Source organism: Arthrobacter sp. P4_H3 (assembly GCF_056400885.1).
Genome location: NZ_JBFUKK010000005.1, coordinates 56,209 through 169,864, shown reverse-complemented (window position 1 = coordinate 169,864; position 113,656 = coordinate 56,209). Strand labels below are relative to the sequence as shown.

The following is a 113,656-nucleotide window of genomic DNA, read 5'->3' as shown; positions in this document are numbered from 1 at the left end:
TGAGGGTGGAGTCGACGACGGCGGATTGCGCCGTCGGGCTCACGAGTTCTGTGGGGGTACTTTGTGGCACAACTGTTCCTTGTGGGTCGGGGGATGGCCGGCTCACGAACGCAGAGTTTTTGTCCAGATAATTCGGGTTTATCCCCCATTTGGGGCAATTATCTGGACAAAAACTCGCAAGGCGTCGAAGGTCGCGCGGCCTCCCCAGTTTACAAGGCCCGCGGAACCGTCAGTGACGCAGACAACAGTAGGAACGGAATATGCCGAACTAATTTAGCTATCTTGCGGAGGTTCGCAGAATAATATTCTGATGGTTGTCGATTTGGACGTCGTAGCTGGTCAAAGGTTCGGCGCCGGTAGCGGAGCAGCCGGTGTCCAGCCTGAAGGCGTTCTGATGCAGCGGGCACAGGACCAGGTCCTGGTCGATGGTGCCGTCCGCGATCGGGCCGCCCTTGTGCGGGCAGACTGCGGACAGCGCCCGCAGGCTGCCGTCACGGAGCCGGAACACCGCCACCTGCTCGCCGGCCACGCCGAACGCCCGGCCCTCCCCGAACGGTATCTGCTCCACGGAACCGAGGTTGTGACCGGCGTTCATCGAACCGGCACCTGGGGAAGCACCGTGAGCGGCAGCGACGTGCGGAACTGCCCGGGCGTGAGCGGGTCGTCGCGCTCGGTCCACGGATCCACATAGCTGTCCACGGAGGCCTGCATGGCCGCGTCCAGGCTGGCAGCGATGCCCTCGGCGTCGTCCACCACTACGGCGCGGATGTGGTCGATTCCCATCCGCGGCACAAACGCGTAGGTCCGCTCCAGCCAGTTGGCGTTCTCCCGGTAGTACTGCATGAACCGGCCGGTCAGCACCTTCACTTCCTCGGGGTCGTCGACGGTGGCCAGCAGGTCACCCTTGCGGATGTGGGCGCCCGCCGCTCCCCCGACGTAGAGTTCCCAGCGGCCGCCCTCCACGGCCACTACGCCCACGTCCTTGACCAGTGACTCGGCGCAGTTGCGCGGACAGCCCGAGACGGCCAGCTTCAGTTTGGCCGGCGCCTCGATGCCCTGGAACCGTGACTCGATCTCGATCCCCAGCTTGGTGGAATCGCCGGTGCCGTACCGGCAAAAGTCCTTGCCCACGCAGGTTTTGACCGTGCGGAAGCTCTTCCCGTACGCATAGCCGGACGGCATGTCCAGGTCGGCCCAGACCTGCGGCAGGTCCTCCTTGGGCACGCCCAGCAGGTCGATGCGCTGGCCGCCGGTCAGCTTGATCAGGGGGATGTTGTGCTTTTCGGCGACGTCGGCAATCCGGCGCAGCTGCTGCACGGACGTCACGCCGCCCTTCATCTGCGGAACCACGGAGAAGGTGCCGTCCCGCTGGATGTTGGCGTGCACGCGGTCGTTGATGAACCGGGCGTCCCGCTCGTCGATGTACTGGTCCGCGAGCATCATCTTCATCAGGGACGCGAGGCCCATCTTGGATTTCGCGTCCTCAACACTGCCGGGTGCGAGCGCGGCGAACACCGAGGATACCGAGCGCAGGCCCTGTTTGCGGATGGCTGCCATCAGTGACGCCTTGTCCAGCGGAATGCCCGGCACGTAGTAGCTGGCGGCGGGGTCCTCCTCCACCGCGCCGCCGGCGGCCCATTCCACCACCTGCTTCACCAGCAGCTTGCAGGAACCGCAGCCCTTGCCGGCCCGGGTGGCGTCCATGGCTCCGGCCACGGTGTTGCACCCGCCTTTGACCGTATCCACGAGGGACCTTTTGCTGACGCCGTTGCAGTTGCAGACCTGGGCGTCGTCGTCGAGCTCGGCCACGCCCTGTTCCTCTGCAGGGCCGCCCAGGTCGAACATCAGCGAGATCCGCTCCTCGGGCAGGGGCAGCCCCTTGTCGAAGGCCTGGGTCAGGTACGCCACCTTCCGGCTGTCGCCGAGCAGGGTGGCGCCCACCATCTTGTTGTCCCGGATGACGATGGACTTGAACACTCCGCGGCTGGGCTCGGAGAACACGATGTGTTCGTCCGTCTCCCGTTCCGGGCCCTGCAGGCCCATCGACGCGACCTCGACGCCGGCAACCTTGAGTTTGGTGGCGATCCGGGAGCCGAGGTAGGCCGCGGTGGAGTCCGCGCCGGTGACGTGGTTGGCGAGCACCACGGCCTGCTCCCACAGCGGCGCCACCAGCCCGTAGACCTCGCCGCGGTGCTGGACGCATTCGCCCACGGCATAGATGTCGTCCTCGTCCACCACGCGCAACTGGTCATCCACCACGATGGCGCGTTCCACGTGCAGCCCGCTGAGTACGGCGATGTCCACGTTGGGGCGGATCCCGGCGGCCACCACCACCATGTCGCAGCCGATGTCCGGCCGGTCCCGGAGCCGGACGCCGGTGACCTTGTCCGTGCCCAGGACGGCGGTGGTGCGGCTCCCGGTGTGCACCCGGATGCCCAGGGCTTCCACGCTCCGGCGGAGGATGGCGCCGCCGTCGGGTCCCATCTGGGCGTTCATGAGGTGCCCGCCGGAGTGCACCACGTCGACGTCGACGCCGTGGCTCTGGAGCCCGCGCGCCGCTTCCAGTCCCAACAGGCCGCCCCCGATGACTACGGCCCGGTGGTGATGGTCGTGGCGCGCGTGCTGAACCATGTTGCGGGTGTCGTCGATGGTGCGGAACGTGAAGACCCCGGGCTTGATCGAACCGCTGGGCGTGTACAGGCCGTCCATCGGCGGCATGAAGGACTGGCTGCCCGTGGCGATGATCAGGACATCGTAGGGAACAACGTGGCCGTTGTTGGCGAAGACGTATTTGGTGAACCGGTCGATCCGTTCCACCCGGACGCCCGCGTGCAGGGTGATGTTGTTGTCCCGGTACCAGTGCAGGGAGTTCAGGAAGATGTCCGCATCGCTTTCCTCGCCGGAGAGGACGTGGCTGAGCATGATCCGGTTGTAGTTACCGTAGGGCTCATCGCCGAACATGGTGATGGTGAACTGCTCGGCGCCGCCGCGGGCCAGGATCTCCTCGACCGCACGGGCGCCGGCCATGCCGTTGCCGATCACCACCAGCCGGCGCCGGGCGGCCGGCTTGGCCTGCGGGACCTTGCCCTTCGGGAGGGGACCGCGCTGGCGATTGTCGAGGGTGGCCGTCATCAGTGTTCCACCATGCCCAGGTCGATGACCACGTACCCCGCAACGCCGTCGGCAGCCAGGAGGAACACCTCGATGACGGATCCGCCCTCGATGTCCTCCACCACCCGGAGCGGCACATGGACGTCGCTCTTGGCGCCGATGGGGAAATACCGCATGGGCACGCCGTCGCGCATCAGGACCACGGTGACCAGTTCGGAACTGGAGTTGCCGCCCCGGAAGTAGAGGGTCTGGTTGATGATTCCGTCCGGAACGAAGTGTGCGAGCTCCCGGTGGATGGGGACGGGCTTCTCGAGTCCCGCTCCCTCGAACGGGAAGACGCCCTGCAGGAAAAGGTTCTTGGTGATCACGGGACAGATCCTTTCGGCCGGCTGAGTACGTTCCGGCGGCGGACCGCAGGGACGCTACTTGAGCGTGGGAATCACTGACTCCCTTCCATCCTGCTCCGCGGTTGTTTCGGCCCTGCAGGCAGGGCGTAACGATCCCTTAACGCAAATCTCACCGTTTTTCGAAGCTGCTTCCCGAGCCGCTTCCAAAGCGGCTCCCCACGCCGCTGACAGGTGCCCGAAACTAGGCCAGCGCGCCTTCCGCCATCCCGTAGCGGAGCCAGCCTGCGCCGCCGGTGCTCCCGGCGCCGGCCCGTGCGGCGCATTTACTGAACCACTCGCCCAAGGCGCGGTCGTGGCTGACCATGATCAGCGTTCCGCCGAATTCCGAAAGGGCCGCTTCCAGCTGCTCCACCAGCACGGGTGCCAGGTGGTTGGTGGGTTCGTCCACGAGCATCGTCTGGAATCCGCCGAGCAGGAGCCGGGCAAGGGCCAGCCTGCGCTGCTGCCCGGCGGAAAGGCTTCCGACCGGAACATGGAATTCGGTGGTCCGGAAGAGGCCCAGCCGCAGCAGCGCCTCCGCATGCTCGTCGATGTTGCCGCCCAGGCCGGCGACGAAGGCCGGAAGAAGCCGCATCCCCGGACGGACCGGCGGTTCCAGCTCCTGCTGCAAATAGCCGATCCGGCCATGCCGCAGCACAGTGCCCGCCTCCGGTTCGAGGGTGCCGGCCAGCACGGACAGCAGCGTTGACTTCCCTGCCCCGTTGGGACCGGTGATCAGGATCTTCTGGCCTGCCTCCACCCGGAAATCGGTCGGTGCCAGGCGGCCGGGCACCTGCACACCGCGCGCTTCCAGCGCCGGTCCCGCCGCGCCGGCAGCGTCCTCGCCAGTCTCCCCCCGAAGGTCCACCGCCAGTTTCAGGGGAACCGGCGGCCGGTCAATGGGATTGGCTTCGAGCCGGCGCAGCCGCTCCTGGGCGTTGCGGACCTTGCTGGTGGCGGCCTGCTGCCAGGTGCCTGCCTTGAAGTCGAAGCCCATTTTGTCGCCGTCGCGGCGGCGGGCGTAGCCCATTTTCCCGGCCACAGTATCCGCCTGCAGGCGCTCGGCAGCCATCGCGTCCAGCCAGCCGCGGTACTGCTGCACCCAGCGTTCGCGCTCGGCGGCCTTCTCCCGCAGGTACCCGTCGTAGCCGTTCCCGTAGCGGTTGACCGCGCACCGCTCGGCGTCCACTTCGATGACGGAAGCGGCCACCTTGCGCAACAGCGCGCGGTCGTGGGAAACCACGACGACGGTCCCCCGGTGGGCGGCCAGCCGAGCCTCGAGCCAGGCCGTGCCGCTGGCGTCCAAATGATTCGTGGGCTCGTCCAGCAGGAGGACGTCCGCAGGATCAGCCAGCACGCAGGCCAGGGCCACGCGGTGCTGCTCCCCGCCCGAGAGCGAACCCAGCGCCCGCTGCCGGTCCAGCCCGCCGAGGCCCAGGCGGTCCAGGGCCGCTTCCACCCGGGACTCGGCGGCATAACCTTCCCGGAGCTGGTACTGGGTCTGCAGGTCACCGTAGCGTTCCAGCTGTTCCTCGTCAGCATCGGCCAGGCCGGATTCCAGGCGGTCCAGCTCGGCCTCGATGGCGCGGAGCGACTCGAGCGCGTGGTCGATGGCGTTGCCCACGGTGAACGACGCCGGCAGGCCGGTGGTCTGTGCCAGGTAGCCGACGCGGCCGTGGTTCGCGGCCGTACCCTCGTCCGGGGATTCAAGCCCGGCAAGGATCCGCAGCAGCGTCGATTTGCCGGCGCCGTTTTCGCCGACGACGGCCACGTGTTCACCGGCACCGATGGTGAGATCGACGGCAGTGAAGAGCCGGCGGTCCCCATAGCCATGGGTGACGCCGGTCAGGGAAAGATGTTCAGTCAAGAGGAGTCCTCGCAGGTCCGCAGTGAATGGCGACAGCGCCGAAATGTGTACTGGGAATGCAGCCGGAAAGAAGGGCCGCGCTTAGGACTTCATCGCTCCAGACTGCCCGGCGGAGGCGGACGAGTCAAGCCGCGACACCATGGTGACACCAATAATCACCAAAAAGTATTGACGCGACACCATAGTGGCGTCATAGTGGTGTCATGCAACTCAACCAGTACGTAACCTCCGTCCAGCACCAGCTGGACGTGGCCGCCGAAGCCGGCGGCCCTGACGCCCGGGAACTGAGCGAACGCCTCACCGCTGCGCTCGAGTCCACCGTCCGGCTCGTCCTGCTCGAAGCCCTGTCCGACGCCGCCAGCGAGATCACCCTGGAGCTGGCGCCGGCCTCGGTGGAGGTCAGGCTGCGGGGACGCGATCCCGAGTTCGTGGTCACCAATCCGCCCGCCGCCAGCGATTACGAGGCCGTCGTGGAGCGGTCCAGCCAGCGTGCGCGGCAGGTCACGGAAGAGCTCGACGGCGCCAGCACCTCCCGCACCACGCTCCGGCTGCCGGATCACCTCAAGCAGCAGGTTGAAGAGGCCGCCGGCCTTGAGGGCCTTTCCGTGAACTCCTGGCTGATCCGGGCCGTGGCCGATGCCCTCAACGGCAGCCAAACATCACACCGAACCGCACGTCGGGATCCCGGCGAGCAGACCTTCACAGGATGGGCACACTGATGGAAACCTTCGAGACACCCCAGCCAATCGCCGTCGTCGTGGACGTTTCGGTCCGCGCCGACATCTGGATCATCGCCGGCAACCGCACCGACACCGTGGTCAACGTCCAGCCCCGCACCGCAACCCGCACCTTGGACGTCAAGGTGGCCGAGCAGACCACCGTGGACTATTCGGACGGACGCCTGCAGGTCAGGCTGCGCCCGCAGCGCCGCCACACCTGGTTCAGCGACGGGGGCGCCGTGGACATCACCGTTGAAGTGCCCATCGGCTGCAGCCTGGAGCTGAAGTCCGGCATGGGCGACCTCCGCTGCGAGGGCGAGTTCAGCTCGGCCGAGCTGAAGACCGAAATGGGCCACGTCCGCCTGGACCACTGCACGGACCTCAAGGTCCACACGGGCATGGGCGATGTGACCGTGGAACGCGTCGCGGGCCGGGCAGAAATCAAGACAGGCTCGGGCAAGATCCGCATCCGGGAGATCGACGGAATTGCCACTGTCAAGAACGGCAACGGCGGCACGCACATCGTGGATGCCGCCGGCGAACTCCGCGTCAGTGCCGCCAACGGAGACGTCGCACTGGAACGGGCCGGGGCATCCACAACCATCAAGGCCTCCAACGGCGACATCACTGTCGGCGAGGTCTCGCGCGGAACCCTCACCCTTCAGACCGCCGCCGGCTCACTGGCCATCGGCGTCCGCGAAGGCAGCGCCGCGTGGCTGGACCTCAGCACCAAATACGGGCGCGTCCGCAACGGACTCGACGCCACCACCGGGCCCGGCGAGACGGACGCCAAAGTGGAGGTCCGTGCCCGCAGCGCGTACGGCGACATCACCGTGCGGCGCTCCCCTGTTCCGACCAGGTAACCCAACCAGGCACGAACCCAGTAAAGGAAGAGTCATGGCAAGCACCAACTCTTCGGCCATCACTGTGGCCGGGCTGCGCAAGGCATACGGCAGCAAACAGGTACTCGACGGCGTGGACCTCACCGTTCCGGCGGGAACCGTCTTTGCCCTCCTCGGCCCCAACGGCGCCGGCAAGACCACCATCGTCCACATTCTGTCCACCCTGATCTCCGCCGATGGCGGGGAGGTCGCCGTAGGAGGTTTCGACGTCGTACGCCAGGCCGATGAGGTGCGCGGCAAGATCGGCCTCACGGGGCAGTTCTCGGCCGTGGACAGCCTGCTCACGGGCGAGGAAAACCTGGCCCTGATGGGCAGGCTCCGGCACCTCCCGGCGGCTGAGGTCCGGCGCCGCACGGCAGGGCTTCTGGAAAAGTTCGACCTGGTCGAGGCGGCCACGCAGCCCCTTGCCACGTACTCGGGCGGCATGCGGCGGCGGCTCGACCTCGCCATGACCCTGATGGGCGATCCGGAGATCATCTTCCTGGATGAGCCCACAACGGGCCTGGATCCGCGGAGCCGCCGCACCATGTGGGAGATCATCCAGGGCCTCGTGGCCCGCGGCGTCACGATCTTCCTGACCACCCAGTACCTGGACGAAGCCGACCAGCTCGCGGACAGGATCGCGGTGCTGGACCAGGGCCGGATCGTGGCCGAGGGCACCCCTGCCGAGCTCAAGCGGCTGGTCCCCGGCGGGCACATCCGCCTCACCTTCGGCGACCTGGCCGCCTTGGAGCGGGCCGCCGTCGTGCTGGAACCGGACAACCGCGACGACGATTCCCTCACCCTGGAAGTTTCCGGCGACGACGGCGTCCGGTCCTTGAAGGACGTGCTGGACCGGCTGGAGCGCGCCTCCGTGGAGGTGGCCGACCTGTCCGTCCACACACCCAACCTGGATGACGTCTTCCTCGCCCTCACCAGCCAGAAGGAGAACGCACGATGAGCACCCTCAGTTATGCCGCGTCCGACGCGACCACCATGCTGCGCCGGAACCTCAAGCACGTGGTCCGTTACCCCTCGATCCCGCTGTTTGTCGCGGGGACCCCGATCATTTTCCTGCTGCTCTTTGTGTATGTGCTCGGCGGGACTTTGGGGTCGGGGCTGGGCGGCGGCAGGGATGACTACCTCGCGTACATCGTGCCGGGCGTCCTGATGCTCACCCTCACCGGGAGTGCGACGGGAACCGCCATCTCGGTGTCAACGGACATGACGGAAGGCATCGTTGCACGCTTCCGCACCATGGCGATCTCCCGGGGTGCCGTGCTCACGGGCCACGTCCTGGGCAGCCTCATCCAGACCATGGCCGCCATGCTGCTGGTGGCCGCCGTTGCCCTGCTGATCGGATTCCGGCCCACCGGGTCGCCGGCAGGCTGGCTCGGAGCCCTGGGCGTGCTGACACTGATCGGCTTCTCCGTGACGTGGTTGTCCGTGGCCATGGGCATCAACGCCAAGAGCGTGGAAACAGCCAGCAACCAGCCCATGATCCTGTTGCTGATGCCGTTCCTTGGCAGCGGGTTCGTGCCCACGGATTCCATGCCCGAGGTCCTGCGCTGGTTCGCCGACGTGCAGCCGTTCACGCCGTTCATCGAAGCCGTCCGCGGACTCCTGATGGGCACGCCCGTGGAGGCCGGCACCATGCTCGCGACGCTTGTCTGGTGCGCAGTCTTCAGCGTGGGCGGGTATGTGTGGGCGCTGTGGCTCTACAACCGCAAGTCCGTCCGGGCGTAGGCAGCAAAATGCAAACCTAGGCGGCGAGCGCCACAGCCTTCTTGCGGCGCGCTTTCGCCAGCCGGGTGCCGATCAGCCCCTGGCGGGGGCTGAACAGGTAGACGACGGCGAAGATGGCACCCTGGGTGAGCACCACCATGGCACCGGAGGCGGTGTCCAGGTAGTAGCTGAGGTAGATGCCGGCGATGGAGCAGAGCGCCGAAATCACTGGGGCGATCACCAGCATGCGGGAGAACCGGTCCGTCAGCAGGTAGGCCGTGGCTCCGGGGATGATCAGCATGGCCACCACCAGCACCACGCCCACGGTCTGCAGCGCGACCACCGAGGTGAGCGCCAGGAGGCCCAGCAGCAGCGCCCCCAGCCGTTTCGGGGACAGCCCGATGGCGTGGGCGTGCGTGGGATCGAAGGCGTACAGGGTGAGGTCCCGCCGCTTGAGGATGAGGATGGCGAACGCCACCACTCCCAGCACCAGCACCTGGATGAGGTCCGGGATGCTGACGCCCAGCAGGTTGCCGAAGATGATGTGGTTGAGGTCGGTCTGGCTCGGCGTGACCGAGATGAGCACCAGGCCCAGGGCGAACAGCGAGGTGAACACGATGCCGATTGCCGCGTCCTCCTTCACCCGGCTCGTGTTCCGGACCACCCCGATCAGGGTGACGGCGATCAGCGCGAAGACCAGCGCGCCCAGGGCGAACGGGGCCCCCACGATGTAGGCGAGGACCACGCCCGGGAGCACGGCATGGGAGACGGCGTCGCCCATAAGCGACCAGCCGATCAGCACCAGCCAGCAGCTCAGCACGGCGCAGACTATGGCGGCGAGCGCCGTGGTGATGATGGCGCGGACCATGAAGTCGTAGCTCAACGGTTCAAGCAGCAGGTCAAAGAGATCCATGGTCAGTTCCCGCCCTGTTGGTTCGAGAGATCCTGCACCGGGCGGCCCGTGCCGGAAGCATCGCGGAGATCCTCGTCCGGGGCATCCTCGTCCGGGAGGTCCCGGTTGAGGACGTCCAGGCCGAACGCCATGGCCAGGTTCTCGGGCTGCAGGACCAACTCGGGCGGGCCGTGCATCAGGACCTTACGCATCAGCAGCACGGCTTCGTCGCACAGCTGGGGCAGGGCGTGAAGGTCGTGGGTGGAAATGAGGATGGTGCAGCCGTCCGAGGCGAGTTCACGCAGCAGGCGGGTGATGGTGGCTTCGGAGCGTTTGTCCACCCCGGCGAACGGCTCGTCCAGGAGCATCATGGTGGCGCCCTGGGCGATGCCCCGGGCCACGAATGCGCGCTTCTTCTGGCCGCCGGAGAGCTGGCCGATCTGCCGGTTCGCGAACTCGGAGAGTTCCACCCGGTCAAGGGCCAGCTCGACGGCGGCACGGTCCGCCTTGGAGGGGCGGCGGGTGAAGCCCTGGTGCCCGTAGCGGCCCATCATCACCACGTCGCGGACGGACAGCGGGAACTGCCAGTCCACGTCCTCGCTCTGCGGGACATAGCCGATGCCGCCCTCCTTGCGCGCTTTGGCGGGCGACTCACCGTTGATGAGGACGCGGCCGGCGTCGGGCTTGATCATTCCCATGATCACCTTGAACAGCGTGGACTTTCCGGAGCCGTTCATGCCGATCAGGCCGCAGATCCGGGCGGTGTCCAGGGTCAGGGACGCGGCGTCCAGCGCCAGGACCTCGCCGTAGTGGACGGTGACGTTTTCAACCAGGATGGCCGGGTTGCTCATGATGCCGCCCCCACCGGGGCACTGACCAGTGCTTCGGTGATGATCTTGGAGTCGTGCCGGATGAGGTCCAGGTACGTGGGGACGGGGCCGTCCGCCTCGGAGAGCGAGTCCACGTAGAGGACGCCGCCGAATTTCGCGCCCGTGGCTCCCTCCACCTGGCGCATGGGGGCATCGGAAACCGTGGACTCGCAGAACACGGCAGGGACCTTGTTGGCCTTGACGAATTCGATGGCCCGGGCGATCTGCTGCGGCGTGGCCTGCTGCTCGGCGTTGACGGCCCAGATGTAGACCTCGCGGAGGCCGGCGTCGCGCGCCAGGTAGGAGAAGGCCCCCTCACAGGTCACCAGCGCCCGCTGCGCCTCGGGAACGGTTGCAAGCTTCTGCACCATTTCGTCCTTCACGGCCTGCAGCTTGGCCTTGTAGGCCGCACCGTTCGCCTCGAAGGTGGACGCGCTGTCCGGGTCGAGCTTCGAGAACGCCTTCACCATGTTGTCCACGTAGATCTGGACGTTGACCGGCGACATCCACGCGTGCGGATTCGGCTTGCCCTGGTAGGAGTCTTCGCTGATGGACATCACCTCCACGCTTTCAGAGACCACGGCGTGCGGAACATCGAGGCCCTCGACGAACTGGGCGAACCAGGCTTCCAGGTTCAGACCGTTGTCCAGGATCAGGTCCGCCTTGGAAGCCTTGCGGATGTCCCCTGGAGTGGGCTCGTAGCCGTGGATTTCGGCGCCGGCCTTGGTGATGGACTCGACCTGCAGCTTGTCCCCGGCCACGTTCTGCGCGACATCCGCCAGCACGGTGAAGGTGGTCAGCACCACGGGCTTCTCACCCCCTGACCCTTGGCCGGGGGCGGCACCCCCGCACGCGGCCAGGGACAGGCAGAGGAAAACGGCGACGACGGCGGCTCCGGCAGTGCGAAGGCCCTCGGTTCGGCGGACTACTTTGGCGCACCGAAACAGAAATTTAGGCATACCGAATATTGTAAGGGGCGCCTCCTCGCGGCTGCAACGTCGCTGCTTCAAATGCGAGTCAGTTGGGAAGCTAGGCTGGAGATATGGGAACAGCTCTCCGCAATTCCCCGGCGCCACAGCCGGATCTCTACCGTTTTTCCGCGCTCGACTACACCACCGTGGGGCTCTACGTGGCCGTGGCGGCACTCTTTGCCGTGGCAGGATCGTTGCTGCAACCGCTGCTGCTGCAGCTCTCCCCGGACCCCACTATTGCCGTGTACTCGGTGAACCTGCTGTTCTACGGCGGCGTCGGTGTCCTGGCCTTGGCTGCCGCCCGACGGGTTGTCTCCCGGGACCTCCGCGTCCTGGCCACCAGGCCATGGTTCACGCTGATCATGATTCCTGCCGCGGTGGTGGCCATGCTGATCCTGACGGCCCTGCTGGTAGCCCTCACCGGACCGGTGCAGGGCTCCGCCAACCAGGCCAATGTCCAGGCGCTCGTCCAACAGGTGTCGCCGTGGCTGATTGTGCCGCTGCTGGTCATCGTGGGTCCGTTCGTGGAGGAGTACATCTTTCGCCACCTGCTGATCGGCAAGCTCAGCCGGCGCGTCAACATCTGGGTGTGCTGCATCCTGTCCACGGTCCTCTTCGCGGCGCTGCATATCGTGGGCCAGGAAACCCTCACGCTGCCGGTGCTGATGCCGTACCTGGCCATGGGCGCCACGCTGGTGTTCGTGTACGTGTGGACCGGGAAGAACGTGATGTTCTCCTACTTCGTCCATGCCGCCAAGAACCTGCTGGCCGTGGTGTTCATCTACGCGATCCCGCCCGAACTGATGGAGCAGCTGCAGCAGGTCCAGCCCTAGGGGTTGAGGGAGGCCGCGGAGCGTGAGCATAAGGGTGCCGCGCGTCCTGCCCGGACGCGCTGAACCCGGACCGGAACTGTCCGCAAACCCCTTCCGGCGGGAACACCGCCGTCGTAGTTTTGACCCATGGGACTCAACATTCAGATAGCGATCGACTGCAGCAATCCGCACGAGCTGGCCGACTGGTGGGCGGAAACCCTGGATTGGGCGGTGGAACCGCAGGATGAAGCGTTCATCCGCTCCATGATCGAGCAGGGGTACGCCACCGAAGCCGAAACGAAGACCCACAACGGCAGGCTGGTGTGGGCTGCCGGCGCGGCGATCCGGCCGGTCGAGGAACTCGAAGCCAAGGCCCCCGCCCGACGCCTGCTGTTCCAGACCGTGCCGGAAGCGAAGACCATAAAGAACCGGGTGCATTGGGATGTCCGCCTTGACGGCAGGGACAAGGATGAGGTCCGCGCGGAGCTTGAGGCACGCGGCGCAAAATTCCTGTGGACCGCCAGCCAGGGGCCGCACGAATGGCACACCATGGCAGACCCCGAAGGCAACGAGTTCTGCATCAGCTGAGGCGATTACTAGACTCGGTCTGTGAGCAACGAATTCCCAGCCAAGGTATCCGACGTCTTTGACCCCTCCCGGTGGCGCACCGTGGCCGGCTTCGACGACTTCCAGGACATGACCTACCACCGGCAGGTTGAGCGGGACTCGGACGGCGCCGTGCTGCGGGACCTGCCCACTGTCCGCATCGCTTTCAACCGTCCAGAGGTCCGGAACGCGTTCCGCCCGGGCACCGTAGACGAGCTCTACCGCGCCATGGACCACGCCCGCATGACCCCCAACGTGGCCACGGTGCTGCTCACGGGGAACGGGCCGTCGGCCAAGGACGGCGGCCACTCGTTCTGCTCGGGCGGGGACCAGCGGATCCGGGGCAGGGACGGGTACCGCTATGCCGAGGGCGAGACCAAGGAGACCATCGATCCCGCCCGCGCGGGCCGGCTGCACATCCTGGAAGTCCAGCGGCTCATGCGCACCATGCCCAAGGTGGTCATCGCCGTCGTCAACGGCTGGGCGGCCGGCGGCGGGCACTCGCTGCACGTCGTTTCCGACCTCACCGTCGCCTCGCGCCAGCACGGCAAGTTCAAGCAGACGGACGCCACCGTGGGAAGTTTCGACGCCGGCTACGGCTCCGCGCTGCTGGCGCGCCAGATCGGCCAGAAGGCCGCCCGCGAAATCTTCTTCCTGGCCCGCGAATACTCGGCCGAGGACATGGTCCGGATGGGCGCCGTGAACGAGGCCGTGGACCACGAACGGCTTGAAGAAGTTGCTCTGGAGTACGCGGCGGACATCGCCCGGCAGTCGCCGCAGGCCATCCGGATGCTCAAGTTCGCCTTCAACCTTGCCGACGACGGCCTGGCCGGGCAGCAGGTCTTCGCCGGCGAAGCCACCCGGCTGGCGTACATGACGGACGAGGCCGTGGAGGGCAAGGAAGCCTTCCTCGAGAAGCGCGATCCCGACTGGTCCCAGTTCCCGTACTACTTCTAAGCCGCACTACTCCTAAGGCAGCCCCTGTGACTTCCCAGCCCCCGAACATCGAACCGGCGAACATCGACTCTGCCCTGCGAGCCTTGGCGGACGCCCTCCACGGCGAGGGCCCCGCCGTCGAACTTTCCGCCGACGCTGACGGCAACATTGTGGTTTCCGCTGTGGAAACGCCCGGCTTCGAGGACGCCGCCGTGGTGGTGCGTACCTCCGGTTCCACCGGCACGCCCAAGGCGACGGTCCTCACCGTGGAAGCCCTGGCGGCGTCGTCCGTGGCCACCGCGTTCGCGCTCAAGGGCGAGGGCCAGTGGCTGCTCGCGCTCCCCCTGCAGTACGTTGCCGGGGTGCAGGTCCTGGTGCGCTCCCTCTTCGCCGGCACCCGGCCGTGGGCCATGGACCTCTCCGCAGGGTTCACGCCCGAAGCGTTCACCGCGGCCGCCCAGGAACTCACGGACAAGATCCGCTTCACGTCCCTGGTGCCCACGCAGCTGCAGCGGCTGCTGGACGCGCCGTCGGCCGAAACGCTGGCCGTGCTGCGCCGGTTCAACGGCATCCTGCTCGGTGGCGGCCCCGCCTCTCCGGAACTGCTCGATGCGGCCCGCGACGCCGGCGTCCGCGTGATCACCACCTACGGTTCCGCGGAGACCTGCGGCGGCTGCGTGTACGACGGCTTCCCCCTCGAGGACGTCCTGGCACGGGTCGACGGGGACGGCAGGATCCTGCTGGGCGGCGCCACCCTGGCCGCCGGCTACCTTGGCGAAGCCGGACCGGCTGCCGACGACTTCTTCGAGGAGGACGGCGTCCGCTGGTACCGCACCGGCGACCTCGGCTCCATCGACGCCACCGGGAAGCTCACCGTGCTGGGCCGCGCCGACGACGTCATCATCACCGGAGGCGTGAAAGTTTCCGCCACGCATGTGCAGGCCGAGCTGGAAAAGCTCGACGGCGTGACGGCGGCCTTCGTGGCGGGCGTCCCCTCGGAAGAGTGGGGCCAGGCCGTGGCCGCATACGTTGCAGTGGAGGACAGCTCCCCCGCCGGCATCGAGGGTTTCACCGCCAAGCGGCACGACGGCCTGGGCCGGCTGGCTCCGAAAACCGTCCTCGCTGCCAGCGAGCTGATGATGCTGCCCAACGGCAAACCGGACCGGCTGGGCATGACTGTTCTGCTGGACGCGCTGCATCAGGGAAAATAGAGAAGCCCCGCCCCGGCCGAAGGGCCGGAGCGGCAGGATTTCGGCGGGTTTAACCCTCCGGCCGCACTGAAATGAACAACGAACCAATCGGAGTACTGACCGTGGCCACAGCCGCACAATGGATCCAAGGCGCCCGACCGCGCACCCTGCCGGCTGCCATCGCACCGGTCCTGATCGGCACCGCCGCGGCCTTCGAGATGGACGCCTTCAAGCCGCTCAACGCCGTCCTGGCCGCGCTGGTGGCCCTATTGCTCCAGGTCGGCGTGAACTACGCCAACGACTACTCGGACGGGATCCGCGGCACCGACGAGGACCGCGTGGGACCCCTTCGCCTGGTGGGCTCGGGCGCCGCGAAGCCTGAGATGGTGAAGCGGGCGGCGTTCGCCGCGTTCGGGCTGGCCATGCTGTTCGGCCTGGTCCTGGTGGTCATTACCCAGGCGTGGTGGCTCATTCTGGTGGGCCTTGGATGCGTCCTGGCCGCCTGGGGGTACACCGGCGGCAAGAACCCGTACGGCTACATGGGCCTGGGCGACGTGTTCGTGTTTGTGTTCTTCGGCCTCGTGGCCACCCTGGGCACCACGTACACGCAGGCGGGGCAGCTGAGCCTGGCCGCCATCATCGGGGCCATCGGCACCGGCCTGATCGCGTGTGCGCTCCTCATGGCCAACAACGTCCGGGACATCCCCACGGATATCCAGGCCGGCAAGAAGACCCTGGCCGTGCGGCTCGGCGACAAGCACGCCCGCGAAAGCTACGTCCTGATGCTGGCCGTAGCCATCCTGCTGGTGGTGGTCCTGGCACCCGCACGCCCGTGGATGCTCATTGTGCTGCTGCTGATCCCGGCCAGCCTGATGCCGTCATGGCTGATGATCAACGGCCGGAAGCGCAAGAGCCTCATCCCCGTCCTCAAGCAGACGGGCCTGATCAACCTGGGCTACAGCGTGCTGTTCTCCGTGGGCCTCATCCTGAGCCACGGGCTGTAGGGATCACGGGCTGTAGGGATACAGCCGGGCTGGCTCAGGCGTCCTTGCGGGGAGTTTCTTCTTTGCTGGGAGCTTCCGTGCGGGGTGCTTTAGTGCGGGGAATTTCCGAACGGACCGTAATGTCCGGGTTGGCGTCCACCAAGGTGTCCTCTGCGTCGGCGTCTTCCACCTCACCGGCGGTGCGGATGGGCTTGGCCCGGCCGGAGAAGCGCTCATGCAGGCTGGCCGTAGCGGCGTCGCGCTGCTTCTGGAAGAACAGGTAGCTGATGGCGAAGGCAATCAGGCCGGCAAAGACAGCGGCCAGCAATATTCCCACCTCGAGGAAGCTGAACAGCACGAGCAACGGCACGAACAGCGCCAGACGGATCAGGGAGTATTTCATAAAAGCCACGGTTCAAGTTTAGCCGTCCGGCGTCGAAGCCCCCGCCAGTTGTGCGGTGGAGCCCCTGCCCGGGAGGGAGCCCGCCGGAATGCGGCCGGGCCCGGCAGCCGAAACATCGGGAGGGCAGTGCTGCAGGCGTCCGGACGGTAGACTAATGGTATGCCCCGTGTATTGGTCGCCGTCGCCGTTCTTGCCATATACGTCTATGGCATCGTGGACGTGATCCGCACTGAAAAGCACCTCACAAGGGGTATCTCCAAGACTGCCTGGATCATCGTCGTTGCTGTCCTGCCGGTGGTGGGTGCGGCACTGTGGTTCATCATCGGACGGCCGCGCGGAAGCCGCCCCGCCCCCCAGTCCTACAGCCACACCGTCGCGCCGGATGACGACCCCGATTTCCTGCGCAACCTCGAAATCCGCCGCCGCAACCAGGCCGAAGCGGACCGCCTGAAGAAGCTCAAGGACGAGCTCCAGGCCAAAGAGCACAAGCTCAACGGCGGTGCTTCCGGCACGGGCGGAGCAGGCGAGGCCAAAGGCAACGGCAGCCACCGGGGCGACAAGCACTCCGAAGAATCACACCACCCCGAGACCGACTCCCACGGCACGGACGAGGTCAAATAGGCCCGGTCGGGTAAGCCTGCTCAAAGCCTGCTCAAGTAGGCCCGGTTCGGCAGCAGGTTCAGCCGTGCCTGCGTTCCCCATTTGCCGGTAGTGGCCGCTATTCTCCACGCATAGCGGCCGTTAGTGGCTAAACGGCGGCGCCTGGAGAATCACCACTGCCCGCCGGCCCGCGGCAGTCCGGAACCTCCACCTGTCCTCCACATTGGGACGGGGCTGTGGATAAGGGAGTGGCCGTCCTGCTAAGGGGTCAAAATGCTCCTATGCGCCTTCCCTCCGAGCTTCCGCAGGACCTTCGCCACGGTCCGTTCACTGTGGCGCAGGCCCGGTCCGCGGGCCTGACGAGGCGGCGCCTGAGGGCAAGCGACCTGGTGCAGCCCTGTCGCGGGGCACGCGTTTCAGCACTGGCCGGGGATACGTTGCTGCTTCGTGGCACCGCCCTCGTCGCTGTCACTGGAGCGGTGGTCAGCCATCTTTCTGCGGCCGCGCTGTGGGGTTTCCCGCTGCCGCTGGACCTGCAGAACATCGACGTCGTCCATTTGACGTGCAGTCCGGGCCAGCGGGCCGTCCGGCGGAAGGGTGTGGTGGGCCACCAGCTGATACTGGAGCCTGCGGAAATCACCAGCGGACGGCACGTGCAATGCACCTCTCCCCTGCGGACGTGGTTCGACCTTGCGGGAATCCTTGGTCCCGATGACCTTGTCATAGCCGGGGATTTTCTGTTCCGACGGAGGAATCCGCTCGCCACTCTTGCCGAGCTGGACGACTTCCTGTCCGGCAAGACCGGTAAGCCCGGCTATCGCAGGGCCATGCGGGCCCGTGCCCTGCTGCGGACAAGGACGGACTCCCCCAAGGAGACGGAAGTCAGGCTGCTACTGCGTCGCCATGGCCTTCCCGAGCCGGCCATCAACGTGCCCATGCTTGACGCCTCCGGCAGGTGGATCCAGGACCCGGATATGTCCTACGAGCGGGAAAAGGTCGCCATCCAGTACGACGGCGGCCACCACGCCTCACCTGCACAACGCCGCAGCGACATCGGCCGGGACGAGGATGCCAAGGAGGCGGGATGGCGGGTAGTGGTGCTGACCCAGAGCGACCTCGATCCCTTCGCACCCGGCACGGAGCCCCGGGCCGTGACCCGTGTCCGGAAAGCGCTCGTGGAGCGTGGCTGGGCACCTGAACCGTCCCGGCGTCGTCGGCCATCTGACGCCAATGGCCGCTAAGCGGGTGGCCTAGCGGCCATTAGTGGCAAATCGGGCAGAAATCGCGCAGGGGGCAGGGCGCAGGGGGTAGGGGACGCAGCAAAGGCGCCCCCTGCCTACAGCCCCGAGTAGGAGTGCAGTCCGTTGAAGAACTGGTTCACGATGGTGAAGTTGAAGACTACGCACAGGTAGCCGACGATCGACAGCCAGGCGGCACGGGTGCCGGTCCAGCCGCGTGTGGCACGGGCGTGCAGGTAGCCTGCATAGACCACCCAGATCACGAACGTCCAGACTTCCTTGGTGTCCCAGCCCCAGAACCGGCCCCAGGCCTTCTCGGCCCAGATCGCGCCGAACATCAGCGTGAACGTCCAGCCGACGAACGCGATCGCGTTGATGCGGTAGGACAGGTTTTCCAGGCTCAGCGCCGAAGGCACCAGGCGCATGAAGCCCAGCTTGTCGGCGCCGCCGGCGGCGATGGTCTTCTGCCGGTGGGCCTGCACCAGCTGCAGGGCGGACATGGCGAAGGTCAGCGTAAACAGCGCGGAGGACATCACGGCGATGGAGACGTGGATGATCAGCCAGTAGCTCTGCAGCGCCGGAACCAGGTGGCCCACGGGGGTCCAGAAGGCGATGGAGGCCGCAACGAGCATGATGATGGCCAGGCCGATCACGAATGTGCCCAGGAAGCGCAGGTCGCGGCGGATCAGGACCAGCAGGAAGACAGCCACGGCCACGAAGGCACCGGTGGTGAGGAATTCGTACATGTTGCCCCACGGCACGCGGCCCGAGCCGATGGCACGGGTGACCACACCGGCGGCGTGGATCGCGGCACCAAGCACGGTCAGGGCAACCGCAACGCGGGCAGGTACGCGGCGTTCGGCGGCGTAACGCATGCCGGCGTCGGCCGTCTGCCCGGCACCGCCTGCGGCGCCCGTGGACAAACCACCCGTTGCCGACGACGGCCGCTCGGCGCGGCCTATCGGCCCGCTGACGTCCGAATCGGCCCGGTCGACTGCGGGACGGTCAACAGCTGCACGGTCGACGGCGGCCCCCACCCCGGCACCGACCGGGACCTTGGCCGTTGCGGAGTCTGACGCACCCGCCGCGGCAGCAGCCTTGAGGTCCACTGCGCGCAGCGCCTTGCTGCTCTTGGCCAGGTCCCACGCGAAGGCGATAAAGGCCACGGTGTACGTGCCGGCCGCCAGCAGCATAAAGAGCTCGCTGTACTGGCCCATGGTTTCGTTGATGGGGAACATTACTGGTCCTTCTTCGACTCGGGTGAGCCGGCTGTTGACTGGATGAAGTCTTGTGTGGGCGTGTCCGTGGCGGCCTCGTTCTTGCCGCTGCCGGCCTTGCTGCTGTCCGTGGGGACGCCGCCGGCCGGGACACTCCCCGCCGGGCCATTATCCATCTGCCCGCTGGGAGCATTCTGGGAGTCCAGGTCCCATTCGTCCGTGAGGAGTGAACGGATCGCTGCGGCCTCCGCGGCGAGGCGGTGGTCCTCTCCGCGGGCCAGGAGCCCGTATTCCACCATGGTGCGGCCGTCCTCGTGCGTGCCTGTGCGGACCCAGACCCGGCGGCGGTTCACGTACAGCGAGGTCACCAGCCCGGCCACGGCCAGCAGCGCGAAGATCAGGGCGTACAGCTGGCCCGGGTTGTGGTGGATATCCACGCCGATGTAGCGCTTCACGCCATCGAAACTGATCGAGCCCTTGCCGTCCGGGAGCGTGTAAGTGCTGCCGGGAGCCAGGGTGATGCCGCCGGCGTCGAGGTTCCGGGCGTTGAGCGGCGTCAGCTTCTTCACGTCGAGCTCGAAGACGTTCTGCGGCGAGCCCGCGTCCAGGCCAAGGTCTCCGAAGTATGAGTTCAGGGTGAGCTGCGGGTTGATCAGTTCCGGATCACCGCTAAAGGAGACGCCTTCCTCGGTGACGAACGCGGTGGGCAGGAAGAAGCCGGCAAACCCGAGCTGATCCGGTTTGGCGTCCGGAACCTTGATCACCACGGAGGAGTAGTAGTTGTCCCCCTGCAGCTTGGCTACTACAGGCCCCTCCATCGCAACATTCCCGGCACCGTCGCGGACGGTCACAACCGGGGCGTAGCCATTGCCGGTCAGGTAGACGCTGGTGCCGCCGAGGCTCACGGGATCGTTGACCTTCAGCACCTGCTTCTCGGCCGCCGAATCCGGATTCTCCTTGGTGGTCACGTCCGCCTTGAAGTCGATGGGCTGGCCGAACTTGCCCTTCGATTCGCGGTCGAACGTGATCTGGAACTTGTCCAGCTGGATGGAGTACGGCTGCAGCTCGCTGCTCTGGAAGTTGCTGCCCGGCGTGAATTGGTCGTAACCCACCAGGCTGTTCACGAACGTGTCGCCCTCCACCAGGATGCGCTGGCCGCTGTAGCCAAAGAGCCCGCCGGCGGCCACGGACACCAGGACGCCGATCAGCGACGTGTGGAAGACCAGGTTGCCCACTTCCCTGAAGAAGCCGCGCTCGGCCCCCAAAGAGGGCCGCGCGCCGTCGTCGTCCCTCACGTCAACGCGGTAACCGCGCTTCTTCAGCCTCGCGGCAGCGTCTGCAATAGCGGCCGACGCCGGGATCCCGGCGTCCGCGGGGATCACCAGCGTGCCGTACTCGGGCAGGCGGGACAGCCTCGCCGGAGTACGCGGAGGCTGGGAGCGCATGGCCTTGTAGTGGGCGATCGCGCGGGGAACCACGCAGCCGATCAGCGAGATGAACAGCAGGATGTAGATGGCGGAGAACCACGCCGAGGAGTAGACGTCGTAGAGCTGGAGGGAGTCCAGGATCTTGCCGTAGTCCGGGTGGTCCGCGATGTACTGCGTGACGATCGAGGGGTTCGCGGGGCGCTGCGGGAACAGCGATCCGGGCACCGCTGCAACGGCCAGCAGGAGGAGCAGGAACAGCGCTGTGCGCATGCTGGTGAGCTGGGTCCAGGCCCAGCGGAGCATGCCCAGCGGTCCCAGCGCCGGAAGGGCAGCTTCGGCCTTGGCCTTGGCCACGGGAGTCGCTGCTCCGGTCTTGCCGCGTTCCGGCGCTGTTTGCTCCGGGGCAGGGGACTTCTTCTGTTTGTTCACTCGCTCGCTCATCAGATCGGCAATTTCACATCGGTTTGGAACCAGTACTGCAACCCGGAAACCCAGGCGCCCCACACTCCGCTGGCCATCAGCAGGCCGAGCACCACCAGGATGCCGCCGCCGATCCGCTGGATCGCGAGCCGGTGCTTGCGGAAGAAGGACATCACGCCGACGCCGCGGCGCACGGCCAGGGCGATCAGCAGGAACGGGATGCCCAGCCCGAGGCTATAGACGAAGGCCAGGAAGGCGCCCTTGGCGGCCGAGGACCCCCCGGACATGCTCAGGAGCTGGACGGCGGAGTAGGTGGGACCGATGCACGGCGCCCACCCCAGGCCGAAGGTGATGCCCAGCAGCGGCGCACCCCACAGCCCGGCGGGCGGCTTGGCATGGATCTTGGCGTCCCGCTGCAGCCAGCTGAATCCGCCCATGAACACCACGCCCATGATGATCACCAGGATGCCCAGCACCTGCGTGATCCAGGCATTCTGACCGCCGCTGATCATGGACCCCAGCTGGCCGAACGCCCCGCCCAGCAGGACGAAAATTACGGAGAAGCCGAGCACGAACAGGCCGATTCCGGCCAGCATCCGGCCGCGCTTCTGCTTTTCCAGGTCCACGCCGGTCAGTCCGGTGACGTAGCCCAGGTACCCCGGCACCAGCGGCAGGACGCACGGGGAGAGGAAGGACACGAGTCCGGCCAGCAGCGCCACGGGGATGGCAAGCAGCAGCGAACCGTTGAGGATGGCTTCGGCGAAGGGGCTGTTCACGGTGAGGGCGCCGCCGTCACTCTGCCACGGCGGCGGTAATGAGGGCCTTGAGCGTGCCCTTTTGGATTTCGCCCAGGACGCGGGACGCAACCCGGCCCTGCTTGTCCAGCACCAGCGTGGTGGGCACGGCACCGGGAGGCACCAGCCCGGAGACGGCCAGGAGCACGCCGCCGTCCTTGTCATGGAAGCTGGGGTAGGTCAGGTTGAAGGTCTTGTCGAACGCCTCGGCGGCAGCCTTTTCGTCGCGGAGGTTCACGCCGTAGAACTGCACGCCCTGCTCCTTGAACTCCTGGTGCAACGCTTCCAGCGACGGCGCTTCGACGCGGCACGGCGCACAGGCAGCGAACCAGAAGTTGAGGACGGTGACTTTTCCGAGGAAGTCCGCTGGCTCCACGGTAGTTCCGTCGAACAGGGTGCCCTTGATGCTGACGGCGGATTTGCGGTCCGCGGCGGCGAATTCGGTCACGGACCCGTCGCCGGCCACATAATTCTTGTTGTCCCCGGCCTTGGCCTGCTTGGCCAGGGCGTCTTCCTGCGCACACGCGGAAAGGCCCAGCGTCAGGGCAGCCAGACCCAGGCCGCCGACGGCGAGGACGCTGCGGCGGGAAGCCTGGCGCATCGCCTTGCTGGCGGCGTTGCCTGTGTTGTCTGCGTTGTTGGTCTTGGATCCGGCCACGCTCAGGCCCCCGGGGTGCTGGAGGCGCCGGGCAGGAGGGCGGCAGCGGGCTCGCTGTAATCCACGCGCAGCAGGGTGCCGTCGTCGTCGAACACCAGCGAGGTGAGGGACGTGAGCGTGCATTCGCGCTTGCGCGGATCGTGCCAGAGGGGCCTGCCCTCGGCGCTCAGCCGCGTGGACCAGATGGGGAGCTGGTGGCTGACAAGGATGGCCTCGGCACCGTCGCCGCCCAGTTCGATGGCACGCAGGCGTGCGTCCTGGACCGCGGCGATGACGCGGGCGGCCTGGTCTTTATAGGGCTCGCCCCACGACGGAATGAACGGGTTGCGCAAGTGCGGCCAGTGCTTGGGCCTGAGGAGTTCGGCCTTGTTGACCCTGAGGCCTTCGAAGTGATTCCCGGCCTCGATGATGCGGTCTTCGGTGTTGATTTCGAGGTGCAGCGCTTCGGAGATGGGTAGCGCTGTTTCCTGCGCCCGGGTCAGCGGCGACGCCACCAGATGCACGATTTTGGCCCCCTGCGCGGCGCGCTCGCTGAAGTGCACGGCGAGCGTCTTGGCCATCTGCTGTCCGAGTGCGGAGAGGTGGAATTCCGGCAGCCGTCCGTAGAGGACGCCGTCCGGATTGTGGACCTCGCCGTGGCGAAGGAGATGAACAGTGGCTTGGGGCATGTTTACCAGTTTCTCAAAGATGTCGGGTGATCTGAAATCTTCTACAAGAAGTAGAACTGGAAGGTTTGAAGAAATGTTCCCAAGAGTTGGAATAAAAGATGCAAATGCATGTTTATACTTGGTGAAGCAGTTAGTTGAGACTTCAACCAAAGAAGTTTCGGCTGGCGATCAGACATCCTTCCGCAAGAGATTCCGACCACAGATCACAAGGAGCAACACCATGGCACTGCCCACCAACATCACCACCGGCACCTGGACCCTCGACAACTCGCACAGCGAAATCGCCTTCACCGTGCGCCACGCAGGCATCAGCAAGGTCCGCGGCCAGTTCAAGGACGCAGCAGCAACCCTGGACCTCTCAGAGAACGTTGCCGATTCCAAGGTCAACGCGACCATCCAGACCGCCAGCTTTGACTCGGGCGACGTCAACCGCGACGGCCACGTCCGCGGCGAAGACTTCTTCGACGTCGAGAAGTTCCCGGAAATCTCCTTCGTTTCCAACGCGATCGTTCCCAAGGGCGACGCCTACGAACTCCAGGGCGATCTCACCATCAAGGGCGTCACCCGCGCGGTTGCACTCGAAACCGAGCTCCACGGCGTGGCAGTGGACCCGTTCGGCATGACCCGTGCCGGCCTCACCGCTGAAACCACCATCAGCCGCAAGGACTTCGGCCTGACCTGGAACGCCGTCCTGGAAGCCGGCGGCGTGCTGGTCAGCGACAAGGTTGCCATCAACCTTGAGCTCGCGTTCATCGCCCCGGCCGCATAGTTACTGCGCCCGGGAAGAACCGCACGCCAACACAGCGCCCCGCTCCGTCACTGCGACGGAGCGGGCGCTGTGTTTTGTGGGTTGTGTTTAATGCGCTCTCCCCAATTCGGAATACCTCTCAGGAATGATCCACCGCGCGGCCGGAGAGGGGTACGGTGGAAGCAAACCATGCTGGGGGCAGGGCACCGTTACTGATCCCGGTACCCGTTTAATCAGTAGTCGACCCGCAAAGGACCAACTATGAGCACGCCTCCAGCCCAGCCGGCCAACCCGAACGAACCTGAGAACGGTAAGCCTGACGCTCCCCAGTACGGCCAGAACGCGCCAGAGTCCCCCGCAGCACCGCAGTACGGGCAGAACGCGCCACAGACTCCCGCGGCACCGCAGTACGGGCAGAACGCGCCACAGACTCCCGCGGCACCGCAGTACGGGCAGAACGCGCCGCAGGCTCCCGCGGCACCCCAGTACGGGCAGCACGCGCCACAGACTCCCGCGGCACCCCAGTACGGCCAGCAGCCGCAGACTCCCGCGGCACCCCAGTACGGGCAGCAGTCGCCTGCAGCCCCGCAGTACGGGCAGCAGTCCCCCGCCGCACCCCAGTATGGCCAGCAGCCGCAGCAGTTCGGACAGCAGGGCACGCCGCCACAGTACGGCCAGCAGCCGCAGCCGCCCTACGGCCAGGCCCCCCAGCAGTACGGCCAGTCACCGTACGCCCAGTACCCGTCCGAGCATCCCCAGGGTGCAGCCGCCGGCGGTGTTCCGAAAATGGTCAATAACGCCTTCTGGATGATCGTTGCGGCAGGCGCCCTGTGGCTCATCTCCCTCCTGGTTGCCATTCCGGCGCTCGATGATCCCGCCATGCGGAGTACGTTCGAAGAGCAGATGCGGGCCGGCGGAGCGGACGTCGACTTCGAGTCGATCAAGGGCGTTGTGATCGGCATGATGGTTGTCGTAGGCCTGATCGGCGCGGGACTTTACGCGCTGGTGGCCCTCAACGTGCGCAAGGGCAAGAACTGGGCCCGCATCCTGGGCACCGTCCTGGCGGCCTTTTCGATCTTCAGCCTCCTCCCGCTCAGCATCGGAACGGTGGCAGTTTTGCTTGGCATTGCAGCCATAGTGATGCTTTACCTCCCGGCCTCCGCGCCGTACTTCCAGAAGCAGCAGCCTTTCGGGAACCCCTACTCCCAGCCGGGCAACCCCTACGGCCGCTAACGTCGGCCGGGCTGCCTGACGGCAGCCAAGCAGCGCCACAACGCAGCACCTCAATTCCACAGCCAGCGGGCGTGGACTTCGGAATGTCAGCGGCATCAGCCGCCAGACTCCGGAGTCCGCGCCTGCTGTGTTTTGGCGGGCCGCTCCTTGAGCCGAAATTGAGGTGAAAACTATCCACAGATCGCTCCTGCGCGCGGTACCGTGTAACCAAAGTGACGCTGGGGGCAGAAAGACGTGGCTGATCCCGGCAGGTGTTTAGTCAGTAGCCGATTTGCAAAGGATCAACATGAGCACTCCGCCCGTCCCGCCGTCGTATCCCAACGACCCCCAATCCGGCGGTCAGTACGTCCAGCAGCCTCCTCAGTACGGGCAGAGCCCTCAGTTTGCGCAGCCTCCTCAGTACGGGCAGGGCCCTCAGTTTGCGCAGCCTCCTCAGTACGGGCAGGGCCCTCAGTACGGGCAGCCCCAGCAGTTCGGGCAGCAACAGTTCCTCGTCTACCCTTCAGAGATGCCGCAGCAGCGGACTGCGGCTTCCAGCGCCGCTCCCCCGCTCGTGAACACCTCCTTCTGGCTGCTGATCGGCGCGTGCGTCCTGTGGGTCAGCTCGGTCTTCCTGTCCATAGGTTCAATCGACGACCCCGCAATGCGCAGTCAGTTCGATGCCAGGCTGGCAACCAGCGGAGCTGACGTGGATTTCGAGGCCCTCAAGGGAGTCATCGTGGGAATGGTGGCGCTAATAGCCGCCATCGGTGTGCTGATGTATGCGCTGGTCGCATTCAATATCAGGAAGGGCCGCAACTGGGCGCGGGTCCTCGGGACCATCCTTGCTGCGTTCTCCCTGCTTGGCGTCCTCGAAATGGGGCTGGGCACGCTGTCGATCCTGGCCGGCGTGGCCGGGATGGTGCTCCTGTATCTCCCCGCGTCCGCGCCGTTCTTCCGGAAGTACCAGCCATTCGGGAGCCCCTATGCGCAACCAGGCTACCCCTACGGGCGCTGAGCGCTGGTAGACCCGGGACGCACCCCCGTGAACGGACCCCGGGCTGGCCGGGGCAGGCCGGAAGCTATTCGGCGTCGAAGCTATTCGGCGTCGTCCGGGCCTTGGGTTCGCTGTGCGTGATAGGCAAGGATCTGCAGTTCGGTGGCCATGTCCACCTTGCGCAGGTTTACGCCGGCCGGCACCTGGAGCATCACCGGCGCGAAGCTGAGGATGCTGCGCACTCCGGCTGCGATAACGCGGTCGCATACACCCTGAGCCACGGCCGCGGGCAGCGCCAGCACCACCATGTTGGTTCCGGTGCGCTGGAGGACGGGCTCGAGGTCCGCGACGTCACTGACGCGCAGCCAGCCGACTTCGTTGCCCACCACCATCTGGTCGGCGTCGAAAATCGCCACAACGTCGAACCCGCGGGACTCAAAGCCGCCATACCGCGCCAGGGCCTTGCCCAGGTTACCGGCGCCCACGATTGCCACTTTCCAGTCGCGGGTCAGGCCCAGCGCCGCGGAGATGTGGCGGCTGAGGTACTGCACTTCGTAGCCGACGCCGCGTGTGCCGTAGGACCCGACGTGGGAGAGATCCTTCCGGAGCGTGGACGAGCTCACGCCGGAGGCTTCGGCCAGCGATTCGGAGGAGACGCGTTCAACACCCTCTGCCAGCATTGTGGTGAGGGCACGCAAATAGATGGTCAGCCGGGCCACGGCGGCGGGCGGAATCTGCTTGGCCGCAGTACCGCCATCCCCGTGGACAGCCTCGGGGGAAGAATCCAGCGAAGTCACTATCTGCTCCATTGCGTCGCGTTGTGAGTCCACTCTAGAGCCCCGTCTGCACTGCCAACAAAGCAGGAGTCACGGCGCGCCACGGCTCCCGGTGCATAGTGCCGCCGTGCTTCGGCGTCTCCCGGCCGCGTCCCCATGCAGCTCCCCGCCGTCCTACTTGGCCATGGCCTGGCGCAGGACCCGGTCCAGGCGGGTTTCGTCGATCTTCCAGAAGTCACGCTGGATCCCGTCGACGAGAACCACGGGGATTTCTTCGGCATACCGCTCACGGAGTTCCGGCCGGTTGTCCACCAACTGTTCCGTCCACTCCAGTCCCAATGCGGCGGTGACGCGTCCGACGGCATCGCGCGCCGCCTCACAGAGGTGGCAGTCAGCTTTGGTGATCAGGACGACGTCGGGTTTTGCCATGCCTTAACCGTAGCCCGGGCAGCCGTCCCGCCGCGACGTCACCAAGGCCGGGCGGGCATTGACTAGACTCAAGGCATGCCCGAGGAGAAGTACGTCGCCGTAGTCCGGCAGCCCGCCGGTGCGTCCCATCACGGCGAGGCCGCCTTCTTCGACGTCGACAACACCCTCATGAAGGGCGCCAGCCTTTTCCACGTGGCCCGCAAAATGCACCAGCGCGGCGCGTTCACGCTGCCGCAGGCGGCCGGCATGGCGTGGAAACAGTTCAAGTTCGTCCTCCGCGGCGAGAACATGGACGATGTCCATGCGGTCCGCGATTCGGCGCTGACGCTGGCAGCCGGCATCACAGTGGAGGATATCAAGGCACTCGGCGAAGAAGTCTTCGACGAAATGATCGAGTCCAGGATCTGGCCCGGCGCCAAGGCCCTGGCCCAGCAACACTTACGGGTGGGCCGCATGGTGTGGCTGGTGACGGCGACACCCATCGAGGTGGCCACGGTGATTTCCACGCGGTTGGGCCTGACCGGAGCCCTGGGAACCGTGGGCGAAATTGAGAACGGCGCGTACACCGGCCGGCTGGTGGGCGACATCCTGCACGGGCAGGCCAAGGCCGTGGCTGTCCAGGGCATCGCGGACGCCGAGGACCTGGACCTGAACCGCTGCTGGGCCTACAGCGATTCACACAATGACATTCCGCTGCTGAGCATGGTGGGCCATCCGGTGGCCATCAACCCCGACTCCCGGCTTCGCCGCCATGCCCGCGACAACAACTGGCCTGTCTACGACTTCCGCTCAGGCCGCCGCGCTGCCACGCTGGGATTGAAGGCGGCCACGATTGGCGGGGCCATCTACGGCCTCTGGCGGGGCTTCACCCGCTTCCGCGGCCCCACCGTCTAACCCACATTCGCCTCAGCGGCAGGGCCGCTCTGCAGCGGACGTCGTAGGGCTTCACCCGGCCCAAAGAAAAATGCCCGCTGCCAAAGGCAACGGGCATCTCACGCTGTAGGAAGTATCTCTACTTCTTGTTACGGCGCTGGTGGCGGGTCTTACGAAGCAACTTGCGGTGCTTCTTCTTGGCCATACGCTTGCGACGCTTCTTAATAACTGAACCCACGAAAGTTCCTTACAAACTAGATGGAGTACCTGTCTGATGGAAGAGGTCCGTGGACTAGGCAACAGACTAAACAACAAACAGATTCTTACAATAACGAAAAACGTTCCCTAACAGGGTACCGCTTATCCGACGCACCCACTGACCGCACGCCTGAAGGCACATACGGCGGCGGCCGCGAAGGAGCCTATGCGGTGTCCGACTGGCCTTCCACAACAGCACCTTTGACGTACTGTTCGACGGCGCTTTCCGGCACCCGGAAGGACCTGCCGAAGCGGACGGCCGGCATCTCCCCGGAATGGACAAGGCGATACACGGTCATTTTGGAAACGCGCATGAGCTCGGCCACTTCGGCCACAGTCAGGAACTGAGCGTTCGAGAAGTTCGACTCTGCGGACATTTCCCTTATTCCTTTTGTTAACAGCTGATAAAGGCAACCCCATTGAAACCCCATTGCGGTGTGCCGATGCTGAGCCATCAACCTACCCTGTGCTAGTTACTCTAGTGGCTGATGGTGCCATAGTGAAAGTCATTCCGCGTAACCAGTTTCCGGGCACGCGCCCGGTCAAACCCTGAAAATTCAGCCCTGCAGAGCACCCCTGCGCTTGCGCGCGGACGCTGCAAGCTGTCCCAGCACCGACGCCGTGACATCCCACTCCATGCAGGCGTCGGTGACGCTCTGGCCGTAGACCAGCTCGTCAGTGCCGGCAGCGTGCTCGGCCACATCCAGGTTCTGCGCACCGCCCACCAGGAAACTCTCCAGCATAACGCCGGCAATGGACGAGGCGGCGGTTCCGCCATCCTCCAGCTGTGCTCCGATTTCGAAGGCCACCTCAGCCTGGCGGTGGTGGCTCTTGCCGCTGTTGGCGTGGCTGGCGTCCACAATGAGCCTCGGGTTGAGCTGCTTGCCGGCCAGTTTCGCCGACGCCGCCTCGACGTCCGCGGCGGAGTAGTTGGGGCCCTTGCGCCCGCCGCGCAGGATCACGTGCGTGTCCGGGTTGCCGGCCGTGGCCACGAGCGCGGCCCGGCCGTCACCGTCGATTCCCAGGAACGCCTGGGACGCCGCCGCGGCGCTGCAGGCATCCACGGCAACCTGCAGGTCGCCGTCGGTCCCGTTCTTGAACCCGATCGGCATGGACAGCCCGGACGCAAGCTGGCGGTGGATCTGGCTTTCGGTGGTGCGTGCCCCGATGGCGCCCCAGGAGACGAGGTCCGCCATGTACTGCGGGCTGATGGGTTCCAGGAACTCCGTGGCGGTGGGAAGGCCCAGCGAGGTGACCTGCTTCAGGAACTGGCGGGCGGCACGCAGTCCAGTGGCGATGTCGTGGCTGCCATCAAGGTGGGGATCGTTGATGAGGCCCTTCCAGCCCACGGTGGTGCGCGGCTTCTCGAAGTAGGTCCGCATAACAACCAGGAGGTCTTCCTTGTGCTTTTCAGCCTGGCTTACCAGCCGGCGGGCGTATTCCAGGCCCGCCTTGGGGTCATGGATGGAGCAGGGTCCCACGATCACCAGCAGGCGGTCGTCCACGCCGTCCATGATGGCCCGGACTTCGTCCCTGCCACGTTCGACGACGTCTGCCACCCGGGCGTCCAGCGGGAGTTCCGCGATCATGTCCTGCGGTGACGAGAGCGCCTGGAATTCGCTGACGCGCAGATTGGAGGTGGACTTGGAAGGATGCGTTTCGGTGGCTGCTGCGGTACTCATGGGTGCGGGTCCTGTTCCGGATGGTGCGGAGCGGGCCCAGATCAGAACCCGCCGGAGAAATGGCGAAGGGCAGAGAATGATCTCTGCCCTGTTGGCTCTGAAGGAAAGTTGGATGCGTGTCAGTTAGACGCGGGCCCCTCCAGAGCCAACGAAAAATACGCATACCAACGGTTAGTCATAGCCAAGACCATAACCGCCGAACGAACCGTCCGCAAACCGGAGTCGTCACAAAAAGTCCCCGTAACGTCCCATCACCCTGCGCCGCCCCGCCCTTCCTCACCCAACTAGGTAGCAGCAGGTGTCGTTTTGAGCCGCCAAAACGACACCTGCTGCTACCTAGTTGGGCGGGCGGGGAAAGCATGACCTCAGCCGAGCAGCTTGCGCAGGTACTGCAGTTGGCGGTTCCACTGGTGTTCCTGGCCGCCCTCATGGTTGTTGAACCGATACACCTCGATGTCCTTGGCCGGAACGCCTCCCGTTCCCGCCGGCCTGGCGCTTGCCGGTTTCGTTCCGTAGGAATTGAAGCTGGCAAAGACCGTGGATGGCGGGCAGATATCGTCCATCTGCGCTGCCGAGAACAGCGCCGGCGCCGTTGCCGCCCGGCCCAGGTTGACGCCGTCGAAGTAGTTCAGCACAGCGAGGATGGGCTCGTAACGCTCCCGGTGGCGGGCCAGGAAGGCGGCAATTTCGGGATACGGCCCGCGTGGTGCGATGTCGATGGAACGGGGGAAGTCCTGCAGGAAGGGCACATCCGGCAGGGCGGCGATCACGCCGTCGAGCCTTCCGGCCGCGAGCCCGGCCACCGCAACAGTGATGCCGCCGCCCTGGCTGACGCCCGCCACCACAACCCGCGAGGCGTCGACGGCGGGGTGTGCCTGGGCGGCCTCCACCGCACGGAAGGCATCCACATAGACCCGCCGGTAGTAGTAGTCCTCGCGGCTTCCGACGCCGCGGGTCATCAGCCCCGCATGCGCCACGTCGCCCGCTGAGGGGTGCGGGTCTGCGGTGTGTCCCAGAATTCCGCCGTAACCCTGCCCGCGGGTGTCCATGATGAAGTGCGCGTAACCGGCCTGCGCCCACTTGGTGTCCTGGTTGGACAGGCCGCGCCCGCCGGAATAGCCCACGTACTGCACGACGACGGGAAGCGGCTCGTCCGCCGGCCGGTTCGCCGGCAGGTGCAGCCAGCCCTTCACCGGGGAACCGCCGAAGCCGGCAAACGTGACATCGAAGGTGTCGATTACCGTCAGGTAGTTGTCCACCGGTTCGAAAACGGCGTCCAGCGGGTACTCCCGGGCCTCGCTGATGGTGCGGTCCCAGAAGGCATCAAGATCCGCCGGGGCCGTGATGCCGGACGTGTAGTTTCGGAGCTGCTCAAGCGGTAGGTCGAAGAGGGGCATGGGGATTCCGGTTCTGTGAAGCGGGCCGATAGGTAGGATGTTGTATCTTCTCAAGGGCGCAAGGCAGGATCAACCGTCACGACGCCACGTTGAGGACTGCGTACCAGCGCGACTGGAGATGACGTTGGCGGACGCGCCACCCCGCCACTCAGACCAGCGCCGCCTGGTAGCTTCGCAAGGCCTGCGACCCGCGCACCAGTGCCCGCAACTCGGCGAGGCCGCCGGAGACCACGCCTGCGGCCCGGGCCTGGACCAGGACGTTGCCGAGCGCGGTGGCCTCGACCGGTCCGGCGATGACGCGTTTTCCGGTGGCGTCGGCGGTGAGCTGGCACAGGAGCCGGTTCTGCGAGCCGCCGCCCACGATGTGCACCACGTCCACGGGCACGTCTGCGAGGCGTTCGGCGTCGGCGATGGTCCGGGCGTAGCCTGCGGCGAGGCTGTCCAGGATGCACCTTGTGATGGCGGCCGGGTGGTCGGTGAGGACGGCTCCGGTGTTCCGGACGGCTGCCCGGATCCGTTCGGGCATATTGTCCGGGGCGATGAAGTACGGGTCATCGGCGTTGGTCTGGGGCCCGCCGAACGGCAGCGCGGCGGCGGCCGTGAGCAGTTCGTCCAGTGTCGCCGTGTATCCCTGCTGGGCCCAGGTGCGCTGGCATTCGCTGAGCAGCCAGAGCCCGCCGACGTTGCGGAGGTACCGGATGGTGCCGTCCACACCGCGTTCGTTGGTGAAATTCGCCTGCCGGCTGGCCACGGTGAGCACCGGTTTGGGGAGCTCGACGCCGACGAGGGACCAGGTGCCGGAGGAAATGTACGCGAAGTTCCCCGCTTGAGCTTGTCCCGGCGCGGCGCCTGTTGCCGTGGCGCCTGTCGCTTCGGCGGGTACGGCGGCGACGGCGGACGCGGTGTCGTGCGAGCCGACGGCCACCACTTTCGTTGCCCGGGCAAGTCCGGTGCGCGCGGCGATGCCGGGCAGCAGGGTGCCAACGGTTTCGCCGGGCTGGATCAGCGGCGGGAAGAGCTTTTTTGGTAGGTCCAGCGCGGCGAAGAACTCGGTGGCCCACTCCCCCGCGACCGCGTCGAACAGCCCGGTGGTGGAGGCGTTGGTGGCTTCGGTGCGGCGGACCCCGGTCAGCAGGAACGCGATCAGGTCCGGGATGAGCAGGGCCTGGACACCGTTCAGGTCCGGTTCGCTGGCCAGCTGGTAGATCGTGTTGAACTGCAGGAACTGCAGCCCGGTGGTGGCATAGAGCCGGGCCGGGTCCAGTTTTTGGTGGACCTGGGCGACGGCGGCGCGGCTGCGGTCATCGCGGTAGCTGAACGGCTGCGCCGTCATCTCTCCCGCGGTGTTGACCAGGCCGTAGTCCACCGCCCAGGTGTCGATCCCGATGCTGCTGATCGTTTCGCCGCGCTCCCCGGCGACGCGGGCCGCGGCAGCGAGCCCGGCGAGGACCTCGGCGAACAGGGCGTCGAAGTCCCAGCGGAGGCCGCCGTCGGACTCCACCACACCGTTGGGAAAGCGGTGCACGGTTTCCAGCTCAACGCCGTGTTCCCCGGTGGTTCCCTTGTCACTCATCCGTCCCAGGATGACCCGTCCGGAGGAGGCGCCGATATCGACAGCGGCGAACATGCCGCCGTCGATACCGGTTCCTGGCAAGTTACTCACCGGAGGAAGGCGGCGGCGACGCCGGCGTCCACGGGGATGTGGAGGCCGGTGGTGTGGGACAGTTCGGCGCTGGTGAGCACGGCGGCGGCGTTGGCCACGTGTTCGGGCAGGACCTCGCGCTTGAGCAGGGTGCGCTGGGCGTAGTACTTGCCCAGTTCCTGCTCGTCCACGCCGTAGACCGCGGCGCGCTTGGCGCCCCAGCCGCCGGCGAAGATCCCGGAGCCGCGGACCACGCCGTCGGGGTTGATGCCGTTGACGCGGATGCCGTATTCGCCCAGTTCAGCCGCGAGCAGCCGGACCTGGTGGGCCTGGTCTGCCTTGGTGGCGGAGTAGGCGATGTTGTTCGGGCCGGCGAACACGGAGTTCTTGGAGGAGATGTAGATGATGTCCCCGCCCATGTCCTGGTCGATCATGACCTTCGCCGCGGCCTTGGCCACGAGGAAGGAGCCCTTGGCCATGACGTTGTGCTGGAGGTCCCAGTCCTTCTCCGTGGTCTCCAGCAGCGGCTTGGAAATGGACAGCCCGGCGTTGTTGACCACCAGGTCCAGGCCGCCGAAGGCCAGCACCGCTTCCTGGATGGCCGCGGCGATCTGCGCTTCGTCGGTCACGTCCGCCTGGACGCCGATGGCCACGTCCGGTCCGCCGAGCTCGGCGGCGACGGCCTGCGCGTTCTGGAGGTTCAGGTCCGCGATGACCACGCAGGAGCCTTCAGCGGCGAGGCGGGTGGCGATGGCCTTGCCGATGCCCGAGGCCGCGCCGGTCACCAGCGCGATGCGGGTGGCGTGCGACTTGGGCTTGGGCAGGCGGGCCAGCTTGGCTTCCTCGAGGGACCAGTACTCGATCCGGAACTTTTCGGATTCCTCGATCGGGGCGTAGGTGGAGATCGCCTCGGCACCGCGCATCACGTTGATCGCGTTCAGGTAGAACTCCCCGGCAACGCGGGCGGTCTGCTTGTTGGCGCCGAAGGAGAACATCCCCACGCCCGGGACCAGCACGATGGCCGGGTCCGCGCCGCGCAGCGCCGGGGATTCCGGAGTGGCGTGCCGGTCGTAGTACCCCTGGTAGTCCTCGCGGTAGTCGGCGTGGATTTCCTGCAGCCGGGCAATCGAGGCCTCGATCGAAGCGTCGGCCGGCAGGTCCAGGATCAGCGGCTTGACCTTGGTGCGCAGGAAGTGGTCCGGGCAGGACGTGCCCAGCGCGCCGAGGCGCGGGTGCTCCGCGGCTGCCAGGAAGTCCAGGACGACGGCGTCATCACTGAAGTGCCCCAGGACCGGTTTGTCCGTGGACGCCAGACCGCGGATCACCGGCGCCAGCGCGGCGGCCTTGGCCCGGCGCTCGGCTTCCGGCAGCGCCCCGTAACCGGGCAGCTTCGGCCCGAACGGCTCAGCGCGTCCGTTCTCGGCGATGAACTTCTCGGCCTGGTCGATGATCCACAGCGAGTTCTGTTCTGCTTCTTCGGACGTGGCGCCCCAGGCGGTGATGCCGTGGCCGCCCAGGATGGTGCCGACGGCCTGCGGGTTGGCGTCCTTGATCGCGGCGATGTCCAGGCCGAGCTGGAACCCGGGCCGGCGCCAGGGCACCCAGACCACCTTGTTGCCGAAGATCTTGCTGGTCAGGGCCTCGCCGTCCACCGCGGTGGCAATGGCGATCCCGGAGTCCGGGTGCAGATGGTCCACGTGCGCGGCGTCCACGAGCCCGTGCATGGCAGTGTCGATCGAGGGTGCCGCGCCGCCCTTGCCGTGCAGGCAGAAATCAAAAGCGGCCACCATCTCGTCTTCGCGGTCCACCCCGGGGTAGACGTTCTTCAGGGCGTTGAGCCGGTCCAGGCGGAGCACGGCAAGGTTTCCCGGCTTCAGCGTGCCGAGGTCCCCGCCGGAACCCTTCACCCAGAGCAACTGGACGTCCTCGCCCGTTACCGGGTCCTTCTCCGTGCCCTTGGCCGAGGTGTTGCCGCCGGCGAAGTTGGTGTTCCGCTTGTCCGCGCCCAGGCGGTTGGAACGGGCAATCAGGTCTTCAACAGTCTTGTTCGTGTTGCTCATGCTCTTATGCGCCCCATCCGGCTTGCTGGCCGCCCACGCGGTCCTCATTGATCTGTTTCTGGTAACCGCTGGCCTTGAACGCGGCCATCGGGTCCGCGGGCAGGCCGCGGGATTCTCGCCATGCGGCCAGGACCGGGCGGACGTCCGTGTAGAAGGCGTCATTGAAGACCGCGTTCGCGGCCAGAACGTCACCGGACCGTTGGGCCTCGCCCAGCGCCGCGGTGTCCACCATGAGGGCACGCGCGGTCATCTCCTGGACGTTGAGCACGGAGCGGATCTGGCCCGGGATCTTCTCCTCCAGGTTGTGGCACTGGTCCAGCATGAGCGCCACGCCGGAACCCTTGCCGAAGCCGCCGCCGCGGATCACCTCGTACATGATCCGGAACAACTGGAACGGATCAGCTGCGCCCACGATCAGGTCGTCATCGGCATAGAAGCGCGAGTTGAAGTCGAAGGAACCCAGCTTGCCCAGGCGCAGCAGCTGCATCACAATGAACTCGATGTTGGTGCCCGGGGCATGGTGGCCGGTGTCCAGGCAGACGAACGCCTTCTCGCCCAGCGCCAGGGTCTGCGCATAGGAGGTGCCCCAGTCCGGAACGTCCGTGTGATAGAAAGCCGGCTCGAAGAACTTGTACTCCAGCACCAGGCGCTGGTCCTCGCCCAACCGGGCGTAAATCTCCTGCAGCGACTCCGCCAGACGATCCTGCCGGCCCCGGATGTCATCCTGGCCCGGGTAATTGGTGCCGTCCGCCAGCCAGATCTTCAGGTCCCGCGAACCGGTGGCATACATGATGTCGATGCACTCGAAGTGGTGCTCCACCGCCCGGCGGCGCACGGACTCGTTGGAGGACGTCAGCGAACCGAACTTGTACTCATCATCCTGGAATGTGTTCGAGTTGATCGTGCCCAGGCCCACGCCCAGGCCCGCAGCGTAGTCCTTCAGTGCGGCGTAGTCATCCACCTTGTCCCACGGAATATGCAGGGCAACCGTGGGAGCCAGGCCCGTCAGTTCGTGCACCTTGGCGGCGTCCGCGATCTTCTCCTGCACGGTCCGGGGAGTGCCCGGCGTGCCGAACACCTTGAAACGCGTGCCCGAATTGCCATACGCCCAGGAGGGTACTTCAATGGCAAGCTCCCCGAGCCTGCCCAGCGCCGTTGCTACGTCATTCATGATGGTTCTTCCGGTCTCTCGTAGTGCGTTTGTCTGTTGTGTGCCGACTCCCGTGTCGGCGGCATGCCGTGTGTCCCGCGGCCCGTGACGCCCAGCCGTCCGCAACGGTGGCTACTCTGGGACGGCGGCTAGTCCGGGGCGCTGGCCGTGGCCAGCTGGTCGTCCAGGTTGAAGACTTCCTCAAGGACCTGGAACCCCTCGTCGGGTGCCTGCTCCGTGTCGTCGAAGAGCTTGGCCATCTCCGCCTGCCAGCGGGCGTTGACGTCGGTCAGTGCCATCCGTGCCCGCACGGCGTCGAAGTCGTCGCACTCCACGTAACCCACCAGCAGTCCGTCCCCGCCCAGGAAGAGCGAATAGTTGTGCCAGCCCGCGTCCTTGAGCGCACGGAGCATCTCCGGCCAGACGGCGGCGTGCCGGCGCCTGTACTCATCGATCAGTCCGGGTTGGACTGAGGAGCGAAAACACACCCTCATCTGCGACTCTCCTGAATTTCCGATTCTTTGAATCGTTTCATTGTTACGATTCAAAGTACTCTTGAAGTCAAGTGGGTGTCAAGCATTTAGCAGCGGATGAAAACCATTTATCTGCTGGCTGGGCCGTTTCGTCGCCCCCGAACGCCGTCCTGGCAAGGACAATTGGTCAGGGGTCTGGTCCAGGCGGTTGCCCGCCGTCCCGCATGAGAGAGCTTGGAGAAAGATGTCACGGTCAGCCAGCATCAAGGATGTTGCGAACCATGCCCGCGTGGCAGTGGGAACAGTTTCCAACGTCCTGAACTATCCGGACCGCGTTTCGCAGCGGACCAAGGACCGGGTGCTGCAGGCCATCGACGAGCTCGGCTTTATCCGCAACGATGCGGCCCGCCAGCTCCGGGCCGGGCACAGCCGCACCATCGGCCTGATCGTCCTGGACGTGGGCAACCCCTTCTTCACCTCCGTGGTCCGCGCCGCTGAGGACGCCGCCGCCCTGCAAGGCAGCGCCGTCCTGCTCGGGGACAGCGGGCACGACGCCAGCAGGGAATCGAACTACATCGACCTCTTCCAGGAGCAGCGGGTCCAGGGCCTGCTCATCTCGCCGGTGGGCGATGTCACTGAGCGCCTGGACCAGCTGCGCGAACGCGGCGTGCCCACCGTCCTGGTGGACCGGCTGGCCGACGAGGCGAAGTACAGTTCCGTCTCCGTTGACGACGACGCCGGCGGTTACCTTGCGGCGCGGCACCTGCTGGACATCGGCCGCCGTCGGCTCGCCTTTGTGGGAGGCCCGACGTCGATACGCCAGGTGGCGGACCGCCTCCAGGGGGCGCAGCGCGCCGTCGCCGAGGTTCCGGACGCCTCCCTGGAAGTACTGGATTCCGCCGGGCAGACGGTCCTGGCCGGCCGCGGCGTGGGCGACCAGTTGGTCCGCCGGAGCGCTGACGACCTTCCGGACGGCGTGTTCTGCGCCAACGACCTGCTGGCCCTGGGCGTTATGCAGTCACTCGCCATGATGCACACGCTGCGGATCCCCGAAGACATTGCACTGATCGGCTACGACGACATCGACTTTGCCGTGTCCGCCGTGGTGCCGCTGTCCTCCATCCGGCAGCCCACGGAAGCGCTCGGGCGGACAGCCATCGAGCTGCTGGCCGAGGAGCTGGACGCCATGGGTCCCACGTCCGTGCGGGCCCATCATCGCGCGGTGATCTTCACTCCCGAACTGGTGGTGCGGCAGAGCACGGCGGGGGCTTCTGCCGGCTAACAACCGCGCTCGAACTCCGACCAGTGGGACGACGTTCAGGTCGCGGTCGACGGCATCCTCCGGAAGCTCGAAGGCAGGATCGGTCCACTCCTTGAACGCTGATGTCCATGAACTCCACGTGAACTGCGGGAAGTCGTTGAGCTTCGCCTCGTGCGTGCGCCAGTCGCAGGAGGTCCGCCAGTAGGCATTATCGTGTCAGCCGTGCGTCGTACGACGCGAAGCCCGGCCGCAGCACCACATGAAGGGACCCCATCTGGGCGATGTCTTCCCACAGCACCAAGAAGGATCCTCTGTGGCGCCAGCGCAATAGCTGCGCTATCGGCCACGGCTGAGTCATCTCTTGGCGTTCGTATCCGAGGAACGACGACGCCGTTCGCGGGCTGACTACGATGCCGACCAGCCGGGCTTGGCTGAGCAGTTGCGTCGGGGCGGAGTCCAGGGCGAACCGTAGGTCCGAGACCTCGCCGAGCCGCTCACCGTCGCTGTTCACCACGTCGCTGCCCAGGACGTCAGTCAGGATCATGGCGTCCTCCTGGGATTTTCCCGATCACGTGGTTCCGCAGCCATCGTTCCACCCATGAGGCATCGAGCGAATCGGAGCGGACGCCGAGCTGGACGACGGTGTCGACTCCGGCCACGGCTTCCCAGGGGATGCGAATGAGCCTGCTCGACGGCGGCCTGCCGCCGAAGATCCGCGTGCCTAGGACGGGACCGGTCAGCAGGGCCGTGATGTGTGGTGTGGGCGCGCCTTCCGGGATCGGTTCGTCAGATGGCGGCCCGCTCAACTCGACGTCGTCGACGGTGGTGACGGGGACGCCGTCGACGTCCAACATCTGCCGGTCCAGAAGGTGGAGTTGAGCGTCCAGCACCAGCCCGGCCGGTTGCGGCGCGGTCTTGAGCTCGTGCGACTGGATCCTTCTGCCCTTGGGTGCGCTCATGCCCCGGCTCCTGTTGCGATCATCAGTGGAATGGCGGCCAGAGAAGCGACGAGAATGATCACCAGGTAGACGAGGCCGGCGATGTTCACGGCACTGTTGTTGACGTGTTTGCCCATGTATTGCGGGTCGTTCGCGACGATCAGGATTGGCAAGTATGTCAGCGGAAGCGCGATTGCCGAGAACACCACGGAGTATTCGGTCACCAGAATGGGATCCACGCCTGTGGCAAGGACCGCGATACCGGCCAGCAGGACGACGATCATGGACATGTGAAACCTCGCTGCCTGAGCTGGGCGGCGGAACTTGCCCCACGACCATCCGAAGAATTGTGCCAGCGTGTACCCGCTGGACAGTGTCGTCTCCAGGGCGGCGCCGAAGGTCGCGGCCACGACTCCCAGGATCAGGACCGCCAACGCGAGTTGGCCGCCGGCCTGCGCAACCGGCAGGGCCACCTGCGACAGCGTTGTCACACTGATCCCTGCGGGCAGAAGAACTACGGCGGCGCACGCGGCGATCGCTATGGAAAGGAACCCACCGAGGGGGAAACCGAGCAGGACGTTGATCCGGGATTGGACCAGGTCCTTCACCTTCCAGCGTTCTTCAACCGCGCCTGAGGAAAAGAAGAACACCTCGTATGGGGTCATGGCTGCTCCGAACAGGGCGATGGCGAAATACCAATACACACCCGGGCCCTCCTCTGCCGGGACCGAGGGTGTGAAGGCCTGGCCTGCCAAAACGCCCCAGTCCGGTTTGAGCAGGAAGAGTGCCACGGCAAAGACCACAAGGGACAGTCCCATGAGGCCCGTGACGTTTTCCATGATGCTGAACTTCACCCGCCAGATCACCAGCCATACGGCAAGCAAGGCGAACGGAACCCAGAGCATGTAGGCAACACCGCTTGCCAGCTGGAGTGCCAGCGCGATGCCACCAATTTCCGCGGTCACGGTCATGAGGTTGATCAGAAATGACGCACCCAGGTTGGCAAGGCCGGCGCGCGGACCCATCCGCTCACGAATCACCTCGAAGGTGGCCCTGCCTGAGACTGCGGCCACCCTGCCGGACATGTTGGCAAAGAGGCAAATTCCCACGACGCCGACCACCACCACCCACGCCAGGGACAGCCCGAATCGCGATCCCACCACGGCGTTGGTCACCAGATCCCCGATGTCAACAAAGCCCCCGATCGCTGTCAGGATGCCGAGCGCAACACCGAGGAGCCGCTTCACTGGATGCCGGCCTTTGTCATCAGGGCGTCGAGTTGCTCCGTTGCCTCCTTCAGTTCACCAAGGACCACAGGCAATTGCCTTGGTTGGCTGAGATCGGGTTCCCCGCGTGGAGCCGTGAGCGCGTCACGGGCGTGGAGGATTGAGCGGGACACGGTGGAGAAGGTCGCCACCATGTCGTCGCGGAGTATCTGGTCATCGTCTGTAGCTACCGCCAGGCCCTCGACCTCATCGATGGCTGACTCGACTTCGCCCAGCATGTCGTCGGCAACAGTGGTGCCGGCGGCCGCCGTTGTGCGGTCAGTGTTGCGGAGCTCCACCGCGAGGATGGTGGCCTGCACAGCTGCTGAGACGGACTTCGCCGGTCCTTCCAGGGCATCCGCTGAAGGCTCGGGGGTACATGCGGAAAGAGCGACGGTGAGGACCGCTAGAAGCACAAGAAGTCCAGCCGGGAAGTGGCGGCTATGAACGCGATTGCTACGCTCGGTGCGCATGCCGCGCTGGGATGTGGACACTGGTGCAACGTGCACCGCGCCGACGGCGAGCCTTGTCGCACTTAACAGCCCGAGAATTGAACGGATCCGCATCTCTTCCCAATCGCCACATGGACAAGCCCCCGTTAGTGGTAAGCATACTGACAAAACAAGGGCCCACAAGAGGGCAAAGCAGACCCGAGCTGATTGGCGCAAACCGGCGGACCCCTGGTGAACCTGTCCGTGTTGAAAAGCAACCGTGCCAGGGCGGGGTCGAAGGCCATGGTCCGAATACCACGGCTACTACGGCCCCCGTCTGTGGGTGGCTCCGGTTGAGCGCGAACGGGCAGATAATGACCTGTTTTTTACTTTTTGGGGTCATTATCTGCCCGTTCGCGCTCAGAGCTGTTCAGCTCTTAGGGCCGCAAGTGCCCGTTCGCGCTCGGGGAGGACTACAGCGCCTGCACCACCAGGTTCCGGTAGGCAGCCCGCAGCGGGGCCATCTGCCGGAAGCCGAGATAGCCGCCGCCCAGCACGTTGCCGCTCCCGTCCCGCCAGGTGAGCACAGGCAGGCCGTTGATGGAGAAGGCAACGTCCGGCCCGTCCTTGACGAGTTCCATCCGATAGAAATCCAGGGCGTCCTCCGCGGGCGGCAGCGGGTCCGCTGCCTGCGCCACCAACTCGAAGCCCGAGCTCTTGCGCAGGTTGCAGGTCCGGAAGGCCCGCTCCTCCGCGTGCTTGTGCCGGAAATAGGAGACGTGCAGGGCATCGATGTCGCCCGAGTGGTACTGCGGGTAGAAGCCGGTTCGCGGCGCGAGGCCGCCCGAGAACAGGTCCCGTCCGCCGTGCCCCTCTGCCGCAAAGAACACCATGGCCAGCCCCGGCTCCGCGAGAGGCAGGAACTGCCAGCTCACCCTGACGCGGTCCGGGAACTCCACCGGGCACCAGAACGTCCAGTGGGCGTGGTCGCCGAACTCTTCCTCGTCCCTTGACCCGGACAGCAGCAGCGCCCCCGGCCGCGGGTCAGCGGCGGATGGCGTCCCGCCGCCGTCGTGCGTTTCCGGATGCCGGGCCAGGCTGACCGGGCCCTCGGCAATCCAGCCCGCCACGTCCTCCGGCCCGGTGAGCGGGTTGCTGTACAGCACGCCGCCGGAGTTCTCCCCGGGTGTTCCCATCAGGCGGACGCCGCTGTGGAATGCTGACGGATTCCCCCGGCGACCGCGAGGCCCAGCGATGTCAGCCGCGATGCGACGTGCTCCGCCACCAGCCGGGCACCGTCCACGTGGAAGTGCGTGTTGTCCGCCAGCCCGTCCGGCCAGCGGGCGTGCTCCCCCGGACCAAAATGGCAGAACAGTGACTTGGATCCTTCCACGCCGAGCCGCGTGTACAGGCCGCGCGTCCAGCTGTTGAGGTCGATCAGCGGGACGTGAAGCTCCGCCGCGACCTCCCGGACAACCTCGGGGTAATCCTCCAGGCTCTGTTCCAGCCGTGCACCCGCCGCGGCAGCTGCGCCGGCCAGTGCGCCGGCCAGGAAGTGGCGCCGCTCCACCGATGTGCAGAGAACGGCGCGAGCACCTGTGGCCCCGACCTCGGCGGCCATGGTCCGCAGGTTCGCCGCGTAGCCGGTCCTGGCCGCAAGGTGCGGACGCTTTTGGTCGTTGTGGCCGAACTGGATCAGTACGAGGTCGCCCTCGCCGGCCAGTTCCAGCAGCATGTCCCACAGCCCTTCGGCCCGGAAGGACTCGGTGCTGGCCCCGCCCTTGGCGAAATTGTGGACGGAACCCCAGGTGTGGACGTGCGGGGCAAGCTGCGCGCCCCAGCCGCTCATCGGGTACTCGTGGGTGGGACAAGTGGCGACCGTCGAGTCGCCGGCCAGGAGGATCTTCATGCTGTGCTTTCTGTTGGTGGGGGCGGGCATCTGAGGTTCGGCCGCTCAGCCCTTGACGGAGCCGATCAGCATTCCCTTGGCGAAGTGCTTCTGCAGGAACGGGTAGAAGATCAGGATGGGCAGGGTGGCCACCACGATCACGGCGAACTTGATGCCCTGTTCCGGCGGGATGTAGTTCGGGTCCACGTTGCCGGTGCCGAGCAGGTCGGAGGACGCGGTGACCTGGCGCAGGTACATCTGCAGGGTCCACTTGGAGTTGTCGCTCAGGTAGAGCAGCGGTGACATGAAGTCGTTCCAGATGCCCACGGCGTAGAACAGCGCGAACGTGGCCAGCACCGGTTTGGACAGCGGGAGCAGGATCCGCCAGAGGATCCCGATTTCCGTGGCGCCGTCCATCTTGGCGGACTCCTCCAGCTCCTGCGGGAGTTCCTGGAAGAAGTTCTTGATGATGATCAGGCTGAACGGGTTGATCGCAGCCGGCAGGATGAGCGCCCAGTAGCTGTTGAGCAGGCCGAGGTCCTTGATCAGCAGGAACGTGGGGATCATGCCGCCGGAGAACACCATGGCGAAGACCACCAGGGACAGGATCAGCTGGCGGCCGCGGAGGTTCCGTTTGGCCAGCGGGTAGGCCATGGTGACCGTCAGGATCAGCTGCACCACCGTGCCCACCACGGTGACGAGCACCGTGGTAACCAGGGCGCGGATGAACGCGGGGGTCGAGAAGATGTACTCGTAGGCGCCCAGGCTGAACTGCTCCGGCCAGACGAAGAAGGCCCGCCGGGTGATCTCGGCCTCAGTGGCGAAGGAGCCGGCGAAGACGTAGACGAACGGCAGCAGCGTCAGGACGCCGATCACGGTCAGGAAGACGTAGTTGGCGGCGTCGAAAATCCGGCCGCCGGTGGTGTTGTGGATCTTCATTAGAACAGTCCGCTCTGGTTGAACCGCTTGGCCAGGGCGTTGGTGCCGAAGATCAGCACGATGCCCACCAGGGACTTGAACAGACCCACCGCTGTGGAGTAGCTGTAGGCGCCCTGGGTGATGCCCACGAAGTACACGTAGGTGTCAAAGACGTCTGCCACGGACCGGTTGAGGGCGTTGGTCATGAGGTAGATCTGCTCGAAGCCGGTGTTCAGCATCTGCCCGATCGCCAGGATGAGCATCACGATGATGGTGGAGCGGATCCCGGGCAGCGTGATGTGCCAGACCCGGCGGAACCTGCCGGCGCCGTCAATGATGGCGGCCTCGTACTGGTCCTGGTCCACGGTGGCCAGGGCAGCGAGGAAGATGATGGTTCCCCAGCCGGTGTTCTTCCAGATCTCCTGCAGCACAATCAGCGGCCGGAACCAGGCCGGGTCGGACAGGAAATCGATGTCCGTGCCCAGCACGTTGTTGATGAACAGGAACAACGGCCCGAAATCCAGGGCGAACAACAGGAAGCTCAGCGACGCCACAATGGTCCAGGACAGGAAGTGCGGGATGTACACGAGCGTCTGGACCGTGCGTTTGAGGATGGACAGGCGGACCTCGTTCAGCAGCAAAGCCAGGACGATGGTCAGCGGGAACGCGATCCCCAGGCTGAGGAACGCGAGGATCAGGGTGTTGCCCAGCAGCCGGCCGAAGTCCGGGTTGCTGAAGAAATCCTGGAAATGCTGGAAGCCAACCCACGGGCTGCCGTTCACGCCCAGGAACGGGACATAGTCCTTGAACGCGATGGACACCCCGTACATCGGGGCGTACCGGAACACCGCGAAGTAGACCACGCCCGGCAGCAGCAGGAGATAGAGCCACTTGTAGTGAGCGAAGTGGACGGCGAAGCGGCGTCGCCGCCCCGGGGCAGGCGCGGGTGGCGGTGCCTGCTCCGGGGCTTTGACGTCAACTGCGGACGCTGTCACTTGCTGTCCTGCCAAAGCTTGTTGATCTCTTCCTGGACTTTGTCCCCGCCGCTGGACTTCCACAGCTTGATGGCGTCTTTCAGGCCCTGCTCATCGATCTGGCCGGCCAGGTACTTGATGCGAGCGTCCGCCACGATGTTGTCCAGCTGCGCGCCCTTGGCAACGTAGGTGGGTGATACGAACGCCGCGGCCGGGTTGTAGACGGCGCTCTTCAGGTCACCCGCCATGACCTCAACGCGCTTGTCGAAGACTTCCTGTTCGTAGTCGGAGGCCTGCTTGACGGGGTAGAAGTTGTTTCCGGTGACGTTAGTGCCCAGCTGCGCGTAGCTCTTGATGTCCGTGGCCACAGCTTTGCCCTCGGCCGTCTCGGGCTTGATGGCGGCGGCCTTTCCGTCCTCGACAGTGAAGTTCACGCCCTCGATTCCGTTGTTCAGGAGGGCTGCCACTTCCTTGCCGTTCATGGTGTTCAGGAACTCAAGGACGTTCTTCAGCTCAGCCTCGGTCCGGACGCTGGTCTTGGGAATGGCCAGGAAGCCGGAGTAGCCGTCCGTCGGGTGTGCGTGGAGTTCGCCGTCCGGCCCCTTGAGGTTGCCGACGAAGCCCACCTTGTTCTCGAAGTCGTTCGGGTTGGCCTGCTTGAAAAGGTTGATGAGGACACTCACGCGGGAGTCGACGTCGACGATGATGCCGCCCTTGCCGTTGAAGAACGGCTCGTTCCACTTGGTGCCGTCGAAGGTGGCGAAGTCAGGGTTGATGAGCTTCTCGTCCACCATCTTCTTGACGAAGCGGTTGGCTTCGAGGAACTCCTCGGTTTCGAAGCTCGGGACCAGCTTCCCGTCCTTTTCGGTCCAGCGGTTGCCGGCGCCGTACCACTCTTCGATGATGTCGTAGGGGCTGTTGGAGCCCAGGGCGCCCCACTTGGGGATGGTGATGCCCCAGGTATCGTCCTGGCCGTTGCCGTCCGGGTCCTGTTCAGTAAAGGCCTTGGCCACGTTGTACAGGTCCTCGGTGGTCTCGGGTGCCTTCAGCCCAAGCTTGTCCAGCCAGTCCTGCCGGAACATCACGGCCGCACGGATGGGGTTGCGGGCGCGGAAGACGCCATAGACCTTGCCGTTGATGCTGGCGTTCTGCTCAACCTCCGGGAAGGTGGTCTTCAGGTTCGGGTACTCGTCCAGTTTGTCGGTGAGATCCCAGAAGGCGCCGGCCTCGGCGTTCTTGACGAACCCGGGCGACTTGCTCTGGACCACCAGGACCTGGGGAATTTCGGCGGATGCCAGCGTGATGTTCATCTTGTCCTCGTAGGACGCATTCGGCGTCCACGTGATGCTGATGTCCTTGCCGGTGAGCTCCTCGAGCTTCTGCTGCACGGCGCCGTCGGCCGACGGCGGCTGCGCTTCGAGGAACGGCGCCATGAGGCTGATCTTCGAGGTGTCCGCAGCCGGGGCTTCACCCCCGCTGCAGGCCGTGAGGGTCAGTGCGGTGGCGGTCACGACGGCGGCCGCCAGGCTGAGTTTTCTGCGGATCATGGTGTTTTCCTTTTCCACTTCTTCGGGGGTTGGCTAGGTAAGTTTGTTGATGGTTAGTGAGTGCGGCTTGGTTCGCGGCCTCGGATCTGCGCAATTTTGATACGTTTCATTCGATGGCCGCGCAAAGGCACTTTCTGCCGACTGCGGAGACCTTTCGGAAGCCGTGCGCGGCCGGATAGCCGCACGCCCGCAGGACGGGCCGCCACCGCGCAGCTCAGGCAATCGGGGCCCCCACCGCGACGGCGGCGGTCCCGGATCCGGCAGTCTCGCGCCCGGCGCCGGCGACGACACCCTCGCCGGCCGCCACGGATTCGTCATTGGCGGAGAAGAAGCGGTCGCACAGCCACCCGGTGACGTACAACCACGCGCCGATGCTGAAGAACGGGATAAGTCCCGGCAACGCCTGGCTGGCGAACAGGGCAGCCGCGGTCACAAAAAGCAGGATCGCGGTGCCCGCCAGATGGCGGAGGGCAAACCGCGAGGACATCAAAAGGTATTGCGGGAGCGGCAGCTCATAACGGGCAAACATGGGGAAGATATGGCAGACCACGGCCACCAGGAAGATGGCAGCGACGAACACACCGGCAGCCATCAACTGCGACAGAAGGTCGCCGGACCTGGAGAAGTAATTCCAGTTGAGGGCGAGGGCTGCGCCGGCGAGCATAACCGGCGCAGCCAGGCCGTTTCCGCGACCAAAGTTGCGCCGGAATTCCTTCATGAACGCACGAAACAGCGGGGCGGCCCCGCCCCGGACCCTACGGCGCACCAGGATCTGCGCGGCGGCGGTCGCAGGGCCAACGCCAAACACCCCCAGGCCCGCCAGTGAGAACACAATCCACAACAGGTTCAGGCATGCAATCCACAGCAGGGTGTCGAAGAATGAATATGCCTTCGCGCCAAAAGTTCCAGCCAGCACGTCCAGCCTCCAATCTCTCCGTCGTTGCAGAAACGGGGGCCGCAGTGGTCCACGTCACCTAAGTAAGCGGTTTCTCGAAAATGTAGACGCTTTTGGAGTGGCGGTCAAGGTTCAATTTGAATCGTTACATAATGCGGCCGCCCGGGTTATGCTGTTGTCATCAGCATTTTGGAAAGCGCTTACCATGGTTATGTATTGGCCGTCCCGGCCTAGGCTGATGTCAGCCGTCCAGGGCCACGGCCCGGCGATTTCCTGAACAGACACCGACGTCAACACCCCGTCCCGGGGACAGAAGAGGAGAGCCATGGGCACCCTGTCCGAGCCCGTCCCGGAAGAACACAAACTCCGCACTGTGTCAGCGGCCAGGGTGGCACTCGTCGGGGTCCACGGCTTCGGGACGCACCACCTCCGCAACCTTGAACGGCTGCAGGCGAGCGGCGCCGTCACCCTCGTGGCTGTTGCGGATCCAAATCCTCCTGCGCCGGGAGCTCTTCCTCCCGAGACTGCGGTCTTCAGCACCCTGGACGAGCTCCTGGCGGCGACCCCGGCGCTGGACCTCGTTATTGTAGCCACGCCCATCCAGACGCACGCGCCCCTGGCCCTGACCGCCCTCCCCCGCGCCGACCTGTACCTGGAGAAGCCTCCCGTCGCTTCACTGGCCGACTTTAACCGGCTGCAGGAGGCCGCCGCCGGAGCCGGACGCCGTGTCCAGATCGGCTTCCAAAGCCTTGGCTCCCACGCGCTGCAGGCCATTGAGGACCTGCTCGCGGCGGGCGAGATCGGCACGCTCCTGGGAATCTCCGCCACCGGGCGCTGGGTGCGGGACCGCGCGTATTACAAACGTTCGCGCTGGGCGGGCAAGCGCAGCCTGAACGGCGTCGACGTCGTGGACGGCGTGGCCACCAATCCACTGGCGCATGCCATCGCCACGGCCTTGAGGATCGCCGGCGCGCGGACCCTGGATGATCTCGTATCGGTGGAAACGGACCTCTACCGGGCCAACGACATTGAATCGGACGACACCTCCGTGATCCGGGTACGAACCACATCGGGGCTGCCCATCACCTGCGCGCTCACGTTGTGCGCCACCGAATCCGTGGAACCGTACATCACACTGCAGGGCAGCGAAGGAACCGCGGTGTTCCACTACACCGAAGACCGCCTCAGCATCAGGGGCACCGACGGCGAGCGCAGCCAGGTCTTCGGCCGGGACGACCTCACGGAGAACCTGCTGGAACACTTGCGCCAGCGCCACTCGCCGGACAGCCCACCCGACCCGGTGCCGCTCATCAGCCCGCTCGCCGACAGCGGCGCGTTCATGAGGGTGCTTGAAGCCATCCGCACCGCCGACGCTCCGGCGCTGATCCCTGCGCAGTACATCAACTGGACGGGCGACGGCGATTCCGCCCACGCCGTGATCGCCGGCATCGAGGACGCCCTGGAACGCGCGACGGCGGCACACGCCACCTTCAGCGAGCTTGGCCTGCCGTGGGCACGGTCCGCGGCCGACAACCCGGAGAAGCCTTCCCTCACCGTTCAGGACCCCGCCGTCCAGGACCCCGCCGTCCAGGCTGGCGGCCGGCACGACGGCGGCCCTGCGGCCGGCACGCTAAGCGGTGCCACCACGGTGGCCACCCTGCAGGACGGCACCGCCATCGCTGCAAGGCTCTCACCCCGGCCCTACCTGCACCCGGTGCGCACGCTCGGTGGTGTCACGGTCACGGACCATTTCCCGTCGGACCACCCCTGGCACCTCGGTGCGGGCGTGGCGCTGCAGGACGTCAACGGCATCAATTTCTGGGGCGGCAAGACCTACACCCGCACAGCCGGACGGTACGAAGAACTCCCGGATCATGGCCGGATCGTGCAGCTCTCCGCCGCTCCAGTGCCGGGATCGCGTGACGGTAATTCCGTGCAGCAGGAACTGAGCTGGCAGGCTCCGGATGGCAGCGAACTCCTCCGCGAGCGCCGCATCATCCGGTCGGTTCAGGTGGACGCCCGAACTTGGCGGCTGGACCTGGCGACGGAACTGACCGCCGTCGTCGACGCCTCACTGGGAGGCCCCGGTTCCAACGGTGCCGCCGGCAGCGGCTACGGCGGATTCTTCTGGCGGCTGCCCGCGTGCTCCGCGGCTGAAGTCTTTACAGCCGCGGAGCACGGTGAAACTGACGTCCACGGCTCTGTCTCGCCCTGGCTGGCGTGGACCGCGGAGTTCCCGGAGGGCCGGGCGAGCCTGGTGTTCGCCGCCCCTGCCGAGGCGCCGGACCCGTGGTTCGTCCGGCTGACCGGCTACCCCGGGGTGGGCTCGGCCCTCGCCTGGAACAGGCCCGTGGACCTCGCCGCCGGGGAAGCCGTCTCACGCTCCTTCACGGTGTGGATCGCGGACGGCACGCTGTCCCCGGAGGAAGCTGCCGCCTTGGTTGCCGGGCTGGCTTCCGGACCAGGCGAAGCTGCCTCAGTATCTGAGGACCGGTGACGGCACGCCTGGTCCGCTTCGGTGGTCCGGGAAATCCTTGGACATCTGCCCGGCCCACTTCCGGACGGCTAGCTCAACCCGCTCTTGAGCTCCTCGACGGCTTTCTTCGCGGCTTCCTCCGGGCTGAGGCGGCCGAAATGCACGTCGCTGGAGAACCGAGTGAGGATCTCCCCGGCCGGGCTTGAACCTGCCGGGGGCACTGCCGGCGAGTCGCCCACTTCGTCCGCAATATCGTCAATGAAGGATGCTGTTGCTGCATCCACCGCGCTGAGCTTGGGCGTGATGGCGGCGCGGACCTCCGAGTTGCCGGGAATGCCGCGGTCCGCCAACGCAATCTCTCCCGCTTCGACGCTGTTGGCCAGGAAATCGATGAACTGCTGGGCTTCCTTGGGGTGCTTGGTCCTGGAACTTGCCGACCAGAACTGGGATGCCTTGTAGTACTGCTGGGCCGACTTTGCGTTACCGTCGGTGCTCGGCGGGCGCTTGATTTCCAGTGGCTGTCCGGAGGCCTTGGTCAGGGCACCCAGCTGGTTGGACCACATCCATCCCAGGGCAAACTTGTTGGTGGCCATGCCCGTCTGGTCCAGCGGCGCGCTGGCCTCTTCTGTGAGGATGGAAGCCGGCGGGACGGACTTCGCGTCACGGAGGTCGGCCTGGAACTCGAAGAAGCCCTTGGCGTCCGCTTCGTCGAATCCGAGCTTTCCGTCCGAGGTGAACAGTGACTTGCCGTGCTGGCGCAGCCACAGGTTGAAGGAGGCGTCACCGGTCACAGGCCCGGAACCGTAGGTGCCCGCCTTGCCGTTGGCTGTGATGTCCGCGGCCGTCTGCTCGTAGTCCTTCCAGGTCCAGGACTTGTCGTCCGGCAGGGTCACGCCGCTGGCGGAGACCAGCGAGGGGTTGGCCAGCACCACCAGCGCATTCATTCCTGCCGTCACCGCAAACTGCCCGTCCGGAGTCTTGCCGGCGTCGGCCGCGGCTTTGTCGAATTTGGACAGGTCCACGTCCTTCAGGTCCAGCAGCGCACCGCGCTTGGAATACTCCCCCAGGTACTGGAGGTCCATCTGGATGACATCCGGGGCCTGCTGCGAAGCCACCTGGGTCGCGAGTTTGTCCCAGTAGCCCGACCAGTCCCCGTATTCGCCTTCGATCTTGATATTGGGGTTCTTAGCTTCAAAGGCGTCGATCAGTTCCTGCGTCATCTTGTGCCTGACGTCCGAACCCCACCAGGTGAAGCGCAGCGTCACCGGTCCGCCGGCATCCGGCTGGGCACCACCACCGCAGCCCGAAAGGGTCAGGGCGAGGGCGGCTGCCACGGCTGCGATCTTGGGAGTTCGGGATTTCAGGGCGCGCAAAATCATTCGATGTCCTCTTGACGGCTTGGTTTATTTGAAGCGAGAAAACGCTTTCTCATCAACCCTAGGTGTGCGTCACATCACAGTCAAGGGCCCCTTGGGTCCTGCCCGGGACTACCAGCCGCAGCCCGGGACTGCCAGGGCCGGCGTTTGCCCATTTGCCATCTTTGGCCGCTATGCCCGGCGTTTAGCGGCCCTTTTCGTCAGATCGCGGCGTCAGTGCCAACTCCCTGGCATGCTCCCTCAGGAAGCCGCGGTCCGCCGTCGGGCGTTCAGCCAAAACAGCAGGCCGATGACCGCAGCGGACAGCATGCCCAGCGCCCCCGTCACCACCAGGCCAGTGCGGACGCCGAACTCCTCCGTGAGCCAGCCGGCCAGCAGCCCGCCCAGCGCGTGCCCGCCCAGCAGGAGCGGCAGGTAGAGCGCCAACACGCGGCCGCGGACTTCCGCGCCGGCCTCCAGTTGGACGGTGGTGGCAGCGCTGGTCAGGAAGAGCAGCGTCATCACGCCCACCAGCACCAGCATGGCCACGAACAGCTCCTGTGTAGGCATCAGCGCAGCGATCAGCTGGGTCAGCCCGAACAGCCCGGCGCTCGCCACGATCCCCTTGCGCCCCAGGGTCCGCAGCCGCGCCGCCAGCAGGGCTCCGGCCAGCGCGCCCAGGGCGCTGAAGGTGTTGAACATACCGAACCCGGCGGCGCCGCTGTGCCATACGTCCGCGGCGAAGGCGGCAAGGACCACGGGCCCGTTCATGCCGAAGGCGCCCAGGAGCCCGGCGAGCAGCATGACCAGGAGCAGGGAGGGCCGGTGGCGGACGTAGCGGAAGCCGGCGAGGACCTGCCCGCGGCCACGAAGGGGCGGCGCACTGGGGTAGAGCTGGGACGTCCGGATGGCGGCGATCAGGCCCAGCACAACCAAGCACACCAGGGCGTTCGCAGCGAAGGCGGCGGCGGAACCGGTCTTGGCGATCAGCAGGCCACCGAGCGCGGGACCCAGCATCGCGCCAAGCTGGCCGATGGCGCTGTTCAGTCCGATCGCGGGGCGCAGGGCGGCGTCCCCCACCACCTCGTTGACGAACACCTGGCGTGCCGGCCCGTCCACCGCGGACGTGATGCCGAGGGCAACGCAGCAGGCGTAGACCGCCCAGACGGTGATCCCGCCACCGGCATCCAGGACCGCAAGGGTCAAGGCGAGCAAGGCCGTGATCGCCTGGCAGACCAGGAGGATGCGGCGCTTCGGGTAAAGGTCCACGAGGATGCCGCTCAGCGGGCCCACCACCAGCATGGGCAGGAACTGGAGGGCCACGGCCACACCCACTGCCGCGGGGCTACCCGTCAGCTGCAGGACCAGCCAGTCCTGGGCGAGCCGTTGCATCCAGATTCCGGTGCTCCCGGCGAGCTGGATGGCGACGAAGAGTCGGTAGTTGCGCTGGGCCAGCGGGTGGTACCAGCGCGGCGGACGGTCAGTGGCGGCTTGGAGGGACTCTGCGGACTGGGGGCGCTCGGAATACACGTCTGGCTCAACTCGGTAGTGAAGTGGACCTGCGGGGACGGTGTGTGGGCGCTGGTGATGCTACGCGCGCGCCGAGCGCATCTTGACGGCCGCCGAGGCCAGGATCAGGGTTCCGGGAACTACAACGAACAGGGCTGCCAGCATCCAGACGAACACCACTCCCGCGAAGAGGGCGGCGGCCAGCAGGAGGGAACCGGTCCAGTCGCGGAGCGAAATAGCCTTGGCGGCCTCAAGGGCTGCGGTCCAGGCGCCGCGTGGAGCCGCGCTGCCCGTAACGTCGGACCATGCCGCCGCGGTGCGCAGCAGCAGGATCGCTCCGGCAGCCCCAAGGATCAGGGTGGCGGACAGGACCACCCCCTGCCCGGGCAACTGCCCGACCATGGTGAGCAGGAGGTTCAGGGCAATCACGACGGCGGCTGCCGCCGTCGTGATTCCCAGCTTCCAGCTGCCCGGCAGCGCTGAGCGGAACGTGCCCCAGAGGGCACGCATGGAATCGTCCCGGCCGGAGAGGTGGCGCTCGAGGTGGGCGATGCCCGCGGCGTAGGCGGCGGGGATGGTGACCAGCGGAAGGGACAGCACCAGCACCAGCAATCCTGCCAGCAGGGTCTCGGAAAACAGCGCGAAGCGGTTGACCGGGATCCGGTCGTCGCGGCCTGACGCGGGTGTGGCGCGGTCCATGATGCTCATTTTCTATTAGCCCTTGAGGCCTTGGGTGGAGACGCCTTCAACGATGTAGCGCTGGAAGACGAGGAAGAAGATCAGCACCGGGAGCAGTGCCAGGACGGACATGGCGATCATGGCTCCATAGTCCGAGCTTTGGGTCTGGTCCACGAAGAGGCGCAGGGCCAGCGGGAGCGGGTACTTCTCCGGGGTGTTCAGGTAGAGCAGCGGGCCCAGGAAGTCGTTCCAGCTCCAGATGAAGGAGAAGATCGAGGTGGAGATCAGGGCGGGTTTCATCAGGGGCAGCATGATCGAGGTGAAGATCCGGACGTGGCCGGCGCCGTCGATGCGGGCCGCCTCGTCCAGTTCGGCCGGGAGGTTGCGCATGAACTGGACCATCAGGAACACGAAGAACGCGTCCGCGGCCAGGAACTTGCCGATCAGCAGCGGGATGTAGGTGTCCACGAGGCCCAGCTGCTGGAAGACGATGTACTGCGGAATGATCACCACATGGAACGGCAGGAGCAGGGTGGCGATCATCATCCCGAAGAGCACGCTGCGGCCCGGGAACTTGATCCGCGCGAAGGCGTACGCCGAGACGCTGGCCGAGAGGATGGTGCCCACCACGGCGCCGATGGCCAGGATCAGGGAGTTGGTGAAGAACTGCAGGGTGGACACCCCGCCGATCCCGTCCATGGCGGTGACGAAGTTATCGAAGCTGAAATTGCTGGACCACAGGGAAGTGTTGGCTCCGCCGATTTCGGAGTTCGGCTTGAAGGACGACGCGACCATCCACAATGCGGGGTAGAGGACCACGCCGGTCAGGGCAAGCGCCACGACGTGGAAGATGGCGCTCTTGATGCGTTTGGCCCCCGCGGACTCGGACTTCGGGTTGTACACGGGTGCCGGCGCCTGTGCTGCCGGTTTGGTGGGGGTTTCCATGGTTGTCATTTTGCGTCCCCGCTGTAGTGGACCCAGGACTTGGAGGTTTTGAAGAAGATCAGAGTGATGATGCCGACGACAATCACCAGGAGCCAGGCCATGGCCGAGGCGTAGCCCATCCGGAAGTCGGAGAAGCCGCGCAGGTACAGGTAGAGGGTGTAGAAGAGGGTGGAGCCGGCCGGGCCGCCTTCACCGTTGGAGATGATGTAGGCCGAGGCGAAGATCTGGAACGCGTGGATGGTTTCCATCAGCAGGTTGAAGAAGATCACCGGGGAGAGCATGGGCCAGGTGATGTTGAAGAACTTCCGCACCGGGCCGGCACCGTCCATGGACGCGGCTTCGTAGAGATCGGCCGGGATCTGTTTCAGGCCGGCCAGGAAGATCACCATCGGGGCGCCGAACTGCCAGACGGTCAGCAGGATCATCATCGGCATGGTCATGGACGGGTTGCCCACCCAGCCGCCGAGGTTGATGCCGAAGAAGGACAGGCCCTGGTCCACCGGACCGGAATCGCCGAACATGGCCTTCCAGACAATTGCGATGGAAACGGACGCGCCGATCAGGGACGGGGCATAGAACGCTGACCGGTAGAAGCCCTGGCCCTTGCGCGCACTGTTCAGCAGCATGGCCACGGCCAGGGCGGCGGCGAGCTTGAGCGGGGTACCAAAGACCACGTAGGACAGGGTCACGCCGACCGACCCCAGGAACCGCTCGTCCTGGAACAGGGTGGAGTAGTTGTCCAGCCCGATCCACTTGGGCGGATCGAAGAGGTTGTAGTTGGTGAAGGACAGGTAGAGCGAGGAAATCATCGGGCCCACTGTCAGGGCGATGAATCCCAGCAGCCAGGGCAGCAGGAAGGTGTAGCCGGCGCGGGCGTCCGCCCCCCGCTGCCGCGACTTGCGCGGCTGCGACGGAACGGAAGGCGTCGAACGCCTGCTCAGGGTTGGGCTTTGAGTCACGAGTTCAATCCGTCAGTTGTGAACGTCGGGCAGACAATACGCTGCTCAGGCGTTCTGCTTGATGAGGTCTTCGGCTTCCTTGAACCACGCATCCGCCGCGCCGTCCACGGTGAGTTTGCCGAAGTTCAGGTCCGAGCTGATGCGCTTGAAGGAGGCTTCCAGCGTGCCGAAACCGACGATGGGCGGCTCGGGGGCGTCCTTGAGATACTTTTCGATGGACTTCTCGTAATCGACTACCAGCTTGTCGGTGCCCTCGAAGGTGGTGCCGTCGCGCTGGGTCTTCGACGCCGGAACGCCGCGGGAGGTCTTGAAGATCTGGCCCACCTCGGGGTCGTTGACCATGAAGTCGATGAACCGGGCGGCGGCGTCCTTGAACTTGGTCTTGGCGCTGGCAACCATCAGCATGGAGGGCTTCAGGAACAGGCCCAGGTTGTCCTTGTCATCGGAGGGAACCGGAACGAGCTTGAGCTCCTTGGCACCGCTGTCCCCAAGGTAGGCGGCCATGAAGTTGTCCCAGGTGGATTCGGTGGCTGAGACGTTTGAGCCGAACGGCGACTTCGGGGCGAGCTGGGTGACGCGCTCTTCCGAAACGAGGGCAGGAGTGCCGCGGAGGGCCGCGGTCTGGTTCCACCATTTCTTCAGGTCGTCCTTGGTGAAGCCGAGCTTGCCGTCCTCGGTGAAGGCTTCGATGTTGTTCTGGCGCAGCCAGATGTTGAACATCCACCAGATGCCGGTGTAGTCCGTGCCGCCGAAGAGAGCGCCGTTGCTCTTTGCCCCGACCTCGGCCAGGAAGGCGTTGTATTCCTTGTAGGTCCAGGTGCCGTCCGGTTCCGCGACTCCGAGTGAGGCGAGTTTGGCCGGGTCGTAGTAGACGGCGAAGGCGTTGGTGCTGGTGGGGATGCCGTAGGTCTTGCCGCGGATCTGGCCGGAAGGCAGGAGGGACTTATCGAAGGCGTCCGTGTTGATCTTGACCGTACCGAGGTCCAGGAGCTGGTTCCGCTGGCCGTAGTCACGCAGGTAGGACAGGTCCCACTGCATCACGTCGGGAAGTCCGCCGCCGGCAGCTTCGGTGGCGCGCTTCTGCCAGTAGCCGGCGAAGTCGGTGAAGTTGCCGTTGACCTTAATGTCCGGGTTCTTCGATTCGAACAGGGCGATGGCCTTGCGGGTGCGCTCCGCGCGGTCGTCGTTGCCCCACCAGGTGTAGTTGATGGTGACGGGGTTCTCCGCCGAACCCGTCTGCGCGGGGGCCGGGGAACCACACGCCGCCAGCACGGCGGCAGATGCGGTGCCCAGTGCCACGGTGGTGAGGAAATTCCTTCTGTTGATCATTAGAGCCTCCTTGCTCGGTTGTGTAAGCGCGATTCTTTGTGATTCTCTACAACGAGAGTTAGTGACTTGGCTTACACACGCTTTCTGAAACGATACAATATCGTCATTCCCACATTTGGGCAAGCGTTTTCCAAACATCTGCTTTCTTGCCGGCACCATGCATCAGCAACGACGAAGGAGTCCCATGTCACCCCAGGAAAAACCACCTGCGCCCGCGGTGTGGACCAGCCTCGAGGGCATCGCCTACGGAGGCGACTACAACCCCGAACAGTGGCCGGTCAGTGTCCGAATGGAGGACTTGGAACTGATGAAGGAAGCCGGGGTGACCTTCCTCAGCGTGGGCATCTTCTCCTGGGGGCTGCTCGAGCCGTCCGAAGGTGAATATGACTTCGGCTGGCTGGACGATGTCCTGGACAACCTGGCGGCCGCAGGCATCAAGGTGGCCCTCGCGACCGCCACCGCCGCTCCCCCGGCCTGGCTCGTGCGCAAACACCCCGAAATCCTTCCGGTTACGGCTGACGGAACCGTGCTGGGGCCGGGCTCACGGCGGCACTACACGCCGTCGTCGGCCGTTTACCGGCGGTACGCCACCGGCATCACCCGGGTCCTGGCAGAGCGTTACAAGGACCACCCGGCACTGGCGTTGTGGCACGTGGACAACGAACTCGGCTGCCACGTTTCGGAGTTCTACGGCGACGAGGACGCGGCTGCCTTCCGCGCTTGGCTCGAACGGCGCTACGGGAGCATCGAAGCCCTGAACGCGGCATGGGGAACGGCCTTCTGGTCCCAGCACTACGCCTCCTTCGAGGAACTACTGCCGCCGCGCGTGGCGCCTTCCACGCTGAATCCGGGCCAGCAGCTGGACTTCCGGCGTTTCAATTCCTGGGCCCTGATGGACTACTACCGTGCCTTGCTCGAGGTGCTGCGGGAGGTGGCTCCGGGGGTGCCCGCCACCACCAACCTCATGGTTTCGAGCGCCACGAAGTCCATGGACTATTTCGACTGGGCCAAGGACCTGGACGTGATCGCCAACGACCACTATCTGGTGGCCGCCGATCCGGAGCGTCAGATCGAGCTCGCGTTCAGCGCGGACCTCACGCGCGGCGTTGCGGGCGGCGACCCGTGGATCCTAATGGAACACTCGACGTCGGCCGTCAATTGGCAGCCTCGCAACCAGCCCAAAATGCCGGGCGAAATGCTGCGCAATTCCCTGGCGCACGTGGCCCGCGGTGCCGACGCCGTGATGTTCTTCCAGTGGCGGCAGAGCTTCGCCGGCTCGGAGAAATTCCATTCCGCCATGGTCCCCCACGGCGGGCGCGACACCCGTGTCTGGCGCGAGGTGGTGGAGCTGGGTGCCGCCCTGAAGCGGCTGGCGCCCGTGCGCGGGTCGCGGGTTGAGTCCCGGGCGGCCATCGTGTTCGACTACGAGGCCTGGTGGGCCAGCGAAATCGATTCCCATCCGAGCCAGGACGTCAAATACCTGGACCTGATGCGGGCTTTCCACCGGTCGCTGTTCCTGCGCGGGATCGCGGCGGATTTTGTGCACCCTACCGCGTCTCTGGAAGGCTACGACCTGGTGCTCGTGTGCACCCTTTACAACGTCACGGATGCCGCCGCTGCCAACATCGCGTCGGCTGCGCGGGCCGGGGCCACCGTCCTGGTCAGCTACTTCAGCGGGATCGTCGACGAACGGGACCACATCCGGCTGGGCGGTTACCCTGGCGCGTTCCGTGGCCTGCTGGGCGTCACCGTGGAGGAATTCCATCCGCTGCTGGCTGGGTCGACGGTCAAGCTCAGCAACGGCCCCGGCGACGGGGCGGGCGACAGGCCCGGCGATAGGCCCGGCGACGGCCCCGGCGACGGCTGGGTGGGCTCGGTGTGGAGCGAGCACGTGCACGTGGCAGATGCTTCGGCGGACGCTTCCACGGGCGCCTCCACGGACGGGCCGGCCGAGGTCCTCACGACGTTCACTGAATATCCACTCGACGGCGTTCCCGCCCTGACCCGTCGCCCCGTGGGAACGGGTTCTGCCTGGTACCTGGCCACCTTCCCGGACCGGGACGGGATCGAAGCACTGGTGGACCGCCTGCTCGCCGAGTCCGGGGTTGCCGGAGTGACCGAAGCTGACCAGGGGGTCGAATTGACGCGCCGCCGCGACGCCGACGGCAGGAGCTTCGTGTTCGCCATCAACCACTCGCGCGCCGATGCCACGGTCCGCGTGGCAGGGGAAGAACTGCTGTCCGGCGGGCGGTTCGCAGGTACGGTTCCGGCCGGCGGCGTGGCGGTGATCGCGGAGGACTAGGACGACGGGTCGGCCAGGACCGGACGCCTGGCCGCCCCGACCGATCTCATGACGTTGGCCGTAAAAATGTCTGCCCCCTTTGGCAGACTTATCCCATGGAAGCCATGGGGGATCTTGCAGCAGGAGGGACGCTGCGCTGGGCCAAGCTGCCCGCTGATGCTTCTGCTGTTCGGCTTCTTGGTGTTCAAACCCCTCCGGCGGTGCGGGGCCGCGGCCTGCGCAACGTGCCCGCTGGGCCCCAGCATCCGGCCGGCGTAGCGTCCGACGGCGGCGGGTCAGGTGATCTGTCGCGGTGCCTTGAGCTGCTCAAGACCTTGGGCTCGACGGCGGTTGACGACGCGGCGCTGCTGAGCTTCCGCGAGGCCGCTGACTTCGCCGACCAGGTCGAGGAAATCTCCAAGGCCGCTGAGTACTTGCAGATCGTCGCGGCCGGCGCAGTGGAGCGAACCCGGCGCCAGGCCGCAGTAGCCGCGCGGTCAGCGGCCGTCGGCTGGGTGACGGGCTGGGGCGCCGAAACTGCTGTCGCCTCCCAAGCTCCACGTCCAGCCGAATCTGACCCGGCTGATGACGGGTCCAGGAATGCCACCGAGTTCCTCCGCGCCAGGCTCCGGATCAGCGCCGCCGAAGCCCGGCGACGGCTCAGTCTCGCATCCGCGCTCCTGCCCCGAACGGGCTTCACAGGCCACACCGAGCCTCCGGAGCGGCCCGAACTCGCCGCCGCCGTCGCCGCCGGGACCGTCGCGTCCCGGCCCGCGACCATCACCACGATGGCTTTGGACCGGGTCCGGCACCACGCGACCGGGGAGACCACGGCCCGGATGGAACACGCCCTGACCCGGGTCGCCCGCCGCTGGACCGACGCGATCGACCAGGACGGGTCCGAACCGTCCGAGGAAGAACTGCGCCGCCGCCAGGGTGTGTTCCTCCGGCAGGCCCGCCGCGGCCTGCAGCACATCGAAATCTTCGCCACCCCGGACCAATGCGAACCCCTCCTGACCGTCATGAACACCGCCACCAACCCCCGGACCGGGGCGGATAGTACTGGGGGCAACAGCGCGGACGTCGGCCCCGGGGACAGCGCAGACAGCACTGGTGACGGAGCCGGGGACAGCGGCGACGGGACCAGCGGCGCACCTGATGCCGACCTGGACCGGCGGACCCGGCAGCAGCGGCTCCTGGACGGCCTCGTCAGTGCCTGCAAAACAGCCCTCACCACCGGAACCCTCCCGGCCACGGGAGGACTCCGCCCGCAGGTCATGGTTACCATCGACTACCGCGACCTCCTGGACCGGCTCGAACACACCGCCGCCCAGGGACCCCGCCACCGCACCCGGACCGCGGCCACGGGCACGGCCGCTGGCACTGGCGCCGGCACTGCTGGGCCGGCCGGACCCTGGGACACGGACCACGGCAGCGAGACCGCCCTCAGCCCCGGAAGCACCGCCAGGTTGCCCGGCACCGGCACCGGCACCGGCTCGTTCACGTTCACCGGCCCGGTCCCGGCGTCCACGGTCCGGAAAATCGCCTGCGACGCCGACATCATCCCCGTCCTCCTCGGCAGCGAAGGACGCATCCTGGACATCGGCCGCACCACCCGGATCTTCCCGCCCCACATCCGCAAAGCCATCACCGCCCGCGACCAAGGCTGCGCCTTCCCCGGCTGCACCATCCCCGCCCCCTGGTGCGAAGCCCACCACATCACCTATTGGTCACACGGCGGACCCACCGGCACAGACAACGGAACCCTGCTCTGCAGCCATCACCACCATTTGATCCACAAGGAACAGTGGCACATCCAGGTCAAAACCGGCATCCCCTGGTTCATCCCGCCACCCCACATCGACCCACGCCAACGGCCACAACAGAACAACTACTTCCGATGCTGAACAACGCCTCATGAAACCAGCGGCGGCACGTAATTTTCAGTGCGCAGGGGAGTGCGCACAAGGTGTGCTCCGACGCAGAGGCGCCCTCATCGGATTGCTTGGGATCCGATGAGGGCACCTTCTGGAGCCAGCGCCGGCGGAGTGGCCGGGCCGTCCAGCTCCTACATGATTAGCTAGCTGATGGCCGACTTCATTTCATCAACGGCTTTCTTGCCGGCTTCCTCGGTGGACAGCCGGTCGAAGAGCACCTCCGAGGTGTAGCGCTTGATGATCTCCTGGATGGCACCAGCGCCCTTCGGCGGCGGGGCCGGAGCCTCGCCGAGTTCGCCCTTGATCTGGTCGATGAACTTGACCACCTTGATGTCGGCGGGGGTCAGTTTGGGCTCGATTGCTGCCCGGACATCGGAGTTGGGGTACACACCGCGATCGGCCAGGAGCGCTTCGCCGGCCTTGGTGTTGTTGGCTAGGAAGTCGATGAACTTGGCGGTTTCTTCAGGATGCTTGGTGCGGGAAGACGCGGACCAGAACTGGGAAGCCTTGTACCAAAGATTGGCGTCGGCCGAGCTACCGGTCTTGGACGGGAACCGCAGGATCTGCAGCTCGCCGCCGGCAGCCTTCTCCAGGGCCGGCAACTGGTTGGACCACCAGAAGGCGAGCCCGTTCTTGCCCGTGGCCAGGCCGCTCTGATCCAGCGGTGCAGCCTCGGCCTCAACCACCTCGGAGGCAGTAGGCACGGCCTTCTTCTGGCTGAGCTCCTTCAGGAATCCCCACCACTCGGCGATGTCGTTCGGCTCGAAGCCGAGCTTCCCGTCACTGGTGTACAGCGACTTGCCGTTCTGCCGAAGCCAAACACCGAGCGAGGCTTCGTCGGTGCCATAGGCGGCGGCGCCGTACGTACCCTTCGGCGACTTCGCCGTGACCTCGGCGGCGATGCGTTCGAAGTCCTCCCACGTCCACGTGCTGTCATCAGGCATCTCCACGCCTGCAGCCTTGAAGACGGCCGGGTTGGCCAGGATGGTGGCCGCGTTGATTCCGGCGGCAATGCCGGTCAGACCGTCCTCGTTCTTGCCGGCATTGAGGGCGGCTTCATCAAACTTGGACGTGTCGATGTCGTACTTGGAAAGATCCAGCAGGGCGCCGCGGCTGGAGTACTCCGTGATGTACTTTTCGTCCATCTGGATGATGTCCGGGGCGTCGTTGGCCGCAACCTGGGTGGCCAGCTTGTCCCAGTAGCCGCTCCAGTCACCGAACTCGGGCTTGATCTTGATGTTAGGATTCTCGGCTTCGAAGGCAGCAATCGCGGCCTGTGTCAGCTGTGCGCGCTTGTCGCCTCCCCACCAGGAGAAGCGGAGTTCAACTTTGCCGTCGGCACTCTGCGGAGCGGCTCCCCCACCGCAGGCACTGAGGGCCAGGACGACGGCGGCAGCTGCGGCGACCGCGCCGGTTCGGCGCAGCCCCCGCCGGGACTGGGCGGACTTTTCCCCTGCTGCGCCACGACTGGCGGCTGAGGCAGGGCGGGAAAATAGCGGCACTGGGTTCTCCGATCTTCTTTGATCTTGAAAGCTGATGGGGTTCGAAAACTGAATGACTTGAAAGCAGGCGAGAAAACGCTTTCTCATACCTGAGAATACAAGCAAGGCACTTGTAATACAAGACGTTTCACCTGCCAATTTGGGCACCTGGCCCAAGGGGCTGGGGCGGAGGGGCACCAAACACCCGTCCGCCCCAGGAACTGCCAGGAACTACTAGGAACTACTGCCGAACGGTCAGGCACCCGACCCGGAACTGTGTAGCCCGGCCCGCCCGCCGCGGAGCAGCGCTGCCTATTTGATGCCCGTGGTGGCGATTCCCTTGATGAGGAAGCGCTGGCCGAAAAGGAACACGAGGAACACGGGCAGCAGGGACACGATGGACATCGCGAAGAGCGAGCCCCAGCTTGTCGCGGACTGCGAGTCCACAAACGCCCGCAGCGCCACCGGGACGGTGAACATCTCGGGATCCGTCAGGTAGATCAGGGCTCCGAAGAAGTCGTTCCAGGTCCAGATGAACGTGAAGATGGTGGTGGTGGCCAGGGCCGGGACCATCAGCGGCAGGATGACCTGCAGGAAGATGCGCGGGTGGCCGGCGCCGTCGATCCGGGCGGCTTCATCCAGTTCCTTCGGAATGCCGCGGATGAACTGCACCATGAGGAACACGAAGAACGCGTCCGTTGCCAGGAGCTTGGGCACAATCAGCGGCCAGAAGGTGTTCACCCAGCCGATCTGCGAGAACAGGATGTACTGCGGCACGATGATCACGTGGAACGGCAGCATGATGGTCAGCAGCATGATGCCGAAGAACAGCTTCTTGCCGCTGAACTGCAGCCGGGCGAAGGCGTAGGCGGCCATGGAGCAGGAGATCAGGTTGCCCAGGATGGAGCCGATCACCACCACCGCGGAGTTGAGCATGTAGTGCCCGAAGGGGTGGGTCAACGCGGACCAGCCGTCGACATAGTTGCCCATCTCCAGGCTGTTCAGCCAGAGCCCGGGTTCGCGGAAGATCAGGTCGTTGGGCCGCAGCGATGAAACCACCATCCACAGCAGCGGGTAGATCATGACGCCGCCGGCAATGATCAGCACGGCATGCTTGGCCAACGCCTTGATCCGCGCGCCGCGGCTGAAGGCCAGTGATCCCCGGGATTCGCGTTTCCTGCTGCCGCCCCTGGGGCTCTTGCCCCTCGTTTTCCCTTCGGAGGACGGCAGTTTCTCCGGAGCCGGCAAGGTCTTTAGTTCAGTCATCGTAGAACACCCAATACTTTGAAGCGATGAAGTTGATGGCCGTGAAAGCGCCGATGATCACCAACAGGAACCAGGCCATCGCCGAGGCGTACCCCATGTCGAACTGGCCGAATCCCTTCTGGTAGAGGTAAAGCGTGAAGAACATCGTGGAGTCGGACGGTCCGCCGTTGCCTCCCGAGACGATGAACGCCTGGGTGAAGGACTGGAAGGAGCCGATGATCTGCAGGACGAGGTTGAAGAAGATGATCGGGCTCAGCATCGGCAGGGTGATCCGCCAGAACTTCTGCAGGGTAGTGGCTCCGTCAACCTCGGCAGCCTCGTAATACATGTTGGGAATCTGGCGCAGGCCCGCAAGGAAGATGATCATGGGGCTGCCGAACGTCCAGACGTGGAGCAGGATGATGGAGCCGAGCGAGGTGGACGGGTCCGAGATCCAGCCCGGTCCGGTGACCCCGAACATGGCCAGCACCTGGTTCACCAGGCCGGAGGTTCCGAAGATCTGCTTCCAGAGGATGGCGACGGCCACCGAACCGCCGAGCAGGGACGGCAAGTAGAAGATGGACCGGTAGAACGGCAGGCCGCGGAGGCCTTTGTCCAGCACCAGCGCAATCAGCAGCGCGACGGCCAGCTGCATCGGAACCCCGACCAGCACGTACGTGAAGGTCACCCGGAGTGAATTGTGCAGCCGTGCATCGCCCAGCATGCGGGTGAAGTTATCCAGCCCCACCCATTCCGGCGGCTGCAGCAGGTTGTAGTCCGTGAAGGACAGGTAGAGGGACATGATCATGGGGCCAACGGTGATGGCCACGAGACCGATCAACCATGGCAACAGGAAGATGTAGGCCGCCTTGTTGTCGCGGCGGTTAGCGCGTTTCTCCTCGGGAGTGGCCGGACCTTTGCGCCGGCCTATGGAGGACAGTTCGCTGATGGCGCTCATTGCGTCCCCCTCGGCTGACGGGCGCCTGCCGGCGTCCCCGGGTAATGCTGTGCGGCCATGTGGTCTCCTTTGGTCATCGTGGCCTTCCACGGCGTGCTGGTGTGACGTGCTCTAGCCGTCCCGGGCCGTGCCAAACAGTTCCGGCACCCCCCGCCTGCCTGGCTTCCGGAGTGACCGGGCCAACAGCGGCTTTGTACCAAAGTAAACGCTTTCTTGACCGCTGTACAGCCTTTTGCTAATTTTTGAGAAAGCGTTTTCTGAAATTCGGCCACTTCCGGATCAGAGCAGCTGCGAGAGGCAGGACAACGATGTTTTCACCCGGCAGGACGCGCCGATGAATCCGGGCACCAAGGATACTGCACCGCGGCCCAGCGCCATTGGCGGTTACGAGGACTGGCCTTCCTACCTGCGCTCACACCCGCGCCACATCGCGGAGACTCCCGCGGGGCAGGAGCTGGCAGACGCCCTCGGCGTCCCGTCCGCTCCGGCGAACTCCGGCGCTGCGATTGAGGCGCCTGTGCCAGGGCCAGTTGTACTGGAGTCAGTTGCCTTCGAGTCGGAGGAGACGCACGACGGCGTCACTACTTCACGGGTCAGCTGGCAGTTGGGTTTCGGTCCCCGTACCCGTGCCTGGTTCCTGCGCCCGGCCGGCGCGTCCGGCCCGTTGCCGGGAGTCCTGGCCCTCCACTGCCATGCCGGCATCAAGTCCGGCGGCGCGGACCGCCTCGTGGATCCGAACCTCGTGGGTCCGTGCTCCGTCAATCGCGGCCTGCAAACGTCGGCGCTCCAGCAGAAGCTCTACGGCGGCCGCCCCTTTGCCACCTGGCTGGCATCCCGGGGCTTCGCGGTCCTGGCCCACGACGCCTTCTCCTGGGGCAGCCGCCGCTTCGACCTGGACACGCCCCCGTGGCGGACAGCCGCCGTCGTCGAGGGCCGCAAGGCACTCTGGCGGGAGGCCGGCGTCGTACCTTCCGAAGCGGACCTCTACGACGCCGCCGCGGCGGCGCACGAGGACACCGTTGCGAAAGCAGCCGGCCTCCTGGGCACGAGCTTCGCCGGAATGGTGGCGCACGACGACCTCGCGGCCCTCCACGTCCTTGCGGGACTTCCGGGCGTGGACGCCGGCCGGCTGGGCAGCATCGGTTTCTCCGGAGGAGGCGGCCGGTCGCTGATGCTCGCCGCTCTCTGCCCGCTCGTCCGCAGTTTCGTGATCACGTGCATGATGACCACGTACCGCGCGCTGGTCCCGTCGTACCTGGATGCCCACTCCTGGCTCCTCCAGACCCCCGGCCTATCGCGGCTGGGCGACTATCCCGAGCTCGCGGCGCGCTCCACGGCGGACCGTTTCCTGGTGCAGTACGCGTCCGCCGACGAGCTGTTCCCTGCGAACGGAATGCGCGACGCCGATGCCCTGTTGGGCGCGCAGCATGCGTCCGGCCGCTACACCGGCAGCTTCTGGCCGGGCGGGCACGCCTTCACCACGGACATGCAGGAGGAAGCGGCGGGCTTCCTCCTCGAATCCCTTTCCCCAGCTCACCGGGTCTTCGCCCGCCAGAACGGACACTCATGACAGCCGACATCTTCAGCACCGCCGCGACCAGCCAGCGGCCGGGGCCATCAACCGGGGCCCCGGATTCCGCCCTTCCACCGCGGGTCGCGCTCGTGGGCGCCCACGGCTACGGGGCCCGCCATCTGGACAACCTCGCCCGGCTCGCCGCGCTCAACCTCGTGGAGCTCGTCTCAGTGGCGGACCCCCGGCCGCCGGCGGAGGGCACCCTCCCTGACGGCGTGGCAACGTTCCCGTCCCTGGAGGAGCTCCTGGCCGCCGGGCCGGCGCCGGACGTCGTCATCCTGGCCACCCCCATCCAGACGCACGCGCCGCTGGCGCTGGCTGCGCTCGCCGCCGGGGCTGACGTCTATGTTGAGAAACCGCCCATGGCGTCGCTGGCCCAGTTCGACACCGTGCTCGCCGCCGCCCGGCAGGCAGGGCGGCTGATCCAGGTGGGCTTCCAAAGCCTCGGCTCCCATGCCCTGCCCGCCCTGGACCGGCTCGTGGCGTCCGGTGAAATCGGCGAGGTCCGCGGTGTCAGCGCCATCGGCACCTGGGTGCGCACCAAGGGATACTTCAAACGCTCGCGCTGGGCGGGCAAACGCAGCCTGGACGGGACCGACGTCGTGGACGGTGTCGCCACCAATGCACTGGCGCATGCCGTGGCCACCGGGCTGCGGATCGCCGGTGCGGCGCTGGCCGCCGACGTCGTGTCCGTTGAAACGGACCTGTACCGGGCCAACGCGACCGAAAGCGACGACACGTCGGTGATCCGCGTGCGGACTGCCGGCGGCACCGTGCTGCTGTGCGCCCTGACGCTCTGCGCCGACGAACAGACCGCGCCGTCGGTCACGGTCCACGGCACGCTCGGGCGGGCTGAGTTCTTCTACACCGAGGACCGGCTGGCGGTCACCACGCCCGACGGCGGGCGCACCGAGGTGTTCGGCCGCACCGACCTGCTCGAAAACCTGCTCGCTGCCCGCCGGTCCCCCGGTCCGGAACACGGACTGCTGAGTCCGCTGGCCGGCAACGGGGCCTTCATGAGGGTGCTGGAAGCCATCCGGACGGCCGAGCCGCCGCGCGCGATCGGCGCCGGGCACGTGACCTGGGAAGGCGGGGGCGACGACGCCCATCCCGTGGTCGCCGGCATCCGCCAGCTGGTGCGCCGGGCCGCGGCGGCGCAGGCCACGTTCGCGGAGCTCGGCGTGTCCTGGGCATGTGACCTGACCCGTGAGCTGCCCCGTGGACTGCCCCAGGACCTGCCCGGGGCCGGGGCAGCAGCTGGCGGTACGTCGGCTGCCGGCGCCCAAGCTCCGTTCACGGTGAACGGGACAGTGGTGGCGCGGCCGGCAGACAGCAGCCGGATAGCACCAACGTCATCGCCGCGGCCGTACCTCCATCCGGTCAGCACCCTGGCCGGCACTGTGGTGACGGACCACCTGCCCGAGGACCATGTGTGGCACCTCGGCGCGGGGGTGGCCATCCAGGACGTGGACGGCGTCAATTTCTGGGGCGGACGCACGTACACCCGCGACGCCGGCGCCTACGTCTGGCGGAAGGACCACGGCCGGATCGTCACGCTCGCTGTGGAACACGAGGGCAGTTCGCGGACCGAAACCCTGGGCTGGCTGGCACCGGACGGGTCTCCCCTCCTCAATGAACGGCGGACCTGGAGCTGGGCCGCCGTCGATGCCTCCACATGGCGGCTCACCCTCGACTTCGAACTCACCCCCTCCGGCCCGGGCCCGGTCAAACTCGGCAGCCCGGGCTCGAACGGCCGGCCGCAGGGCGGCTACGGCGGCTTCTTCTGGCGCCTGCCCGCCGTCGGCGGGGCTGCGGTGTGGACCGCGTCAGCGGACGGGGAGGACGCCGTGCACGGCACGGCCCCCTCCCCGGCAGCGCCCTGGCTGGCCTGGTCCGGAACCTTCAGGAGCGGAGAGTCCGACGGCGGCCCGGCAACTTTGGTCTTCCTGCCCCGTGCCTGCCTGCCCGGCGCCGGCGCAGGGCAGCCCCGCGATCCCTGGTTCGTCCGCGCGGCCGCGTATCCCGGCGTCGGGCTGTCCCTGGCGTGGGAGCAGGCAGCAACGGCCAGCCACGCCAGCCCGCTTCATCGAACCGTCACGGTCCTGGTGGCCGACGGCCTCCTGTCCACCGGCGATATCGAACAGCTCATCACTACATTGGGGGAAACCACATGAATACCGCTACCCAGCAGACACAGCAGGATCCGGGCGGCACCAACGCCGCAGCAGCGGAAGGAGCCGCACCGGGCAACCCGGCCGACCGCGCCGTGAAACGCCGGCGCGTCCTGGACATCCTGGATGCCGCGGGCGCGGATTCGCTCCTGCTCACCACCAACACGGCACTGACCTGGTACCTGGACGGGAGCCGGGTCCACATCAGCCTCGCCGGCGACCCCATCGCGGCCATGCTGGTTGACCGCGACGGCGACCAGCTGGTCACGTTCAACAACGAGGCAGCCCGGATCGCCGCGGAGGAGCTGCCCGACGGCGTCGCCCTCCATACTCTGCCCTGGCACGGACAGCTGCATGCCGCCGCAGCAATGCTCGCCCCCGGCGGGAACCCGCTGGCAGAAGCCGATGTCGCCGCCGAGCTGAGGGCTGCCCGCCAGGAATTCCTGCCGGGCGAAAGTGCCCGGTACGCCAGGCTCTGCGCCGAGGCGGCTGCTGCGATGACCGACGTCCTGGCCGGGGCCACGCCGGAGACTACGGAGTTCGGTGTGGCCTCGGCCCTGGCCGCACGGATCGTGGCGATGGGAGCCGAGCCGTTGGTCCTTCTCTGCAACGGCGCCGGCCGCAGCGAGTTCCGGCATCCGCTGCCGACCCACGCCCCGCTCGGACGGCGGGCCATGGCCGTGGTGTGTGCGCGCCGCAACGGGCTGGTGGCCAACGTGACCCGCTGGGTGCGGTTCGACGCCGGGACGCCGGCGGAACGCGACGCCGAAGCCCGGATTGCCGCCGTGGAGGCGGACATCTTTGACGCCACGGTTCCCGGTGCCCGGCTGGACGGCATCTTCGCGGAAATCCAGGAAGCGTACTCCCGGCACGGCTTCGGCGCAGGCCAGTGGACCCTCCACCACCAGGGCGGCCCGGCCGGCTATGCAGGCCGCGATCCCCGGGCCACGCCCGCCACCGACGACACTGTGGTCCGCAACCAGACGTTCACCTGGAACCCTTCGGGGCCGGGGGTGAAGATCGAGGACACAGTGCAGCTGACGGAGTCCGGCATCACCGCTCTCACGGTGGATCCGCGCTGGCCGACCGCCGTCGTGAACGGCATCGCCCGGCCGCTGACGCTGCAGCTGTGAGCGCTCGCTTCCCAGCACCCGCACAGCATCGCACAGGGTCAAACTCCTGCCGCAATACGGAGTCACTGGTATAGACCGGTAGGTGCTTCCGGGAGGAATCCACAGAAAGTTTTCCGCCTTGGACGCCGATTCGATGCCCCATCGATTGGATTTGACTTGAAACCCGAGTCTGATTCGGTGGGGCCGCGCACGGCTCCCGGCCATGGGGAAATTGATGGCACCGCGTTCCCTTGCAGCCGGTTTGTTGAGCCTCCGTTACGTTGCCTGGAGCTGGTTTTTCGCGTGTTTTATCTCACCATCAGTTCCCTTGCGGGCTGAACCGGGGCGTCAATAGCGTGGCACGGGACCGCGACGTACCAGCGAAGGACAGCAATGCCATCAGCACCCGCCAAGACGGACCCGCCTGCACCGACTGACCAGAAGCCTGCCGAACAGGAGCCTGCGAGTGTCCGGCAAGGCATGCCTGCACCGCCCGGCCCCAAGAGCTTCCGGACGTTCCTGACTGCGGGACTCCGTTGGGACCTGCCGGCATCACTGGTGGTGTTCCTGGTGGCGGTCCCGCTTTCGCTTGGTATTGCTGCCGCTTCCGGCGCGCCGGTCATGGCCGGCCTGATTGCGGCTGCCGTGGGCGGGATCGTCGCCGGCAGCCTTGGCGGTTCACCGCTGCAGGTCAGCGGGCCAGCCGCCGGCCTGACGGTCATCGTTGCCGGCCTGATCGAACAGTTCGGCTGGCCGGCCACCTGCGCCATCACCGCAGCGGCCGGCGTGCTCCAGGCGCTGCTTGGCCTGGCAAGGGTAGGCCGCGTGGCGCTGGCCATCGCACCGGTTGTGGTTCATGCCATGCTCGCCGGCATCGGCATCACCATCGTGCTGCAGCAGCTGCACGTGATGCTCGGCGCCGAGTCTGCCAGTGAGGCCTGGGAGAACATCATGACCATGCCGGGCAGCATTTTCGCCGCGGATATCGCCGCAGCCGTCCTGGGCGCCCTTGTCATTGCGCTGCTGGTGGGATGGAAGCACCTCCCCGCCGCTGTCCGCAAGGTTCCCGCGCCCCTCGTTGCAGTCATCGCCGCCACCACTCTCTCCCTGCCCTTCAACGTGGACCGGATCAGCTTCGACGGTTCCCTGCTCGGCGCCCTGTCGTTTCCGGAGCTCCCTGACGGGAACTGGACTGCGGTTGTCATTGGCGTGGTGACTGTCGCGCTGATTGCCAGCGTGGAGTCCCTGCTGTCCGCCGTCGCCGTGGACAAGATGCACCACGGCCAGCGGACCAATTTCAACCGCGAGCTCGTGGGCCAGGGCGCAGCCAACATGACCTCCGGGATGTTGGGAGGACTGCCCATCACCGGCGTCATCGTCCGGAGCGCCACCAACGTCGAGTCAGGCGCCCGCACCCGGAAATCGGCCATTCTCCACGGCGTCTGGGTGCTGGTGTTCTCGCTGCTGCTGGCCGGTCTGATCCAGCTCATTCCCCAGGCAGTACTGGCCGGGTTGCTGATTGTCATCGGCTCCCGACTGGTCCGGACAGCGGATATCCGGACAGCCCGGCGCACGGGAGACCTGACCGTCTACGGTGTGACGCTGTTCTGCGTGGTGTTCGTCAACCTGCTCGCCGGGGTCCTGACCGGTCTGGTCCTTGCCATAGCCCTGGTTGTCTGGCGTGTGGCGCGGGCCAGCATCCATGCGGAGCACGTCGGGACCGACGGCGGGAACCGCTGGCGCGTGGTCATTGACGGATCGTGCAGCTTCCTCTCGCTCCCGCGCTTGAGCGCCGTGCTGGCCTCGGTCCCGGCCGGCGCGCACGTCACGGTTGAACTGGAGGTGGATTTCCTCGACCATCCCGTCCACGACACCATTGAATCCTGGCGCAACAGGCATGTGGGCAACGGCGGCACGGTGGTCATCGAGGAAAGCGGCACAGCCACGCTGCACGACGCCCAGGCCGGTCCGCCGAGCCGCGGCAGCTCCCGTTCTGCCCTTCGGAGCGGATTCGCCCCGTGGCGAAGCTGGCAGCGTCGCCTCCTGCCGGGACACACGGCCGCTGGCCCCGAAGTACCCGCGCCGCTGCGCTCGGTGCTCACCGGGGTGGATAACTACCACCGGCGGAACGCCCACCTGGTGCGTCCGCACGTGCAGGAGCTGTCATCCTTCCAGGACCCGGGCACCCTGTTCGTTGCCTGCTCGGATTCCCGCGTGGTGCCGAACCTGATCACCAGCAGCGGCCCCGGCGACCTCTTCACCGTCCGGAACGTGGGCAACGTGGTGGGCGACACCGGCCGCGACGCATCCATTGAGGCGGCCCTGGAATTTGCCCTCAGCGAGCTGTCCGTGGAGTCGATCGTGGTCTGCGGGCACTCCGGCTGCGGTGCCATGACGGCGCTGTGGGCCGATCCGGACAGTGCCGGCGCCGCGGCTGCCTCCGATGGTGGTGCTGCGCCCGATTCCGGCGCGGCACCCGGGACAGCCGCAGGGACGCGGGGCGCCATCGACGTCTGGCTCGACCACGCACGGCCAAGCCTGGCCGCGTTCCGCGACGGGCATCCGGTCCAAGCGGCGGCAGCCGATGCGGGATACGGTGCCGTCGACCAGTTGGCGATGGTGAACGTAGCAGTCCAGCTGGACAGGCTCGGGCGCCACCCCGGCCTCCAGGAAGACTTGCAGGCCGAACGGGTGCACGTGGTGGGTCTCTTCTATGACATCGCCACGGCGCGGGTCCTGCAGATCACGCCGGACGGCATCAGCCACCTCGACCCCGCCGCGCTCAAGCACTAGGGAGTCACCCGCCCGGTGGTCACCCGCAGTGCGGAGCCGCTCAGTGGCCCTTCTCCTCGGCCTGTCGCAGCCTCACGGCACGCCTCAGGCCGAGGAGAACCACACGACGTGCGGTTCCCGTCGGGACGCCCTCGTAACGGGGGCCAGTTCCGCGCGGACCGCCCGCTCAGTCCGGGCGGCTTCAACGCGGGCCGTCTCAGCCCGCACAGTGTCAGTCCGGACATTCTCCGTCCGTACGGCCTCGGCCGGGATGATCTTTTCCACCCTGACGATCTCCAGGGCCTCCACGTCCAGCAGCTTGCGTGCCCCCGTCCGTGAGTCCACGATCCAGAACAGGTCCATGGACGGAATCGTCTCTGTCACGCGTCCCCGGTGGAACAGCCGGCCCTTGTGCCAGGCCTCGATTTCCTCCCCGGCCTGCAACTCCGAACATGTCCGGACGTTTGATTTCCCGCCTGCATCCACAATGAGCCCCTCCCCTGGCGCTAAGTGTGCTGCGACCAGCGCTTCAACTACGGCTGGTCATCAACTGAGATCAGCATCCTCCAGCAAGATTGCAGCAACGTTTCCGGAGGGTGATTTTCCTGTGTCGCTTGCGCAGGGACCGGATCAGGGAAGCACCAGAACGCCGTCAACGCGGCGCGGGATGCCCAGCGGGTTGGCTTCCCGGAGGGCAGGATGCAGCACAGATTCCGGGGCGTCCTGGTAGGCCACGGGACGCTGGAAGCGGCGGACCGCCGTCGCCCCCACCGAGGTGAACAGCGACGTGGTGGCCGGGTACGGGCCGCCGTGCTGCTGGGCCCAGTTCACCGCTACGCCGGTGGGCCAGCCGTCGAACAGCACGCGTCCGGCGAGGCCGGCAAGCTGCTCCACCAGCCCTGAAACGTCCTCGCCCGGCTGCGCGTGGACGGTGGCGGTCAGGCTGCCGGGAACTTTGGCCAGAACGGCTGAGAGCTCCGCCTGGTCCGTGTATTCGATCAGCAGCGTGGTGGGGCCGAAGCACTCCTCCAGCAGCTCGTCCGGGCGTTCCAGGACGTTGGCGGCGGAGGTGGAAAATACCACCGGTGCGGCGCCGTCGCGGGTGGCGTCCTGGTCCGCCGTGCCGCTGACGATGGTCACGTCGGGCAGCGAAGCCACGCTCCGCAGGCCGCCGGGGTAGGCGTCGGAGATCCGGCTGGTGAGCATGGCCGCCGTCGGCTTGTCCTTGCTTGCCTCAGCCAGTTCGGCTGCAAAGCCGGGGCCTGCCGGAATGAAGACCAGGCCCGGCTTGGTGCAGAACTGGCCGGCGCCCATCGTGAAGGATGCTGCAAGACCCGCCGCGAGCTGGCTGGAACGCTCGGCCAGCGCGGCCGCGGTGATGACCACGGGGTTCAGGCTGCCGAGCTCGCCATAGAACGGAATAGGATCGGGCCGCGAGACGGCGAGGTCAAACAGCGCGCGGCCGCCCGGGATGGACCCGGTGAAGCCCACGGCCTTGATGGCAGGATCCTGCACCAGCGCACTTCCCACCTCGCGGCCACTCACCAGGGCGAGCAGGCCCTTGGGGGCGCCGGCCGCGGCCAGCGCCCCGGTGACGATTTCCGCCGTCCGCCCGGAGAGCCTGAGGTGGCCGGAGTGCGCCTTCACTATGACGGAACAGCCGACGGCGAGCGCCGACGCTGTATCGCCGCCCGCCACGGAAAAGGCGAACGGGAAGTTCGACGCCGAGAAGACAGCCACCGGCCCGATCGGCTTCAGCAGCCGCCGCAGGTCAGGCTTGGGCGGCATGGCCGCTGGATCGGCGTGGTCGATCACCGCTTCAAGGTAGGAGCCTTCGGTGATCACCGTGGCGAACAGCCGCAGCTGCCCGGATGTGCGGGCCACCTCGCCGGTCAGGCGGACGGTGCCGAGCCTGGTCTCCGAGTCGGCGATCTCCACCAGTTCGGCCACGTTGGCGTCCAGAGCGTCGGCGACGGCGTTGAGCCAGCCTGCGCGCTCGGCGTCCGACGCGACGGCCGCGATGGAGGCGGCCCGGGTGGCGGCAGCCGTGAGCTCGGAAAGTGAAAGGGTTGCTGTTGTCACAGTGACTTCCTGTTCTGGTTGTCGGCGGATGGACCGCTGAAGGCGAAGCCCAGTCCTGCCCGGCCGGCGAGGGTAAGCCGGCTGTTGCTGACCCGCACGGGCGACGGCCCGTCAAGCACACCCAGCTGTTCGAAGGAGGCGTCTTCGACGTCCTCCACGAGGGTGGGTTCGGCCATGGTCAGCGCGAGCTGGCCGGAGAGCTCCGGCAGCAGGTGCGGCATGACCCCGATGCTGTGGGTGCGGGCCAGTTCCACGATGCGGCGGAAGGGCGTGATGCCGCCGACGCGGATGATGTTGGGCTGGATGATGTCCACCGCTCCGGCCTCGATGAAATCGCGGAAGCGGTAGATATTGTGCAGGTTTTCGCCCAGTGCGATGGGCACGGGTGAGTGCTGACGCAGCCTGCGGTAGGCCCAGAGGTCGTCCGCCCGGAGGGGTTCCTCGAGCCAGTCCAGGCCGAACTCCCCCAGGACCTCCAGGGCACGGAAGGTGGTGGGCAGGTCCCAGCGTTGATTGGCGTCGATCATGAGCTTCCGGTCCGGCCCCAACACCTGCCGGACAGCGGCAACACGTTCCGCGTCTTCCCGGACGTCCGGCTTGCCCACCTTGATCTTGACGGCACTGTGCCCGGCCGCCACCCAGCGCTCCGCCTGCGCCACCAGCTCCTCGAGGGAATAGTGGAGGTTCACGCCGGAACCGTACACCTCCACCGAATCCTGGCGCTGGCCCAGCAGCCCGGTCACCGAGGTGCCGCCCCGGCGGGCCTGCAGGTCCCACAGCGCAAGGTCCACGCCGGCCATCGCTATGGTGGTCAGTCCCCCGCCGCCTGCCTCGTGCAGCCGTTTCCACAGCTGGTCCCACACCGTTTCGGGGTTCGCTGCAAGCCCGGCGATGAAGGGCGCGATGTCGAAGTCCAGGAGCGCCTTGACCGCCTGCGGGCCGATGGTGGGCGTCCAGGAGAACCCGTACCCAGTGCCGCCGTCGTCCGTGTGGATCTCGGTGGCGATCACGTGGTTTTCCGGTGCCTCCGCGCCCCAGCTGCGCAGCAGCGGAACCGTCAGGAGGCGGGCGGACAGACCCGTAATGAGCGGCGCCGTCCGGACCGCTTCGGCGACGGGCGCACTCATTAGCGGCCGGCCAGCTCGTAGCCCTTGGCCAGGATGGCCTTGAGCCGGACCAGTTGCTCTTCGGTGGGATCGACCAGCGGGGCGCGGACCGGGCCCACCGGCAGGCCGCCCAGCCGGAGCCCGGCCTTGATCAGGGAGACGCCGAAGCCCGGGGTCTGGTCGCGGAGACGGACCAGCGGGGCGTAGAAGCCTTCCAGCAGGGCGTGCCGGCGGTCCTCGTCACCGGAGACGTAGGCGTCGTAGTAGGCCTTGGCTATTTCCGGAGCCATGGCGAAGGCCGCCGAGGAGTAGAGCGGGATGCCCAGGCCGCGGTAGGCGCCCTGGGTCAGTTCCGCGGTGAGCAGGCCGTTGAAGAGCAGGAAGTCCTCGCGGCCGGTGGCGTTGATGGCGCTGACGATTTCCTGGGCCAGGCCCACGTCGCCCAGGCCGTCCTTGAAGCCGATGACCTTGGGGTTGGCGGCCAGGCGGGTCATGGAGGCGGCCGTGTATGTGGCGTTCCCGCGGTGGTAGACGATCACCGGCAGGCTGCTGGCCGCGGCAACGGCCTCGATGTATGCCACCAGGCCGTCGGCGGGGCCGGTGACGAGGTACGGCGGGAGGACCAGCAGGGCGTCGGCTCCGGCTTCCTCGGCCACCCGGGCAGCGGCAAGCGCATGGCCCAGCGGTCCGCCGGCACCGGCAACCACCGGCACCTGGCCCGCTACGGCCTCGACGGCGGCAGCCACCACTGTGCGCACCTCGTCAATGCTCAGGGCATGGAATTCACCGGTGCCGCAGGCCGGGAACACTCCGCCCGGACCGTGCGGCAGGCGGGACGTGATGTGCTCTTTGAGGATTTGCACATCCACGTCCCCTTCCGGTGTGAAGGGTGTGACAGGGAAGAACAGAACGCCGTCGAATTTCATGGGGTCTCCTTGGATCCTGTGCCGGCCGCGACCAGCGCGTCGGAGTTCTCATCGTTGAGGGGCGGAACATTGAGGGGCTGTGCATCGTTTGGCCCGGACAGTGGCCCGGACAGCTCGGTACGCCAGCTGCGCGTGGGCTCCCAGCCGAGCAGTTCGCGGGCCTTGGTGATCGAAAATGCCGGGCTGGTGCCCGTGAGTCCGGCGGCAAGCTCCGCACTGCCGGGCAGGAATTGCGGCATCAGTTCGGCAAGGGGCGCCGTGGCCAGTGCGTCAGCGGCCCCCACGAAGAAGGTCTGGCCGTTGGGAATGGTGTCCATCTTGGCCAGCAGCAGGTCCAGGAAGTCCGCCACGTCGCGCGCATCCACGTAGTTGAAGAGTGCCGGCGCGGACAGGGCCGGATCGGCCAGCCGTTCGCGGACGGTGTGGCCCTGCTGGGTGGGCGCGCCCGCCCATTCCTCAGGAGAGATCACGTAGCAGGGACGGAAGGCCGCGTACCGGATGGCGTCCCCCTGGGCGGCGGCGAACATCTGCACCGTCTGTTCGGCGATGAGCTTGGACAGCGCGTAGGCGTTCCAGGGCCGGGGTGTGGTGTCCTCGTCCACCGGGAAGCTATCCGGCAACCAGCCCGCGGGCGAACCGTAGCCCAGCACCGTGGGGCTGCTGGCCGTAACGATCTTGCCGATGCGCAGTTCCGTCGCGGCGCTGATGACGGCGTACGCCAGCCTCGTGTTGGTGCTGAGGATGACGTCTTCCGGCGCGCTGAACGGTACGGCGATAGCCGCAAGGTGGACGACGGCGTCTGGGGCTGTGTTCCGAAGGAGGCGTACCGCCTCTCCCGGCGCCAGGAGGTCGGCGGTGCGCTGCTCGACGCCGTCGGGCAGCTGGGCGGCGGGAACGGCGTCGCGGTCCACGGAGATGACTTGGTGGCCTGCGCCGGCGAGGCCGGCAACAACGCTGCGTCCCAGCCGGCCGGAGCCGCCGGTAACAAAGATCCTGCTCATATTGGTTCCTTTAGGATTCAGGCCGCGGGCTAGGCGCCGCGGCGAAGATCGACGCCGAGTCCCAGGTCCGCGGTGCGGACCGGCAGCCCGGATTCCAGGGAGGCATTGCCCGCGATGCCGACGGACACCGAGCGGAGGCCGTCCAGGTAGCCGGAGGGCCGGCCCAGGGGATCCTCGCCGGGGCCGTTGAACAGATCGGACAGGAGGAGTTCGTCGCCGCCGCCGTGGCCGCCTTCGCCGTTGACGATGGGCACCTCGTAGGCCGGCTCCCAGTGCCGCTGGACCACCAGGCGTTCGCCGTTGCGGCGGACCGCGTCCTCTTCCTCGACCGGCGTCGCGGACGGGTCAACCACGGTCTTCTTGTCGGTGCTGTTCAGGACGGCGGCGCGCTCCACGACTTCAAGCTCCGCCCGGCCTTCGGTGCCGTTGACCGCCACGCGGTAGCCTTCCCACGGGCTGTGGGCGTTCAGGGAGTAGCTCAGGCGCGGCCCGCCCTGGTACTCCACCACGAGCGCCAGGTTGTCCTCGATGGTGATGCCTGCCGTGAAGACGTCCTGGTCGCGGCGGTAGCCGTCGAAGTGCTCGTTGTCCAGGAAGAGTGCCTTGAGGCGTTCGTCGTCACGCAGGTCCAGCGCAAACGGGTCCTTTTCGGCCGTTTTGTCCCCGATGCCGGGGGTTTCGGCGTCGGGCGTTCCGCGTTCCGGACGCGGGCCCAGGCCGCGTTCGGCGGCGTTCTTGTCGCCATAGAACTTCAGGCCGCCGGAGGCGAAGACCCGCTCGGGGACGTCGTTGATCCACCAGTTGACCAGGTCGAAGTGATGGGAGGCCTTGTGGATCAGCAAACCGCCGGAGTTCTTCTTTTCGCGGTGCCAGCGGCGGAAGTAGTCCGCGCCGTGGACGGTGTCCAGGACCCAGCTGAAGTCGATCGACGTGACCTTGCCGATCACGCCGCTCTGGATGATTTCCTTCAGGGCGCTGTTGCGCGGGGAGTAGCGGTAGTTGAAGGTGACCACCACGTTGCGGCCGGTCTCTTCCACCGCCTTGGTGATGCGGCGGCAGCCTTCGGCATCGATGGTCAGCGGCTTTTCCACGACGACGTCGGCCCCCGCTTCGAGTGCCTCCACGATGTAGTCAGCGTGGGTGTAATCAGGCGTGGTCACCACCACACGGTCGATATCGTTCTCCCGAATGAAGGCCGTGAGACCGACGGGATCAAAGGCCGCAACGGGACCGGGTGCCCCCAGCTCCTGGATGAGCCTCTGGTAGAACTCCACCCGGCCGGGGTTGACGTCGGAGAGGGCCACGAGTTCCGCCGTGTCCGAGTGCTTGCCGTAAACGGCCCGGATGTACATCTCGGAACGGCCACCCGTGCCGATCAGGACGATCCGCGCCTTGCGCACCGGGCTGGCGGAGCGGACCGGGTTGGCGGAGCGGACAGAGCGGGCGGCTGCATCGGCAGTTGCGTCGTCGGCTGCGACGGCGCTGCCTGGATTGACGGTATTGGCTGTGTTGCCCATTGCGGTGTAACCCTTTCGGAAGGCAGGAACCCTGGCCGCTTGACGGCCGGTAGCGGTACGGTGAGAATTATGAGAAAGCGTTTTCTCAGAGCGTTATAAGCTTTGTATCAAGACTCTGGCGGTCACGTCAACCATCACCCGGAACGGGGAGGAGTCGGAGAAGCCCGGAAAGGGGCCACATGGGCAGGAGAGCCACCACCCGGCGAATCGGCATTGCCGACGTCGCCCTCAAGGCCGGCGTTTCGCACGCGACCGTTTCGCGTGTGATGAACGGCAATTTCACTGTTGACGCCACCATCGCCGCCCGGGTCCGGGCCGCAGCCACCGAGCTGAACTACCAGCCGAACCCTGTGGGCCGGAGCCTGGCACTGGGCAAGACCGACACCATCGGCATTGTGGTGCCGGACCTCTCCAACCCCACGTTCCAGGCGATCCTCCGCGGCCTCAGCATGGCCGCAGCACAGGACGGCTACCGCGTCCTGATCGCCGACTCCTCCGAGGTTTCCAGCGAGGAGGCCATCCTCGCCGGCGAGGCGCGCCGCCGCTGCGACGGCCTGGTACTGTGCGCGCCGCGCATGAGCGATGCCGAACTGGAAGAGCTGGCGCCGTCACTGCACCCGATGGTGCTGATCAACCGGACCACCGACGCCCACGCCCCCAGCCTGATGGTGGACTACGGGCAGGGCATCCAGGAACTCGCGGAACACCTCGTGGGCCTGGGCCACACGCGGCTCGCCTTCCTGGCCGGCCCAGAGAGGAGCGCGTCGAACGGCCTGCGCCTCCTGGGACTGGAGAAGTTCAAGGCCGCCCACCCGGAGATTGACCTGCAGATGCTCGACGGCGGCTCCAACTTCGAGGTGGGGCACCAGTCTGTGGATGCGGTCCTTGCGAGCGGGGCCACCGGCGTCCTGGCCTTCAACGACCTTGTGGCCATGGGCCTGCTGAGCGGACTCCACGAGCGCGGCATCCGGGTCCCGGAGGACATCTCAGTGACGGGCTTCGACGATATCCCGTTTGCCCGCTACACCACGCCCACCCTCACCACGGCAGCGGTTCCCATCACCGAACTGGGCCAGCAGGCGTGGCACCGGATGCGGGACCTGATTCGCAACGTCCCCTCCGATGCAGCCCCCCAAGGCCCCACGGTATTCCAGCCGCGCCTGGAAGGCCGCGGCAGCACGGGACCGGCGAAGGAGTAGCCCCTCCCGAGGAGAGTTTTTGTCCAGATAATGGCACCTGGGACCCCTTTTGGGGCCATTATCTGGACAAAAACTCTCAGCCGGGCCTAGGCCGCGGGCGGAGCCAAGAGGACGTCGACGAGCGTCGTCAGACCATCCGCCATGTCCACACTCTTGTCATAGAGCCACTGCAACTGCAGGCCGTCGAAGGCCGCCACCACCAGCCTGGCGAGCATCGTGGCGGACACGTCCGTGCGCACTTCGCCGGCGTCCTGGCGCCGGGCGATGTCCTGGGCAAGCTCCTCCACCACCTGGGCATAGCGCTCCTGGAAATAGGGGTGGGAATCATGCCCCGGGTCATTTGCGGTGGCTGACGCCACGGCGTAGAGCGTCGTAAGCCCCGGCTCCTGGCGGTTCCGCTCGGCGATCGACGCCAACATCCGGAGGCCCACATCCGCCTCGTCACTGGCGGCCAGGCCGCGCCGGTCCCGTTCGGCAAGGACCGCCGTCAACAGCTCCTGCTTGCCCCGGAAATAGTGGAACAGTGTTGCTTCCTTCACGCCGACCAGCTCGGCAACCCGTTTGAGCGCCGTTCCCTCGAAGCCTTCCGTGGCAAAAACGTCAGTGGCCGTCTGGATTATCTGCTCGCGGCGTTCCGCCCCTTTTGCATAAGGGCCGCGGGTCTTGGTCGGTGACATTGAGCCAGTGTATTTCACTTTGTTCTTTAAAAATCTAGTCAGACTTGGTTTTTGTCGCTAGCATCATTGTCAGGACCCAACGGAGGGTCACTTTTCGTCAGGAGGCAATGTGGCCGTCAAGACCATTACCCAGGATTCCGCCGCTTCTCCGGCCAGCGGAACCCCACACAGCAGTAGTTCAACGGGCAGTACTGCAACGAGCAAGGCTCCCCGCGCCTATGTCATCGGCATGCCCATCGCGAGCGCAGGCCTGTGGATGGCCGTACTGGCACCGGCCCTCGTGGTGCTGGCCATCAAGGTCTCTGAGATCACCACACCCGACACCCGGGCAGGGGCGCTGAGCCTCGTGGCCGGCGTCGGCGCCATGGTGGCCCTGCTTGCCAACCCGTTCTTTGGCAGGCTCAGCGACCGCACCACGTCGCGGTTCGGCATGCGCAAGCCCTGGATCGTCGGCGGCTCCCTCCTGGGGCTGGCATCGCTCTTCCTGCTGGGCTCCGCCGCAGACGTCGCCACCGTGCTCATTGCGTGGGTGATCGCCCAGCTGGGCTTCAACGCCGCCCTCGCGGCACTCGTGGCAACGCTCCCCGACCAGGCCGCCCCGGCCGAGCGCGGGCGTCTGTCCGGGCTGATCGGCATGACCCTGCCCGTGGGCCTGGTCGCAGCGGCCTTCTTCGCGCAGCTGTTCGACAACGCACTGCAGATGGCCGTGGTCCCCGGTGTTGTGGGAACCGCAGTGGCAATTGCCTTTGCCTTCACCTTCAAGGACCGCGTCCTGACGGAAAAGCCGGCCCCGCTGAACCTCAAGGAGATCGTGGGGTCGTTCTACTTCAACCCCCGCACCTATCCCGGACTGGGCTGGGCCTGGCTCACCAAATTCATGGTCTACATCGGCTACTGCGCGGGTCTGCTCTACCTGCCGTACTTCTTCACGGACCACCTTCACGTTGCTGAAACTGACGTCACCAGCCTGGTGTTCCAGGCCACCCTGGTCAGCTCCGCGGGCACGGTCGCCACCAGCCTTGCCGGAGGCTGGATCAGCGACCGCATCGGCAAGCGCAAAGGCATGGTCATCGCCTCGGCACTGATCATGATGGTGGGCCTCATCGTTATTGCCACCAGCAGCACCACCGACCAGGTCCTCGTGGGCCAGGCGATCGCCGGGCTCGGCCTCGGCTGCTTCGGTGCGGTGGACGTCGCCCTCATCGCAGACCTCCTGCCCGGCAGCCAGTCAGAGAACGCCAAGACCTTCGGAGTCTTCAACATCGCCCAGGCGCTGCCCCAGTCCCTGGTGCCCGCCGTCGCCTTCCCCGTCATCGCCTTCGGCGGTTACCCCGCACTGTTCCTCGGCGGTGCAGCCGTCGGCATCATCGGCGCTGTCCTCGTCATCCGCATCAAAGGAGTCAAGTAAATGAACCCCGCACTGTCACCGGCCGTAGCGGTCCCTGCCCCGGATTCCCCGGACGCCGAAGCACGGATCCGCGAACTCGCCCAAAGCCTTACCCTCGAGCAGCAGGTCCAGCTGCTGACCGGCGCGGACGTCTGGGCCACGCATTCCATTCCTGAAATCGGGCTGAGCCGCGTGGTGATGTCGGACGGGCCGTCCGGCGTCCGCGGCGAAGACTTCGATGAACGCCACGACTCCATCTCCTTGCCGTCGTCGTCCGCCCTGTCCGCCACCTGGAGCGTCGAAACGGCGCGCCGCTACGGCCAGGTCCTGGGACAGGAAGCGCGCCGCAAGGGCGTGCACGCCGTCCTGGGCCCCACCATCAACCTGCACCGCTCCCCGCTGGGCGGCCGGCACTTCGAATGCATGAGCGAGGACCCGCGGCTCACGGCAACCATGGCCGCCGGGTACGTCGCCGGCGTGCAGTCCATGGGCGTCGGCGCCACGCCCAAGCACTACCTGGCCAACGAGGCCGAAACGGACCGGTTCACCGCGGACTCCGTGGTGGCCGAGCGCCCCCTGCGCGAGCTCTACCTGGCGGCCTTCGAGGATGCCATCACGGAGGCCCGCGCGTGGCTGGTGATGAGCTCCTACAACTCCATCAACGGCACCACGGCCAGTGAGAACAAGCTGCTCGAAACCCCGCTGTCCACCGAATGGGGCTTTGACGGCGTGGTGGTTTCGGACTGGACCGGTGTCCGGTCCGTGGACGCGGCCAACGCACACCAGGACCTCGAAATGCCCGGCCCGGTGGGCCACTGGGGCCCCAAGCTGCTGGCCGCCGTGAATGATGGGCGGGTCAGCCTGGACGCCATCCTGGAGAAGGTCACGCGCATCCTGCGGTTGGCAGCCCGTGTGGGTTCCCTCGAGGGATTCACGCCCGCCGTGACGGAACTTCCCGCCCAGCTAAACGGTGCCGCCGTCGCCCGTGAAGTGGCTGTCCGCGGCGCAGTGCTGGTCCGCAACGAAGGAGGCCTCCTGCCGCTGGACGCCACCAGGCTCAGCAGCGTAGCGGTGATCGGCCACAACGCCGAGGAAGCGCGCACCCAGGGCGGCGGCAGCGCCACCGTGATGCCCAAATACACCGTCTCACCGCTCGAAGGGCTGCGGAAGGCACTGCCCGACAACGTCAACGTCAGCTACGTCCGCGGCGCCAAGGTCGCCGAGGGGTTGCAGGCGTTCCCCCGCAACTCGCTCCGCAACCCGGTGTCCGGCGTCCCCGGCATGCGGGTCACGTTCCTCGCCGGTGACGGCTCGGAAATTTCCGGCGAGGACCGCCTCGCTTCGCACCTGATCTGGTTCGGCGTGGGCATCCCCGACGGCGCAGCCGCCATCCGGATGCAGGCCGACTGGACCGCCGAGACGGCGGGCGTCCACCACCTGGGCGTAGGTACGGTAGGCCAGATCCGGTTCGCGCTCGACGGCGCCGAGGTATTCAACCGCGAGCTCGAGGACGACACAGACGTCCTCGGCGCCGCCCTGTTCGATCCGCCCAAGACGGTCCACGCGATTGAAACCGCGGCCGGCCAGCGCGTGCGCATCGAGGCCGAGTACCAGCTGCCGAAGCAGCAGGTCATCCCCTTCACCGCGGTCCTCCTGGGCGAGGAAACGGTGGTCACCGACCCGCAGGCCGAGATCGATGCCGCCGTCGAAGCCGCACGGGCCGCCGACGTGGCCGTGGTCGTGGTGGGCACCAATGCGGCCATCGAGTCCGAAGGATTCGACCGCAAGGATCTGGATCTTCCCGGCCGGCAGAACCAGCTGGTGGAGGCCGTGGCCGCGGTGAACCCGCGCACCGTGGTGGTGGTGAACTCCGGTTCGCCAGTGCTGATGCCATGGCTGGACAAGGTGGGCGCCGTGCTTCTGGGCTGGTTTGGCGGCCAGGAATTCGGCACCGCGATCGCCGACATCCTGCTGGGCGCCGAGGAGCCGGGCGGACGCCTTCCCACCACCTGGCCGGCCGCGCTGGCGGATGTGCCCGTCCTCAACACCACGCCCGTTGACGGCAAGGTGGTCTACTCCGAGGGCATCCACATCGGCTACCGGGCCTGGCTCAAGCAGGAAGCTGCCGGCGGAGCCGCCCCGGCCCTGCCGTTCGGTTTCGGACTGGGCTACACCACCTTCGAGCTTGGTACCGCCCACGCGCCCCAGTCGGTTCCCGCCGGGCAGGACGTTGTGGTCCATGTTCCGGTCCGGAACACCGGCACCCGCACGGGACGCGAAGTGGTCCAGGTGTACCTTGACCGCCCGGAGTCGGCTGTGGAGCGCCCGGTCCGCTGGCTCGCCGGCTATGCCGGAACGCACCTTGCACCGGCCGGAACGGACAGCATTGAGGTGCGCATACCGGCGAAGGCCTTCGGGCATTACGACGGCGGGTGGCAGGTCGAGCAGGGCACGTTCCGCCTGCTGGTGGGCCGGCACGCGGCTGACGATTTCCAGGTGCTGGAGATCGAACTCCGCTGACGCCCCCGCCTCCCTCCCTTCCCCCCTTCCTCCCTTCCTCCCTTCCGAGTTTTTGTCCAGATAACGTGAGATAAACAGGCCTTTGGGCACGTTATCTGGACAAAAACTCCAGGGCTAAGGCCGGGTTGGGTCCGATTCCTTCGGGCCCAGCCCGGCTTCTTTGTAGTACCCCTCGATGTGGGCAGCCACAAGCCCGGCGGCCATGCCGCCGTCGTGCCTGTGGATGGCTGCCAGGATTTCGCGGTGCTCCACGCGGAGGCGGGCGGCGGTGGTCTCCCAGTCCGGAAGGTTGGCCGTGAGCTTGCCGGCATAGCTTTGGATGGCCTCCCGCAGCGAGCCCATCATGGCACTGACCACGGCGTTCCCGGCGGCTTCGGCGAGGGCCAGGTGGAAGCGGACGTCGAGCGCCAGGAATTCGTCCGTATCCGGGCACGCCTCCATTTCTTCCAGCAGCGCGGCGGCCTCGGCGAGCGCCGGGGAATCCGTGCGGGCCCGGGCCACTGCCCAGGATTCCAGCAGCACTCGCGTCTGGACGATGTCTGCCACGGGAAGGTGCGAGGTGGCCACATGCAGGCGCAGCGCCGAGCCGAGCGCCGCCGTCGGGTCTGCAATGACCACGGTGCCGGCTTCGGGACCGGACCCCACGCCCGCGCGCACGACGCCCATGGCCTCCAGGATCCGGATCGCTTCCCGGACGGAGGTGCGCGAGACCTGCAGTTGTTCGGCGAGCGTCCGCTCCGCCGGCAGCCGTCCGCCCAGGGCCAACTCGCCGCTCGACAGCTGGTGCTCGATCCATTGCAGGACCAATTGATGGGTACGCATGGGCCAATAGTACTTGATGTGGTTGGACCACATCCTTTAGAGTGTGGTTAGACCACAGAGGCTCCTGTCCAGCACCATCCTGTCCAGAGCCACCAATCCCTATGCCCCGGAGGCAGCAATGACGCACACCATCCAGCCCAACAACCCGGAGACCACGCCGGCCCCCGACGCGACCGACGTACCCGGCACCGCCACCGGCCCGGCTCCCGCTGGCCCCGGCGCCTCCGCAACGGGCGCAGTGAACCGGGCGGCAGCCGCGGTCCCCGCCGCGCTCAAGCGTCGCGTGCCGAAGTACTCGGACCTCGCCCCGCTGATGCAGTTCAAGAAGCCGGAGTTCAGCCGCGCCGCAAAGCTCCAGCGCGCCAGCACCATCTGGGAGCTGAGGGACATGGCCAAGCGCCGCACCCCGCAGGCGCCCTTCGACTACACCGACGGCGCCGCGGAAGCCGAAATCACCCTTCGCCGTGCACGCGGGGCGTTCCTGGACTTCGAGTTCCGGCCGGGCATCCTCCGGAACGTCTCCAGTATCGACCTGAGCACCGACATCCTGGGCAAGCCGTCGCGGCTGCCTGTTGGCATCGCACCCACCGGCTTCACCCGGATGATGCAGTCCGAGGGCGAGTACGCCGGCTCCCAGGCTGCCGAGGCCGCCGGAATTCCGTACACGCTCTCCACCATGGGCACGGCATCCATCGAGGACGTCGCCGAGGCGGCGCCCAACGGACGCAACTGGTTCCAGCTGTACCTGTGGACGGACCGGGACCGCTCCCTCGAACTGATCGAGCGCGCCGCCAAGGCAGGCAACGACACCCTGATGGTCACGGTGGACACCGCCGTCGCCGGCGCCCGCCTCCGGGACGTCCGCAACGGCATGACCATCCCGCCGGCACTCACGCTAAAGACCGTCCTGGACGCGTCCTACCGCCCGGCCTGGTGGTTCAACTTCCTCACGCACGAGCCGCTGACGTTCGCCTCGCTCTCGCGCTATACCGGCACGGTGGCGGACCTGATCAACTCCATGTTCGATCCCACGCTCACGTTCGAGGACCTGGACTGGCTGCGTGAAACGTGGAAGGGCAAGCTGGTGGTCAAGGGCATCCAGACCGTCGACGACGCCCGCAAGGTGGTGGACCACGGCGCTGACGGAGTGGTCCTCTCCAACCACGGCGGACGCCAGCTGGACCGCGCCCCCATCCCGTTCCACCTGCTGCCCGAGGTGAAGGAAGCCTTCACCAAGGACAACAGCGACGCGGCGATCATCCTGGACACCGGCATCATGAGCGGTGCGGACATCATCGCCGCGCTGGCCCTTGGCGCCGACTTCACACTGATCGGCCGCGCCTACCTGTACGGCCTCATGGCCGGCGGCCGCGCCGGTGTGGACCGTGCCCTCCAGATCCTGGAGAAGGACATGACCCGCACCATGGCCCTGCTGGGCGTCAGCAAGCTCTCCGAGCTCACCCCGGACCACGTGCGGATCCTCGGCAAGTAGCCCGGGTCCCGTTTCGAAGGCCCCGCCCAACTAAGTAGCAGCAGATGTCGTTTTGAGCGCTCAGAACGACACGTGCTGCTACTTACTTGCGGATCGGGGCTGTGACTGTTGGCCGGGAACCAGCCGGGCTCGTTCGAAGGATGTGGCCTACGCTATAAATATCTAGATTTTCACAGCGCTATCTGTACTGGCATCGACGGATGTCGTGCCTGAAAACGGGAAGCTGATGAATCACACGGAGCAGCGGAGGCTAGGGATGAGCGTGAACGGACCAGCGGTAAGCAATACCGGGCAGGGAAACGGCCGTGTCAGCTCCGAGCTGGCTGCCCAGCTCAGTGACCTCGCACGGGAGCTGCAGCAGGACGATGATGTCCACGCCGTCCTGTCCGGCATCGTGCAGGCTGCCCTGGACCTGATCCCAGGCACTGCGCATGCCTCCATTAGCCTCGTTACGGGCCGGAAAAAGGTTGATTCCGAAGTCGCTTCGGGAGACCTGGCCCGCCAAGTCGACGCCCTGCAGAGCTCCACCGGGCAAGGGCCCTGCCTGGACGCGGCTTACGGGGACCGCGTGGTTCGTGTTCCAGACCTCAGCCTGGAAGACCGCTGGCCCGAATTCTCTCAGGGCGCCGTGAAACTCGGGGCACGGAGCATGCTTTCGTTCCAGTTGTTCGTTGAAGGTGATCGGCTTGGCGCGCTGAACCTCTACGGCGCCGAACCGAATGCCTTTGACGACGAATCCGAGCAGGTCGGCCTCCTTGTTGCCGCGCACGCCGCCGTTGCTTTCGCGGGCTCCCAGAAAATCAATCAGCTCGGCGAAGCGCTGCTTTCCCGGCAGCTGATCGGCCAGGCAGAAGGCATCCTGATGGAGCGATACAAGCTCACAGCGGAACAGGCCTTCCTCCTCCTCACCCGTGCCAGCTCCAGATCCAACATCAAACTCCGGGATATTGCCGAACACCTTGCCAGCAGCGGGGAACTTATCGCTCCGAGGTTCTCTGCCGCCGACAGCTGAGCGGCCGCAACGGCGCAGCCACCTTCTGTCGCTGGCAAATCCGGGCGCTGTCTTGAGGGCGTATAGTCAGACAAGGTCAAGACGCGGCCATTGGAACCTCATTGTGGAGCTACCATGCCGAAGTTTTCCCAGGGCCCGCCTTCCGCCGCCAAAGGCGCTCTCGTGTATCGGGGCCGGCCACTTGTCCCGGCGCCAGCAGGGCCCGACGCTGTTCCCGTCGATGAACTTCCCTGGCGCTCAGCGCCCGGTACGTTTGAGATTGTCCGCGCCGACGGAGGAGGCTTCCTCCTACGGCTCGTTGACAAGAACGGGACCCTGCTTGCCTTTTCCCGGACGTATCCCGACATTTCCGCCGCGGTGGAAGGTGTCGAGGCGCTGCGGGAAGGCGCTGCAACGTCCCATATCTCGGACCAGACGGCCCGCCCTCCGGTGCCGAGCCTTCCTACGACACCGGTCCCCCGACGCCATGCGCAGGGCTAGCTGACACAACCGCCGACACGGGGATCCCGTGTCCGGTGGCTCAACTAGGTAGCAGTAAGTGTCGTTTTGAGCGCTCAAAACGACACTTACTGCTACCTAGTTGAGGTTAATGGGCTACTTCTTGCGGCCGAACTTTGGCAGGTTCGCAATGAGGTCGGCGGCCTTCGTGGCGGCACGGCCCACGGTGCGGCCGATCTGCTGCGGCACCGAATCATCCCCGGCCGTGGCCACCGGAATCGCAACGGCCGGGCTCAGCTGCCCGCCCGCGGAGACGCCGGACACTTCCGCGGCCGCGGCGGCGGGGCGGGTCCCTGCACTGGCCGGCACCGGCGACGGCGACGCGGCCACGGGTTCGGCGTCCTGCTCCGTTTTTTCCTCCAGGATCCGCGCGGACGGTGAGCTTGCGGCCGGTGCGCTTGCGACGGCGGCCCGCGGCCCGACGTCGAACGTCTCCAGCCAGTTGGCCACACCGGCAAGCGGTTTGGGATTCAGCGCGTAGTAGCGCTTCTGGCCCTGGGCACGCATGCTGACGAGGTCGGCCTCGCGGAGTACTTTCAAATGTTTGGAAATGGTGGGCTGGCTGGCGTCCAGTTCCTCAACCAGCTCCCCCACTGCTTTGTCCCCCGAGCGGAGGGATACCAGAATGTCACGCCGGGTTGCCTCAGCAATGACGGCAAATACGTCGTCTGTCACCATGTGATCCACCCTAGCGACATATACGCCGGATGGCATCCACTATTTCGCCCCGCGCACCGGCCATTGCCCCGTACCCGCCACGGTGCTAGAACGGACTCACGGTTGCCCCGGGCTGTCCGGCTGCCGCCGCACGAACATGAGGGGTGGGTGGCCATGGATTTCCTGCGCCAGCAGCTGTTCAACATCATCGCTTTTGTGTTTTTGGGTCTGTTCGTGGCGGTCTGGACCTCCGTGCTGCTCCGCGTCGGGTTCTGGGTTCCGGACGGCAGGACTGTGGCGCCGCCGCTGAACGGCGCCCTTGTCACCGCCGCAGGTGTGCTGGCCACATCACTGAGCTCACTGACGGCATCGGCCCTGGGGTTCACCATTGCCGAGGTCCGCCGCGACGAAGAAGTCCGCCGTGATCTCCAGCCCGGCGACGCCGACGCCGGCGTTGCCTTCAACCCGGCCGAAGTCACGGCCCGGCTGTCCCCACGGATTGTGGCGGCGGTAGTGGTCTACCTGGCCGTGGGGCTGCTGGTCCTGCTGCTCTGGCTGGTCAAGGGAACCGCGTCCACGGACCTGATCGGTGCGTTCGCGCTGTCCCTGCTGGGCTGGCTCATCGGCGCCGCCGGAGTGGTGTTCCAGACGGAAAAGCCGGTTTCCTAGTCGAACCAGGGATCCAGGCCGTAGAGCGGGAACAGTTCCTTGCGGGTGGCCATCACCGTCCGGTCCACCTCGTCATTGGGATCGAAGCCGACCTCCCACGAACGCCACCACAGATCCACGTCGTCGCCCATGAGCTCGGGCGCAGAGACGCCGTATTTGGCCCCGTATTTGTCCTGGACGTACTGCCGCCAATCCTCGGGAACCGGGGTGCGGAGCGGGACCGGCCGGCCGGCCGCGATCGCAATCAAGTGACTCCAGGAGCGCGGCACAACACTGATGACGTTGTAGCCGCCTCCACCCGTGGCAATCCACCGGTTGCCGCAGTAACGGGCAGCGAGGTTCCCGACGGCGGTGGCGGCCTCGCGCTGGCCGTCCACGCTGATGTTGAGGTGCGTGAGGGGATCCAGCCGGTGCGAGTCGCAGCCGTGCTGGCTCACGATGACCTCGGGTTCAAAGGCACCGATGAGCTGCGGGACCACGGCATGGAAGGCCCGCAGCCAGCCGGCGTCGCCCGTCCCTGACGGAAGGGCCACGTTGACTGCGCTGCCCTGGGCGTTGGGGCCGCCGATCTCGTTGGCGAAACCCGTGCCGGGGAACAGCGTCAGTCCGGTCTCGTGCAGGGAGATGGTGAGGACCCGGGGATCATCCCAGAAGATGCTCTGCGTCCCGTCGCCGTGGTGGGCGTCGACGTCGATATATGCCACACGCTGCACGCCGCCGTCGAGCAGCTTCTGGATCGCCAGGGCGGCGTCGTTGTAGATGCAAAAACCGCTGGCGCGGTCGCGGGCCGCGTGATGCATGCCGCCACCGAAATTCACTGCCCGCACCGCACTGCCGTCCAGGATCGCACCGGCCGCCAGCAGCGAACCGCCGGCCAGCCGGGCGCTGGCCTCGTGCATTCCGGCGAAAGCGGGGTCGTCCTCTGTGCCGAGGCCGCGCTCCAGGTCGGGGACGTCCGGGTTCAGGCTGACGCGCCGGACCGCCGCCACGAACTCGGGGCTGTGAACGGTGGACAGTTCGTCATCTCCAGCCACGTCCGGGGCAGCCACGGTGACGTGCGCCAGGTCCAGCAGGCCCAGGCTTTGGGCCAGACGGGCGGTGAGCTCCATGCGTTCGGGGGCCATCGGGTGCCCGTGGCCGAAGTTGTAGGCAGTCATGGCCATGTCCCACACCACCGTCGTTGGCAGTGCGGGCTGAGCGAGTCCGGGCAGGAATGTCATCAAGGACAGGCTACCTGAGCCTGGTGGCCGAAATTCCCGGTCATCGCGCGGAATATAGTGGTTTACTACTGAAGGAAGCCGTTTCAACCGAGGAAAAGCCGCACATGACGCAAAGCCAGCCGAGGTCCAAGAGCCCGGCTAACTGGCATCCCGGCATGCCGGAGCGTGAGGGCCTGTGGATCTTCACCGGCATCCGCGACTTCATCGACAACATCGCCAACACCTCACCCGCGCGGCTGGCACTGACTGCGTTCGGTGTTGTCATCCTCGTGTTCACGGGGCTCCTGTCCCTGCCGGCGTCGTCCGCCACAGGCGACTTCACCCCCCTGCACCAGGCCCTGTTCACCGCAGTGTCCGCTGTCTGCGTCACCGGCCTCACCGTGGTGTCCACCGCCGTGCACTGGTCCTTCTTCGGCCAGCTGGTCATCCTGATCGGCATTTTCGTGGGCGGCCTCGGCACCCTGACCCTGGCCTCGCTGCTGGCGCTGATGGTCAGCAAAAAGCTCGGCGTGCGCGGCAAGCTGATCGCCCAGGAAGCCATGAACAACGCCGGCCGGCTCGGCGAGGTCGGTACCCTGCTGCGGATCGTCATCACCACGTCCGTGGTCATTGAAGCAGTCCTGGCGCTGGCGCTGGTCCCCCGGTTCCTGACCTTGGGCGAAAGTTTTGGCCAGTCTGTGTGGCACGGCGTCTTTTATGCCATCTCGTCCTTCAACAACGCCGGTTTCACGCCGCACTCCGACGGCATCGTCCCCTACGAGACCGACCTGTGGATCCTCATACCGCTGATGCTAGGCGTGTTCTTCGGCAGCCTGGGCTTCCCCGTGGTGATGGTGCTGCAGCAGAACGGGCTGAATTGGAAGAAATGGAACCTGCACACCAAACTGACCATCCAGGTGTCGTTCATCCTGCTGGCTGCCGGAACCGTGCTGTGGGGGCTCATGGAGTGGGAAAACATGCGGACCATCGGTTCCATGGACGTCGGCGACAAAATCACGCACTCGCTCTTCGCTTCCGTCATGACCCGGTCCGGCGGCTTCAACCTGGTGGAGCAGAACCACATGGAATCCACCACTATGCTCCTCACGGATGCGCTGATGTTCGCCGGCGGCGGCTCGGCATCAACGGCCGGCGGCATCAAAGTGACCACCATCGCCGTGATGTTCCTGGCCATCGTGGCCGAAGCCCGCGGCGATGCAGACGTGAAGGTCTACGGCCGCACCATCCCGCAGGGAACCATGCGGGTTGCCATCTCTGTGATCGTGGCCGGCGCAACGCTGGTTTCCGTTTCAGCCTTCATGCTCCTGCACATCAGCGGTGCTTCCCTGGACCGGGTGCTGTTCGAGACCATTTCAGCTTTCGCCACCGTGGGGCTCAGCACGAACCTCAGTGCCGAACTGCCGCCGTCGGGCGTTTATGTCCTGTCCATGCTGATGTTTGCGGGCCGCGTCGGCACCGTAACCCTTGCCGCTGCCTTGGCATTGCGCCAGCGCAGCCAGCTGTACCACTACCCGGAAGAGAGGCCCATCATTGGCTGATCCGTCAGGCGCCACCCACCGCCCCGCCCACAATGCCCCCGTTCTGGTGATCGGACTGGGCCGTTTCGGCTCATCGACCGCCGAACAGCTGGTCAAGCAGGGCCGTGAGGTACTGGCCATCGAGCGTGACCGCAATCTGGTGCAGAAATGGGCCCCGGTGCTCACCCACGTGGTCGAGGCCGATGCCACCAACATCGACGCCTTGCGCCAGCTCGGCGCACAGGAGTTCAGCTCCGCCGTCTGTGGTGTAGGCACCTCGATCGAGTCCTCGGTGCTGATCACCGTGAACCTGGTGGACCTCGGCATCGAACACCTCTGGGTCAAGGCGATCACGCCCTCGCACGGCAAGATCCTCACCAGGATCGGCGCCAACCACGTGATCTATCCGGAGGCCGACGCCGGCGTCCGGGCCGCGCACCTGGTCTCCGGCCGGATGCTGGACTTCATCGAGTTCGACGACGACTTTGCGATCGTCAAGATGTACCCGCCGCGCGAAACCGTGGGTTTCACCCTGGACGAGTCCAAGGTTCGGTCCAAGTACGGCGTCACCATTGTTGGCGTGAAATCGCCCGGCGAGGACTTCACCTACGCCCGGCCGGAAACCAAGGTGTCCTCCCGGGACATGCTGATCGTGTCCGGCCACGTGGACCTGCTCGAGAGGTTCGCTGCCAGGCCGTAGCCCGGCCCCGCTTACCCGAGCTGGGTTGTGATCTCGGCGGCGCGGGCCGCTGCCGCGCGGGCGCCGTCGGCGATGATCGCCGGCATGCCGCGGTCGTCAAACGTGGCAATGGCGCGTTCCGTGGTGCCGTTCGGGCTGGTCACGGCCTTGCGCAGCGCGGAGGGGTCCGCGCCGGGCTCTGCCAGCATCAGCCCGGCGCCCGCCACGGTTTCCCGGGCCAGCAGCAGGGACAGCTCAGGATCCAGCCCGAGTTCGACTCCGGCGGCAGCCATCGCCTCAGCCAGGTAGAACGCGTAGGCCGGGCCCGAACCGCTGATGGCGGACAAGGCATCCACCTGCTCCTCGGGCACCTCCACCACAGTCCCGGCGCCTTTGAGGACGTCCTTGGCCAGCTGCAGCTGTTCGGCCGAGCAGTTGGTTCCGGGCGACACGGACACGACGCCGCGCCCCAGCTTGGCGGGAGTGTTCGGCATGGAACGGATCACCGGCTGGCCGGCCGGCAACGCGGCCTCGAGCTGCGCGATGGACACCGCAGCGGCCACGCTGATCACGATGGTCGTCGGGGACAGCGAATCGCTGATCTCCCGGGCCAGGTCCGTGATACCCACGGGCTTGACGCCAAGAATCACGACGGCGGAGCCGGTGGCGGCCTGCTTGTTGTTGTCCGGCTCCTCTTCGCCTGCGATGGCCGTAATGCCATGGTGGCGCTGGGCAAGTTCGGCAGCACGCTCCGCGCGCCGGACAGTCGCCACGACGTCCGCCGGGTCCGTTCCAGCCTCCAGCATGCCGCTCATGACGGCCTCGTTCATGGATCCACAGCCAAGGAATGCGATTCGGTTACTCATTGGTCCATCATTGCAGTTCGCTGCTGGTTGTCGCATCCGGAGTCTATGGACCGGCCCCCTGGCCGCAGTCGGCGGGACCGCCGAAACTCATTCACAGGTGACTCACATGCTCGCCGCAGCTTCCTCACAAAGTGGGCCCCTAACGTAGTACTTACCTCATTGAGGGTGCGAGTGATGAGGCAAGCATGGGGATGTTTGCCCGGCACCGGTGGTCCACAGCAGGTTTCCCCCATTTTCCTGCCAGGGCCGCCGGTGCTTTCTCTTTTAACCGTTGCCTCCCCGCCTGACCGGTGTCCCGGCTTTGAACCTGCGTCCCGTTACCATCAGGCGGCTTCCCTAGCTACCGGCGCTGCAACGCATTGCCAGCCTACGCACAGGGAAAACTGCTGAAACACCCATCCTGGGTCTGTAACTTGGAAAGTGCCTCATAGGTGCGAGTGATGACAGTCGGTTCCTCGGAACCGGCGCGGCGCCGGGCGGTTGCGGAAGGGTTCCCCCAATTCCTTCGGCAGGACCGCCCGGCGTTTTCGCTTTAACCGAGGATTCGCTTTGAGGCGAGGTTTCAGCCCCCTTCGGGCAGCCCCACGAGCCGGCCCTCAAGGAACCGCCGCTCAGCTGCATTTCCTGCCAGCCCCAGCGCGTCACGGTACGCCGCACCGGCCTCCCGGAAGCGGCCCAGGCGCCGGAGCAGGTCCGCCCGCACAGCGTGGAAGAGCCCGTAGCCAGCCAGATCCAGCCCGTCCACCAGTCCGAGGGCCGCCGCAGGGCCGTGCACTTCGGCAACGGCCACCGCGCGGTTGAGGGCCACTACGGGACCGGGTGACAACTGCAGCAGCTGATCGTACAGCGCCAGGATCTGGCCCCAGTCCGTCGCTTCGGCTGACGGGGAGTCACTGTGGACCGCGTTGATAGCGGCCTGCACCTGGTACGGTCCCGGCCGCTTTCGGCGCAGGCACTGCCGCACGATGGCCTGGCCCTCCGTGACCAGGTCCTTGTCCCACAGCGTCCGGTCCTGGTCCGGCAACAGCACCAGGCCGCCGTCGGCCGTCATCCTGGCCGCGCGCCGCGACTCAATCAGAAGCATGAGGGCCAGAAGCCCCTGGGCTTCGGGTTCATCCGGCATGAGCGAAACAAGGAGCCGGGCCAGCCGGACAGCCTCCGTGCAGAGATCGTCCCGGATCAGCGCCTCGCCGGAGCTCGCGCTGTAGCCCTCATTGAAGATGAGGTAGACGACGGCGAGGACAGCCGTCAGCCGCTCCGGCAGTTCCGCGCCGCGGGGCACCCGGTACGGAATCCGGGCGTCCCGGATTTTCGCCTTCGCCCTGACCAGCCGCTGGGCCATGGTTGCTTCGGGAACCATAAAGGACCGGGCGATCTCAGCGGTGGTCAGTCCGCCCAGGAGCCTCAGCGTCAGTGCCACGCGGGCCGGCATTCCCAGGGCCGGGTGGCAGCACGTGAAGATCAGCCGCAGTGTGTCATCGCGCATCTCAGCCTCGTCCGCCAACTCGTCCAGCAACAGGTCCTCGGGCGCCACACCGGAAGCTTCCCCTGTCCGGGAATGCAGGAGGGCGGCCTGCGCATATTTGTCCTCGCCGGCGGCGTCCCTGCGCAGCCGGTCGATGGCCCGGTTCCTGGCAGTGGTGATGATCCACCCTGCCGGGCTGGGCGGGATGCCAGCGGACGGCCAGCGCTGCACGGCCGCGGTGAAGGCGTCCTGGACGGCGTCCTCGGCGATATCGAGGCTGCCGAAGACCCGGACCAGGACTGCCACGGCGCGGCCGTACTCCTTGCGGAAGATCCGGGCTATCGACTCCGTAGAGTCCTCCGCAGCAGAATTCCCCGACGTGGAACCGGGCCCGGTCATCCGGATGCGTCCGAGTCCCTAGTGCTGGAAGGGGCGCACTTCAACGGGCAAGGTGACGGCCTTGGCCAGTCTGCGTCCCCAGTCCAGCGCGGCGTCCAGGTCCTCGACGTCAATGATGGTGAATCCCCCGAGGTGCTCCTTGCCTTCGGTGAACGGGCCATCTGTGATGAGCACTTCGTCGTCCTTCGGCCGCAACACGGTGGCGGTATCCGCGGGATGGAGCCCGGCGGCGAACACCCAGGCACCGGCCGCCTTCATTTCCTGGTTCAGGGTGTCCAGGTCGCGCATGATCGGCTCCAGGAACTCCGCCGAGGGAGCGGGACCGTCGGGCTGGTAGATGCTGAGCAGGTACTGTGACATTTGGTTTTCCTCCTTGAGGATTCGGCCGGCCCGGTGCCGGCCTCTCACCTTCTATACGAACGGCGCCCGTCCGTATCGACACCGCCTGCGGCACCCAGTGCATCTTTTCCTTGCGAAGGCCTGCCTAGGCGTCCCTTGCTCCGACCAGCGGGAGGCTCAGGTGCTGCCGGGCAAACCTCAGGGTTTCGTTCAGCCATTGTTCCCGCTCCCCCGCGAACTTCGCCCGCCGGGTGGAAATCTCCGCCACCACCACGCCGTCGAAACCGCTGCCGGCCAGGTGCTGCAGCGCCTCGGCGCAGCCCTGATTGCCGCGTCCGGGAATGAGGTGCTCGTCCCGGCCGGAGCCGGATCCGTCCGTCAGGTGGATGTGCCGGAGCTTGCTGCCCAGGGCCTTGATCGCCTCAACACTGTTGGCCCCCGCAGTGGCGGCGTGCGAGAAGTCCCACGTGACGTCGTCGTAATCCTGGCCCAGCGGGTCCCAGTGCGGCAGGTAGGCAACCGTCTCCCGGCCCCGCACACGCCACGGGTACATGTTTTCCACGGCGATCCGCACCTGGTACATGTCGGCGAGCTGGCGTATGCCGGCGGGGAAGTTCTCCGCGTAGTTGCTCTGCCAGCGGAACGGGGGATGCACCACCACGGTGCCGCAGCCCACCTCACGGGCCATCCGGCAGGACATCTCGATCTTGTTCCAGGCCGATCCCCACACCTTCTGCGTCAGCAGCAGTGTCGGTGCATGGATGGAGACGATCGGCTGCCGGTAGCGGTGGCTGAGCTCCAGCAGGGAATGCGGGCTCTGGCTGGTGGCATTGTTGGTGACCATCACTTCCACGCCGTCAAAGCCAAGGTCCTGCGCCACGGCGAAAGCATCATGCACGCTCAGCGGGTAGACGGAGGCGCTGGACAGCGCCACCGGGATCACGCGGTTTTCTTCAGTGGAAGGTTCGACGCCGTTACTCATCTCAGTCGGCCCTCCCGCCGGAGGCTGCGGCGGGGACGGTGGCCGGGCCCGTGGTGGTTGTCGCGGCCGCAGCTGTCGCGAGGGCGGTGGCCGCCGCAACCGGCGGCAGCGCGACGTGGGCCGCCGGCTCCAGCGGTCCCTCAAAAATCAGCTGGTCCAGCCTGCGCAGGATCAGCCCTTCCCGCAGTGCCCACGGGCAGATCTTGACCTTCTTGAATTCGAAGAGTTCCAGCGCCGCCTCAGCCACGAGCGCTCCGGCGAGGAGCTGGTTGGCGCGGGCCTCGGAAACGCCCGGGAGGTGCAGCCGGTCCTCCGTCTTCATGGCCGAAATCCGCTGCGCCCAGAGGCCAAGGTCCGTGGCGCCCAGTTCGCGCTTGACGTACGGTCCGGCGGCGCTTGGGGCTGCACCGGCGATCCGGGCCAGCGAGCGGAAGGTCTTGGATGTCCCGGCCACCACATTCGCCCTGCCCAGCTCGTTGAAGCTTCGGACTGCAGGCTTGAGGGTTGCGCGGATGTAGCGCCGGAGTTCCTTGACGCTCTTCGCGGAAGGCGGATCCTCGTGCAGCCAGTCCCGGGTCAGGCGGCTCGCTCCCAGCGGTACGGACGTCGCCAGCTCCGGCAGCTCGTCCTGGCCAAATGCCATTTCGAAGGAGCCGCCGCCGATGTCAAGGTTCAGGATGGGTCCGGCGCCCCAGCCGTACCAGCGCCGGACGGCAAAGAAGGTCATGGACGCTTCCTCGCTGCCGGTGAGCTCCTGGAGCGTCACGGTGGTTTCGTGCTTGACCCGGGCCAGAACGGCCGGCCCGTTGGTGGCCTCGCGGATGGCGGATGTACAGAACGCCAGCAGGTCCTGCGCTTTGTGTTTGGCCGCAAACTCCCACGCTTCGAGGACGAATTCGATGAGTTCGTGCTGGCCGGCGTCGTTGATGTTTCCCTCGGCGTCGAGGAACTGCACCAGCGAGAGCGGACGTTTATGCGAGGCGAAGGGCACCGGGCGCGCGCCGGGATGCGCATCAACCAGGAGCAGGTGGACAGTGTTGGAACCGATGTCGAGGACGCCTAGACGCATTCTGCCATTATTCACCGATAGCAAGCCGCCGGCGCAAATGCGTCGGCGGCTTGCTTGTCCGGGTCGGGATTACAGCGGCTGTTACTCGGCTGCTGCTTCGGCGGTACCGTCGGAAGGCTGGTCCGCGCGCTTGAAGTCGCGGCGGATGTTCGCCACGCCCTCAGGATCGATTTCAAAGCCGAAGGCGCTGCCGGGGTTGATGACCATACCGAGCTCTTCGCCAAGGTTGCCGATGATGGCGGCTCCTTGGGTGCCCAGGACGTTGGGGGCCGCATCGAGGAACTGCTGGTCAACGCGGCTCGGGTGCGAGAACACGGCCAGTACGGGCTTACCCTCGGCGTTGGACAGTACCAGCGGCTCGACCTGCGCGTCTTCGCCTTCGAGCGCATCGGAGCTGATGATGTAGACCTCGTTGTTGAGGAAGGACAGGATGACGTCCACCGGGTTGGCATCCGGGTGGTCACCTGTGGCGAGCTTCTCCTCGAGGTCGTTCAGGGGCTGGATTTCCGCGGGTGCAGGCTGTTCAGTCATGCATCTACTCGACCACGTTTGCCGGGCGCGGCGCAAACGCGAATTCGCCGGTCAGCTGCGGATTCGCCGGAAAACTCCGGCGAATCCGCACGCTTCCGGCGAATTCAGCGAGCAGTGGAAATGCTACTTCTTGGCGGCGGCCTTCTTCTTCGCCGGTGCCTTGCGGGCGGTGGCGGGACGCTTGGCCGGGCCCTTGGCACGCTTCTCCGCCAGGAGTTCCACGGCCTGTTCCCGGGTCAGTTCCTCGAGCGAGGTGGCACGGGGAACGGTGATGTTGGTGATGCCGTCGGTGATGTACGGGCCGAAGCGGCCTTCCTTCACCACAATGTTCTTCTCCGAAACAGGGTCCGGACCGAACTCGGCCAGCGGCGGAACGGCGGCGCGGGCCCCACGCTGCTTGGGCTGCGAGTAGATCTCGAGCGCCTGCTCCAGCGTGATCGTGAAGATCTCCTCTTCGGAACCGATGGAGCGTGAGTCCGTGCCCTTCTTCAGGTACGGGCCAAAGCGGCCGTTCTGGACCGTGATCGGGTTCCCCTCGGCGTCCTGTCCCAGGACCCGCGGAAGGCTCATGAGCTGCATCGCCTCATCGAGGGTGATGCAGTCAACGGTCATGGACGCGAACAGCGAACCGGTGCGCGGCTTGGCCTTGACGGGCTTCTTCGCCGGCTTGGGCTTGCCGTTCTTGTAATATTCCACCGGCTGGTTGGCCAGCTGCTCCTCCGTCATCTCCGGAATGATCTCCGTGACGTAGGCGCCGTAGCGGCCGTTCTTGGCCACAACGGTGTGCCCGGTATGCGGATCCTCGCCAAGAACACGCTCTTCGGGAGCCGCGGTTTCCATCAGCTCTTTGGCCTTGGCGGCCGTCAGCTCATCCGGGGCCAGGTCCTCGGGAACGTTGGCGCGGGCGGACTCAACAACCTCACCGGTCTTCGGGTCCACCGTGGGGATAGAGCTTTCGAGGTACGGTCCGAACTTGCCGACGCGCAGCGTGATTCCCTCGGCAATGGGCACCGAGTTGATCTCCCGGGCGTCGATTTCGCCGAGGTTGTTCACGATGCTCAACAGTCCGGGATCGGCGTCCTCGCCGTAATAGAAGTGCTTGAGCCAGGCAGCGCCCACGGCCTGGCCGTTGGCGATCTTGTCGAGGTCACCTTCCATGTCGGCCGTGAACTCGTAGTCCACGTAGTCATGGAAGTGCTGTTCGAGCAGCCGGATCACGGAGAATGCGATCCAGCTGGGGACCAGTGCGGAGCCTTGCTTACGCACATAGCCGCGGTCCTGGATGGTGGAGATGGTGGAGGCATACGTGGACGGGCGTCCGATGCCCTTCTTTTCCAGCTCCGCGGTCAGGGAGGCTTCCGTATAGCGCGGCGGCGGCGAAGTCTCGTGGCCTACGGCGATGATGTCCGCGGCGGTAACGGAATCGCCCTTGGCCACGTTGGGCAGGCGACGCGCTTCCTCGGAGTCGTCATCCCCGCGGCTTTCGTCCTTGCCTTCTTCGTAAGCGGCGAGGAAGCCGGGGAAGGTTATGACGGTACCGGAGGCCGAGAACTCGGCGTCCCGGCCGTCCACAGCCAACGCGCCGAGGCGGATGGTGGCGGTAGAACCCTTGGCGTCACCCATCTGGGAGGCGACGGTGCGCTTCCAGATGAGCTCGTACAGGCGGAACTCGTCGCCGGAGAGCTGCTTGGCGACCTGGGCGGGGGTGCGGAAGGAGTCACCGGCGGGGCGGATGGCCTCGTGGGCTTCCTGTGCGTTCGCAGCCTTGCCGGTGTACACGCGGGGCGACGCCGGGATGTACTCCGGGCCGTACAGCTCGGAGGCCTGGCGGCGGGCTGCCGTCACGGCTTCGTCACTCAGCGCGGACGAGTCCGTACGCATATAGGTGATGTAGCCGTTTTCGTAGAGGCGCTGGGCCACCTGCATGGTGCTCTTGGAGGAGAACCGCAGCTTGCGGCCGGCTTCCTGCTGCAGCGTGGAGGTGGTGAACGGAGCGGCCGGCCGGCGGGTGTACGGCTTGGTGTCGACGGAGCGGACGCGGAATTCTGCGTCCTGCAGTCCCGCCGCCAGGGACGTGGCGAGTTCCTCGTTCAGGTGCGCCACATTGCGCGAGGTGAGTTCGCCGTCGTCGCTGAAGTCACGGCCGCTGGCCACCTTGGCGCCGTCAACGGCAGCCAGCTTCGCTTTGAAGGAGCCCGACTCGGCGCCGAACTGGCCGGTGAGGTCCCAGTAGGACGCCGACTTGAACGCCATGCGTTCCCGTTCGCGGTCCACCACCATGCGGGTGACCACGGACTGGACGCGGCCGGCGGACAGGCCGCGGGCCACCTTGCGCCAGAGAACGGGGGAAATTTCGTAACCGTACAGGCGGTCCAGCACGCGGCGGGTTTCCTGGGCGTCCACGAGGTCCTGGTCGACATCGCGCAGGTTGCCCATGGCGCGCTGGATGGCTTCCTTGGTGATTTCGCCGAACGTCATCCGGTACACGGGGACCTTGGGCTTGAGCACTTCCAGCAGGTGCCACGCGATGGCCTCGCCCTCGCGGTCCCCATCGGTTGCGAGATAAAGAGCGTCAGCGTCTTTGAGCTGGGCCTTGAGTTCGGCAACCTTTTTCTTCTTGTCCGGGGACACCACGTAGTACGGCTTGAAGTCGTTTTCGATGTCGACGGCGAACTTGCCGATGGAGGTTTTCTTGAGCTCGGCAGGGAGTTCCGAAGGCTGCGGCAAATCGCGGATGTGACCGATGGAGGCCTCGACGATGAAGCCCTCGCCCAAGTACTTGGCGATGGTCTTGCTCTTGGCCGGAGACTCCACGATCACGAGTTTCTTGCCGGTTTTGGCCTTGCTTGGCACGGTGCTCCTACAGAAAAAGGTTGGCTCGGGCAGATGAGCCCATACTCGCCTAGTTCACCATATTTTGCAGGAGGATGCGCATTCATGTGGAAAACGGGTGCCGGGAATCACTTACGGTCGTCCGGAATCAGGGACCACATTGTGGCCATGCGTTCGGCTCCTTCGGGGACCCGGTCCGGATCGTCAAGCTCGTATTCCCTGAGCAATCCAAAGACCCTCGCCGTCAGTTCCGAACGCTGCGCCGGGGTCAGGTACAGGAGGTCGGTGGACAGCACCACGAGGCCCGGGGATTCGGCCGTTTCACTGTTTTGCCGGCGTTCGTCCCGGACCTTGGCGTAGGCGTTCACCCTGCGCCGGAAGGCGTCCAATTCCAGGTCCAGGACGGCAAATTCCGGGCTGGCCACTCCCCCGCCGGAATTGATGGTGAAATCCGTCCCGGCAGCCCGCCAGCGCCGTTCGCGCGCATCGCCCGCGGTGGCGGCGGGTTCCACGATGCCCCACTTCTGCAAGGCCCGCAGGTGATAGCTCATGGCGCTCGGCGTCAGGCCCGTCTGGGCGGCAAGCTCCGTGGCCGTCCGGCTGACCTGCGTGGAATACAGCTCCGAGATCACTTCCAGCCGTGCCGCGTGGGCAAGCGCGCGGATGGCCTTGGGATCGGTGATCTCCACCTTCTTCTCCGGCCGTACCCTGCGTTTGGCGCCCTGGCGCGCGGCTGGCTCCGCCTCAGGAGTTTCTGCATTCACACCTTCATTCTATCGAGCCTGCGGCAACTCTGAAAGAAACGCTTGACATTCCCGCAGGGCGGGGAGTAGCTTCGCGGACATGGGGGACTCGTCCGGGCCATCGCCTGCCTTACAACGCGCAAATTCACCGCTCTGGCGAAACCGGGATTTCCTGCTGGCAAGCAGCGCCCGCTTTATGGCTGCCGCCGGCATGGGGGCCGTCATTGTCAGCGTAATGCTGTATCTGCAAGCGGCCGATGCGTCCGGCACCATTCCCCTGGCGGGCTCCTGGCTGGTGGCCGCCTACCTGCTGTGTTCGGCCCTCCCGCTGGTGGTCCTCGCCCCCTGGGCCGGCAGGCTGGCTGACACGCGGGATTCCCGGACACTCGCGACGGCGACATCCGCCGGCAGCGCCGCCGCCGTGGCTGGCATGGGCCTGAGCATGCACTACCTGGAGAATTACATTCCCGCGCTCTTCGCGCTCACTCTCGGGCTCAACGCCTGCCAGGCCGTGGCCGGCCCCACATGGCAGGCGCTGCTGCCCCGGATCGTCGGTGAGGAGCGGACACCCCGCGCCGTCGGCACCATGCAGGCCACCATCATGATCGCGGGGATGGCCGGACCCGCGGCCGGCGGGCTGCTGAGCGGATGGGGCGGCCCGGTGCTGGTCTTTTCCGTGGCGAGCGCTTGCTACGTCGCCATGGGGCTGGGCGCCGTCCTGATCCGGACACGACGGGGGACCGCGGCGGACCTCGCCGGCCGGGACCGGCCCGCTTTGCTGGACGGGCTCCGGCTTATCCGACGGGACAGCCTGGTGTGGGCCCTGGTAATCGGAGCCCTGTTTTTCATTGCCGTGGGGGAAGCGACCAATGTCCTTGAAGTGTTCCTGGTCCGGGGCGAGATGGGTGCCTCCGAAACGCAGTACGGCCTGCTCGTAGCCGCGTTTGCCCTGGGAATGTCTGCCGGGGCCGCGTTCGCCGGCCTGATCAAAACGCCCCCGGTGCGGCTCCGCGTCCTGCTCGGGTCCATGGCGCTGACATCCGCGGTGCTGGCCTGCATCGGGATGGTGCCGAACGTGGGCATTATGTTTGTTGCCTACACCGGGATGGGGGTCTCCTGCGGTGTCCTCAACGCGTGCTTCGGGGCGATCGTGATCCTCCGGATCCCCGAGGAGGGCCGGGGGCAGGCGATGTCCATGATCGGAGGCCTGACCCGGGCCGTCACCATTGCGGCGTTGGCCCTCGGCGGGCTCCTGGGCGCGCTGCTGCCCGTCCGGTCCGGCTTCCTGCTGATCGGCGGAACCGGCGCAGTCGTTTCCCTGGCCATCGCCTTAACCGTGCTGTGGCGTTTCGGTTCACAGGATCTGGCACCGGCCCGCCCGGACACTGCGGGCCAACCTGACGCAGGCCAACCTGCTGCGGGCCAAACTGACGGGAGCACGGATGACCCGGACGGACCCGCCCCCACCGGGGCCGCCCCAACAGGCCGGGCGGTGTCCGGCCAGGCGGCCGGCCCAGCCCTGTCCGGCCGGGCTGCCGGCCCAGCGGTGTCAGGCCCCGCAGTGTCTCGCCGGGCAGGCCATGATTCAGGCGGGCAGCAGGAATCCGTCGAGGACCAGGTTGCGCACCTCGGCGAGAAGCCCGCCCCGGAACGCGTCGCTGTCAAACCCTTCTCCCCCGCCCAGCAGCGCTTCAAGGGCGCCGATGATCTGCCCGACGGACAGGTCGCCGTCGCACGCTGAAACGAAGCCCGCGAGCTCAGTGCTCAGCAGGTTGGTGCGGCGGAGCCCGGCGCCTTGGCGCAGCAGGATCACGCCGGGGTGTTCCGCCCCGGGGCGCTGGTGGCGCTCCTCAGTGACGTCCTCCGCCACCAGCAGGTGCGCGGCGGCCAGTTCGTTGGCTGCCAGCCAGTCGGCCCGCTCCACGGCTGCGCCCAGGTGGGGGCCGACCGGCTGTTCGATGGGATAGGTGATCTCCTCGAAGCGGCTGATGACCGGCCGGGCGCCGGCAACTGGTCGCCGCAGGTAGATCATGCCGAAACCGATCCCCTCCACGTTCCGCGAGGCGAAGTCGTCCAGGTAGGCGGCGTAGGCGTCCTGGTAGTGCTGGCGGTCCCGGGCCTCGGAAGCATCCTGCAGCCAGGTCTCGGCGTACTGTTCCGGCCCCACCAGCTCGCGCTGGATGAACCACGCATCCACGTCCGGACCGGCCCAGCTTTGCGGCCGTTCCTGCCACGACGTCCCGGCGGCGACCTCCCAGTTTCCCAATAGCTGGGCTGTTCCGGCCGGGGCGAGGACCGACTGCAGTGCCCTGACCAGCGACGCGACGATGTCGTCCCCCGGCAGACCGCCGTCGCGGTAGGTGAACTGGTCCGCGGCAGCCTCGCCAAGGCTCCGGGGAGTGATGACGAACGGCGGGTTGGAGACCACGAGGTCGAAGGTTTCACCGGCCACCGGTTCCAGCAGCGAACCGAGCCGGAGGCTGACCCGCGTCTCCGGGCTGGCCGGGTCGATCCGCAGCGCCTCGGCGTTCAGGAGCAGGTTGAAACGGGTAAAGGCCAGTGCCCGGGCAGAGATGTCCGTGGCCGTGACGTGCTCCGCGTGGTGCAGCAGGTGGAAGGACTGGATGCCGCAGCCGGTGCCCAGGTCCAGCGCCCTCGCCACGGGGCGCCGGATCGTGGTGCGCACCAGGGTGGTGGACGCCTGCCCGATTCCCAGCACATGGTCGTGCCGGAGGACGCCGGGCTGCTGGTGCGCCGCGAGGTCGCTGGCCACCCAGAGATCCGCGCCGCCGCTGCCGTCAGTGTCCGTTGCGGCATCGCCGCTCCAGCCATACGGCCGCAGATCTGCCTTCGCCCGGACAGCTCCCGTGCCGGGACCCGTGCCGACCTCCGCTGTCGAGGAAGGTTCAACGAGCCCCAGCGCCAGGAGACCCTCCGTGCGGATCCCCGGGAGGGCGGCGTCGAGCACCTCCGCGTCCTGGGGAACCGCCAGCAGCCACAGGCGTACGACGGCGGCAAGCGCCGCGGCGTGCCGGTCACCCTTCCCGGCGGCTTCGGTGACAATCAACGCCGGAATGAGCTGATCGCGGCCGAGGGCGGCATTGGCTGACTCGCCGAGCAGTCCTGCCACACCATCCACGGTGTAACCGGCGCTGCGCAGGTCCGTGGCGAGGGCGGACAGCAGCTCCGGAAGGTCGCTGCGCGGGGCGTCGGGAGTGTTGCCGGCCGTGAAGTGCATAGCTGTTTCAGTCACCGTGCAAGTCTATGGTTCCGACGGCCTCCCCCCGGATTGTGGGCGGCACCACATATGCTTTTGAGCATGAGCCGCAAAAGTGTGATCTTCGTTGACGCAGGATTTCTCCTGGCCACAGGCGGGCTGCGGGTCACCGGGAACTCACTGCGCTCTGCGTTTTCCGTCCAATACAAGAGCCTTGTGGACGGGATCCAGGGATTCGTGAGCGAACGCGACAGCCGGGACCTGCTGAGGATGTACTGGTACGACGCCGCCAAGGACGGCCTGTTCAGCGACGAACACAAGCGGATCGGCCTGCTTCCGGGCGTCAAGGTCCGGCTGGGGCGCATGTCCTACAACGGCGAGCAGAAGGGCGTGGACCTCAAGCTCGGGCTGGATCTGGTGGGTGTCGCCCGTAACCGCTCGGCCGACGTCGCCTACCTGCTGTCCGGCGACGACGACCTGGCCGAAGCCGTGGAAGCAGCCCAGGACCTCGGCATGAAGGTGGTGCTGCTGGGAATCGAGAACCAGGGCCACCGGCTGGGAGTCACCGCGGTGGCAGAGCACCTGGCGTTACAGGTTGACGACATCGCCACGCTGCCGCAGTCGCTCCTGGACCGCTGCTTTGCGAAGTCCGCGCCGATGACGGCCTGGGCCATCGCGGAACCGTCGTATGCAACCGCCGACGCCGCTGACCGGATTGGGGCTGTTGCGGCAGCTTCTGACGTTCCCACGGAGGCGGACGTGGCGGCGTACGCGGCCCCGCCGGTTGCTGGCAGCGCCTCAGCAAACGGCCAGCGTTCAGTTCCGGGGCACCGCCCGGTTCCGCGTCCGGGAGCCCTTCCCGGTACGGCAGGCGCCGGTGGCGCGGGTGGAGTGGGTGCCGGCGCGTCAGCGGGGGCCTCCGGCCCGTCTGCCGCGGCCCCGTCCACTGCCCCGTCCGGTGCCTCGGCTGATGCCTCAGGGCCCGCCGGTCCGCTCGCCCCCGCTGCCGCCGGTCAGGCAGGTCCGGGGCCTGCTGGTCCGTCCGGCAGGCCGGTGCCCACGCCGGGCCCACGGCGCGTGCAGCCTGATGCGCGGCCGGTGCCGGCGGCCGGTGCTGTTCGCCGTGAACCGGTGTATTCGACCGAAACCGGCGCCCCCGCGGCCCAAAGCCCCTGGTTCGATCTCGTGGAAAGCGCCGAAGCTGTGGCTGTCAGCCTTGCCAACAACTGGCACGGCAGCGTCACCCAGCGCGAACTCAACGAACTCCTCGCCGAGCGTCCACTGCTGCCACCGACCATTGACCGGGTGCTGATCAAGGATTGCGCCGCGAAGATCGGCGAAGCCAAGACGGACCTCCAGGACATCCGCAAGGCCATCAGGGCGGCATTCTGGCGCCGCCTGGATGAGCTCGTGTAGCAGCAACGTCACGGCCTGCCCGTACAGCCCTCGGCCGCTTTCCGGCCGCACGGGCTTCTTGTTGCGCGCCTGATTGCGGCCACCGGGGTCCACGCCATGCTGCTGCTGGCAGACGTGATGTCAGCGCTCGAACGACTCTGGACCATCCCCTCGGAAACCCACCGGCTGAATCCGATTGTGGCCACCGCCGACAACTACGACAGGCTGAGCTACTCACCTGCCGACGTCACCCGGGACTCACGGTATTTGCGCCATGTCAGTCCCACAGTGATGCTCCGGAGCCACGCTTCCGGTTTCACTCATGCCTGCCGTCCGCCGGGACCTTTCCCTGGTGCTGGCCGACCCTGCCGAGGCCGACGTCGAGGTGCTCGGCGACCGGGCCCGCAACGCCCTCGGGACGGACAGCAACGTCCTGGCAGCCCTGGAGATCAAAGCGGTGACGCCGACGGCGGAGCTGCTGCCGGCCGCCGTCGACCGCCTCCGCATGGCCCCGGTCCTGCTCCAGCTGGTGCTCCAGCCGCTCGATCGGACGCTGACCGGTGAGGAGGCCAGCCAGCTGCGGGACCGCGTCTATGTTGCCCTGCACCAGGGAAAAGTGCAGGAACTGGTCGCCGGCTAAGCGACGCTCGAATGGTGTCCGGAGCCTCGGCAGGCGTCCGAACCGGCCCGTTTCAACGGGTAAGTTGGAGGTATGCTTTCACGTTCATCCGGGCCGCAACGGCTGACTGCACTACGGCGCGTCGCCGGCACGGCGGTTGCCGGCGCCTGCCTCGTGGCCGCCGCCTCGGCCTGCTCCCCGGCCGTCTCCATCGAGAACGCCGACGTCCCGGCGTGGAAGGCCACGGCGCTGCCGGCGGCCGGCGGAACCGTGCTTGAGGATGCCGGCAAGATCCTCAACCGCGAGCCGCTGGTCAAAGACGCGGCCGACGTTCCGGCGGGGGCGTACACCCTGACGATGACGTGCGACGGCGGGGGCAAGGCGTTCTTTACCGTGACGGCGGGCGGCACCAAGGTTGCCGAAGCCGGGGCCGCCTGCAACGGCAGCCGCGAGCGGGCCAGAATCACCGTGCCCGCTGCCGGAACCGTGCAGATCAGCACGTCCAGCGTGGATGCTCCGCTCCTCTACGCGTACCATCTGGCGGCAGGAAGTTAGCTGTGACTTGCGCCGCCGGCGACGGTGCGTATGCTCAGGAACATGTCAGCTCTTTGGGGGAAGCGGCTAGTCCGCGTAGCCGCGGTTCTGCCGGTTATGTGCCTGCTCGCCGGCGGCATAAGCAGCTGCGAATACAACGCTGACAGTGATGTGCCCGGGGACGCATCGTCCGGCCCGCCGTCGAACGCCGGCCCGGATAACCGGATCACCTCGCCAAGCCCGCAGGACAATATCGACGTGCTGGCAGAAGTTCTGGGACCCCCGGACGGGAGCGGGCTGCCCTACGCGGCAGGGGGTGCGGCCTCGTGGTCCGAGGAAGTTCCCACCGGCGAATACTTCCTGACGGCGGCCTGCGTTGCGGCGCCGGGCGCCGAACTGGTGGTGCGTCTGGGGAACGCCGAGCCGGAACGCACGTCCTTCCGGTGCGGAATGGGCAAAGTGATGTACCTGGACCATAAGGGCGGCAGGATCAGCGCTGAAGTTGTGCCGCCGGCCGGCTCGCCGTACGTCTTCACGGGCGTCAAACTGGATCCGGATCAGGCGCCCCGCGGCCCCTCTGCCGCCGAAACAACGGTCTGGGCGGCCGGGAAACTCGGACCTGTGCAGGCAGGTGAGTTCCGGGGCTATCCGTGGGACGGCAAGTGGCATCATTCCGGTCCTGTTGACGCGCCCGGCATGCTGACGTTCACGTTCGTCTGCGAGGGGCCGGCCACCGTCGACGTCACCGTTCTCCGGCCCACGGGTGAGGATCTGTTCCAGGGCAGCGGCTTCCCCTGCGGCAGACCGGTTCCCGCAGATATTCCGGTGGGTCGGGAGGGTGTCATGGTGATGGTGGACGCGAACAACTACCCCCTCCAGGCCGCGTACAGCCTGCTGCCGGCTGCCGGGAGCGGGCAGTAGTGGCGGTCCGGGCGCCAAGACGTGCGGTGTTCCTGGTCGCTGCCCTGCTCGCCGCCGGCCTGGCCGGGTGCGAATACGCGGACGACGTCGGGCCGGCCCCTTCAGCCACCGGCCGGACGGGCGACAGCGTGGTCACGCCGGTGCCGCTGCTTTCCGTGGATCCCGAACTTATGGCTGAACTGGACCGCAACATGGCCACTCTGGATTTGGCCATGGTGGAGGTGCCCGTCGGTCTGGCCGGAGCCGCTGGGGGTATCAGCAAGGGCGGGTTGGAATTCACCACCAGCGTGACCGAGACCGCCACCTACAAAGTCACCGCCGCCTGCATCGGTGCGCCAGAGGCCAGGCTTTCGGTCAGGTCCGCCTCCAGCGACACTCTGTTGGAAATCACGACGCCTTGCGCCGAACTATTCAGCCGCGACGTTGAGCTCCGGCCGGGGCCCCTGACTGTGCGGCTGGCGGCGGTCGGGGACGGCTACCTGCAGGCAGCCAGTGGGGTGGTGCGTATCAACGAAGCGGCAGCTTTTCCGTCGGGTCAGCCCTGACCGGTTTCCATCCGAAATCTGGTCCGCGCGTGGGCACGTATGCCGCCATGGAGGCCTCTGGCTTGAGAGTGGCGGCAGGCCTAGAGTCAGGGTATGCACACTGTGCAGGCACCCCGGGTGCCACGGCGGACGGCCGCGGCGGCCGCCGTCGTGCTTTCGGGTGTGCTGGCCGCCGGGGCGGCGCTGAGCGGCTGCGAGTACGTGTACGACGACGGCCGCGGGCCGCTGCCGAGCGCGACGGCGCCGCCGTTCACGGACGCGGCGCTCCCGCAGGACCCCCGGCGGAACCTGCCGGTGACCGGGGCGGAACTTGACGCCTGGGTGGAGCAGGTCCTCCCCGATACGGCCGGGCAGGTTTTCCACACGGGTTTCGGCCTGCTGCAGGCGGCCACCACACGCCAGGAGAGCACCGGGCATCTGCCAAGCGGTACGTACTCGCTGACGCTGGCCTGCAAAAGCCCGCGCAGGGTGTCGTTCACCGTGCGCGACGGTGAGTTTGCGCTGGTGGACCTGAGCCTGCGCTGCGGAACATCACGCGTGAACGTGATCCATGTGTCCGAGGACTCCGTGCTCAGCGTGGAAGTGGCCGCGCAGTCTGCCGCGAACTTTGCCTACCGGGTGAGCCGGATCTGAAATCCGGCATCAGGGCTAAGCTGCACAGCCCTCAGGGCAGCGCAGGGTCTCCGGGCTGGAGGCGCATTCCGCGCAGTAAAGCGTGAGTGTGCGGCAGCTGAGGTTGGAGCAGTTCTCGAATTTGCTGGTGGGGGCTGAACAGCGCACACACTCGCCGATGGTTTTGGCGTCCTCGCTGAATTCGAGGTGCATGCGCTTGTCGAAGACGTAGAGCGAGCCCTCCCAGAGGCCCTGGTCCTTGAACGTCTCGCCGTAACGGACGATCCCGCCGTCCAGCTGGTAGACCTCCTTGAACCCGCGGTTCACCATGAGGCTGGACAGCACTTCGCAGCGGATCCCGCCGGTGCAGTACGTGACCACCGGTTTGTCCTTGAGGGAGTCGTACTTGCCGGAATCGAGTTCCTTGATGAAGTCGTGCGTCGTGGCCACGTCCGGAACAATCGCATCCTTGAACTTGCCGATCTGCGCTTCGAAGGCGTTGCGGCCGTCGAAGAACACCACGTCCTCGCCGCTCTCCTTCTTGGCGTCCACGAGCTGGTGGAGCTCTTCGGGCTTGAGATGCGTTCCTCCGCCCACAACGCCGCCGGCGTCCACCTTGAGTTCGCCGGGGGCCCCGAAGGAGACGATCTCGTCACGCACTTTGACGCTGAGCCGCGGGAAGTCCTCCGCGCCGCCGTCGGACCACTTGATGTCGATGCCGTGAAAGCCTTTGTACTCGCGTGTGGTCTTCACGTACTGCTTGACCGCGTTCAGCTCGCCGCCAACGGTCGCGTTGATGCCGTCCTTGGAGATGAGGATGCGTCCGGTCAGGCCCAGCTTCTCGCAAAGGGCGCGCTGCCACAGGCGCACGGCATCGGGGTCGGCGATCGGGGTAAAGCCGTAAAAGAGCACAATTCTGTTCAGAGCCACGTTTTAAGGGTACTTGCTGCCCTCAAACCCGGAACCGGCACCGTTCCGCAACCGGTGCGTCCCTCCGGTCACAATTCCATAAGCAAGCCCAGTTCCCGGACCCTACCCCTGTTGCTGGCGGCAGGGCTGGAATACTCTCATCACATGAGTCCAGACGCCATGGTTGAAGACATCACCCGTCTCGTTGAAATCTGGGTGACCGGATGGGCCGGTTGCCGGGGCTACGAGACGCGAACGGAAGGCCGATTCCCGGCCGCGCTGCGCGCGGACACCACCAAGGAATGGGAATACTTCGCCCACGATCCCTCGGACACCGAATTCGCCGAGCTGGCGGCAAAGACGGCTGAAGCGCCGGCCAGGATCCTCACCATCCTCACCAATGACGTCGCGCGGTACACCTACCTGGCCGAGCAACAGGGCCTGAACGTCACCTCGGCATCCCAGACCATGATGATCGTGGACATGGAGACGCAGGACTCCGAAGATCCCTGGCTGTCGGACGATGATCTGAAGCTGACCACGTTCAGGGAGGACGGCGTCCATCATGCCGTGGTGCGCGCCGGCGAATCGGTCGCTGCCAGCGGCCGCGTATTCGTGGTGGGCCACACGGCCGTTTTCGACAAGATCGTCACCGAACCGGCCTATCAGCGGCGCGGGCTGGGGAGCTTCATCATGAAGGCCCTGGCGGCGCAGGCCTTCGAGCACGATGTGGAAAACGGCCTGTTGCTGGCGTCGCTGGACGGGCAGAAGCTGTACTCGCACCTGGGCTGGAAAACCCTGTGCCACGTGCTGATGCTGTCCGCGTCGGACGAAGGTGCTGACCTCTCGGTCGGCTGACGCCCCTTCACCATCGGCATTGTTGATGGGCGATTTGAGCCCGGATGAAACAATATTGAGGTGAACCCCCATGACTCCCTGATTCCGCTGTTGGGCCGTGGCCCGGACCCGGAACAGCTGCGTCATGTGCGCATCATTCCCGCCCGCCAGGCCGTGAACGAGCCGTGGCCGGACTGGACCCACCCCGATCTCATCAAGGCCTACGGTTCCCTGGGAATCCATGAGCCGTACCGTCACCAAATCCAGGCGGCGAACTTTGCCCACGGCGGCGAGCACGTAGTGATCGCCACGGGTACCGCCTCCGGAAAGTCCCTGGCCTACCAACTGCCTGCGCTGGACGCGATCCACCGTTCGGAGCTGCGCGTACTTTCCGAGCCGGGAAAGATCCACGACGACGGCGCCGTGGCCCTGTACCTCTCCCCCACCAAGGCCCTGGCCGCCGATCAGCTCGCTGCCATCCGCTCACTGAAGCTCCCGACGGTCCGGGCGGAAACGTACGACGGCGACACCGACCCGGCGTCACGACGCTGGATCCGGGACCACGCCAACGTGATCCTGGCCAACCCCGACATGCTGCACTTCGGCATCCTGCCCAACCACGCATGGTGGGCCAGCTTTTTCCGCCGGCTCAAGTACGTCATTGTGGACGAGGCCCACAGCTACCGCGGCGTGTTTGGCTCCCACGTGGCCAACCTGATGCGTCGGCTGCGGCGCATCTGCGCGTATTACAGCGCCAACACCTCCCAGCCGGGCCCGGTGTTCATCGCGGCCTCGGCAACGGCCTCCGAGCCTGACACGTCCTTCGGCCGGCTCATCGGCGCACCGGTCCGGGCTGTGTCCGAGGATTCCTCGCCGCACGGCTCCACCACCGTGGCCTTCTGGGAGCCGGCCCTCACGGAACTGCGGGGTGAGAACGGCGCGAAGGAGCGCAGGACCGCCGTCGCTGAAACTGCGGACCTGCTGGCCAACCTGGTTTCCTCCCGCATCCGCACCATCGCGTTCATCAAGTCCCGTCGCGGGGCCGAGACCATCTCCGCCATCACCAAGCGGCTCCTGGACGAGGTGGATCCCAGCCTCCACCAGCGCGTGGCGGCGTACCGATCCGGTTACCTGCCGGAAGAGCGGCGGGCGCTGGAGAAAGCCCTTCGGTCAGGGGAACTCCTGGGCGTCTCCAGCACCTCCGCCCTCGAACTCGGCATCGACATCTCCGGCCTCGACGCCGTCCTGGTTGCCGGCTGGCCCGGCACGAGGGCATCGCTCTTCCAGCAGATCGGCCGGGCGGGGCGCGCGGGCCAGGACGCCATCGCCGCGTTCGTGGCCAGCGACGATCCGCTGGACACCTACCTGGTGAACCACCCGGAAGCCATCTTTGACGTTTCCGTGGAAGCCACGGTGTTCGATCCCTCCAATCCGTACGTGCTGGGGCCGCACCTGTGTGCCGCTGCGGCTGAGCTGCCGCTGGGCTACGCAGAGCTGGAGCTCTTCGGACCCACAGCGGAGAAACTGCTGGACCAGCTCGTGTCCCAGGGCTACCTGCGGAAACGTCCGGCCGGCTGGTTCTGGACCCACCCGCAGAGCGCGGCCGCCATGGTGAACCTGAGGGCGGACGGCGGCGGTCCGGTAAGCATCGTCGACGCCGAGACGGGTTCCCTGCTCGGAACGATGGACTCCCCGCAAACGCATTACCAGGCCCACACCGGTGCCGTGTACGTGCATCAGGGCGACAGCTATGTGGTGGAAGACCTGAATGAGGGAGACCACTGCGTGATGGTGCGCCGCGCCAACCCCGACTACTACACGACTGCCCGCGACGTGACCCAGATCGAAGTCCTGGAGACTCAGCGCACGGCCCAGTGGGGCGACGTTGCCGT

Annotated in this window: 103 protein-coding genes and 1 pseudogene (2 of these 104 running past the window's edge); 41 read left to right on the top strand and 63 right to left on the bottom strand. The window is 66.5% G+C overall.

The features are described from left to right. From AC1DRE_RS08920 to AC1DRE_RS08900, 5 genes are all read right to left on the bottom strand, one after another. Positions 1-70, bottom strand: partial view of an amino acid permease gene (locus AC1DRE_RS08920; protein WP_476984282.1) — the start only. 1,391 nt of this gene lie to the left of the window's left edge; only the first 70 of its 1,461 coding nucleotides appear in the window; the start codon lies at positions 68-70; the stop codon falls past the left edge of the window. Between the two features lie 207 nt (positions 71-277). Next, complete coding sequence (locus AC1DRE_RS08915; protein ID WP_476984281.1) at positions 278-595, bottom strand: Rieske (2Fe-2S) protein; 318 nt, start codon at positions 593-595, stop codon at positions 278-280. After that, entirely contained in the window at positions 592-3,132 is a 2,541-nt protein-coding gene (gene nirB, locus AC1DRE_RS08910) for a nitrite reductase large subunit NirB (RefSeq protein WP_476984280.1), read from the bottom strand. Before nirB ends, AC1DRE_RS08915 begins: the two co-directional genes overlap by 4 nt. Beyond that, on the bottom strand, positions 3,132-3,479 hold the full coding sequence (locus AC1DRE_RS08905; protein WP_104173299.1) for a molybdopterin oxidoreductase: 348 nt from the start codon (positions 3,477-3,479) through the stop codon (positions 3,132-3,134). Before AC1DRE_RS08905 ends, nirB begins: the two co-directional genes overlap by 1 nt. Positions 3,480-3,699: 220 nt before the next feature. Then, positions 3,700-5,364, bottom strand: a complete 1,665-nt coding sequence (locus tag AC1DRE_RS08900; protein WP_476984279.1) for an ABC-F family ATP-binding cassette domain-containing protein — start codon at positions 5,362-5,364, stop codon at positions 3,700-3,702. A 203-nt stretch (positions 5,365-5,567) separates the two neighbouring features. On the opposite strand from AC1DRE_RS08900, the gene AC1DRE_RS08895 reads away from it, so the two are divergent. Genes AC1DRE_RS08895 through AC1DRE_RS08880 form a run of 4 tightly spaced genes read left to right on the top strand, consistent with a single transcriptional unit; the run spans position 5,568 to position 8,710 of the window. After that, a complete protein-coding gene (locus tag AC1DRE_RS08895) occupies positions 5,568-6,083 on the top strand; it encodes a histidine kinase (RefSeq protein WP_476984278.1) in 516 nt (171 codons plus the stop codon). Beyond that, positions 6,083-6,946, top strand: coding sequence for a DUF4097 family beta strand repeat-containing protein (locus AC1DRE_RS08890; protein WP_476984277.1), 864 nt, complete (start codon positions 6,083-6,085; stop codon positions 6,944-6,946). The genes AC1DRE_RS08895 and AC1DRE_RS08890 overlap by 1 nt, the downstream gene beginning before the upstream one ends. Before the next feature lie 34 nt (positions 6,947-6,980). Continuing rightward, positions 6,981-7,925: an ATP-binding cassette domain-containing protein gene (locus AC1DRE_RS08885; protein WP_476984276.1), complete on the top strand. Its 945-nt coding sequence runs from the start codon at positions 6,981-6,983 to the stop codon at positions 7,923-7,925. Further along, positions 7,922-8,710 carry an ABC transporter permease gene (locus AC1DRE_RS08880; protein ID WP_104173304.1) on the top strand — a complete coding sequence of 263 codons (789 nt, stop codon included), beginning with the start codon at positions 7,922-7,924 and terminating at the stop codon, positions 8,708-8,710. Before AC1DRE_RS08885 ends, AC1DRE_RS08880 begins: the two co-directional genes overlap by 4 nt. Positions 8,711-8,726: 16 nt before the next feature. Here AC1DRE_RS08880 and AC1DRE_RS08875 read toward each other — a convergent pair whose 3' ends face one another. The 3 genes from AC1DRE_RS08875 to AC1DRE_RS08865 are packed head-to-tail and all read right to left on the bottom strand — an operon-like array spanning position 8,727 to position 11,409. Beyond that, positions 8,727-9,602: a metal ABC transporter permease gene (locus tag AC1DRE_RS08875; protein WP_214956674.1), complete on the bottom strand. Its 876-nt coding sequence runs from the start codon at positions 9,600-9,602 to the stop codon at positions 8,727-8,729. A 2-nt stretch (positions 9,603-9,604) separates the two neighbouring features. Continuing rightward, positions 9,605-10,432, bottom strand: coding sequence for a metal ABC transporter ATP-binding protein (locus AC1DRE_RS08870; RefSeq protein ID WP_476984275.1), 828 nt, complete (start codon positions 10,430-10,432; stop codon positions 9,605-9,607). After that, positions 10,429-11,409: a metal ABC transporter substrate-binding protein gene (locus tag AC1DRE_RS08865; protein ID WP_476984274.1), complete on the bottom strand. Its 981-nt coding sequence runs from the start codon at positions 11,407-11,409 to the stop codon at positions 10,429-10,431. Before AC1DRE_RS08865 ends, AC1DRE_RS08870 begins: the two co-directional genes overlap by 4 nt. An 83-nt stretch (positions 11,410-11,492) precedes the next feature. Here AC1DRE_RS08865 and AC1DRE_RS08860 point away from each other — a divergent pair, with 83 nt between their 5' ends. The 5 genes from AC1DRE_RS08860 (at position 11,493) to AC1DRE_RS08840 (ending at position 15,969) form a co-directional block, all read left to right on the top strand. Then, positions 11,493-12,254 carry a lysostaphin resistance A-like protein gene (locus AC1DRE_RS08860; RefSeq protein WP_476984273.1) on the top strand — a complete coding sequence of 254 codons (762 nt, stop codon included), beginning with the start codon at positions 11,493-11,495 and terminating at the stop codon, positions 12,252-12,254. Positions 12,255-12,380: 126 nt separating this feature from the next. Then, positions 12,381-12,821, top strand: coding sequence for a VOC family protein (locus AC1DRE_RS08855; RefSeq protein WP_476984272.1), 441 nt, complete (start codon positions 12,381-12,383; stop codon positions 12,819-12,821). A 21-nt stretch (positions 12,822-12,842) separates the two neighbouring features. Beyond that, a complete protein-coding gene (locus AC1DRE_RS08850) occupies positions 12,843-13,796 on the top strand; it encodes a 1,4-dihydroxy-2-naphthoyl-CoA synthase (RefSeq protein ID WP_476984271.1) in 954 nt (317 codons plus the stop codon). A 26-nt stretch (positions 13,797-13,822) separates the two neighbouring features. Continuing rightward, positions 13,823-14,986, top strand: coding sequence for an AMP-binding protein (locus AC1DRE_RS08845; RefSeq protein ID WP_476984270.1), 1,164 nt, complete (start codon positions 13,823-13,825; stop codon positions 14,984-14,986). A gap of 101 nt (positions 14,987-15,087) precedes the next feature. Next, positions 15,088-15,969, top strand: a complete 882-nt coding sequence (locus AC1DRE_RS08840; RefSeq protein ID WP_476984565.1) for a 1,4-dihydroxy-2-naphthoate polyprenyltransferase — start codon at positions 15,088-15,090, stop codon at positions 15,967-15,969. 34 nt (positions 15,970-16,003) lie between these two features. Here the strand turns inward: AC1DRE_RS08840 and AC1DRE_RS08835 are convergent, their stop codons facing one another. Next, positions 16,004-16,351 (bottom strand): DUF4229 domain-containing protein, encoded by a 348-nt coding sequence (locus AC1DRE_RS08835; RefSeq protein WP_476984564.1) that lies wholly within the window; start codon positions 16,349-16,351, stop codon positions 16,004-16,006. 159 nt (positions 16,352-16,510) lie between these two features. Here AC1DRE_RS08835 and AC1DRE_RS08830 point away from each other — a divergent pair, with 159 nt between their 5' ends. Then, positions 16,511-16,972 (top strand): PLD nuclease N-terminal domain-containing protein, encoded by a 462-nt coding sequence (locus AC1DRE_RS08830; RefSeq protein ID WP_476984269.1) that lies wholly within the window; start codon positions 16,511-16,513, stop codon positions 16,970-16,972. A 260-nt stretch (positions 16,973-17,232) separates the two neighbouring features. Continuing rightward, positions 17,233-18,192, top strand: coding sequence for a hypothetical protein (locus AC1DRE_RS08825; RefSeq protein ID WP_476984268.1), 960 nt, complete (start codon positions 17,233-17,235; stop codon positions 18,190-18,192). 95 nt (positions 18,193-18,287) lie between these two features. Here the strand turns inward: AC1DRE_RS08825 and ccsB are convergent, their stop codons facing one another. From ccsB to AC1DRE_RS08800, 5 genes are read right to left on the bottom strand one after another with little or no spacing between them, the layout of a single operon-like run. Then, a complete protein-coding gene (ccsB, locus tag AC1DRE_RS08820; RefSeq protein WP_476984267.1) occupies positions 18,288-19,427 on the bottom strand; it encodes a c-type cytochrome biogenesis protein CcsB in 1,140 nt (379 codons plus the stop codon). Further along, positions 19,427-21,274 (bottom strand): cytochrome c biogenesis protein ResB, encoded by a 1,848-nt coding sequence (gene resB, locus AC1DRE_RS08815; protein WP_476984266.1) that lies wholly within the window; start codon positions 21,272-21,274, stop codon positions 19,427-19,429. Before resB ends, ccsB begins: the two co-directional genes overlap by 1 nt. Beyond that, positions 21,274-22,029, bottom strand: a complete 756-nt coding sequence (locus tag AC1DRE_RS08810; protein WP_011693118.1) for a cytochrome c biogenesis CcdA family protein — start codon at positions 22,027-22,029, stop codon at positions 21,274-21,276. Before AC1DRE_RS08810 ends, resB begins: the two co-directional genes overlap by 1 nt. A gap of 16 nt (positions 22,030-22,045) precedes the next feature. Continuing rightward, complete coding sequence (locus AC1DRE_RS08805; protein WP_476984563.1) at positions 22,046-22,648, bottom strand: TlpA family protein disulfide reductase; 603 nt, start codon at positions 22,646-22,648, stop codon at positions 22,046-22,048. Between the two features lie 59 nt (positions 22,649-22,707). Then, the gene (locus AC1DRE_RS08800; protein ID WP_476984265.1) at positions 22,708-23,373 is read right to left on the bottom strand and encodes a histidine phosphatase family protein; all 666 of its coding nucleotides are present in this window, start codon (positions 23,371-23,373) and stop codon (positions 22,708-22,710) included. Positions 23,374-23,593: 220 nt separating this feature from the next. Between AC1DRE_RS08800 and AC1DRE_RS08795 the strand changes: the two genes are divergently transcribed. The 3 genes from AC1DRE_RS08795 to AC1DRE_RS08785 all read left to right on the top strand — a co-directional run bounded on the left by AC1DRE_RS08795 (position 23,594) and on the right by AC1DRE_RS08785 (position 26,351). Then, complete coding sequence (locus tag AC1DRE_RS08795; RefSeq protein WP_364124997.1) at positions 23,594-24,142, top strand: YceI family protein; 549 nt, start codon at positions 23,594-23,596, stop codon at positions 24,140-24,142. A gap of 240 nt (positions 24,143-24,382) precedes the next feature. Then, positions 24,383-25,354: a hypothetical protein gene (locus AC1DRE_RS08790; RefSeq protein WP_476984264.1), complete on the top strand. Its 972-nt coding sequence runs from the start codon at positions 24,383-24,385 to the stop codon at positions 25,352-25,354. 286 nt (positions 25,355-25,640) lie between these two features. Continuing rightward, a complete protein-coding gene (locus tag AC1DRE_RS08785; RefSeq protein WP_476984263.1) occupies positions 25,641-26,351 on the top strand; it encodes a hypothetical protein in 711 nt (236 codons plus the stop codon). Between the two features lie 80 nt (positions 26,352-26,431). On the opposite strand, the gene AC1DRE_RS08780 is transcribed toward AC1DRE_RS08785, so the two are convergent. Together AC1DRE_RS08780 and AC1DRE_RS08775 are read right to left on the bottom strand one after the other, a co-directional pair. Next, positions 26,432-27,127: a redox-sensing transcriptional repressor Rex gene (locus AC1DRE_RS08780; protein WP_476984262.1), complete on the bottom strand. Its 696-nt coding sequence runs from the start codon at positions 27,125-27,127 to the stop codon at positions 26,432-26,434. A 153-nt stretch (positions 27,128-27,280) separates the two neighbouring features. Further along, positions 27,281-27,535, bottom strand: coding sequence for a glutaredoxin family protein (locus tag AC1DRE_RS08775; protein ID WP_104173321.1), 255 nt, complete (start codon positions 27,533-27,535; stop codon positions 27,281-27,283). Between the two features lie 75 nt (positions 27,536-27,610). On the opposite strand from AC1DRE_RS08775, the gene AC1DRE_RS08770 reads away from it, so the two are divergent. Beyond that, positions 27,611-28,429, top strand: coding sequence for an HAD family hydrolase (locus AC1DRE_RS08770; RefSeq protein ID WP_104173322.1), 819 nt, complete (start codon positions 27,611-27,613; stop codon positions 28,427-28,429). A 118-nt stretch (positions 28,430-28,547) separates the two neighbouring features. On the opposite strand, the gene AC1DRE_RS08765 is transcribed toward AC1DRE_RS08770, so the two are convergent. The 8 genes from AC1DRE_RS08765 to AC1DRE_RS08730 form a co-directional block, all read right to left on the bottom strand. Next, positions 28,548-28,646 (bottom strand): 30S ribosomal protein bS22, encoded by a 99-nt coding sequence (locus tag AC1DRE_RS08765; protein WP_003792170.1) that lies wholly within the window; start codon positions 28,644-28,646, stop codon positions 28,548-28,550. Between the two features lie 184 nt (positions 28,647-28,830). Beyond that, positions 28,831-29,043 (bottom strand): helix-turn-helix domain-containing protein, encoded by a 213-nt coding sequence (locus AC1DRE_RS08760; RefSeq protein ID WP_043429999.1) that lies wholly within the window; start codon positions 29,041-29,043, stop codon positions 28,831-28,833. A 180-nt stretch (positions 29,044-29,223) separates the two neighbouring features. Continuing rightward, positions 29,224-30,348, bottom strand: coding sequence for a 3-deoxy-7-phosphoheptulonate synthase (locus tag AC1DRE_RS08755; protein WP_476984261.1), 1,125 nt, complete (start codon positions 30,346-30,348; stop codon positions 29,224-29,226). A 365-nt stretch (positions 30,349-30,713) separates the two neighbouring features. Further along, complete coding sequence (locus AC1DRE_RS08750; RefSeq protein WP_476984260.1) at positions 30,714-31,745, bottom strand: acetylxylan esterase; 1,032 nt, start codon at positions 31,743-31,745, stop codon at positions 30,714-30,716. A gap of 148 nt (positions 31,746-31,893) precedes the next feature. Beyond that, the gene (locus AC1DRE_RS08745) at positions 31,894-33,372 is read right to left on the bottom strand and encodes a rhamnulokinase (RefSeq protein WP_476984562.1); all 1,479 of its coding nucleotides are present in this window, start codon (positions 33,370-33,372) and stop codon (positions 31,894-31,896) included. 32 nt (positions 33,373-33,404) lie between these two features. Next, positions 33,405-35,447 carry a bifunctional aldolase/short-chain dehydrogenase gene (locus AC1DRE_RS08740; RefSeq protein ID WP_476984259.1) on the bottom strand — a complete coding sequence of 681 codons (2,043 nt, stop codon included), beginning with the start codon at positions 35,445-35,447 and terminating at the stop codon, positions 33,405-33,407. 4 nt (positions 35,448-35,451) lie between these two features. Then, positions 35,452-36,618 (bottom strand): L-rhamnose isomerase, encoded by a 1,167-nt coding sequence (rhaI, locus tag AC1DRE_RS08735; protein WP_476984258.1) that lies wholly within the window; start codon positions 36,616-36,618, stop codon positions 35,452-35,454. Positions 36,619-36,746: 128 nt separating this feature from the next. After that, a complete protein-coding gene (locus tag AC1DRE_RS08730; protein WP_476984257.1) occupies positions 36,747-37,091 on the bottom strand; it encodes an L-rhamnose mutarotase in 345 nt (114 codons plus the stop codon). A 223-nt stretch (positions 37,092-37,314) separates the two neighbouring features. Between AC1DRE_RS08730 and AC1DRE_RS08725 the strand changes: the two genes are divergently transcribed. Further along, positions 37,315-38,352 carry a LacI family DNA-binding transcriptional regulator gene (locus AC1DRE_RS08725; RefSeq protein ID WP_476984256.1) on the top strand — a complete coding sequence of 346 codons (1,038 nt, stop codon included), beginning with the start codon at positions 37,315-37,317 and terminating at the stop codon, positions 38,350-38,352. Between the two features lie 187 nt (positions 38,353-38,539). Here the strand turns inward: AC1DRE_RS08725 and AC1DRE_RS08720 are convergent, their stop codons facing one another. From AC1DRE_RS08720 to AC1DRE_RS08675, 10 genes are all read right to left on the bottom strand, one after another. Further along, positions 38,540-38,875, bottom strand: a complete 336-nt coding sequence (locus AC1DRE_RS08720) for a PRC-barrel domain-containing protein (RefSeq protein WP_476984255.1) — start codon at positions 38,873-38,875, stop codon at positions 38,540-38,542. Continuing rightward, positions 38,862-39,290, bottom strand: coding sequence for a hypothetical protein (locus tag AC1DRE_RS08715; protein WP_476984254.1), 429 nt, complete (start codon positions 39,288-39,290; stop codon positions 38,862-38,864). Before AC1DRE_RS08715 ends, AC1DRE_RS08720 begins: the two co-directional genes overlap by 14 nt. Next, positions 39,287-40,516 carry an NRAMP family divalent metal transporter gene (locus AC1DRE_RS08710; RefSeq protein ID WP_476984253.1) on the bottom strand — a complete coding sequence of 410 codons (1,230 nt, stop codon included), beginning with the start codon at positions 40,514-40,516 and terminating at the stop codon, positions 39,287-39,289. Before AC1DRE_RS08710 ends, AC1DRE_RS08715 begins: the two co-directional genes overlap by 4 nt. Further along, entirely contained in the window at positions 40,513-40,950 is a 438-nt protein-coding gene (locus AC1DRE_RS08705; protein ID WP_476984252.1) for a hypothetical protein, read from the bottom strand. Before AC1DRE_RS08705 ends, AC1DRE_RS08710 begins: the two co-directional genes overlap by 4 nt. Before the next feature lie 488 nt (positions 40,951-41,438). Continuing rightward, a complete protein-coding gene (locus tag AC1DRE_RS08700; protein WP_476984251.1) occupies positions 41,439-42,161 on the bottom strand; it encodes a DUF1961 family protein in 723 nt (240 codons plus the stop codon). Next, positions 42,161-42,874, bottom strand: a complete 714-nt coding sequence (locus AC1DRE_RS08695) for a rhamnogalacturonan acetylesterase (RefSeq protein WP_476984250.1) — start codon at positions 42,872-42,874, stop codon at positions 42,161-42,163. The genes AC1DRE_RS08700 and AC1DRE_RS08695 overlap by 1 nt, the downstream gene beginning before the upstream one ends. 45 nt (positions 42,875-42,919) lie before the next feature. After that, on the bottom strand, positions 42,920-43,792 hold the full coding sequence (locus AC1DRE_RS08690; protein WP_364124946.1) for a carbohydrate ABC transporter permease: 873 nt from the start codon (positions 43,790-43,792) through the stop codon (positions 42,920-42,922). Next, positions 43,792-44,766: an ABC transporter permease gene (locus AC1DRE_RS08685; protein WP_476984249.1), complete on the bottom strand. Its 975-nt coding sequence runs from the start codon at positions 44,764-44,766 to the stop codon at positions 43,792-43,794. Before AC1DRE_RS08685 ends, AC1DRE_RS08690 begins: the two co-directional genes overlap by 1 nt. Further along, positions 44,763-46,292, bottom strand: a complete 1,530-nt coding sequence (locus AC1DRE_RS08680; protein WP_476984248.1) for an extracellular solute-binding protein — start codon at positions 46,290-46,292, stop codon at positions 44,763-44,765. Before AC1DRE_RS08680 ends, AC1DRE_RS08685 begins: the two co-directional genes overlap by 4 nt. Positions 46,293-46,506: 214 nt before the next feature. Further along, a complete protein-coding gene (locus AC1DRE_RS08675; RefSeq protein WP_476984247.1) occupies positions 46,507-47,208 on the bottom strand; it encodes a YesL family protein in 702 nt (233 codons plus the stop codon). A gap of 304 nt (positions 47,209-47,512) precedes the next feature. On the opposite strand from AC1DRE_RS08675, the gene AC1DRE_RS08670 reads away from it, so the two are divergent. After that, positions 47,513-49,684: a DUF6807 family protein gene (locus AC1DRE_RS08670; protein ID WP_476984246.1), complete on the top strand. Its 2,172-nt coding sequence runs from the start codon at positions 47,513-47,515 to the stop codon at positions 49,682-49,684. Between the two features lie 68 nt (positions 49,685-49,752). On the opposite strand, the gene AC1DRE_RS08665 is transcribed toward AC1DRE_RS08670, so the two are convergent. The 6 genes from AC1DRE_RS08665 to AC1DRE_RS08640 all read right to left on the bottom strand — a co-directional run bounded on the left by AC1DRE_RS08665 (position 49,753) and on the right by AC1DRE_RS08640 (position 56,438). Beyond that, positions 49,753-51,042 (bottom strand): ABC transporter substrate-binding protein, encoded by a 1,290-nt coding sequence (locus AC1DRE_RS08665; RefSeq protein WP_476984245.1) that lies wholly within the window; start codon positions 51,040-51,042, stop codon positions 49,753-49,755. Positions 51,043-51,279: 237 nt separating this feature from the next. Then, the gene (locus AC1DRE_RS08660; RefSeq protein ID WP_476984244.1) at positions 51,280-52,548 is read right to left on the bottom strand and encodes an MFS transporter; all 1,269 of its coding nucleotides are present in this window, start codon (positions 52,546-52,548) and stop codon (positions 51,280-51,282) included. A 60-nt stretch (positions 52,549-52,608) separates the two neighbouring features. Continuing rightward, positions 52,609-53,235: a Poxvirus protein I5 gene (locus AC1DRE_RS08655; protein WP_476984243.1), complete on the bottom strand. Its 627-nt coding sequence runs from the start codon at positions 53,233-53,235 to the stop codon at positions 52,609-52,611. A 6-nt stretch (positions 53,236-53,241) separates the two neighbouring features. After that, on the bottom strand, positions 53,242-54,159 hold the full coding sequence (locus tag AC1DRE_RS08650; RefSeq protein ID WP_476984242.1) for a carbohydrate ABC transporter permease: 918 nt from the start codon (positions 54,157-54,159) through the stop codon (positions 53,242-53,244). Next, positions 54,156-55,109, bottom strand: coding sequence for a carbohydrate ABC transporter permease (locus AC1DRE_RS08645; RefSeq protein WP_476984241.1), 954 nt, complete (start codon positions 55,107-55,109; stop codon positions 54,156-54,158). The genes AC1DRE_RS08650 and AC1DRE_RS08645 overlap by 4 nt, the downstream gene beginning before the upstream one ends. 45 nt (positions 55,110-55,154) lie before the next feature. Then, positions 55,155-56,438 carry an ABC transporter substrate-binding protein gene (locus AC1DRE_RS08640; RefSeq protein WP_476984240.1) on the bottom strand — a complete coding sequence of 428 codons (1,284 nt, stop codon included), beginning with the start codon at positions 56,436-56,438 and terminating at the stop codon, positions 55,155-55,157. Positions 56,439-56,622: 184 nt separating this feature from the next. Here AC1DRE_RS08640 and AC1DRE_RS08635 point away from each other — a divergent pair, with 184 nt between their 5' ends. After that, on the top strand, positions 56,623-58,740 hold the full coding sequence (locus tag AC1DRE_RS08635) for a beta-galactosidase (protein WP_476984239.1): 2,118 nt from the start codon (positions 56,623-56,625) through the stop codon (positions 58,738-58,740). A 95-nt stretch (positions 58,741-58,835) separates the two neighbouring features. Then, the gene (locus AC1DRE_RS08630) at positions 58,836-60,626 is read left to right on the top strand and encodes an HNH endonuclease signature motif containing protein (RefSeq protein WP_476984238.1); all 1,791 of its coding nucleotides are present in this window, start codon (positions 58,836-58,838) and stop codon (positions 60,624-60,626) included. A 173-nt stretch (positions 60,627-60,799) separates the two neighbouring features. Here the strand turns inward: AC1DRE_RS08630 and AC1DRE_RS08625 are convergent, their stop codons facing one another. The 3 genes from AC1DRE_RS08625 to AC1DRE_RS08615 form a co-directional block, all read right to left on the bottom strand. Continuing rightward, positions 60,800-62,158: an ABC transporter substrate-binding protein gene (locus AC1DRE_RS08625; RefSeq protein WP_476984237.1), complete on the bottom strand. Its 1,359-nt coding sequence runs from the start codon at positions 62,156-62,158 to the stop codon at positions 60,800-60,802. A gap of 291 nt (positions 62,159-62,449) precedes the next feature. Continuing rightward, positions 62,450-63,403, bottom strand: a complete 954-nt coding sequence (locus AC1DRE_RS08620; protein ID WP_476984236.1) for a carbohydrate ABC transporter permease — start codon at positions 63,401-63,403, stop codon at positions 62,450-62,452. Then, positions 63,396-64,340 carry a carbohydrate ABC transporter permease gene (locus AC1DRE_RS08615; protein ID WP_104173348.1) on the bottom strand — a complete coding sequence of 315 codons (945 nt, stop codon included), beginning with the start codon at positions 64,338-64,340 and terminating at the stop codon, positions 63,396-63,398. The genes AC1DRE_RS08620 and AC1DRE_RS08615 overlap by 8 nt, the downstream gene beginning before the upstream one ends. A 334-nt stretch (positions 64,341-64,674) precedes the next feature. Here AC1DRE_RS08615 and AC1DRE_RS08610 point away from each other — a divergent pair, with 334 nt between their 5' ends. From AC1DRE_RS08610 to AC1DRE_RS08595, 4 genes are all read left to right on the top strand, one after another. Then, the gene (locus AC1DRE_RS08610; protein ID WP_476984235.1) at positions 64,675-65,910 is read left to right on the top strand and encodes a dienelactone hydrolase family protein; all 1,236 of its coding nucleotides are present in this window, start codon (positions 64,675-64,677) and stop codon (positions 65,908-65,910) included. Then, the gene (locus AC1DRE_RS08605; RefSeq protein ID WP_476984234.1) at positions 65,907-68,087 is read left to right on the top strand and encodes a DUF6807 family protein; all 2,181 of its coding nucleotides are present in this window, start codon (positions 65,907-65,909) and stop codon (positions 68,085-68,087) included. The genes AC1DRE_RS08610 and AC1DRE_RS08605 overlap by 4 nt, the downstream gene beginning before the upstream one ends. Next, the gene (locus AC1DRE_RS08600) at positions 68,084-69,217 is read left to right on the top strand and encodes a M24 family metallopeptidase (protein ID WP_476984233.1); all 1,134 of its coding nucleotides are present in this window, start codon (positions 68,084-68,086) and stop codon (positions 69,215-69,217) included. Before AC1DRE_RS08605 ends, AC1DRE_RS08600 begins: the two co-directional genes overlap by 4 nt. Before the next feature lie 372 nt (positions 69,218-69,589). Then, the gene (locus AC1DRE_RS08595; protein WP_476984232.1) at positions 69,590-71,989 is read left to right on the top strand and encodes a solute carrier family 23 protein; all 2,400 of its coding nucleotides are present in this window, start codon (positions 69,590-69,592) and stop codon (positions 71,987-71,989) included. 84 nt (positions 71,990-72,073) lie between these two features. Here AC1DRE_RS08595 and AC1DRE_RS08590 read toward each other — a convergent pair whose 3' ends face one another. The 6 genes from AC1DRE_RS08590 to AC1DRE_RS08565 all read right to left on the bottom strand — a co-directional run bounded on the left by AC1DRE_RS08590 (position 72,074) and on the right by AC1DRE_RS08565 (position 78,600). Next, positions 72,074-72,352 carry a hypothetical protein gene (locus tag AC1DRE_RS08590; RefSeq protein ID WP_476984231.1) on the bottom strand — a complete coding sequence of 93 codons (279 nt, stop codon included), beginning with the start codon at positions 72,350-72,352 and terminating at the stop codon, positions 72,074-72,076. Between the two features lie 246 nt (positions 72,353-72,598). After that, positions 72,599-74,050: an aldehyde dehydrogenase (NADP(+)) gene (locus tag AC1DRE_RS08585; RefSeq protein WP_476984230.1), complete on the bottom strand. Its 1,452-nt coding sequence runs from the start codon at positions 74,048-74,050 to the stop codon at positions 72,599-72,601. Then, positions 74,047-75,177, bottom strand: coding sequence for a mandelate racemase/muconate lactonizing enzyme family protein (locus AC1DRE_RS08580; RefSeq protein ID WP_476984229.1), 1,131 nt, complete (start codon positions 75,175-75,177; stop codon positions 74,047-74,049). Before AC1DRE_RS08580 ends, AC1DRE_RS08585 begins: the two co-directional genes overlap by 4 nt. After that, a complete protein-coding gene (locus AC1DRE_RS08575) occupies positions 75,177-76,082 on the bottom strand; it encodes a 5-dehydro-4-deoxyglucarate dehydratase (RefSeq protein ID WP_476984228.1) in 906 nt (301 codons plus the stop codon). The genes AC1DRE_RS08580 and AC1DRE_RS08575 overlap by 1 nt, the downstream gene beginning before the upstream one ends. Continuing rightward, on the bottom strand, positions 76,079-77,083 hold the full coding sequence (locus tag AC1DRE_RS08570) for an NAD-dependent epimerase/dehydratase family protein (protein WP_476984227.1): 1,005 nt from the start codon (positions 77,081-77,083) through the stop codon (positions 76,079-76,081). The genes AC1DRE_RS08575 and AC1DRE_RS08570 overlap by 4 nt, the downstream gene beginning before the upstream one ends. 29 nt (positions 77,084-77,112) lie before the next feature. Continuing rightward, a complete protein-coding gene (locus tag AC1DRE_RS08565) occupies positions 77,113-78,600 on the bottom strand; it encodes a Gfo/Idh/MocA family protein (protein ID WP_476984226.1) in 1,488 nt (495 codons plus the stop codon). A gap of 179 nt (positions 78,601-78,779) precedes the next feature. On the opposite strand from AC1DRE_RS08565, the gene AC1DRE_RS08560 reads away from it, so the two are divergent. Next, the gene (locus tag AC1DRE_RS08560; protein ID WP_476984225.1) at positions 78,780-79,799 is read left to right on the top strand and encodes a LacI family DNA-binding transcriptional regulator; all 1,020 of its coding nucleotides are present in this window, start codon (positions 78,780-78,782) and stop codon (positions 79,797-79,799) included. A gap of 86 nt (positions 79,800-79,885) precedes the next feature. Here the strand turns inward: AC1DRE_RS08560 and AC1DRE_RS08555 are convergent, their stop codons facing one another. Further along, positions 79,886-80,476: a TetR/AcrR family transcriptional regulator gene (locus AC1DRE_RS08555; RefSeq protein ID WP_476984224.1), complete on the bottom strand. Its 591-nt coding sequence runs from the start codon at positions 80,474-80,476 to the stop codon at positions 79,886-79,888. A 109-nt stretch (positions 80,477-80,585) separates the two neighbouring features. On the opposite strand from AC1DRE_RS08555, the gene AC1DRE_RS08550 reads away from it, so the two are divergent. Beyond that, the gene (locus AC1DRE_RS08550; RefSeq protein ID WP_476984223.1) at positions 80,586-81,884 is read left to right on the top strand and encodes an MFS transporter; all 1,299 of its coding nucleotides are present in this window, start codon (positions 80,586-80,588) and stop codon (positions 81,882-81,884) included. After that, positions 81,885-84,383: a beta-glucosidase gene (locus AC1DRE_RS08545; RefSeq protein WP_476984222.1), complete on the top strand. Its 2,499-nt coding sequence runs from the start codon at positions 81,885-81,887 to the stop codon at positions 84,381-84,383. Between the two features lie 114 nt (positions 84,384-84,497). Here AC1DRE_RS08545 and AC1DRE_RS08540 read toward each other — a convergent pair whose 3' ends face one another. Beyond that, the gene (locus AC1DRE_RS08540) at positions 84,498-85,205 is read right to left on the bottom strand and encodes a FadR/GntR family transcriptional regulator (protein WP_476984221.1); all 708 of its coding nucleotides are present in this window, start codon (positions 85,203-85,205) and stop codon (positions 84,498-84,500) included. 118 nt (positions 85,206-85,323) lie between these two features. Here AC1DRE_RS08540 and AC1DRE_RS08535 point away from each other — a divergent pair, with 118 nt between their 5' ends. The 3 genes from AC1DRE_RS08535 (at position 85,324) to AC1DRE_RS08525 (ending at position 88,189) form a co-directional block, all read left to right on the top strand. Continuing rightward, positions 85,324-86,697, top strand: coding sequence for an alpha-hydroxy acid oxidase (locus AC1DRE_RS08535; RefSeq protein WP_476984561.1), 1,374 nt, complete (start codon positions 85,324-85,326; stop codon positions 86,695-86,697). Positions 86,698-86,959: 262 nt separating this feature from the next. Beyond that, a complete protein-coding gene (locus tag AC1DRE_RS08530; protein ID WP_476984220.1) occupies positions 86,960-87,709 on the top strand; it encodes a GAF and ANTAR domain-containing protein in 750 nt (249 codons plus the stop codon). A 114-nt stretch (positions 87,710-87,823) separates the two neighbouring features. Then, positions 87,824-88,189 carry a YegP family protein gene (locus tag AC1DRE_RS08525; RefSeq protein ID WP_476984219.1) on the top strand — a complete coding sequence of 122 codons (366 nt, stop codon included), beginning with the start codon at positions 87,824-87,826 and terminating at the stop codon, positions 88,187-88,189. Between the two features lie 114 nt (positions 88,190-88,303). Here AC1DRE_RS08525 and AC1DRE_RS08520 read toward each other — a convergent pair whose 3' ends face one another. After that, positions 88,304-88,885 (bottom strand): ArsR/SmtB family transcription factor, encoded by a 582-nt coding sequence (locus tag AC1DRE_RS08520; RefSeq protein WP_476984218.1) that lies wholly within the window; start codon positions 88,883-88,885, stop codon positions 88,304-88,306. Between the two features lie 102 nt (positions 88,886-88,987). Here AC1DRE_RS08520 and AC1DRE_RS08515 point away from each other — a divergent pair, with 102 nt between their 5' ends. Further along, positions 88,988-89,533 carry a hypothetical protein gene (locus AC1DRE_RS08515; protein ID WP_476984217.1) on the top strand — a complete coding sequence of 182 codons (546 nt, stop codon included), beginning with the start codon at positions 88,988-88,990 and terminating at the stop codon, positions 89,531-89,533. On the opposite strand, the gene AC1DRE_RS08510 is transcribed toward AC1DRE_RS08515, so the two are convergent. Continuing rightward, on the bottom strand, positions 89,530-90,753 hold the full coding sequence (locus AC1DRE_RS08510; protein WP_476984216.1) for an acetoin utilization protein AcuC: 1,224 nt from the start codon (positions 90,751-90,753) through the stop codon (positions 89,530-89,532). The two genes, AC1DRE_RS08515 and AC1DRE_RS08510, sit on opposite strands and share 4 nt — an antisense overlap. A 104-nt stretch (positions 90,754-90,857) precedes the next feature. Here AC1DRE_RS08510 and AC1DRE_RS08505 point away from each other — a divergent pair, with 104 nt between their 5' ends. Both AC1DRE_RS08505 and AC1DRE_RS08500 read left to right on the top strand, forming a co-directional pair. Then, entirely contained in the window at positions 90,858-92,291 is a 1,434-nt protein-coding gene (locus AC1DRE_RS08505; protein ID WP_476984215.1) for a TrkH family potassium uptake protein, read from the top strand. Continuing rightward, positions 92,284-92,970, top strand: coding sequence for a potassium channel family protein (locus tag AC1DRE_RS08500; RefSeq protein WP_104173368.1), 687 nt, complete (start codon positions 92,284-92,286; stop codon positions 92,968-92,970). The genes AC1DRE_RS08505 and AC1DRE_RS08500 overlap by 8 nt, the downstream gene beginning before the upstream one ends. Positions 92,971-92,981: 11 nt before the next feature. Here AC1DRE_RS08500 and proC read toward each other — a convergent pair whose 3' ends face one another. From proC to AC1DRE_RS08460, 8 genes are all read right to left on the bottom strand, one after another. After that, complete coding sequence (gene proC, locus AC1DRE_RS08495) at positions 92,982-93,815, bottom strand: pyrroline-5-carboxylate reductase (protein WP_476984214.1); 834 nt, start codon at positions 93,813-93,815, stop codon at positions 92,982-92,984. A gap of 562 nt (positions 93,816-94,377) precedes the next feature. Next, positions 94,378-95,679 carry an RNA polymerase sigma factor gene (locus tag AC1DRE_RS08490; protein ID WP_476984213.1) on the bottom strand — a complete coding sequence of 434 codons (1,302 nt, stop codon included), beginning with the start codon at positions 95,677-95,679 and terminating at the stop codon, positions 94,378-94,380. A gap of 18 nt (positions 95,680-95,697) precedes the next feature. Beyond that, a complete protein-coding gene (locus AC1DRE_RS08485) occupies positions 95,698-96,039 on the bottom strand; it encodes a YciI family protein (RefSeq protein ID WP_476984212.1) in 342 nt (113 codons plus the stop codon). 124 nt (positions 96,040-96,163) lie between these two features. Continuing rightward, positions 96,164-97,000: a sugar phosphate isomerase/epimerase family protein gene (locus AC1DRE_RS08480; RefSeq protein ID WP_476984211.1), complete on the bottom strand. Its 837-nt coding sequence runs from the start codon at positions 96,998-97,000 to the stop codon at positions 96,164-96,166. 1 nt (position 97,001) lies between these two features. Next, entirely contained in the window at positions 97,002-98,069 is a 1,068-nt protein-coding gene (locus tag AC1DRE_RS08475; protein WP_476984210.1) for a Ppx/GppA phosphatase family protein, read from the bottom strand. Positions 98,070-98,150: 81 nt separating this feature from the next. Then, the gene (locus AC1DRE_RS08470; RefSeq protein WP_104173374.1) at positions 98,151-98,600 is read right to left on the bottom strand and encodes an SseB family protein; all 450 of its coding nucleotides are present in this window, start codon (positions 98,598-98,600) and stop codon (positions 98,151-98,153) included. A 123-nt stretch (positions 98,601-98,723) separates the two neighbouring features. Next, positions 98,724-101,453 carry a type I DNA topoisomerase gene (gene topA / locus AC1DRE_RS08465; protein WP_476984209.1) on the bottom strand — a complete coding sequence of 910 codons (2,730 nt, stop codon included), beginning with the start codon at positions 101,451-101,453 and terminating at the stop codon, positions 98,724-98,726. A gap of 107 nt (positions 101,454-101,560) precedes the next feature. Next, positions 101,561-102,196, bottom strand: a complete 636-nt coding sequence (locus AC1DRE_RS08460; RefSeq protein WP_476984208.1) for an ArsR/SmtB family transcription factor — start codon at positions 102,194-102,196, stop codon at positions 101,561-101,563. A gap of 79 nt (positions 102,197-102,275) precedes the next feature. On the opposite strand from AC1DRE_RS08460, the pseudogene AC1DRE_RS08455 reads away from it, so the two are divergent. After that, positions 102,276-103,523: pseudogene (locus AC1DRE_RS08455) on the top strand (MFS transporter); the annotation flags it as partial. A gap of 237 nt (positions 103,524-103,760) precedes the next feature. Here the strand turns inward: AC1DRE_RS08455 and AC1DRE_RS08450 are convergent. Next, positions 103,761-105,413, bottom strand: coding sequence for a DUF7059 domain-containing protein (locus tag AC1DRE_RS08450; protein WP_476984560.1), 1,653 nt, complete (start codon positions 105,411-105,413; stop codon positions 103,761-103,763). A gap of 81 nt (positions 105,414-105,494) precedes the next feature. On the opposite strand from AC1DRE_RS08450, the gene AC1DRE_RS08445 reads away from it, so the two are divergent. From AC1DRE_RS08445 to AC1DRE_RS08420, 6 genes are all read left to right on the top strand, one after another. Beyond that, positions 105,495-106,808: an NYN domain-containing protein gene (locus AC1DRE_RS08445; protein ID WP_476984207.1), complete on the top strand. Its 1,314-nt coding sequence runs from the start codon at positions 105,495-105,497 to the stop codon at positions 106,806-106,808. Between the two features lie 301 nt (positions 106,809-107,109). Then, positions 107,110-107,427 (top strand): hypothetical protein, encoded by a 318-nt coding sequence (locus tag AC1DRE_RS08440; RefSeq protein ID WP_476984206.1) that lies wholly within the window; start codon positions 107,110-107,112, stop codon positions 107,425-107,427. Between the two features lie 72 nt (positions 107,428-107,499). Beyond that, positions 107,500-107,961, top strand: coding sequence for a hypothetical protein (locus tag AC1DRE_RS08435; RefSeq protein ID WP_476984205.1), 462 nt, complete (start codon positions 107,500-107,502; stop codon positions 107,959-107,961). A gap of 42 nt (positions 107,962-108,003) precedes the next feature. Further along, positions 108,004-108,861 carry a hypothetical protein gene (locus tag AC1DRE_RS08430; protein ID WP_476984204.1) on the top strand — a complete coding sequence of 286 codons (858 nt, stop codon included), beginning with the start codon at positions 108,004-108,006 and terminating at the stop codon, positions 108,859-108,861. A gap of 26 nt (positions 108,862-108,887) precedes the next feature. Continuing rightward, entirely contained in the window at positions 108,888-109,406 is a 519-nt protein-coding gene (locus tag AC1DRE_RS08425) for a hypothetical protein (protein ID WP_476984203.1), read from the top strand. Positions 109,407-109,499: 93 nt separating this feature from the next. Then, on the top strand, positions 109,500-110,039 hold the full coding sequence (locus AC1DRE_RS08420; protein ID WP_476984202.1) for a hypothetical protein: 540 nt from the start codon (positions 109,500-109,502) through the stop codon (positions 110,037-110,039). A 15-nt stretch (positions 110,040-110,054) separates the two neighbouring features. Here AC1DRE_RS08420 and trhO read toward each other — a convergent pair whose 3' ends face one another. Continuing rightward, positions 110,055-110,948 carry an oxygen-dependent tRNA uridine(34) hydroxylase TrhO gene (gene trhO / locus AC1DRE_RS08415; RefSeq protein ID WP_476984201.1) on the bottom strand — a complete coding sequence of 298 codons (894 nt, stop codon included), beginning with the start codon at positions 110,946-110,948 and terminating at the stop codon, positions 110,055-110,057. Positions 110,949-111,092: 144 nt separating this feature from the next. Here trhO and AC1DRE_RS08410 point away from each other — a divergent pair, with 144 nt between their 5' ends. Then, positions 111,093-111,785 (top strand): GNAT family N-acetyltransferase, encoded by a 693-nt coding sequence (locus AC1DRE_RS08410; RefSeq protein ID WP_476984200.1) that lies wholly within the window; start codon positions 111,093-111,095, stop codon positions 111,783-111,785. A 60-nt stretch (positions 111,786-111,845) separates the two neighbouring features. Then, positions 111,846-113,656 carry the 5' portion of a DEAD/DEAH box helicase gene (locus AC1DRE_RS08405; protein ID WP_476984199.1) on the top strand. It continues 604 nt past the right edge of the window, so only the first 1,811 of its 2,415 coding nucleotides appear in the window; it begins with the start codon at positions 111,846-111,848; the stop codon falls past the right edge of the window.

Excerpts from the sequence above, each read along its gene's own strand:
- proC (WP_476984214.1), bottom strand. The coding sequence starts at position 93,815 with ATGAGTAACCGAATCGCATTCCTTGGCTGTGGATCCATGAACGAGGCC.
- AC1DRE_RS08560 (WP_476984225.1), top strand. The coding sequence starts at position 78,780 with ATGGGCAGGAGAGCCACCACCCGGCGAATCGGCATTGCCGACGTCGCC.
- AC1DRE_RS08470 (WP_104173374.1), bottom strand. The coding sequence starts at position 98,600 with ATGACTGAACAGCCTGCACCCGCGGAAATCCAGCCCCTGAACGACCTC.
- AC1DRE_RS08870 (WP_476984275.1), bottom strand. The coding sequence starts at position 10,432 with ATGAGCAACCCGGCCATCCTGGTTGAAAACGTCACCGTCCACTACGGC.
- AC1DRE_RS08640 (WP_476984240.1), bottom strand. The coding sequence starts at position 56,438 with ATGATCAACAGAAGGAATTTCCTCACCACCGTGGCACTGGGCACCGCA.
- AC1DRE_RS08435 (WP_476984205.1), top strand. The coding sequence starts at position 107,500 with ATGCTTTCACGTTCATCCGGGCCGCAACGGCTGACTGCACTACGGCGC.
- AC1DRE_RS08700 (WP_476984251.1), bottom strand. The coding sequence starts at position 42,161 with ATGGGAACACCCGGGGAGAACTCCGGCGGCGTGCTGTACAGCAACCCG.
- AC1DRE_RS08895 (WP_476984278.1), top strand. The coding sequence starts at position 5,568 with ATGCAACTCAACCAGTACGTAACCTCCGTCCAGCACCAGCTGGACGTG.
- nirB (WP_476984280.1), bottom strand. The coding sequence starts at position 3,132 with ATGACGGCCACCCTCGACAATCGCCAGCGCGGTCCCCTCCCGAAGGGC.
- AC1DRE_RS08630 (WP_476984238.1), top strand. The coding sequence starts at position 58,836 with ATGGAAGCCATGGGGGATCTTGCAGCAGGAGGGACGCTGCGCTGGGCC.
- AC1DRE_RS08650 (WP_476984242.1), bottom strand. The coding sequence starts at position 54,159 with ATGACAACCATGGAAACCCCCACCAAACCGGCAGCACAGGCGCCGGCA.
- AC1DRE_RS08835 (WP_476984564.1), bottom strand. The coding sequence starts at position 16,351 with ATGAAATACTCCCTGATCCGTCTGGCGCTGTTCGTGCCGTTGCTCGTG.
- AC1DRE_RS08790 (WP_476984264.1), top strand. The coding sequence starts at position 24,383 with ATGAGCACGCCTCCAGCCCAGCCGGCCAACCCGAACGAACCTGAGAAC.
- AC1DRE_RS08880 (WP_104173304.1), top strand. The coding sequence starts at position 7,922 with ATGAGCACCCTCAGTTATGCCGCGTCCGACGCGACCACCATGCTGCGC.
- AC1DRE_RS08875 (WP_214956674.1), bottom strand. The coding sequence starts at position 9,602 with ATGGATCTCTTTGACCTGCTGCTTGAACCGTTGAGCTACGACTTCATG.
- AC1DRE_RS08570 (WP_476984227.1), bottom strand. The coding sequence starts at position 77,083 with ATGAGCAGGATCTTTGTTACCGGCGGCTCCGGCCGGCTGGGACGCAGC.
- AC1DRE_RS08610 (WP_476984235.1), top strand. The coding sequence starts at position 64,675 with ATGAATCCGGGCACCAAGGATACTGCACCGCGGCCCAGCGCCATTGGC.
- AC1DRE_RS08510 (WP_476984216.1), bottom strand. The coding sequence starts at position 90,753 with ATGACATTCCTGCCCGGACTCGCTCAGCCCGCACTGCCAACGACGGTG.
- rhaI (WP_476984258.1), bottom strand. The coding sequence starts at position 36,618 with ATGAATGACGTAGCAACGGCGCTGGGCAGGCTCGGGGAGCTTGCCATT.
- AC1DRE_RS08545 (WP_476984222.1), top strand. The coding sequence starts at position 81,885 with ATGAACCCCGCACTGTCACCGGCCGTAGCGGTCCCTGCCCCGGATTCC.
- AC1DRE_RS08760 (WP_043429999.1), bottom strand. The coding sequence starts at position 29,043 with ATGTCCGCAGAGTCGAACTTCTCGAACGCTCAGTTCCTGACTGTGGCC.
- AC1DRE_RS08440 (WP_476984206.1), top strand. The coding sequence starts at position 107,110 with ATGCCTGCCGTCCGCCGGGACCTTTCCCTGGTGCTGGCCGACCCTGCC.
- AC1DRE_RS08600 (WP_476984233.1), top strand. The coding sequence starts at position 68,084 with ATGAATACCGCTACCCAGCAGACACAGCAGGATCCGGGCGGCACCAAC.
- AC1DRE_RS08615 (WP_104173348.1), bottom strand. The coding sequence starts at position 64,340 with ATGAGCGCCATCAGCGAACTGTCCTCCATAGGCCGGCGCAAAGGTCCG.
- AC1DRE_RS08860 (WP_476984273.1), top strand. The coding sequence starts at position 11,493 with ATGGGAACAGCTCTCCGCAATTCCCCGGCGCCACAGCCGGATCTCTAC.
- AC1DRE_RS08655 (WP_476984243.1), bottom strand. The coding sequence starts at position 53,235 with ATGAGCATCATGGACCGCGCCACACCCGCGTCAGGCCGCGACGACCGG.
- AC1DRE_RS08855 (WP_476984272.1), top strand. The coding sequence starts at position 12,381 with ATGGGACTCAACATTCAGATAGCGATCGACTGCAGCAATCCGCACGAG.
- AC1DRE_RS08535 (WP_476984561.1), top strand. The coding sequence starts at position 85,324 with ATGACGCACACCATCCAGCCCAACAACCCGGAGACCACGCCGGCCCCC.
- AC1DRE_RS08775 (WP_104173321.1), bottom strand. The coding sequence starts at position 27,535 with ATGGCAAAACCCGACGTCGTCCTGATCACCAAAGCTGACTGCCACCTC.
- AC1DRE_RS08805 (WP_476984563.1), bottom strand. The coding sequence starts at position 22,648 with ATGCGCCAGGCTTCCCGCCGCAGCGTCCTCGCCGTCGGCGGCCTGGGT.
- AC1DRE_RS08890 (WP_476984277.1), top strand. The coding sequence starts at position 6,083 with ATGGAAACCTTCGAGACACCCCAGCCAATCGCCGTCGTCGTGGACGTT.
- AC1DRE_RS08505 (WP_476984215.1), top strand. The coding sequence starts at position 90,858 with ATGACGCAAAGCCAGCCGAGGTCCAAGAGCCCGGCTAACTGGCATCCC.
- AC1DRE_RS08490 (WP_476984213.1), bottom strand. The coding sequence starts at position 95,679 with ATGACCGGGCCCGGTTCCACGTCGGGGAATTCTGCTGCGGAGGACTCT.
- AC1DRE_RS08485 (WP_476984212.1), bottom strand. The coding sequence starts at position 96,039 with ATGTCACAGTACCTGCTCAGCATCTACCAGCCCGACGGTCCCGCTCCC.
- ccsB (WP_476984267.1), bottom strand. The coding sequence starts at position 19,427 with ATGTTCCCCATCAACGAAACCATGGGCCAGTACAGCGAGCTCTTTATG.
- AC1DRE_RS08475 (WP_476984210.1), bottom strand. The coding sequence starts at position 98,069 with ATGCGTCTAGGCGTCCTCGACATCGGTTCCAACACTGTCCACCTGCTC.
- AC1DRE_RS08595 (WP_476984232.1), top strand. The coding sequence starts at position 69,590 with ATGCCATCAGCACCCGCCAAGACGGACCCGCCTGCACCGACTGACCAG.
- AC1DRE_RS08715 (WP_476984254.1), bottom strand. The coding sequence starts at position 39,290 with ATGAGCGCACCCAAGGGCAGAAGGATCCAGTCGCACGAGCTCAAGACC.
- AC1DRE_RS08605 (WP_476984234.1), top strand. The coding sequence starts at position 65,907 with ATGACAGCCGACATCTTCAGCACCGCCGCGACCAGCCAGCGGCCGGGG.
- AC1DRE_RS08410 (WP_476984200.1), top strand. The coding sequence starts at position 111,093 with ATGAGTCCAGACGCCATGGTTGAAGACATCACCCGTCTCGTTGAAATC.
- AC1DRE_RS08725 (WP_476984256.1), top strand. The coding sequence starts at position 37,315 with ATGTCACGGTCAGCCAGCATCAAGGATGTTGCGAACCATGCCCGCGTG.
- AC1DRE_RS08620 (WP_476984236.1), bottom strand. The coding sequence starts at position 63,403 with ATGACTGAACTAAAGACCTTGCCGGCTCCGGAGAAACTGCCGTCCTCC.
- AC1DRE_RS08750 (WP_476984260.1), bottom strand. The coding sequence starts at position 31,745 with ATGCCCCTCTTCGACCTACCGCTTGAGCAGCTCCGAAACTACACGTCC.
- AC1DRE_RS08525 (WP_476984219.1), top strand. The coding sequence starts at position 87,824 with ATGCCGAAGTTTTCCCAGGGCCCGCCTTCCGCCGCCAAAGGCGCTCTC.
- AC1DRE_RS08480 (WP_476984211.1), bottom strand. The coding sequence starts at position 97,000 with ATGAGTAACGGCGTCGAACCTTCCACTGAAGAAAACCGCGTGATCCCG.
- AC1DRE_RS08885 (WP_476984276.1), top strand. The coding sequence starts at position 6,981 with ATGGCAAGCACCAACTCTTCGGCCATCACTGTGGCCGGGCTGCGCAAG.
- resB (WP_476984266.1), bottom strand. The coding sequence starts at position 21,274 with ATGAGCGAGCGAGTGAACAAACAGAAGAAGTCCCCTGCCCCGGAGCAA.
- AC1DRE_RS08730 (WP_476984257.1), bottom strand. The coding sequence starts at position 37,091 with ATGAGGGTGTGTTTTCGCTCCTCAGTCCAACCCGGACTGATCGATGAG.
- AC1DRE_RS08795 (WP_364124997.1), top strand. The coding sequence starts at position 23,594 with ATGGCACTGCCCACCAACATCACCACCGGCACCTGGACCCTCGACAAC.
- AC1DRE_RS08565 (WP_476984226.1), bottom strand. The coding sequence starts at position 78,600 with ATGGGCAACACAGCCAATACCGTCAATCCAGGCAGCGCCGTCGCAGCC.
- AC1DRE_RS08745 (WP_476984562.1), bottom strand. The coding sequence starts at position 33,372 with ATGTTCGCCGCTGTCGATATCGGCGCCTCCTCCGGACGGGTCATCCTG.
- AC1DRE_RS08785 (WP_476984263.1), top strand. The coding sequence starts at position 25,641 with ATGAGCACTCCGCCCGTCCCGCCGTCGTATCCCAACGACCCCCAATCC.
- AC1DRE_RS08445 (WP_476984207.1), top strand. The coding sequence starts at position 105,495 with ATGAGCCGCAAAAGTGTGATCTTCGTTGACGCAGGATTTCTCCTGGCC.
- AC1DRE_RS08865 (WP_476984274.1), bottom strand. The coding sequence starts at position 11,409 with ATGCCTAAATTTCTGTTTCGGTGCGCCAAAGTAGTCCGCCGAACCGAG.
- AC1DRE_RS08770 (WP_104173322.1), top strand. The coding sequence starts at position 27,611 with ATGCCCGAGGAGAAGTACGTCGCCGTAGTCCGGCAGCCCGCCGGTGCG.
- AC1DRE_RS08665 (WP_476984245.1), bottom strand. The coding sequence starts at position 51,042 with ATGATTTTGCGCGCCCTGAAATCCCGAACTCCCAAGATCGCAGCCGTG.
- AC1DRE_RS08540 (WP_476984221.1), bottom strand. The coding sequence starts at position 85,205 with ATGCGTACCCATCAATTGGTCCTGCAATGGATCGAGCACCAGCTGTCG.
- AC1DRE_RS08420 (WP_476984202.1), top strand. The coding sequence starts at position 109,500 with ATGCACACTGTGCAGGCACCCCGGGTGCCACGGCGGACGGCCGCGGCG.
- AC1DRE_RS08755 (WP_476984261.1), bottom strand. The coding sequence starts at position 30,348 with ATGAGTACCGCAGCAGCCACCGAAACGCATCCTTCCAAGTCCACCTCC.
- AC1DRE_RS08680 (WP_476984248.1), bottom strand. The coding sequence starts at position 46,292 with ATGATCCGCAGAAAACTCAGCCTGGCGGCCGCCGTCGTGACCGCCACC.
- AC1DRE_RS08830 (WP_476984269.1), top strand. The coding sequence starts at position 16,511 with ATGCCCCGTGTATTGGTCGCCGTCGCCGTTCTTGCCATATACGTCTAT.
- AC1DRE_RS08695 (WP_476984250.1), bottom strand. The coding sequence starts at position 42,874 with ATGAAGATCCTCCTGGCCGGCGACTCGACGGTCGCCACTTGTCCCACC.
- AC1DRE_RS08800 (WP_476984265.1), bottom strand. The coding sequence starts at position 23,373 with ATGCCCCAAGCCACTGTTCATCTCCTTCGCCACGGCGAGGTCCACAAT.
- AC1DRE_RS08520 (WP_476984218.1), bottom strand. The coding sequence starts at position 88,885 with ATGGTGACAGACGACGTATTTGCCGTCATTGCTGAGGCAACCCGGCGT.
- AC1DRE_RS08825 (WP_476984268.1), top strand. The coding sequence starts at position 17,233 with ATGCGCCTTCCCTCCGAGCTTCCGCAGGACCTTCGCCACGGTCCGTTC.
- AC1DRE_RS08430 (WP_476984204.1), top strand. The coding sequence starts at position 108,004 with ATGTCAGCTCTTTGGGGGAAGCGGCTAGTCCGCGTAGCCGCGGTTCTG.
- AC1DRE_RS08635 (WP_476984239.1), top strand. The coding sequence starts at position 56,623 with ATGTCACCCCAGGAAAAACCACCTGCGCCCGCGGTGTGGACCAGCCTC.
- AC1DRE_RS08580 (WP_476984229.1), bottom strand. The coding sequence starts at position 75,177 with ATGAGTGCGCCCGTCGCCGAAGCGGTCCGGACGGCGCCGCTCATTACG.
- AC1DRE_RS08670 (WP_476984246.1), top strand. The coding sequence starts at position 47,513 with ATGGGCACCCTGTCCGAGCCCGTCCCGGAAGAACACAAACTCCGCACT.
- AC1DRE_RS08450 (WP_476984560.1), bottom strand. The coding sequence starts at position 105,413 with ATGCACTTCACGGCCGGCAACACTCCCGACGCCCCGCGCAGCGACCTT.
- AC1DRE_RS08720 (WP_476984255.1), bottom strand. The coding sequence starts at position 38,875 with ATGATCCTGACTGACGTCCTGGGCAGCGACGTGGTGAACAGCGACGGT.
- AC1DRE_RS08575 (WP_476984228.1), bottom strand. The coding sequence starts at position 76,082 with ATGAAATTCGACGGCGTTCTGTTCTTCCCTGTCACACCCTTCACACCG.
- AC1DRE_RS08555 (WP_476984224.1), bottom strand. The coding sequence starts at position 80,476 with ATGTCACCGACCAAGACCCGCGGCCCTTATGCAAAAGGGGCGGAACGC.
- AC1DRE_RS08915 (WP_476984281.1), bottom strand. The coding sequence starts at position 595 with ATGAACGCCGGTCACAACCTCGGTTCCGTGGAGCAGATACCGTTCGGG.
- AC1DRE_RS08690 (WP_364124946.1), bottom strand. The coding sequence starts at position 43,792 with ATGAAGATCCACAACACCACCGGCGGCCGGATTTTCGACGCCGCCAAC.
- AC1DRE_RS08740 (WP_476984259.1), bottom strand. The coding sequence starts at position 35,447 with ATGAGCAACACGAACAAGACTGTTGAAGACCTGATTGCCCGTTCCAAC.